This window comes from Desulfatibacillum aliphaticivorans DSM 15576 (assembly GCF_000429905.1).
Lineage (GTDB): Bacteria > Desulfobacterota > Desulfobacteria > Desulfobacterales > Desulfatibacillaceae > Desulfatibacillum > Desulfatibacillum aliphaticivorans.
In genome coordinates this window covers 1-115,343 of record NZ_AUCT01000010.1, presented here as the reverse complement: position 1 = coordinate 115,343, position 115,343 = coordinate 1, and the positions used below count along the sequence as shown (strand labels likewise).

At 48.3% G+C, this 115,343-nt stretch carries 115 protein-coding genes, 1 tRNA gene and 2 pseudogenes; 82 read left to right on the top strand and 36 right to left on the bottom strand.

What is annotated here, in order from left to right; genetic code table 11:
* Positions 1 to 312: 312 nt before the first annotated feature.
* From G491_RS0111470 to G491_RS0111425, 10 genes are all read right to left on the bottom strand, one after another.
* On the bottom strand, positions 313 to 954 hold the full coding sequence (locus tag G491_RS0111470) for a cyclase family protein (protein ID WP_028314707.1): 642 nt from the start codon (positions 952 to 954) through the stop codon (positions 313 to 315).
* 4 nt (positions 955 to 958) lie between these two features.
* Positions 959 to 1,357 (bottom strand): PDZ domain-containing protein, encoded by a 399-nt coding sequence (locus tag G491_RS0111465; RefSeq protein WP_015947669.1) that lies wholly within the window; start codon positions 1,355 to 1,357, stop codon positions 959 to 961.
* A 19-nt stretch (positions 1,358 to 1,376) separates the two neighbouring features.
* On the bottom strand, positions 1,377 to 2,024 hold the full coding sequence (locus G491_RS0111460; RefSeq protein ID WP_028314706.1) for a hypothetical protein: 648 nt from the start codon (positions 2,022 to 2,024) through the stop codon (positions 1,377 to 1,379).
* Between the two features lie 187 nt (positions 2,025 to 2,211).
* A complete protein-coding gene (locus G491_RS0111455) occupies positions 2,212 to 2,661 on the bottom strand; it encodes an SRPBCC domain-containing protein (RefSeq protein WP_028314705.1) in 450 nt (149 codons plus the stop codon).
* Between the two features lie 113 nt (positions 2,662 to 2,774).
* Positions 2,775 to 3,164, bottom strand: coding sequence for a response regulator (locus G491_RS0111450; protein WP_028314704.1), 390 nt, complete (start codon positions 3,162 to 3,164; stop codon positions 2,775 to 2,777).
* A 54-nt stretch (positions 3,165 to 3,218) separates the two neighbouring features.
* Entirely contained in the window at positions 3,219 to 4,679 is a 1,461-nt protein-coding gene (locus G491_RS33780) for a sensor histidine kinase (RefSeq protein ID WP_051327193.1), read from the bottom strand.
* A 207-nt stretch (positions 4,680 to 4,886) separates the two neighbouring features.
* The gene (locus G491_RS0111440; protein WP_015947664.1) at positions 4,887 to 5,993 is read right to left on the bottom strand and encodes an HD domain-containing phosphohydrolase; all 1,107 of its coding nucleotides are present in this window, start codon (positions 5,991 to 5,993) and stop codon (positions 4,887 to 4,889) included.
* A gap of 89 nt (positions 5,994 to 6,082) precedes the next feature.
* Positions 6,083 to 6,625: a nitroreductase family protein gene (locus G491_RS0111435; protein WP_015947663.1), complete on the bottom strand. Its 543-nt coding sequence runs from the start codon at positions 6,623 to 6,625 to the stop codon at positions 6,083 to 6,085.
* Positions 6,626 to 6,757: 132 nt separating this feature from the next.
* A complete protein-coding gene (prmA, locus tag G491_RS30440) occupies positions 6,758 to 7,690 on the bottom strand; it encodes a 50S ribosomal protein L11 methyltransferase (RefSeq protein WP_051327192.1) in 933 nt (310 codons plus the stop codon).
* 6 nt (positions 7,691 to 7,696) lie between these two features.
* A complete protein-coding gene (locus G491_RS0111425) occupies positions 7,697 to 8,887 on the bottom strand; it encodes a DNA polymerase IV (RefSeq protein ID WP_028314703.1) in 1,191 nt (396 codons plus the stop codon).
* Positions 8,888 to 9,027: 140 nt separating this feature from the next.
* Between G491_RS0111425 and G491_RS0111420 the strand changes: the two genes are divergently transcribed.
* The 3 genes from G491_RS0111420 to G491_RS0111405 all read left to right on the top strand — a co-directional run bounded on the left by G491_RS0111420 (position 9,028) and on the right by G491_RS0111405 (position 10,890).
* Positions 9,028 to 9,579, top strand: coding sequence for a pyruvate kinase alpha/beta domain-containing protein (locus tag G491_RS0111420; RefSeq protein WP_015947660.1), 552 nt, complete (start codon positions 9,028 to 9,030; stop codon positions 9,577 to 9,579).
* 924 nt (positions 9,580 to 10,503) lie between these two features.
* On the top strand, positions 10,504 to 10,680 hold the full coding sequence (locus G491_RS35445; RefSeq protein ID WP_157468236.1) for a hypothetical protein: 177 nt from the start codon (positions 10,504 to 10,506) through the stop codon (positions 10,678 to 10,680).
* A 136-nt stretch (positions 10,681 to 10,816) separates the two neighbouring features.
* Positions 10,817 to 10,890 (top strand) — tRNA-Lys (locus G491_RS0111405).
* 450 nt (positions 10,891 to 11,340) lie between these two features.
* On the opposite strand, the gene G491_RS0111395 is transcribed toward G491_RS0111405, so the two are convergent.
* The 3 genes from G491_RS0111395 to G491_RS0111385 form a co-directional block, all read right to left on the bottom strand.
* The gene (locus G491_RS0111395) at positions 11,341 to 12,180 is read right to left on the bottom strand and encodes a hypothetical protein (RefSeq protein ID WP_028314701.1); all 840 of its coding nucleotides are present in this window, start codon (positions 12,178 to 12,180) and stop codon (positions 11,341 to 11,343) included.
* Positions 12,181 to 12,197: 17 nt separating this feature from the next.
* Positions 12,198 to 12,896: an XRE family transcriptional regulator gene (locus G491_RS0111390; RefSeq protein ID WP_084511485.1), complete on the bottom strand. Its 699-nt coding sequence runs from the start codon at positions 12,894 to 12,896 to the stop codon at positions 12,198 to 12,200.
* 252 nt (positions 12,897 to 13,148) lie between these two features.
* Positions 13,149 to 13,544 (bottom strand): hypothetical protein, encoded by a 396-nt coding sequence (locus G491_RS0111385; RefSeq protein WP_028314699.1) that lies wholly within the window; start codon positions 13,542 to 13,544, stop codon positions 13,149 to 13,151.
* A 30-nt stretch (positions 13,545 to 13,574) separates the two neighbouring features.
* On the opposite strand from G491_RS0111385, the gene G491_RS30435 reads away from it, so the two are divergent.
* Together G491_RS30435 and G491_RS30430 are read left to right on the top strand one after the other, a co-directional pair.
* Complete coding sequence (locus tag G491_RS30435) at positions 13,575 to 13,853, top strand: helix-turn-helix domain-containing protein (protein ID WP_051327189.1); 279 nt, start codon at positions 13,575 to 13,577, stop codon at positions 13,851 to 13,853.
* Positions 13,854 to 13,892: 39 nt separating this feature from the next.
* Positions 13,893 to 14,396: a hypothetical protein gene (locus G491_RS30430; RefSeq protein ID WP_035218577.1), complete on the top strand. Its 504-nt coding sequence runs from the start codon at positions 13,893 to 13,895 to the stop codon at positions 14,394 to 14,396.
* A gap of 15 nt (positions 14,397 to 14,411) precedes the next feature.
* On the opposite strand, the gene G491_RS0111370 is transcribed toward G491_RS30430, so the two are convergent.
* Positions 14,412 to 14,879, bottom strand: coding sequence for a hypothetical protein (locus G491_RS0111370; protein WP_028314698.1), 468 nt, complete (start codon positions 14,877 to 14,879; stop codon positions 14,412 to 14,414).
* A gap of 47 nt (positions 14,880 to 14,926) precedes the next feature.
* Between G491_RS0111370 and G491_RS0111365 the strand changes: the two genes are divergently transcribed.
* The 40 genes from G491_RS0111365 (at position 14,927) to G491_RS0111160 (ending at position 48,597) form a co-directional block, all read left to right on the top strand.
* Positions 14,927 to 15,598: a hypothetical protein gene (locus G491_RS0111365; RefSeq protein ID WP_028314697.1), complete on the top strand. Its 672-nt coding sequence runs from the start codon at positions 14,927 to 14,929 to the stop codon at positions 15,596 to 15,598.
* Between the two features lie 9 nt (positions 15,599 to 15,607).
* A complete protein-coding gene (locus tag G491_RS0111360; RefSeq protein ID WP_028314696.1) occupies positions 15,608 to 17,935 on the top strand; it encodes a Mu transposase C-terminal domain-containing protein in 2,328 nt (775 codons plus the stop codon).
* A gap of 159 nt (positions 17,936 to 18,094) precedes the next feature.
* Complete coding sequence (locus tag G491_RS0111355; RefSeq protein WP_028314695.1) at positions 18,095 to 18,817, top strand: AAA family ATPase; 723 nt, start codon at positions 18,095 to 18,097, stop codon at positions 18,815 to 18,817.
* A 17-nt stretch (positions 18,818 to 18,834) separates the two neighbouring features.
* Entirely contained in the window at positions 18,835 to 19,152 is a 318-nt protein-coding gene (locus tag G491_RS0111350; protein ID WP_157468233.1) for a hypothetical protein, read from the top strand.
* Positions 19,145 to 19,447: a helix-turn-helix domain-containing protein gene (locus G491_RS0111345; RefSeq protein WP_084511484.1), complete on the top strand. Its 303-nt coding sequence runs from the start codon at positions 19,145 to 19,147 to the stop codon at positions 19,445 to 19,447. Before G491_RS0111350 ends, G491_RS0111345 begins: the two co-directional genes overlap by 8 nt.
* Before the next feature lie 87 nt (positions 19,448 to 19,534).
* A complete protein-coding gene (locus G491_RS0111340; protein ID WP_028314692.1) occupies positions 19,535 to 19,966 on the top strand; it encodes a hypothetical protein in 432 nt (143 codons plus the stop codon).
* 87 nt (positions 19,967 to 20,053) lie between these two features.
* Complete coding sequence (locus tag G491_RS0111335; RefSeq protein ID WP_028314691.1) at positions 20,054 to 20,575, top strand: host-nuclease inhibitor Gam family protein; 522 nt, start codon at positions 20,054 to 20,056, stop codon at positions 20,573 to 20,575.
* Between the two features lie 49 nt (positions 20,576 to 20,624).
* Positions 20,625 to 20,831 (top strand): hypothetical protein, encoded by a 207-nt coding sequence (locus tag G491_RS0111330; RefSeq protein WP_028314690.1) that lies wholly within the window; start codon positions 20,625 to 20,627, stop codon positions 20,829 to 20,831.
* A 3-nt stretch (positions 20,832 to 20,834) separates the two neighbouring features.
* Entirely contained in the window at positions 20,835 to 21,119 is a 285-nt protein-coding gene (locus G491_RS0111325) for a hypothetical protein (RefSeq protein ID WP_028314689.1), read from the top strand.
* A complete protein-coding gene (locus G491_RS0111320; RefSeq protein WP_051327188.1) occupies positions 21,116 to 21,571 on the top strand; it encodes a gp16 family protein in 456 nt (151 codons plus the stop codon). The genes G491_RS0111325 and G491_RS0111320 overlap by 4 nt, the downstream gene beginning before the upstream one ends.
* The gene (locus G491_RS0111315) at positions 21,571 to 22,266 is read left to right on the top strand and encodes a DUF2786 domain-containing protein (protein ID WP_028314687.1); all 696 of its coding nucleotides are present in this window, start codon (positions 21,571 to 21,573) and stop codon (positions 22,264 to 22,266) included. The genes G491_RS0111320 and G491_RS0111315 overlap by 1 nt, the downstream gene beginning before the upstream one ends.
* Before the next feature lie 3 nt (positions 22,267 to 22,269).
* Positions 22,270 to 22,647, top strand: coding sequence for an ASCH domain-containing protein (locus G491_RS0111310; RefSeq protein ID WP_028314686.1), 378 nt, complete (start codon positions 22,270 to 22,272; stop codon positions 22,645 to 22,647).
* Between the two features lie 2 nt (positions 22,648 to 22,649).
* Positions 22,650 to 23,171, top strand: coding sequence for a hypothetical protein (locus tag G491_RS0111305; protein WP_028314685.1), 522 nt, complete (start codon positions 22,650 to 22,652; stop codon positions 23,169 to 23,171).
* Complete coding sequence (locus G491_RS0111300) at positions 23,168 to 23,893, top strand: radical SAM protein (RefSeq protein WP_028314684.1); 726 nt, start codon at positions 23,168 to 23,170, stop codon at positions 23,891 to 23,893. Before G491_RS0111305 ends, G491_RS0111300 begins: the two co-directional genes overlap by 4 nt.
* Positions 23,893 to 24,360, top strand: coding sequence for a hypothetical protein (locus G491_RS33775; protein ID WP_051327187.1), 468 nt, complete (start codon positions 23,893 to 23,895; stop codon positions 24,358 to 24,360). Before G491_RS0111300 ends, G491_RS33775 begins: the two co-directional genes overlap by 1 nt.
* Positions 24,361 to 24,371: 11 nt before the next feature.
* Positions 24,372 to 24,689 (top strand): helix-turn-helix domain-containing protein, encoded by a 318-nt coding sequence (locus G491_RS0111290; protein ID WP_028314683.1) that lies wholly within the window; start codon positions 24,372 to 24,374, stop codon positions 24,687 to 24,689.
* A 313-nt stretch (positions 24,690 to 25,002) separates the two neighbouring features.
* Positions 25,003 to 25,458 carry a M23 family metallopeptidase gene (locus tag G491_RS0111285; protein WP_028314682.1) on the top strand — a complete coding sequence of 152 codons (456 nt, stop codon included), beginning with the start codon at positions 25,003 to 25,005 and terminating at the stop codon, positions 25,456 to 25,458.
* Positions 25,459 to 25,462: 4 nt separating this feature from the next.
* A complete protein-coding gene (locus G491_RS33770; protein WP_051327186.1) occupies positions 25,463 to 26,035 on the top strand; it encodes a 3TM-type holin in 573 nt (190 codons plus the stop codon).
* 4 nt (positions 26,036 to 26,039) lie between these two features.
* A complete protein-coding gene (locus G491_RS30415; protein ID WP_035218572.1) occupies positions 26,040 to 26,258 on the top strand; it encodes a TraR/DksA family transcriptional regulator in 219 nt (72 codons plus the stop codon).
* The gene (locus G491_RS30410; protein WP_035218569.1) at positions 26,259 to 26,573 is read left to right on the top strand and encodes a hypothetical protein; all 315 of its coding nucleotides are present in this window, start codon (positions 26,259 to 26,261) and stop codon (positions 26,571 to 26,573) included.
* Positions 26,570 to 26,818 (top strand): hypothetical protein, encoded by a 249-nt coding sequence (locus tag G491_RS0111260; RefSeq protein ID WP_028314681.1) that lies wholly within the window; start codon positions 26,570 to 26,572, stop codon positions 26,816 to 26,818. Before G491_RS30410 ends, G491_RS0111260 begins: the two co-directional genes overlap by 4 nt.
* On the top strand, positions 26,819 to 27,343 hold the full coding sequence (locus G491_RS0111255; protein WP_028314680.1) for a DUF3486 family protein: 525 nt from the start codon (positions 26,819 to 26,821) through the stop codon (positions 27,341 to 27,343).
* Positions 27,343 to 28,854, top strand: coding sequence for a hypothetical protein (locus tag G491_RS0111250; protein WP_028314679.1), 1,512 nt, complete (start codon positions 27,343 to 27,345; stop codon positions 28,852 to 28,854). Before G491_RS0111255 ends, G491_RS0111250 begins: the two co-directional genes overlap by 1 nt.
* Positions 28,855 to 28,857: 3 nt before the next feature.
* Positions 28,858 to 31,095, top strand: a complete 2,238-nt coding sequence (locus G491_RS33765) for a phage head morphogenesis protein (protein ID WP_051327185.1) — start codon at positions 28,858 to 28,860, stop codon at positions 31,093 to 31,095.
* On the top strand, positions 31,096 to 31,626 hold the full coding sequence (locus G491_RS33760) for a phage virion morphogenesis protein (protein WP_051327184.1): 531 nt from the start codon (positions 31,096 to 31,098) through the stop codon (positions 31,624 to 31,626).
* A 192-nt stretch (positions 31,627 to 31,818) separates the two neighbouring features.
* Positions 31,819 to 32,997, top strand: a complete 1,179-nt coding sequence (locus G491_RS0111235) for a hypothetical protein (protein ID WP_028314678.1) — start codon at positions 31,819 to 31,821, stop codon at positions 32,995 to 32,997.
* Positions 32,998 to 33,032: 35 nt separating this feature from the next.
* A complete protein-coding gene (locus G491_RS0111230) occupies positions 33,033 to 33,440 on the top strand; it encodes a DUF2190 family protein (protein ID WP_028314677.1) in 408 nt (135 codons plus the stop codon).
* Positions 33,441 to 33,472: 32 nt separating this feature from the next.
* Entirely contained in the window at positions 33,473 to 34,423 is a 951-nt protein-coding gene (locus tag G491_RS0111225; protein ID WP_028314676.1) for a hypothetical protein, read from the top strand.
* On the top strand, positions 34,423 to 34,851 hold the full coding sequence (locus G491_RS30395) for a gp436 family protein (protein ID WP_051327183.1): 429 nt from the start codon (positions 34,423 to 34,425) through the stop codon (positions 34,849 to 34,851). Before G491_RS0111225 ends, G491_RS30395 begins: the two co-directional genes overlap by 1 nt.
* A gap of 181 nt (positions 34,852 to 35,032) precedes the next feature.
* Positions 35,033 to 35,467 carry a hypothetical protein gene (locus G491_RS0111210; RefSeq protein WP_028314675.1) on the top strand — a complete coding sequence of 145 codons (435 nt, stop codon included), beginning with the start codon at positions 35,033 to 35,035 and terminating at the stop codon, positions 35,465 to 35,467.
* Positions 35,464 to 36,738 carry a hypothetical protein gene (locus G491_RS0111205; RefSeq protein ID WP_028314674.1) on the top strand — a complete coding sequence of 425 codons (1,275 nt, stop codon included), beginning with the start codon at positions 35,464 to 35,466 and terminating at the stop codon, positions 36,736 to 36,738. Before G491_RS0111210 ends, G491_RS0111205 begins: the two co-directional genes overlap by 4 nt.
* Before the next feature lie 175 nt (positions 36,739 to 36,913).
* The gene (locus tag G491_RS0111200) at positions 36,914 to 37,333 is read left to right on the top strand and encodes a hypothetical protein (protein ID WP_157468230.1); all 420 of its coding nucleotides are present in this window, start codon (positions 36,914 to 36,916) and stop codon (positions 37,331 to 37,333) included.
* Between the two features lie 447 nt (positions 37,334 to 37,780).
* Positions 37,781 to 40,180, top strand: a complete 2,400-nt coding sequence (locus G491_RS0111195; RefSeq protein WP_028314672.1) for a tape measure protein — start codon at positions 37,781 to 37,783, stop codon at positions 40,178 to 40,180.
* 143 nt (positions 40,181 to 40,323) lie between these two features.
* Positions 40,324 to 40,695: a hypothetical protein gene (locus G491_RS0111190; protein ID WP_157468227.1), complete on the top strand. Its 372-nt coding sequence runs from the start codon at positions 40,324 to 40,326 to the stop codon at positions 40,693 to 40,695.
* Positions 40,695 to 43,652, top strand: a complete 2,958-nt coding sequence (locus G491_RS0111185; protein WP_028314670.1) for a hypothetical protein — start codon at positions 40,695 to 40,697, stop codon at positions 43,650 to 43,652. Before G491_RS0111190 ends, G491_RS0111185 begins: the two co-directional genes overlap by 1 nt.
* Before the next feature lie 9 nt (positions 43,653 to 43,661).
* Entirely contained in the window at positions 43,662 to 44,027 is a 366-nt protein-coding gene (locus G491_RS0111180) for a hypothetical protein (RefSeq protein WP_028314669.1), read from the top strand.
* Positions 44,028 to 44,037: 10 nt separating this feature from the next.
* The gene (locus G491_RS0111175; RefSeq protein ID WP_028314668.1) at positions 44,038 to 47,052 is read left to right on the top strand and encodes a carbohydrate binding domain-containing protein; all 3,015 of its coding nucleotides are present in this window, start codon (positions 44,038 to 44,040) and stop codon (positions 47,050 to 47,052) included.
* 9 nt (positions 47,053 to 47,061) lie between these two features.
* Positions 47,062 to 47,283: a hypothetical protein gene (locus G491_RS0111170; protein WP_028314667.1), complete on the top strand. Its 222-nt coding sequence runs from the start codon at positions 47,062 to 47,064 to the stop codon at positions 47,281 to 47,283.
* The gene (locus G491_RS0111165) at positions 47,280 to 47,669 is read left to right on the top strand and encodes a hypothetical protein (RefSeq protein ID WP_028314666.1); all 390 of its coding nucleotides are present in this window, start codon (positions 47,280 to 47,282) and stop codon (positions 47,667 to 47,669) included. Before G491_RS0111170 ends, G491_RS0111165 begins: the two co-directional genes overlap by 4 nt.
* A gap of 169 nt (positions 47,670 to 47,838) precedes the next feature.
* The gene (locus G491_RS0111160; RefSeq protein WP_028314665.1) at positions 47,839 to 48,597 is read left to right on the top strand and encodes a DNA adenine methylase; all 759 of its coding nucleotides are present in this window, start codon (positions 47,839 to 47,841) and stop codon (positions 48,595 to 48,597) included.
* Positions 48,598 to 48,741: 144 nt separating this feature from the next.
* Here G491_RS0111160 and G491_RS0111155 read toward each other — a convergent pair whose 3' ends face one another.
* The 3 genes from G491_RS0111155 to G491_RS0111140 form a co-directional block, all read right to left on the bottom strand.
* Entirely contained in the window at positions 48,742 to 50,064 is a 1,323-nt protein-coding gene (locus G491_RS0111155) for an Arm DNA-binding domain-containing protein (RefSeq protein ID WP_028314664.1), read from the bottom strand.
* Between the two features lie 95 nt (positions 50,065 to 50,159).
* Complete coding sequence (locus tag G491_RS35865; protein WP_028314663.1) at positions 50,160 to 50,447, bottom strand: helix-turn-helix transcriptional regulator; 288 nt, start codon at positions 50,445 to 50,447, stop codon at positions 50,160 to 50,162.
* Positions 50,448 to 50,910: 463 nt separating this feature from the next.
* Positions 50,911 to 51,219, bottom strand: coding sequence for a hypothetical protein (locus G491_RS0111140; protein ID WP_028314661.1), 309 nt, complete (start codon positions 51,217 to 51,219; stop codon positions 50,911 to 50,913).
* A 177-nt stretch (positions 51,220 to 51,396) separates the two neighbouring features.
* Here G491_RS0111140 and G491_RS0111135 point away from each other — a divergent pair, with 177 nt between their 5' ends.
* The gene (locus tag G491_RS0111135; protein WP_157468221.1) at positions 51,397 to 52,485 is read left to right on the top strand and encodes a helix-turn-helix domain-containing protein; all 1,089 of its coding nucleotides are present in this window, start codon (positions 51,397 to 51,399) and stop codon (positions 52,483 to 52,485) included.
* A 422-nt stretch (positions 52,486 to 52,907) separates the two neighbouring features.
* Here the strand turns inward: G491_RS0111135 and G491_RS0111125 are convergent, their stop codons facing one another.
* The 9 genes from G491_RS0111125 to G491_RS0111085 form a co-directional block, all read right to left on the bottom strand.
* Positions 52,908 to 54,737 (bottom strand): ATP-dependent helicase, encoded by a 1,830-nt coding sequence (locus tag G491_RS0111125; RefSeq protein ID WP_035218565.1) that lies wholly within the window; start codon positions 54,735 to 54,737, stop codon positions 52,908 to 52,910.
* Complete coding sequence (locus tag G491_RS0111120; RefSeq protein ID WP_157468218.1) at positions 54,734 to 55,012, bottom strand: hypothetical protein; 279 nt, start codon at positions 55,010 to 55,012, stop codon at positions 54,734 to 54,736. Before G491_RS0111120 ends, G491_RS0111125 begins: the two co-directional genes overlap by 4 nt.
* Positions 55,009 to 55,806 carry a RecB family exonuclease gene (locus G491_RS0111115; protein WP_028314657.1) on the bottom strand — a complete coding sequence of 266 codons (798 nt, stop codon included), beginning with the start codon at positions 55,804 to 55,806 and terminating at the stop codon, positions 55,009 to 55,011. Before G491_RS0111115 ends, G491_RS0111120 begins: the two co-directional genes overlap by 4 nt.
* A gap of 88 nt (positions 55,807 to 55,894) precedes the next feature.
* Entirely contained in the window at positions 55,895 to 56,560 is a 666-nt protein-coding gene (locus G491_RS33755) for a hypothetical protein (protein ID WP_051327182.1), read from the bottom strand.
* A gap of 14 nt (positions 56,561 to 56,574) precedes the next feature.
* Entirely contained in the window at positions 56,575 to 56,913 is a 339-nt protein-coding gene (locus G491_RS30385) for a single-stranded DNA-binding protein (RefSeq protein ID WP_035218562.1), read from the bottom strand.
* A gap of 57 nt (positions 56,914 to 56,970) precedes the next feature.
* On the bottom strand, positions 56,971 to 57,834 hold the full coding sequence (locus G491_RS0111100) for a DUF3150 domain-containing protein (RefSeq protein WP_028314656.1): 864 nt from the start codon (positions 57,832 to 57,834) through the stop codon (positions 56,971 to 56,973).
* A gap of 13 nt (positions 57,835 to 57,847) precedes the next feature.
* Positions 57,848 to 58,045 carry a DUF2997 domain-containing protein gene (locus tag G491_RS0111095; protein ID WP_035218559.1) on the bottom strand — a complete coding sequence of 66 codons (198 nt, stop codon included), beginning with the start codon at positions 58,043 to 58,045 and terminating at the stop codon, positions 57,848 to 57,850.
* Positions 58,046 to 58,053: 8 nt separating this feature from the next.
* Positions 58,054 to 58,473, bottom strand: a complete 420-nt coding sequence (locus tag G491_RS0111090; RefSeq protein WP_028314654.1) for a DUF1257 domain-containing protein — start codon at positions 58,471 to 58,473, stop codon at positions 58,054 to 58,056.
* Entirely contained in the window at positions 58,470 to 59,903 is a 1,434-nt protein-coding gene (locus tag G491_RS0111085) for an AAA family ATPase (protein ID WP_028314653.1), read from the bottom strand. Before G491_RS0111085 ends, G491_RS0111090 begins: the two co-directional genes overlap by 4 nt.
* A 451-nt stretch (positions 59,904 to 60,354) precedes the next feature.
* Here G491_RS0111085 and G491_RS0111080 point away from each other — a divergent pair, with 451 nt between their 5' ends.
* Positions 60,355 to 61,476 carry a hypothetical protein gene (locus tag G491_RS0111080; RefSeq protein WP_028314652.1) on the top strand — a complete coding sequence of 374 codons (1,122 nt, stop codon included), beginning with the start codon at positions 60,355 to 60,357 and terminating at the stop codon, positions 61,474 to 61,476.
* Between the two features lie 86 nt (positions 61,477 to 61,562).
* On the top strand, positions 61,563 to 61,865 hold the full coding sequence (locus G491_RS0111075) for a hypothetical protein (RefSeq protein ID WP_028314651.1): 303 nt from the start codon (positions 61,563 to 61,565) through the stop codon (positions 61,863 to 61,865).
* A gap of 130 nt (positions 61,866 to 61,995) precedes the next feature.
* Here the strand turns inward: G491_RS0111075 and G491_RS33750 are convergent, their stop codons facing one another.
* The 6 genes and pseudogenes from G491_RS33750 to G491_RS0111040 all read right to left on the bottom strand — a co-directional run bounded on the left by G491_RS33750 (position 61,996) and on the right by G491_RS0111040 (position 66,202).
* A complete protein-coding gene (locus G491_RS33750) occupies positions 61,996 to 62,703 on the bottom strand; it encodes a beta/alpha barrel domain-containing protein (protein ID WP_051327181.1) in 708 nt (235 codons plus the stop codon).
* 52 nt (positions 62,704 to 62,755) lie between these two features.
* On the bottom strand, positions 62,756 to 63,532 hold the full coding sequence (locus tag G491_RS0111065; RefSeq protein ID WP_028314650.1) for a tetratricopeptide repeat protein: 777 nt from the start codon (positions 63,530 to 63,532) through the stop codon (positions 62,756 to 62,758).
* 131 nt (positions 63,533 to 63,663) lie between these two features.
* Positions 63,664 to 63,847 (bottom strand): annotated as a pseudogene (locus tag G491_RS36285) (IS481 family transposase); the annotation flags it as partial.
* Positions 63,848 to 64,307: 460 nt separating this feature from the next.
* A complete protein-coding gene (locus tag G491_RS0111050) occupies positions 64,308 to 64,601 on the bottom strand; it encodes a hypothetical protein (protein WP_028314648.1) in 294 nt (97 codons plus the stop codon).
* A 60-nt stretch (positions 64,602 to 64,661) separates the two neighbouring features.
* Positions 64,662 to 65,534, bottom strand: a complete 873-nt coding sequence (locus tag G491_RS30375) for a L,D-transpeptidase family protein (RefSeq protein WP_211239139.1) — start codon at positions 65,532 to 65,534, stop codon at positions 64,662 to 64,664.
* A gap of 77 nt (positions 65,535 to 65,611) precedes the next feature.
* A complete protein-coding gene (locus tag G491_RS0111040) occupies positions 65,612 to 66,202 on the bottom strand; it encodes a hypothetical protein (protein ID WP_035218557.1) in 591 nt (196 codons plus the stop codon).
* A 404-nt stretch (positions 66,203 to 66,606) separates the two neighbouring features.
* Here G491_RS0111040 and G491_RS0111035 point away from each other — a divergent pair, with 404 nt between their 5' ends.
* From G491_RS0111035 to G491_RS0110940, 20 genes are all read left to right on the top strand, one after another.
* Complete coding sequence (locus tag G491_RS0111035; RefSeq protein WP_028314646.1) at positions 66,607 to 66,849, top strand: hypothetical protein; 243 nt, start codon at positions 66,607 to 66,609, stop codon at positions 66,847 to 66,849.
* Between the two features lie 421 nt (positions 66,850 to 67,270).
* Positions 67,271 to 68,413: a hypothetical protein gene (locus G491_RS0111030; protein ID WP_028314645.1), complete on the top strand. Its 1,143-nt coding sequence runs from the start codon at positions 67,271 to 67,273 to the stop codon at positions 68,411 to 68,413.
* Positions 68,414 to 68,481: 68 nt separating this feature from the next.
* Complete coding sequence (locus G491_RS0111025; protein WP_157468211.1) at positions 68,482 to 68,976, top strand: hypothetical protein; 495 nt, start codon at positions 68,482 to 68,484, stop codon at positions 68,974 to 68,976.
* Positions 68,977 to 69,017: 41 nt separating this feature from the next.
* Entirely contained in the window at positions 69,018 to 70,028 is a 1,011-nt protein-coding gene (locus G491_RS0111020; protein WP_028314643.1) for a hypothetical protein, read from the top strand.
* Positions 70,029 to 70,087: 59 nt separating this feature from the next.
* Entirely contained in the window at positions 70,088 to 70,792 is a 705-nt protein-coding gene (locus G491_RS0111015; protein ID WP_028314642.1) for a hypothetical protein, read from the top strand.
* 300 nt (positions 70,793 to 71,092) lie between these two features.
* On the top strand, positions 71,093 to 71,563 hold the full coding sequence (locus G491_RS0111010; protein WP_169829424.1) for a MotA/TolQ/ExbB proton channel family protein: 471 nt from the start codon (positions 71,093 to 71,095) through the stop codon (positions 71,561 to 71,563).
* Entirely contained in the window at positions 71,556 to 72,008 is a 453-nt protein-coding gene (locus tag G491_RS0111005; protein ID WP_028314640.1) for a hypothetical protein, read from the top strand. The genes G491_RS0111010 and G491_RS0111005 overlap by 8 nt, the downstream gene beginning before the upstream one ends.
* A 15-nt stretch (positions 72,009 to 72,023) precedes the next feature.
* Complete coding sequence (locus G491_RS0111000) at positions 72,024 to 72,782, top strand: transglycosylase SLT domain-containing protein (RefSeq protein ID WP_028314639.1); 759 nt, start codon at positions 72,024 to 72,026, stop codon at positions 72,780 to 72,782.
* An 11-nt stretch (positions 72,783 to 72,793) separates the two neighbouring features.
* Positions 72,794 to 73,444: a hypothetical protein gene (locus tag G491_RS0110995; protein ID WP_157468205.1), complete on the top strand. Its 651-nt coding sequence runs from the start codon at positions 72,794 to 72,796 to the stop codon at positions 73,442 to 73,444.
* 140 nt (positions 73,445 to 73,584) lie between these two features.
* A complete protein-coding gene (locus tag G491_RS0110990) occupies positions 73,585 to 75,066 on the top strand; it encodes a hypothetical protein (protein ID WP_028314637.1) in 1,482 nt (493 codons plus the stop codon).
* A 13-nt stretch (positions 75,067 to 75,079) separates the two neighbouring features.
* Positions 75,080 to 78,379 carry a hypothetical protein gene (locus G491_RS0110985; RefSeq protein WP_028314636.1) on the top strand — a complete coding sequence of 1,100 codons (3,300 nt, stop codon included), beginning with the start codon at positions 75,080 to 75,082 and terminating at the stop codon, positions 78,377 to 78,379.
* Positions 78,380 to 78,431: 52 nt separating this feature from the next.
* A complete protein-coding gene (locus G491_RS0110980) occupies positions 78,432 to 79,697 on the top strand; it encodes a hypothetical protein (RefSeq protein ID WP_157468203.1) in 1,266 nt (421 codons plus the stop codon).
* Complete coding sequence (locus G491_RS0110975; RefSeq protein WP_028314634.1) at positions 79,694 to 80,653, top strand: hypothetical protein; 960 nt, start codon at positions 79,694 to 79,696, stop codon at positions 80,651 to 80,653. Before G491_RS0110980 ends, G491_RS0110975 begins: the two co-directional genes overlap by 4 nt.
* Before the next feature lie 37 nt (positions 80,654 to 80,690).
* Positions 80,691 to 82,331 (top strand): hypothetical protein, encoded by a 1,641-nt coding sequence (locus tag G491_RS0110970; protein WP_169829423.1) that lies wholly within the window; start codon positions 80,691 to 80,693, stop codon positions 82,329 to 82,331.
* A complete protein-coding gene (locus G491_RS0110965; RefSeq protein ID WP_028314632.1) occupies positions 82,328 to 83,161 on the top strand; it encodes a hypothetical protein in 834 nt (277 codons plus the stop codon). Before G491_RS0110970 ends, G491_RS0110965 begins: the two co-directional genes overlap by 4 nt.
* A gap of 34 nt (positions 83,162 to 83,195) precedes the next feature.
* Entirely contained in the window at positions 83,196 to 84,419 is a 1,224-nt protein-coding gene (locus G491_RS0110960) for an ABC transporter permease (RefSeq protein WP_028314631.1), read from the top strand.
* On the top strand, positions 84,412 to 86,217 hold the full coding sequence (locus G491_RS0110955; protein ID WP_028314630.1) for an ATP-binding cassette domain-containing protein: 1,806 nt from the start codon (positions 84,412 to 84,414) through the stop codon (positions 86,215 to 86,217). Before G491_RS0110960 ends, G491_RS0110955 begins: the two co-directional genes overlap by 8 nt.
* On the top strand, positions 86,208 to 88,640 hold the full coding sequence (locus G491_RS0110950; RefSeq protein WP_028314629.1) for a hypothetical protein: 2,433 nt from the start codon (positions 86,208 to 86,210) through the stop codon (positions 88,638 to 88,640). Before G491_RS0110955 ends, G491_RS0110950 begins: the two co-directional genes overlap by 10 nt.
* 136 nt (positions 88,641 to 88,776) lie before the next feature.
* A complete protein-coding gene (locus G491_RS0110945; protein WP_028314628.1) occupies positions 88,777 to 92,151 on the top strand; it encodes a GumC domain-containing protein in 3,375 nt (1,124 codons plus the stop codon).
* 90 nt (positions 92,152 to 92,241) lie between these two features.
* Entirely contained in the window at positions 92,242 to 94,566 is a 2,325-nt protein-coding gene (locus G491_RS0110940) for a hypothetical protein (protein ID WP_028314627.1), read from the top strand.
* Between the two features lie 382 nt (positions 94,567 to 94,948).
* Here G491_RS0110940 and G491_RS0110935 read toward each other — a convergent pair whose 3' ends face one another.
* Genes G491_RS0110935 through G491_RS0110930 form a run of 3 tightly spaced genes read right to left on the bottom strand, consistent with a single transcriptional unit; the run spans position 94,949 to position 95,697 of the window.
* Entirely contained in the window at positions 94,949 to 95,146 is a 198-nt protein-coding gene (locus G491_RS0110935) for a hypothetical protein (protein WP_028314626.1), read from the bottom strand.
* Positions 95,147 to 95,174: 28 nt separating this feature from the next.
* The gene (locus G491_RS35435; RefSeq protein WP_157468194.1) at positions 95,175 to 95,339 is read right to left on the bottom strand and encodes a hypothetical protein; all 165 of its coding nucleotides are present in this window, start codon (positions 95,337 to 95,339) and stop codon (positions 95,175 to 95,177) included.
* On the bottom strand, positions 95,314 to 95,697 hold the full coding sequence (locus G491_RS0110930; RefSeq protein WP_028314625.1) for a DUF669 domain-containing protein: 384 nt from the start codon (positions 95,695 to 95,697) through the stop codon (positions 95,314 to 95,316). Before G491_RS0110930 ends, G491_RS35435 begins: the two co-directional genes overlap by 26 nt.
* A 501-nt stretch (positions 95,698 to 96,198) precedes the next feature.
* Between G491_RS0110930 and G491_RS0110925 the strand changes: the two genes are divergently transcribed.
* The 9 genes from G491_RS0110925 to G491_RS30370 all read left to right on the top strand — a co-directional run bounded on the left by G491_RS0110925 (position 96,199) and on the right by G491_RS30370 (position 107,781).
* Positions 96,199 to 97,281, top strand: a complete 1,083-nt coding sequence (locus G491_RS0110925; RefSeq protein ID WP_157468191.1) for a PDDEXK family nuclease — start codon at positions 96,199 to 96,201, stop codon at positions 97,279 to 97,281.
* Between the two features lie 13 nt (positions 97,282 to 97,294).
* Positions 97,295 to 97,774, top strand: coding sequence for a MucR family transcriptional regulator (locus tag G491_RS0110920; RefSeq protein ID WP_028314623.1), 480 nt, complete (start codon positions 97,295 to 97,297; stop codon positions 97,772 to 97,774).
* Positions 97,775 to 98,173: 399 nt separating this feature from the next.
* The gene (locus G491_RS0110915; protein ID WP_028314622.1) at positions 98,174 to 99,478 is read left to right on the top strand and encodes a B12-binding domain-containing radical SAM protein; all 1,305 of its coding nucleotides are present in this window, start codon (positions 98,174 to 98,176) and stop codon (positions 99,476 to 99,478) included.
* A gap of 12 nt (positions 99,479 to 99,490) precedes the next feature.
* On the top strand, positions 99,491 to 100,633 hold the full coding sequence (locus G491_RS0110910) for a radical SAM protein (protein WP_028314621.1): 1,143 nt from the start codon (positions 99,491 to 99,493) through the stop codon (positions 100,631 to 100,633).
* Positions 100,634 to 100,742: 109 nt separating this feature from the next.
* Complete coding sequence (locus tag G491_RS0110905; protein WP_028314620.1) at positions 100,743 to 102,014, top strand: radical SAM/SPASM domain-containing protein; 1,272 nt, start codon at positions 100,743 to 100,745, stop codon at positions 102,012 to 102,014.
* A 121-nt stretch (positions 102,015 to 102,135) separates the two neighbouring features.
* Complete coding sequence (locus G491_RS0110900; protein ID WP_028314619.1) at positions 102,136 to 104,118, top strand: MBL fold metallo-hydrolase; 1,983 nt, start codon at positions 102,136 to 102,138, stop codon at positions 104,116 to 104,118.
* Positions 104,119 to 104,149: 31 nt separating this feature from the next.
* Positions 104,150 to 105,160, top strand: coding sequence for an SPASM domain-containing protein (locus tag G491_RS0110895; RefSeq protein ID WP_084511483.1), 1,011 nt, complete (start codon positions 104,150 to 104,152; stop codon positions 105,158 to 105,160).
* A gap of 17 nt (positions 105,161 to 105,177) precedes the next feature.
* On the top strand, positions 105,178 to 106,488 hold the full coding sequence (locus G491_RS0110890; protein WP_028314617.1) for a radical SAM protein: 1,311 nt from the start codon (positions 105,178 to 105,180) through the stop codon (positions 106,486 to 106,488).
* Positions 106,489 to 107,031: 543 nt separating this feature from the next.
* Entirely contained in the window at positions 107,032 to 107,781 is a 750-nt protein-coding gene (locus tag G491_RS30370; RefSeq protein WP_051327180.1) for a dolichyl-phosphate beta-glucosyltransferase, read from the top strand.
* Between the two features lie 327 nt (positions 107,782 to 108,108).
* On the opposite strand, the gene G491_RS30365 is transcribed toward G491_RS30370, so the two are convergent.
* A complete protein-coding gene (locus G491_RS30365) occupies positions 108,109 to 108,450 on the bottom strand; it encodes a hypothetical protein (protein WP_051327179.1) in 342 nt (113 codons plus the stop codon).
* Positions 108,451 to 108,564: 114 nt separating this feature from the next.
* On the opposite strand from G491_RS30365, the gene G491_RS0110875 reads away from it, so the two are divergent.
* From G491_RS0110875 to G491_RS30360, 5 genes and pseudogenes are all read left to right on the top strand, one after another.
* Positions 108,565 to 109,095: a DUF6933 domain-containing protein gene (locus G491_RS0110875; RefSeq protein WP_028314616.1), complete on the top strand. Its 531-nt coding sequence runs from the start codon at positions 108,565 to 108,567 to the stop codon at positions 109,093 to 109,095.
* Positions 109,067 to 109,348, top strand: coding sequence for an integration host factor subunit alpha (locus tag G491_RS0110870; RefSeq protein WP_028314615.1), 282 nt, complete (start codon positions 109,067 to 109,069; stop codon positions 109,346 to 109,348). The genes G491_RS0110875 and G491_RS0110870 overlap by 29 nt, the downstream gene beginning before the upstream one ends.
* Positions 109,349 to 109,814: 466 nt before the next feature.
* Complete coding sequence (locus G491_RS0110860) at positions 109,815 to 113,294, top strand: AAA domain-containing protein (protein WP_084511482.1); 3,480 nt, start codon at positions 109,815 to 109,817, stop codon at positions 113,292 to 113,294.
* On the top strand, positions 113,287 to 114,927 hold the full coding sequence (locus G491_RS0110855; protein WP_028314613.1) for a hypothetical protein: 1,641 nt from the start codon (positions 113,287 to 113,289) through the stop codon (positions 114,925 to 114,927). Before G491_RS0110860 ends, G491_RS0110855 begins: the two co-directional genes overlap by 8 nt.
* Before the next feature lie 215 nt (positions 114,928 to 115,142).
* Positions 115,143 to 115,343, top strand: a pseudogene (locus tag G491_RS30360) (hypothetical protein); the annotation flags it as partial.

Genomic DNA, 115,343 nt, shown 5'->3' with positions numbered 1-115,343 from the left:
TTTTTAAAACAGCCTTTTCAGACAAGGAGGAACATGAATCGACTTAAAGGGGACGACTGACTCGTCCGCCGGACCCGCCGCCCTCATCAGCGAGCCGTCTTTCATATTCCAATTGAAGTGGCGTCCTACATGCTTGGGGAAGCGCCGGGAATAACGGCATGCATTCCCGCTTTTCCAGCGTCCCAGCAAGAGTATGATAATATAGAATGACCCTGGTTTGCAAGGCGCCAGGAGGTTTAAAGGGGATTTGCTTTATTCAAGAAGCGAAAACATGTTTTCAAAAAGGTGAAGCGCGATTTGCAAGGCTATGCGTTAAAGGCCGATTATGGCTGCGGCCCTGACGGGCGAGCCGTCGCCCTGTTCGATAGGAAGGGGAAGGCAACTGAAGAAAAAATCCCTGGCCGGCAATTTTCCCAGGTTGGCCAGGTTTTCGATAATCAGCACGCTTTGTCCCAGCAGGATATTGTGCACCGGCAGATTTTCGGAATCAATGGGGTCCATGGATAGAGCGTCCACGCCCACGCCTTTGATGGGCGCCTGGATAAGCCACTCGGCGGCCTCAGGCGTTAAAACGGGAAATCCGGAAAAATACTTTTCCCCGCCCCAAAAAGCGTCCCAGCCCGTGTATAGCAGAATAAAATCCACGGGCCTGCTCATGCACCCCGATTGTTTGAGAAAACCCAGGCTGATAGGCTTGGAACCGAGGGGCCGGCAGTCCACAACCTCTCCCTGGCCGCAAAAGGCCTCCGGGGGCAGGGCGTCTAAGGTTTTTCCATGGGGCGAAATATGAGCGGGAGCGTCCACATGCGTGCCCGTGTGGGAGGACAGGGTCAAAAGGCGCTCCACATAGCCTTCATTTTCCAAGCTGGCGACGACCCTGATTTCCGGGCTGGGGTCGCCGGGAAAAACAGGCATTTCCGGTGTCATGGGATGGGACAGGTCAATCACTTGCATAAAATCAATTCCCGGAGACGGCCACCCTGGTCATGGTGAAAATCAGTTTTTCCTCCATGGAAGCTCTTTTGACCGTCAAGGTGACGGATTCTCCGACAGGCCCGCGCATTTTCTCCTGGATCAGCTTGTCAAACTCAATGCCTTCGGTGGCTTCGTTATTGATATGGGTGATGACGTCCCCTTTTTCCACGCCCACCCGCTTGGCGGGCATGCCTTCCAGCACGTCCAGAACGACCAGGGGGCCTCTGTGATTGAACACGTTGGGGTCGAACAACTGGCCGACATTAAGGCCCATTCCCCCGAACTTCTGGTCCTGGGAGCAGCCGGTTACGGCCGGGAGCCCCAATAGGACGATAATCGCCAACACCGTAAAGAACGGTATATAGAAAGCCTTTGTTCTCATATGCTTTCCTTTCCGGTCATCATGATGTCCCTTCCTCTTGCCAGGACCATTGCTTGGAGACGAACAGGATGTATCGGTATTCTTCCATGGAGCCTTTTTCACGCTCTCTGTCCATCAATGCCTTGATTTCCTCGTTGATCCGGTCCCTTTCCGGCTCCATGTCCATTTCATCTTCCACAATCACCTGGGCGGAGTATATGTTGGCGGATACGCTGAAGCCGGGAAATTTCAGCCTTTTTTGTTTTCGTTCGTCTTGTGCGGACGGTTTTTCGAAACCCAGGCGGTTAAGGGCTTTTTCCAGCTTGGCGAAGGCCCACGGCCTGGCCCCGGTCAGGTCCACCGTCAAAATCAGGAAGAAGGAAGTCTCCTCGTCGGTTTCTTCTTCGGCAGGCGCCCCGTGCTGGAATTCCTCTTCCGAAGCGGCATGCTTCTTTTGTTGGTTTTTAAGCCATTTGGTAAAGTATTCCTGCTTTCGAGTCTCGTAAGCCTGAATGCTTTTCAGGGTCTCGTAGTTTTTATCCGAATATTCAATATCCTGCACGTTTGCTTTATGGAACGTTTGGGCGATAAGCTCGCTCTGGGGCGCCGGGATTTTTCCAAGCTCCTTTTTAATTCGCTCAAAGTCTTCCAGATTTTGTCTGAGATGCTCGTTTTCTATGGAATTCATTTAAAACTGATCCCGAGGATAGAAAAAAATGGAAAATTCACGCAACCGGAAGTAATGATCAAACCACGCCTTAAAAAAATTATTAACCCAAATGCTTAGCGGGCGGCAGTTTGATATCGGTCGCAACCTGTATTCGTCATGATGCAATAATACCCCTCCATCCCTTGGAGGGCAAGAAAAACAACAGTTAACCGCCGCCTGCTTTCTTTTCAGCCCTGGCCTTTAAGGCTTCGTTCATCATTTCAAACCCCGTCTTTGTGCGTTCCAGTACGTTCTTGGGTATAAACGGCGACAGCAGGCCGGAAAACGCCTGCCTGTGCACATGCAAAACGCCTCCATCGGGTTGCTGATGGATTTCAAAAATATGCTCTCCGTCAGCCAGGCCGGGAAACAAAACGCCGCCTTTCCAGGCGAATATTTTTTGAGGAGCGCAGCGGGTGACCTTGGGATGAAACGTCAAAATGCGGTTTGTCCCGGGCATCCTGGGACGGCAGGTCAACCTGGCGCCAAGGGCGGGACGCCCTGCAGACTCCAGAATAAACGGATTCCATTCCCCATACCCGGCTAAATCCGTCAGTATGGACCATACAAGCTCTGCAGAAGCGTTAATAACAATTTGCGTATGGATTTTTCGCATGACGGCCCCTCCTTAATGCAGTGGAAAAATCAGGTCAGGGAGAGCTTTAGAGGGCGTCGGCTGTGGGTGAAAATGCTATGGTTCCGATAGCGCTTAAAAGGGATCATGCAGCCTTAAAACTGAAGATTTTCTCTGGCGGTCAGATACAGGCACACCTTGTCCAGCAGTTTGCGCACGTCAAAGGGCTTGGGTAAAAAACCGTCAAACCCGGCATCCATCATTCGCTCTTCATCTTCATTGGAGACGAATCCGGTCAATGCAATGATGGGAATGCTCCCTGTTTTGGCGTCCGACTTCAGGATTTTCGTCGCCTCCATGCCGTCCAGAACCGGAAGGCCCAAATCCATGAGGATGAGGTCCGGCAGGTCCGCCTGGGCCATTTCCAGGCCCTGTTTGCCGTTGACGGCCACGGACACGGAGCAATAACAAACCTTTTCCAAAAGATCATGAAGAAGGACTCTATTTGTCTCGGAATCCTCCACGACCAACACTTTTTTTTCCATACTCTTCCATCCCCCGGTCAAGCTGCGGATTAAGGCGAATCCTGCAAATTGCTTCTATCCGGCGGCAGACTGCGCTTCTTCCCCGCCAGCCCATGGGCAAATGCCTATGGGAAGCGTGAACACAAAGCAGCTCCCTTGATGTCTGCCTTCACTTTCCACCCAAATTCTTCCCCCGTGCAACTCTACCAAACGCTTCGCCAGGGGAAGACCCAAGCCTGTACCCGGCGTCTTGCCGGAAAGGCCTGCACTGACCTGGTAAAAATCGTCAAATACCCGCTTCTTGTCGTCTCCTTCTATGCCTATTCCCGAATCCCGCACAAACACTTCAATCCATCCTGGATTATCGTCCAGATCCTGGGAACCTCCCCTCCCGTCCACAGGATCATGAATCACCCTGGCGCCCACGCAGATGGCGCCGTTGTCCGGGGTGAATTTTGCGGCATTGGATAACAGATTGAAAAGGATCTGTTTTAATTTGGTGTGGTCCGCCAGTATGGCCATTTCCCTTATTTCGTCCGAAACGTCCACAGTGATCTCTATACCGTGTTTGAACGCTTTTTCCCTGATGAGATGCAAACTGCTCTCCAGAATAAAGGAAATCAGCAGAGGCTCCACCTCCAGCTTCATTTCCCCGGACTCCACCCTGGAAAGGTCCAGAATGTCGTTGATCAAATCCAAAAGGTGCTTGCCCGATTCCAAAATATCGTTGACATACTGCTTTTGCTTGGTATTCAGGCCGCCGAAATACTCTTCCTGCAATACCTGGGAAAAACCCAAAATGGCGTTTAAGGGCGTGCGCAACTCGTGGCTCACGCTGGAAAGAAAATCGCTTTTGGCCCGCTTGGCGTGCTCCAGGGCCAGGCGAAGCCGATGCACGCGCTGGCTTTGCTCCTCTTCCCGTTCCTGCAGTTTTTTGTAGTGAACGGTCAGCTTGCCCACCGCCTGGGCGCTGAATACGGCGTCAGCCAGCTTTTGGCAATCCTTTTCCAGGGAGTCCATAACCTCCTGGGGGATGGAAGCGCCTTTTTCCGTTCTCAAATGTAAAACGCCCAGTGCGCCAAATTCCTTGGCTGCCAGAGGAATGGAAAGATCTCCGTGATCGGACATCCTACCCTGGGCGTCCAGGTGGTCTGAATCGTCCAGGCCAAAGGCATAGGCGCCTGGCTTGCCGGTTTGAAAAGCCAGACCGCACAAACACGTCCCCACCTTCACCTGGTCGCCGCAGGGGGGAGGATTGTCATCCATCCCGGTTCGCACGGACAGATTTAAAACCTGTTCCTTGGCGTCCAGCAAAAACAAGCTCCCGCCCCGAGAGGCGATCGAAGCGTATTTCTCCAGGATGCCTTTCAACCCTTCCCGAACAATGGCGTCCACATCCGTAATCCGCAGGATTTCGCAGGTATGCTGAAGCCCAAGATTCCTGGCTAACTGCCCGGCGGTCCTTCCTCTTCCCGCTCTGGAAAGCCCGTCGGCATGGCCGGAATTGTTGGCAGTTTTTTCAGGATCTGTTCCCATTACACCAATACAAAAAGATGATTGCCCGCCATTATATGCATAAAGCAGGGTTGCCGAACTCTTTAGTCCGCCGGGAAAATCCGCGTCGTCAGGTGGCTCGGATCGATATTTGTGAAATGAATCACCCTTATATTAACACAGTTCTGAAAATAATCTGTGAAATGCGTTACTGCTACAATATGACCTATTTCACAATAATCAAAAAAACTAAGTGTAAGGCAGTTCAGCCATCTCCACCAGCTTGCTCGGGCTCGTGTCCGGATGCTTGCGTTTGATGGCCAGAATTTCCGGCTTGGCGGAAAAGAAAGCGTCCACAACCACCGGATCGAACCGCAGGCTTCTGCCTTCGGCGATAATAGCGAAGGAGTCCTCCACGGATATGGGCTCCTTATAGGGCCTCCGAGAGGTCAGGGCGTCAAAGACGTCCGCCACGGCGCTGATTCTGCCCACAAGGGGGATCTGCCTTTCGCACAACCCGTTGGGATAGCCGGCGCCGTCCCATCTTTCATGGTGCGTCATGGCAATGACTTCCGCCAGTTTGATAAATCCCACGTCCGAGCCCTGAAGGATTTGAGCGCCGATAACCGTGTGGCGCTTCATGATTTCCCATTCTTCCGGCTCCAGGCGCCGGGGCTTTAAAAGAATCCGGTCCGGAATGCCTATCTTGCCTATGTCGTGCATGGGCGCCGCGTACAGGATGGATTCCAGGATTTTCTGACCCAGGCCGATTTCCTTGGCAATGGCCACGCTGTACTGGCTCATGCGCTGAATGTGGTCGCCGGTGTGCTCGTCCTTGTATTCAGCAGCCCGGCTGAGGCGGTGGATGGTGTCCAGAGACGCGTCCTTGACCCTTTCGTAGGCCAGTTCCAGCTCTCTGGTCCGCTTGGCGATCTCGGTTTCCAGGTCCTTTTGGTACGACCGCATATGGTCGTTATAGGCTTTGATTTTCAGGGAATTGGCTACCCGGGCTTTCAATTCCAGCTTGTCCACGGGCTTGGTGAGAAAATCGTCTGCGCCCGCGTCCAGGGCTTTTACCCGGTCGTCCACCTCTTTAAGGGCGGTGACCATGATGATGGGGATGATGCGGGTGTCTTCGTTGGCTTTGAGGCGGCGAGCCACCTCAAAGCCGTTGACGCCGGGCATCATAATATCCAATAAGACCACGTCGGGAGGCGTTTCCCGAACAATATCCAACGCTTCTTCACCGCTGTGCGCTTTGAAAAACTCATAGCCCATAGGCAAAAGCATGGCTTCCATGAGACGGAGGTTTCTCTCCTCGTCGTCGACGGCCAATACCCTGGGTTTTATCGGCATGCTCTATTCTCCCTTGGCTTCAACCTATGATCGGACAGTTCCGGACGGCAAAAACGCATACCCGCAGAGCTTCCTCCGCTGTTTACTGATTAAAAGGTGTCCTGATGGACGAAATCGCTGATTTCCTTGCGCTTGGGAGCGCCGGAATCCTTGGCGATATGCCCCATGGGAACCATGGCCACCAGCTCCATGCCGTCGGGCAGATTCACGACCTTGCCCGCAGCGTCCTGGTCGAACAGACCCACAACCACCGTACCCAGGCCCAGGCTTCTGGCCGTCAGGCAAAGGCTTTGGGTCGCAATGCCCAGGTCGAACAGCATCCAGTCTCCGAACTTGGTCGTGACCTGATCCTTGTAAAAACCGGAGGCGTTTTTCTTGCCGCAAACCACCAGAACCAGGGGCGCTTCCACCATGGCCTTGGCTGCGGGATTGCCCTTGCCCAAGGTGGCCGCCAGCTTTTCCTTGATCTCAGGATTCTTGACCACCACAATTTCCCAAACCTGCGTGTTGGCCCAGGAAGGAGACCATTGCACAGACTCCAGCACCTGCTGCAGCATGGCTTCATCCACTTCCTTGTCCAGATACCGACGTACGCTTCTTCTTTCCTTGATGAGCTTCAGCATTTCGGACATAAATACACCCCCGTGTTCACAAACCTCAAAAAAACGGTTTTAAGGATTGCGCAGTCTGAGTTTGAGGCCCGGAACAACAGCTATATTTGGTTCCGACACCTATTATCAATAAAAATGGAGATGGGCGATTTGTCAAGGCATCCGTGCTGCAATGCCGACCCAACCGCCCGTCTCTTGTACCCTTTCAACGGAAAAACGGCAAGCGTCCAGTGCTTCCAGCACCAGATCCTTTTTCTCCGCCATGATTCCCGAAGCAATAAAAATCGAGCCCGGCGCCATAATCCGGGGGAGCCCGGGAATAAGCATTACGTTGGCTTCCGCCGTGATATTGGCCGCAACCATGTCAAAGGCGCCTTCCACAATTCCCGCCAGAAGATCCCCCAGCCATAACCCGAAATCACCTTCGTGAACCTGGTTGCATTTGAGGTTCTTGGCGGCCGCCTCCAGGGCGTCCATGTCGTTGTCGCAGCCGAAAACCTTGCGGGCGCCCAGCTTGTATGCCCCGATCATGAGAATGCCCGATCCCGTACCCACGTCCAGAAACCGTTCCGGCGCCTTTTTGAGGCATTCCGTTTCGATCATTTCCAAACACACGGCCGTGGTCGGATGGGTTCCCGTACCAAAGGCCATGCCAGGATCCAGCTCAATGAGCATGCGCTTTTCCGGGTTTTCGTAATCCTCCCAACTGGGCTTGATAACCAAGGATTCGCCGATTTCAATGGGATGAAAATGGGCCTTCCACGCGGTTTCCCAGGGCTGGTCGTCCTGCTTCGAAAAGTGGACGGAATAATCCGTCAGGACCGACCCCTTGAGGTCGTCCAGGGCCCGGGTCAAGTCCGCTTTGCGCCCTTCGAACAAATCGTCCAAAGGCAAAAAAGCCGTGACGCTGTGCTCCTTGCTGTCCGGAACGCTGGATCCCGAACCGTCCTGGACCATGCCGGTCTCGCCGGGCGTCGTCATTTCCAGGCCTTCCGCGCCGTGCTCCATGACCAGATAGGAGACCATTTCCTGGGCCAGTTCCGGCTCAGCGGCTTCAAATACGATTTTTATTTCCATCCATTGCATAGAATATTACCTGAGATTGTGTTTGGCGACGTCGGTAACCAGGGCCGCCGGCTCCACGGTCCCGGAGCCGAACCGGTCCCATATGCCGTCCAGGGCCTGGTTCAGCTTCCTTTTTCTCTCCGATGCCGTGGGATCGTCAAATAAGCCGGGCTGCCAGGCCTGACCGGGCGTTACCAGTTGGGACAAGGTCACGCCGAGAAGACGGACCGCTTTGCTGCCGACCAGGGTCTTTTGTAGCAGTTTTTTGGCGTGTGTGTAAATCTCTCCCGGATCGTCAGTAGGAGATTCCAGGGTGACAGACCGGGTGACCTGGACAAAGTCGGCGTATTTTACCTTGATGTTGACAGTCCGCCCTGTGGCTTCCTCCTTGCGCATGCGCCTTGCCACTCTTTCGGAAAGGAAGAGCATCCACTTGTAGGCCTCTTCCAGAGTGTAGACGTTATGGTCAAAGGTGATCTCCCGTCCGATGGACTTGGCCGCGCCCGGCGGTTCCACGGGGCGGTCGTCCATGCCTCGGGCGAAGGCGTATATGACTTCGCCGTTCCTGCCGAAATTGGCGGAAAGCATTTCCTGGGTCAGTTTTCTGACGTCGTGAATCGTCTTCACGCCCAGACTGCGTAATTTGTCTCGGGAAGCAGGCCCCACGCCCCACAACCGGGATATGGGCAGGGGATCCAAAAAATCCTGGGTTTTATCCGCAGGCACGACCAACAGGCCGTTGGGCTTGCACAGGTCCGAGGCGATCTTGGCGACCAGCTTGTTTTTGGCGATTCCTGCGGAAGCTGTGATGCCCAGGGATGATTCTATCTGCCTGCGGATATTGGCGGCGATTTCCTCCCCGGACCCGAAAAGACGGGTGGAGGAGGTGACGTCCATGAACGCCTCGTCCAGGGAAATAGGCTCCACAAGCGGTGTGTATTGATGGAAGATTTCAAAAACCTTGCGGGATATCTCCTGGTAGCGGGCTCTCCTCACCGGCAGAAAAACGCCCTTTGGGCAGAGCTTCCTGGCCGTGACAATGGGCATGGCCGAACGCACGCCAAGTTTTCTGGCCTCGTAGGAGGCGGAGCATACCACGCCGCGATTGCTCGCTCCTCCCACAATCACGCATTGGCCCCTTAATTCCGGGTTATCCAAGAGCTCCACGGAGGCGTAAAACGCGTCCATGTCTACGTGGATAATCAGGTTTTCCGTCATGAAGGTCTCCCCAACCTTGAATTCTCCCAACAATATTAATCTTTTGGAAGGCAAGGTCAATTGCTTTGACAAAAACAGGGTTTTAAAATAGTCCTTGAAAAGATGTTGCACCCCAAAGTCAATGCAAGGAGGTTTATATCATGTATTTCAACGCACCCGGAAAAGAAAACACAAAAGCGACTCTGGAAGCAGCTTATAAGCGCGCCCAGGAATTGGGCGTCAACGAAATCGTCCTGGCCTCCAGCAAGGGCGACACCGCCTACGCAGCCCTGGAAATCTGCAAGGGCATGAAGATCACGGCGGTCACCTACCACTGTGGGTTCACCACCCCCTTTGTGTCCGTGATGAAAGAGGAAATCAAGCAGGACCTGGAAAGCAAAGGCGTCCGGGTGATTTCCGCCACCCACGCCCTGTCCGGCGTGGAGCGCTCCCTTCTGAACAAGTACGGCGGAGGCCTGTGCCCCGTGCTGATTATGGCCGACACCCTCAAGCTCTTCGGCCAGGGCCCCAAGGTGGCCGTGGAAGTAAGCATCATGGCGACCGACGGCGGCGCGCTCACGGGCGCGGACATCATTGCCGTGGGAGGCTCGGGGCGCGGCGCGGACTCGGCCCTGGTGATCAAACCGGCGGGCCAGTCCCATGTCTTTGATATGAAAATCCGCGAGATCATCTGCAAACCCCGGGAATTCTAATCGGGTGATTCATAGGGCAGGCCTCCGCGCCTGCCCTGGTTTGTAGTTGCGGGGTCTCCCCGCATTTTTTCGTTGAGTGGCCTTGGCAGAGCAGTATCCTGCCAGGGTGCGCAAGCACATTTAGTGTGGCCTATTCACTATTTCAAAGCCGGAGTTGTCGACGGCCGTAAAAAGCAAGTCGAAACCATTTTTCGTAGTTGCGCGGTTCCCGCGCTTGTAGTTACGGGGTCTTCCCGGGTGCAGCAGCGAGGTCTCCTCGCGTATTGTAGCCGCAGGGCTTGCCCTGCCTGTAGTTGCGCGGTTTCCGCGCCCCGTAGTTGCGAGGTCTCCGCACCTTAAAAAAAAGGGGACCGAAGAAAACATAAATGGAGGATGTATTTGACCGTATTAGCCATATTCATTTTATTCGCCTTATCCGCCGTGGTTGCGATTATACTCGTCATTATGAATATGGGAAAGCATGATGAGGCGTCTCAAATTCAAAGAAGGTAATTATCAAAGCAGCTTGAGAATCCTGAAACCCGTTGCACCAGATGCCAACAGCAAGATTCGTTCATCCTGGGCGAGTTAGGACCGGGAATTGAATTAAAATTTTACTTTTTAATTTTCAGGCTGAAAAACAGGAAGTGGAAATACATCCCCTTTTTTCCCGGACTGAATATCTATCCGAATGCCATTTGCTGCTTGAACTGCGGGATGGTTCTCTGCCCTTCCGATCCCAAAGCCGTGAAGGATTACTTCCGGAGGTTCGCCAGATCTGCCCGCCCGGATGAAGGAACGGGCGAGTATGAAAAAAGTGGAACATGCCGCAGTTGCGGAGAGAGCAAGGCTGCACCTGGATCATTGAAAGTGAAGTCCCCTCATAACAGAAGGCTTCCTTTAATATTTGGCCTCTATTTCAGCCCGGGGCATTTGAAGGAAAGAATGACCATTCCACCAGGAGTGGAGACCGCCAGGAGAATTTCCGCCTGCCCGGATTGCGGGACGATCTCCCTGGAAGTGGATCCATTTAAGCTGGCTGCTTTCATTAAAAAGAAATGCGAACCGGATTTTGCGGCGTCCGTTTTAAAAGAAGCGCCTCCGCCGCCGCCGCCGAAATGATAGGGGGCCAAGTTGTTATTAGCCGCTCACGTTAATCTAATGGAAAATGCACTTTTTTGAAAAAGACGATTGACAAACCCGGCTGAGGCTGGTACTCACCACCTTCGCACGGGGGAGGTCAAGCCCGGCGCGACAAGGGCCGTTAGCTCAACTAGGCAGAGCAGCTGACTCTTAATCAGAAGGTTGAAGGTTCGATTCCTTCACGGCCCACTTCAGAAATTCCTAAAGGATCGGGATGTTATCCCGATCCTTTTTTTCGTTAGCAGGTCAGTCCTTCGTAGTTTTGCCGAAATTTTGCCCAAAATCCTATTCCTTTTCTTTACTCTTGGCTCCCTTGGCTATATTTTCGCCCTCCAATGACTGCCGATACTGAAGAGAAGCATTTGGTTTGGGACTGGGGAAGATAGGCGGGAATGGGCGGGATTTGGCGGGAATGGGTGGGAAGAGCAAAGGGGGGCGGGGGATTTGGCGGTTTGGATTGAGTGATGTCTAAAAGGGGCGCCGGTTTGGGACTGGCCTTTTGATTATCCTGGAAAAGGCTTAGAATTGCATTTGATTTGGGACCGTGTGAAATAGTTTTGAGTCGGGGACATTATTGATAAGGCCAAGCGTTAAAACAGACGCCTGGCCTTTTTGGTTTCAAAGCCTTTTAAAAACCACTTAAACGGACAACTTTTCAATTTCTTCCAGTAACGTGTTTTCGTTTTCAAGAAGAGAAGCCAGCCGTTTCTGATCGTAATTACTGAAGGGAGGAACAACCTTCTCTCCATCTGGGCCTTCAATGTTGACCAGTTCCACGGTTAGTATCGTGTCGGTTCTGTTTTCCGCATCCTTATCGCCCCATTCGCTGAACATATTCGGGGCAAGCGTCAAATGCAATTTTTCTCCGGGTTCGATTCCGCCGGAAATAGGATGGTTAAAATCTTCGGAAATCCACGGGACCGATCTGCCAGGGGTGGATACTACCCCATGACAAAAGATGCGGGCTAAAGACATGCTTGAAAGATTTTCGATATCAAATTCAATAATTGGTTGATTAAAAAGCATTCCTTCTCTGTGATAAAAACGCGCATTAGAAATTATTATACTGTCGAGTTCCTGCTTGTTCGCGTCATGCATCACCTTTTTCAATTTGAGTTCATGGATTTCCCCACGAATATTGTCCAGTTCCTTGGTTTTCCTATCCAAACGCTCCTTGTTTGCTTCTTTGATTATTTCGTTCGGAGTCTTTCCGTCCCAGAGGCCGTACATCTTTTTATTGTAGCTGTCAGGATCTGTTGGCGTCAGAAGGGAAAAGATATCTTCGTCCTTTATAGCAAGGAAAAACATTGCCTCCATGAGAGTCTTTTTTTCATCCTGGGTAATATTTTTTGAAAGGCTCTTTATGGAATTTTCAAGTTCTTCTTCTGAAGACGCTTTTATAGGCGTATCCATCCCGGGAGAACAAGCCGCGAAAAAAAAGAAACCAATTATCAATGCGGCTATAGATATTTTTCTCATTTTCCCCTCCATGGGATTTAGTCGTTATTGTTCCAAACGAGTTGGCGGGAAAACCAGACGACCTGGCCGATGATGCGAATGTCGCTTGAGTTCATTTCGTATGGTTCGTAAAGCTCTTTATTGTCGCTGATGACGCGAACCCTTGCCCCGCGAGACTCAAGCCTTTTTATGCTTAACATATCGTCGCCAATGTTTACCGCGTAAATGTGGCCGGTGTCAATGCGCGTTCGTTTGAGGTCAACGATGACCGTATCGTGATCCTCGAGCGTGGGCAGCATGGAGTCGCCGCGAACCACCATCAAGACGGCGTGGGATTTGTTAAGGCCAACACGCCGCAGCCAATCGCGCCTGAATGCGAACCTGTTCTTATAGCCTTCCTCAAGCACCACCCGGCCGTCCCCGGCCGCCAATTCCGCATGGGTCATGGGCAGATAGTCGAATTCGTCCAGATCCAGGCCGCCTTCCGGGTCCAGGTTGGGCGCGGGCGCCGCCTCGCCGCGCTTCATGGGGCCTTCGCCTGTTAGGAGCCACGCTATCTCGCAGTCCAGGGCCATTGACAGGGAGGCTATAAATTCAGCTTTCGGTGAAGCCCCTGCTTCATAATTCTGGATGGTCGTTTTCGAGACACCAACCAAATTAGCCAAGTCTTCTTGGGTCATGGAAAGCGAAAGGCGCCGCTCCTTGATACGTACACTAAACAGTTGTTGGTCCCACATATCATGCCTCCACGCCGGAACTAACGCCGGAATATTACTTGGTCGCCGGAACCCATTTGATTATCTTGCTTTTCCATATAGTTAAGAACTCTTTGTCAGAAAACAAACCTATCTTACGCTGGAACCAAGATTTCTTATTGACATACCAAGAGATATTGGCTTATAACCATTGTCAGTCCAAACATTAGGAAGTAGACAGTCTAAAAAAACCGGCCTGGCAGGGCCGGGGACCTTAGCCGAAAAGGAGCTGGATCATGAGTGAAACTTTTGCTTCATCAAGATTCGAAAAAAATCGTCAAACCCTTGCGGAGGCTTTGGAAGAGGAGTTTGCTGCTTTGCAAGGGCTCCAATCGTTTCAACCCCAGCATACACCCGATCCAGAACAAGAGCTAATGTCATGGGATCAGCTTCTTTGCCTAATGCAAGAAGTTGCTCATGACTACAATCAAAGATCCGGTCAATTAAGAGATCGGTCTCTTGCCGATGTTTATCGCGAATGCTCTGGAGTTCACCCGAGTCATCCAGGTTGAGCAAGGCGTCCTTGACGTCCTGGCGGTTCAGGCCCAAGACGCCTTCGAGCTTGTTAGTGACAAAGGACATCCACAGGTTCCCAAGTTGTACGGCTGTAATACCGGAATCTTCTGGCATACCAACTCCTTAAAACAAGAGATGAATCATATGGCGCAAACGAAACGCAAAGAGCCCCGGGATTGGCACAAAGCGCAAATCAAAGCGGCCCTGGAAATGCGGGGCACGAATCTGCATCTGCTTGGCCCGGATAACGGGTACGCCGAAACGTCCGCATACGATGTGTTTCGGAGGCCCTTGCCGCGCATGGAGCGCATCATCGCCGATATTTTAGGCGTGGAGCCCTGGGACATCTGGCCCAGCCGTTACGACGCGGACAACAGGCCGTTAAGCGGCCTGCGTGCGGTCGCAGTCAAAGAGCAACGCTAACGTATTGTGAACCTTATCAAACTTGTGAGGGTTTAAGCAATGCCTAAAGTTCGGAAAAAAACAGACGCCAAGGGGCCTCAACAAATGGCCCTGGATTTCGACTACCGGCAGGTGGAGGCGGTGGCGGCAAAGGTCCGGGCTTTAAAGTCCGCGCCGTCCACGGAAGGGACGGCGAACGTCCGGGAGAAATTAAGAATAAGCATCAAGCACGCCTTGAAGCAATGCCCCCTTTCCAGGGTCCAGGTGGCCGGGGAGATGTCCCATTTATTGGGCGACGTGGAAATATCCAGATATATGCTGGACACATGGACGGCGGAATCCAAGGAAGGCCACCGGTTTCCGGCTGAATACCTGCCAGCGTTCTGCCGGGTGACGGACAACACGGAACCGTTGGAGCTGCTGGCGGAGGCATCGGGCTGTTTTGCCATGCCGGGCCAGGACGCCCTCCGCGCCCAGATGCAAAAGATCGAGGAAGAAATCAAACGGCTGAGCAGCCAAAAACGGACCATGTCCGTGCTGATAAAGACCGCAGGGGGTGAATGATGAAGGATATGCAAGCTACTTATCGGGTTCGTCTGGCTGGGATGGTTTCCCGTTGTTTGCAAACGGCGATTCAGGCCCTAACGGCCATTGATGGATTTGTGTACGCAAGAGCAGGTCATAAGCATCGGAGGCCTTACAGATCACTTCAAACAGGCCGTGATGCTGCTCCCCGATCTCAAGCCACCGGATATGATCATGAATTTCAAGCAGGGTGTGGGCCTGTATACAAAGGTGGTAGGCCTTCAAAAGCAGGAAGCGCCGTTGCTTCGGGTTACTGCCCAGGAGACGTGGTTCGCCGTGCTTTAGAAGAGCGAGAATTAAGCCGTAAATCTCTTCGCGGTCGAAATCTATTTGATCAACCCAATCCAAAAAAGACCGCCCTTTCAGATCAGCAAACAAAGCGTCCGTGTCCTCCTGGTCAAGATGATGGAGGATTGTCTCGGAAAGCTCCCGTGTCTGTTCAGCGTAACCGGTAATGTCCATAGGTTTTGACCTCCAAAAGGAATGGCTTCTTACATAGAGGGTGACCCATGAAAAATCAAGTTGAAGTGTTTGAACCCGAGGAATTGACTGAATTTGAGCAGGACAGGCGGGATGCCTTGGAAGGCATCATCAAACGGAATATGGCCGGATTTATCGCTGTTGGCCTGGCTCTCAAGGAGATGTTGGAGTCCAGGCTTTACCGCTCCACCCATCCAACCTGGGAAGCCTATATTCGGGATTTCTTTGAGATATCAAGATCCTACGCATTGCGCTTAATAGACGCCGCCGACACGGTCCGGTTGATTTCCAACGAGGGCATCGACCCTGTTGACTTCGACGATGGGCGGCAAAATGTTGCCAATTGGCAACATCCTGTCCCGGCCAACGAAGCCCAGGTTCGCCCCTTAAGCAAGCTGCCCGTGGAGGATAGGCCCGGGGCCTGGTTTGAAGCGTTGAAGACGGCGCCCGAGGGGAAGATCACGGCCCGCCATGTGTCGGACACGGTCAAGAAAATCAAGGGTGAAACGGTCCAGCAGACCGTGAAAAAAATCAGGGAAGGGCTAAACAAGGATGAATTGTATTCGCCCGAGTTTAAAGGGGCCTTTGACGCTTTTCTAATCGAGATCGAGAAGGCCAAGGAGGGCGGCTTTAAGGAAACGTCCAAGGAAGCCATCACACGCCACCTGGACGCCCTGAAAACGGTTGTAGCAGCGAATTAGGGGGTAACCATGATCCAGGTTCAACCATATTATACCGCCCTGGAATTATCAAAAATCACTGGAGTTGGAGACAGGGCGATCCGCAAGCGGGCGACAAATGAAAGCTGGAGTTATGTTGTCCGGGTGGATAACGGCACAAGGAAAAAATGTTATTTGTATTCCCTGCTTCCCAAGCCCATCCAGGCCCAAATCCAGCTTTTTGAAGGCCAAGTAAAGGCTGATGAAAACCTGCCCGCGCCGGTTTGCTCCGGGACGTCGCCGGAAGCTCTGGAAATCCAGGCGACGGCGGCCAGACGCCTGCTTGCCGTCCAGGCGGTTTACGGCCACATGAATCTTGGGGCTACCCAGGCCAGCGCCATTGAGGTGGTCGGCAAACAGGCCGGACACAGCGAATCCAATATTTACCGGTGGCTTAACAAGGTGACAGGCTTGCCGGAACAGGATTGGATGCACGCCCTTGCGCCCAGGCCCAAGGCCCAGGCTCCGGCCAAGCAGGTAAAGCAAAAGCCGGAGGATTTGAAGGGCTGGCAACGGAAAACCATGGAAGCCCGGCTGGCAATCATCCAGGAGTGGAACAATCGGGCGGAAACCATGGGCGCCAATCAGGCGGCCCAATCCCTCATAGAAGAAGCGGAGTGCGGCGTTTTGCCGGAACATCTTCAAGGGCTCATTTCCGTTGCCAACGCCCGTAAAGGCAAGGACGGCAAGCGGACCCTCTCCCGGACAACCCTTTTCCGTTGGAAAAAGGACGTCAAGTCCGGGCTTACGGCTCTGGCCCCCAAGAAGGCGGACCCAAAGGATCTGCCAGCCTGGGCGGGGTTGTTCATGGAGTGCTACCGCAAAGCTGCAAAGCCCTCCGTTCCGGCCGCTTTGGAGGAAATGCAGGACGAAGCGCCCCCGGGTTTTCCTATTCCCACCCGGGATCAAGCCTACCGCTTTTTGAAAAAGATTTCGGTCAAGGACCGGAACAAGGGCCGCATGAGCCCCCAGCAGCTTCGGTCCATTCGCGGCCACATCATCCGCGACGATTCCGATCTTATGCCGACATCCATTTACGTGTGCGACGGCCATTCCTTCAAGGCCAGGGTGGCCCATCCCGCACATGGCGGGGCCTTCCATCCCGAGTGCTGCGCCGTCATTGATGTTGCAACGCGGGTGTGCGTGGGGTGGAGCGTTGGCCTGGCCGAATCCGCCAAAACAGTGGCGGACGCCCTGCGTCACGGCGTGACAGTAAATGAGAAAAAGCTGATTGGCGGCGTCCCGGCCATATTTTACAGCGATCGCGGCGCGGGCAACATGGCCAAGGTGATTTCGGATGATGTGACCGGACTCCTGGCCCGCATCGGGACCACCCAAAAGGTGGGCATCCCTGGCAACGCCCAGGCCCGTGGAATCGTGGAGCAATTGAACAAGCCCTTGTGGATACGGGCCGCCAAAAAGCTGCCCACATGCACCCACAAGGACATGGATAAAACCGTGGCCCGCAAGGTGTATTTGCAGGTGGAAAAGGACGTCCGCACCATGGGACGGAGCGATTTGCTGCCCACCTGGAAGCAGTTTTTGGACCTGTGCCGGGACACCGTGGACAGATACAACAATCGGCCCCACACCCACCTTCCCAAGGTTACGGACCCGAAAACAGGCCGCCGCCGCCACATGACGCCCATGGAAATGTGGGGCTCTTATCTTGCCGAAGGATGGCGGCCCGTAATTCTGGAAGAACACGAACTGACCGACCTTTTCCGGCCCTGCATCATGGTTACGACCAGGCGCGCCCAGGTGACGGTTTTCGGCAACCCATACTACGACCCGGAGTTGGAGCACTTCCACGGCCAAAAGGTGTTTGTGCATTACGACTGGCACGATCCCGACCGCGTGTGGGTGCGCGATCAGGACGAAAGCCTGATCTGCATCGCCCGGTTTAGGGCCAATGAAAAGCGGTGGTTCCCGAAATCCGTTGAGGAACAATGCATTGATCAGCGCGCCGCCCGCCGCGCCAAGCTCAAGGAAAACCAGCTTGCGGAAATCGAAGCCGAACGCCGGGGCGTGATCGACGTGGCGCCGATAGTCCCGGAATTGACGCCCGCCCAGGATCAAGCCGCCGCCAAGGTGATCGAACTGGCCGAACGCAAGCAGGCCCAGCGCCGCTATCCTTCTGATGATTTCGAGGCTTACGAGTGGCTTACGGACGAAATCCGGGCCGGCGCCGAACTCACGGCCCAGGAGCAGCAATGGGTGGATGATTTTGAACACTGCATGGAAACCGGCAAAAAGCGCGGCCTGCATAAGGCGGGCTGGGCGCCGTTCGCCGAACGGAACAAACGGGCGGCCATGTAAAGACCTTGGGGGCAAACCTTTTGTGAACAAAAGGATTTTCCCCCAAACCCCCTTTCCAAAAAACTTTAAATAGGGGGCATGAGGCTAAAGAGGGTCCGGGGAAGGCGTTATGCGGACGCGCTCCCCCGGAAAAACTAAACACTAAACAGGAGGTATCAGATGCAACACAAAATGGCAATGACCAAGAATGTGCGGCGGTTTTTGGCGGCGGTTCACGAGCTGCGGGACCGCCCTTTCGGCGTTGAGGGCATGGGGCTGCTTTTCGGCATTCCCGGGGAGGGCAAGTCCACCACCGTGGCCTACGCCACCAACGCCATGAACGGGATTTTCGTCCGGGCCATGAGTTCCTGGACAGTCACAACCATGATGGGCGCCTTGATGGTGGAGCTTGGATACGAGCCGCTCTACCGCATCGCCCCCATGGCCAACACCGTCACCCAGGCCCTGATGGAGGAACCCCGGCCCATATTCGTGGATGAGGCGGATTACCTGTTTCGCCAGCCTCAAATGGTGGACACCTTGCGGGACATTTACGACGTGACCGGCTCTCCGGTGATCCTGATCGGCATGGAGCTTATGGCCCGTAAAATCCGCACAAACGGCCGGTTTGCAAGGCGCATCACCCAATGGATCGAGTTTAAAGGCATCGACCTGGCGGACGCCCGCGTTTTGGCGGACACCATGTGCGAGGTGGGCATCGATGACGTCCTGCTGGCTTACATCCACAAGGAGGCCTGCGCCAACATAGGCCGCATGTCCACGGCCCTAAGCAAGGTGGAAACCTTCGGCAAGACCAACGGCATGGGCCTTGTGACCATGGATCATTGGGGGGACAGGCCTTTGTTCTACGATCAACCCGACTTTACCAAGAGGGGGAAATAATGCCGGGAGTCAAAGGGATGCAGCGTAGAAAAAGCACCAAGGGAAACGCCAGGTCCAAGGCGTGGCAAAGCATGCGCATCCTGCGCCGCTTTACCATCCCGGATCTGTGCCGCACATCCGGAGCCGGGCTGAACAACCTCCAGCGCTACCTGCGGCAATTGCTGATCCATGGCTTTGTTGCGGAGGTCGGGGAGTACAAGGGCGGCCGCCCGGGCAGCGCCAGGAATTACCGCCTGGTCAGGGATAACGGCCCGAATCATCCGGTCTATTGCGACAAATGCGACCAGCCCTTGACGGCCAAGGAATGCAGGCCCAAGGAGGCGGATAATGACTGATCACATGGCATTGCTCAACGAGGCCGTGGAAGCCCACGGACAAAGCGCCGTAGCCCGTCAAATCGGATACTCGCCCTCCGCAGTCAACCAGGTGCTTAAAGGCAAATACCGGGGAAACGCGGACGGAATCATGCAGCGGGTGGCGGAGGTTTACGGCACGGGAACGGTTGACTGCCCGGTCCTGGGAGAAATCCCTTTGTCCCGGTGCGCTGCCGAACGGAAAAAACCATTCGCCCCGTCAAGCCCTGTCAGGGCGCGTCTTTGGCGCGCCTGCCGGGAATGCGGGCAAGCATAAAAAGCGCCGGGGGACAACCTTTTGTGAACAAAAGGATTTTCCCCCGGACCCCCTTTCCAAAAAACTTTTTAAATGGGGAGATAAACGATGATTGAAATAGTTTTGACATTAGCGGCGGTCGGGATCGTAGCGGCGCTGAGCGTGGCTGCGGCATCCATGGTTATGAGCGCCCAGGAGGAAAACAACAGCATTATATCCGACGCCATGACATGGCGCATAACAGGGCCTGCGAGTCAAGGCGGGGGCGTGTGGACCTTCCCGGAACCCATGCCAGCCGGACGCAAACGCAGGGCGATAATCAGCCTGTATGAATGCCTGGATAAAAAGGCGGACCGCTTTGTCGACCGTAAATATGGAAGGCGCCTGGGTATCACATTTGAACAGTATGCGGCCTGCTCTGACTTTTACGACGCCAAAGCCCAGGCCATGGAAGAGGCTCTTAAAAACGGCGACGGCATTAATGTGTTCGCCAACGTCGCCAGGATAGTGCCTCTGAAACGCGGGAATGCGGCGGCTTAAAAGAGCCTTCGGCGAGTCGCTTTCTTGAAAGAAAGCTCCGCAAAGAACTTCAAAATGGCGCTACGCGCAAACGAAATGGAGGTTTAAATGGCAAGGAAAAAACCCAACAAAAACAGCTTGTACCCTGTACGCGATCTGAAAGAAGCAAACGAAGCCCTGCGGGAAATCGCCGCCATCAAACGCGAGATCGAGGCCGTCAACGCGAACATGAATGATCGCATCGACCAGGCCAAAGCGGACGCGGAGGTCGCAGCCGCCCCGTGGCAAACAAAAATGGAGGCCATTGAAAACGGGCTCCTGGCCTATGCTGAAATGAACAAGGACTCCCTGTTCGCTAAAAAGCGCTCGGTGGATCTGGATTTTGGAAGCATCGGGTTTCGCCGTTCCAAGGAAGTCAAGGCCCAGCCCAAAAAGACCCTGGCGTCGATTCTTGAAAAATTGAAATCCCTGGGCTTTTCGGAAGGCATCCGCGTCAAGGAAACCGTGAACAAGGACGTTCTCCGGGATTGGCCCGAGGAACGCCTGGCCATGGTGGACGCCCGGATCGTGGAGAAAGACACGTTCTGGATAGAGCCAGACGAAACCAAATTGACGGACAGGGCGGCGTAAACCGAAGGCGGGCTGCCAGGCCCGCCATTACCAACCAACGGAGGCGGCAATGAACGCGGCAGACATACAAAAAAGCGAACGGCTTCAAAAGGTGGACGCCCTGCTTTCCTCGGGCCTGGAATTCTCCACCATGGCAATCATAGCCCAGGCCAATGTGTGCGCGGTCAATTCCATTGTGGCCGAGCTGCGGGAAAATGGCCGCGTTATCCATTGCCGTCGTGACGGCGGAAAATGGCTTTATCGGATGGAGGTTTAAATCATGGCTTTAAAATGCCACGTCGTAATCATCGAGGATATGGACGAAGAACCCGTGCCGCTGTGCGACTGGTGGTACTGGCAAACAAAAGGCGGCTACGAAATCAGGCAGGAACTCAAAAAACAATTCGGCACCGAACCCCATTGCACCCACGAAAGCAAAGCATCGGCCAAACGCATGATGCAAGCCCTGCGAAGCCACTTGGACGTACCCATGAGCGTCCGCCTGGGGGAATGCCCGCACCTCACGAAAATCAGGAATATCCGCAAGGAGGCAAAAGCGGCATGACCAATCAGCCCAATAACTACGCCGTATGGCGCAAAAAGCAACTGGCGAAAATCCATATAGCCAAGGATCAGCTTGGCATGGATGAAACAACGTACCGCGAGATGCTGCATAACGTCGCGAAGGTCAAAAGCTCCAAGGACTTGGACGCTAACGGCTTTCGCGCCGTTTTAGAGCACCTGGCAAACTGCGGATTCAAGGCGACTCGCAAAAAACGCAACTCTTACCCGGGCCGCCCCAAAAACATGGACTCGAAGTCCAGCAGATCCGCGCAGCTTAAAAAGATCGAGGCCTATCTGGCCGAAGCCGGGAGGCCGTGGGCCTATGCGGACTCCATGGCAAAACGCATATGCAAGGTGGACCGCATCGCATGGGTGGATACCAAGGACCTGTACAAGATTATAACCGCCCTGCGGAAAGACGCCCAAAGGCATGGAAGGGATAAGGAGGCGTAATGGATCATTCTCAAATCATCGAAAAAATCAAAAAGTGCCTGGCTTTGGGGCGGAGCTCCAACGTCAACGAGGCGGCGTCCGCATTGCGCCACGCCCAGGCCATGATGGAAAAGTACAACATCTCCATGGATGAAGTGGCCATGTCCGACATCAGCGGGCAAAAAACCCAGGAGGCCCAGGGGGCGAACAATCCCCCACGGCACATTGGCTTTTTGATCGACAAAGTGAGGGCGCTGTTCCGCTGCTCCACGGTTTCCCTGCCCGGATGGGACGGGCGAAACTACACATTCGCCGTGGACTTTATAGGCCGCACGCCCAATCCCGAGATTGCCGCCTACACCTTTGACGTGCTCCGCCGCCGCCTGGTCGCCGGGCGCAAAGCCTACATGGCCAGCCTGCCCAAACGCCTGAAAAGGGCCACCAAAACAAAGCGGGCGGATCTTTGGTCTGAAATGTGGGTGCTTGCCGCTTTTAAAAACCTGCCCAAGCCTCCGCTTACCGAGGAAGAGGACAGGCTGATCACAGCTTATATGGATCAAAAATATCCCGCCCTGGTCGATTCCAAGCCGCGCAAAAAGCATAATGTCAGCATCCACGACGTCCAGGCCATGATGGACGGAAGCGAAGCCGGGTCACAGGTGTACGTGAGGCACGGCGTCAATTCCAAGGGCGAACAAGACCTGATTGGAGGGTAATTCATGACGGGACAGAAAAAACAAATCAAGCATGTGGTCGGGTTCAAAAAACAGTTCGCGCCAATGGTCAAGGCGGAACTAAAGAATCAAACCATCCGCAAGGAACGGAAACGGCCCATCAAGCCGGGCGACATCCTGCGCATGTATACCGGGCCTTATAAGCCTGGCAAACGCATCTTTCTTCGGGAGGCCGTGTGCCAGTCTGTGCAGCCGATCCGAATTAATACGGATGAAAGCGTGGTCCTGGACGGCAAGGAATTGAATGGAGAAGCCGCTTTCAAGCTGGCCCAGGATGATGGATTCCCCTTGACCGAAAAGTTTGTCGATTTTTTCCGTCAAAACTACGGCCTGCCCTTTGAGGGCGTGTTGATAAGGTGGTGAGCATGAAAATGGTCTGTCCGTCATGCGGGGCAATCCATAGCGCGGAGGCGTGGGAGAATGACGCCGACGCCCGGCAATGCCTGGGCATCGTCGCCAAAATGAACAAGGCCGTGGCGCCCGTGGCGCTTTCGTACCTGGGATTTTTCCGGCCTGCATCAGGCCGGGGACTCCAATGGAAAAAGGCCCTCCGCCTGATCCAGGAATTAAACTCCCTGGCCATGGCCGCTGAAATCGGATGGAAAAACAACCGGGTGCTCCAAAACCGCCCGGAAATCTGGGCCAGGGCCATCGAACGCATGATTGCCAGGCCGCCCTCGGATCTTCCTCTCGACTCACACAACTACCTGCGGGCCATCGCCTACTCCATCGCCAAAGAGGAATCCGTCATCATCGAAAAAGAACGCAACCAGGCCGAAAACGACGGCACAGCCCAGGCAGCACGCGCCGCAGGATACGGCGAAAGCCTGAGCAAAGACATCGGCAAAAGCATCTATGAGGACTTTAAAAAGGGTCTGAAAAAATGAAAATAATTTACGAACCAAAAGGGGCGGCCAGGGAATACGCGCCTCTTGCCTGCAACCTGTACACGACATGCCCGCACGGGTGTCTGTACTGCTACGCCCCCGGCGCCACCAGGAAGGCGCGCGAAGCATTCAACCAACCGGCCCAACTGAAAAAGAACGCCCTGGAAAGGCTGGAACATGACGCGGCCAGGGTGGAAGCCAAAGGCGACGACCGAGAAATCCTTTTGTCATTCATCGGCGATCCTTACCCGTGGATGGGCGGGGAAGCCACCCGCGAAGCAATCAAAATCTTAATTCATCATAAATTAAGATTTACGGTTTTGACCAAGGGCGGGCTAAGAGCGATCAAGGATTTCCATTTGTTGAAAGGGTACGACAAATGCTCTTTCGGAACCTCCCTTGTATGGATCAAGCAAGGCTCGGTCAACCGTTGGGAGCCGTTTGCAGCCACGGTGAAAAGCAGAATAGCGGCCATAAAAACCGCCAAGGCCATGGGCATAAAAACCTGGATATCCTTGGAGCCGGTCATAGACCCCGCCCAGGCTCTGGCCGTGATCCGCGCCACCCACAAGTATGTGGATCACTACAAAGTCGGCAAAATCAACCACGACAAAGAACGGGAAAGCCGCATCCATTGGCATGATTTCCGCCGTGAGCTGGGCATGCTGTGCCTGGAGCTGGACGTGGACTACACCGAAAAGAAATCATTGAGGAACATCTAATGAGCGAACGCAAAGCAGCAATCAGACAACCCAAGCCCACCCGCGAAAGGCCGGGCGTGGAGGTATTGCCGGAAGTGATTAAAGATCTGGAAGCGCGCATCCAGGTTGGCATTAAAAAATACGGCGAACCTTTGACCACCCATAACGGGCGGGACGCCCTTTTGGATGCGTACCAGGAAGTACTGGACCTGGCAGTTTACATGAAACAAGAGATTTTGGAGCGCGGCCTGGAAAGAGGCTTCGGCCCGGAAGCGTCAAAAAAATGGAGGGAAATCCATGGAATGGACGCCGGTATGCATTCCCACGGGGACCATGGGAACGAGGGGCAGGCACAGGGGCCCGCCGCTACAAAAGACGGGCAGGGAAACCCTGCCCCTACGGACAACACGTGGGCGGTTCCGGGCATTCTGGTTATTGCGGTCTTAATAATCTTTGGGATCTTGGCGCTGGTTGAATACGTGTTTTAAAGAGGTTTTAAATGGACGTTAAAACGGCGGAAATGCAGTTGAAGGGCATGCTTGATGTCGCGAAGATCCCGGCCAAGCCGTCCTATACTCCGGGCGACGTGTGCCGCATCCTGGGCATATCCGACCGGACTTTCCGCCGCCGCGCAAACACCTACGAACCCGGACCCAGCGAAACCACCCCCATGGACCCGGAATGCATCGATACCTACTCGACAGGAGGTCATAAGCGCGTCAGACACGACGAGCTTGTGGCCTACCTCATCCGCAACCAAACCTACGCCCGCATCAATGCGGAGCAACCCCAGCAACTCTCCCTGTTCGATATCTAAAAGTTTTTCACAACTTATCAAATTAAGCGGACAAACCCGGACAAACCGGCGCGACTTCCCCTCTATATTTCCCATAAAGTAGGCCCCATGATTTGCCCTGCAAGCCCCCACTTGCCGGGCCATAGCAGTAGGCCATCAGTATCACTCCATCCGAAAGCTCCCTCCCTTCAACGTGGCAGTGGGGGAGGGAGCGACGGAGGCCGGGAAGCCCGGCGGCTAAATGGCGCGGGGAATCACCCCCACCCCGGCCCTCCCCCGTCAAGGGGGAGGGAGAAATACAACGACGCTGGGTTCCCGATAGGGACATTCGGGAATGACGGACAATCGTATGCATTCCCACGCGGAGCATGGGAACGAGAGGGAAAACGATATGGAAAAAATCATCATCAGCCCCACCGGAAAGTGCATGAGAAGCGATGCGGCCGGCGCCGGTTTTTACGGAGCCTCCCGAGGCGGACGCATCCACGAAGGCATGGACTTCCTTTGTGAACCCGGCCAGGACGTTGTCTCCCCCATTACAGGCCGCGTTATCCGGCTGGCCAGGCCATACGCCCAAGGGCCATACAGCGGCGTACTTATCCAGGGCGATAAGGTCGCGGTCAAGATGTTTTATGTGGACGTCACCGAACGCCCTGGCGATCGCGTTGAACAGGGCGAAGTCATCGGCACGGCCCAGGACATCACCCAACGGTACAACCACCCGGACATGCAGCCCCACGTGCATTTGCAGATCGAGCACGCCGACCCGGCGTTGTTCATGGGGGAATAAACGCATGGATTGGAAATCAGTTGGCAAGACGATCGCCAAGGTGGGAGCGCCCTTACTCGGAACAGCCGTGGCAGGCCCGGCCGGAGGCGCAGCACTTGGAACCCTGGTTGCCTCCCTGTTCGGGACAGATCCCGACGATCCCGAGGCCCTGGAAGCCGCCATAAACGCCGACCCGGAAGCCGCTCTCAAGCTCCGGGAACTGGAACTACAAAACACCCTGGAACTCCAAAAGCTGGTGGTGGAAAACGCCCGCATTGAATCGGCCGAACGTGTGACGACTATCCAGGAAGTCAACTCGACTATGCGGACAGAAGGGAAGTCCGAGCATTGGATTCAATACTCATGGCGGCCCTTTATCGGCTTCTGTTTTCCAGTCACAGCCTTGGCTGTTTACGTAATTTTACCCCTGGCGCATTGCGAGGTGCCGAACGTTCCGGACTGGATATGGCTATCCTTCGGGGCGATCCTGGGCGTCACAACCTGGGATCGCGGCAAGGAGAAACGCGCCAAGGCTGGCGAAGTGGCAAAGCCAGGCATTGTGTCCAGCGTCGTGTCAGCCATACGCGGCCAAGGATAAGCGCATGCCAGACGCCACGGACATGGCCCAAGAGAAAGAGGCAGATTTCACCCGCCAGGCCATAGCGGCGGCAAGGACAAGGCCGGGCATACGCACATACGAAACATGCCGGGATTGCGGAGACCCCATCCCCCTGGCCAGGCGGCAAGCCGTACCCGGCTGTGAAAGATGCATTGACTGTCAGGAAGAATACGAACGGCTCCATAAAACCACGGGAGGATAAATGGGAATCCTTGAAACCATACCGGCTTCGACAATTGGGGTGATCGCCAGCGTTTTGGGTCTGCCAGGCCTGATTTTTATCGTCTGGTATGTGGATCAGCGCCGCACCGAACGGATTTTGGCGGAGTACAAAAACGACATGGCCACCCTGGCCAAGTTCTACGAAAACAACGTGGAGCTTGTGACCAATTACCAGAAGCTGGCCAACGAGCTGGCCGAAATCATCCACCTGAACACCCAGGCCCAAACCAACCTGGTGAACGCCATCAAAAACAACACCTTCTGCCCCATGGTCAGAAAGGAGACCGGTCAATGAATACGCAAAGGGCCATCATCAAAGGACACATCGCCGACCTGAAACCCAAAAAGATTGAGCTTGCAGGCCGGATCGCGGCCAATTTGCGGGCCGTCAAAAACACCCTGGCCGCCAGCACGGTGACGTCCATCGAGCAATTGGACATTGAAGGCGCGGCCGTTCATTTGTCGGAAGCCGCCTCCCTGAAAGCCGAATACCTGGAAACCTGCGGGAAGATCGCCGCCCTGGAAAGTGAGTTGGAATAAATGGGCCACGCCAAAATCAGGAAACGCTCCCGGATCGAGACGGAGCTTCCCCGGGATCTCCGGGAAGAACTGCACCGCATCCTCCTGGAAGGGGCCACCTACGAGGAAGCCTGCCAGTATTGCAAGGATCGCGGCCATGACATCAGCCGTTCGTCCATGGGCCGGTACGGCAAGACGTTTTTCGAGGCTTATCAGGCCGTCAAACAGTTTGAAGACCAGGCCCAGGCCTTGAAGTCCGAGGTGGGCGAAGGCCTGACCTTGGAGGAAGCCACCTCCAAGATGATGCTGCAAAAGGTCATGGCCGGGCTGGTTTCCGGGGAGGCGGACATTTTGGAGATTCCCCGGCTGATTTCGGACGTGGCCAAGCTGCAAGCCTCTTCCGTGGCCCGGGAAAAGTTGAAAGCCGACCTGGCCGCCCGGGTCAAAAAGGTGGCTGGCGAAGTGGCGGACGCCGTGAAAAAGAGCGGCCTGTCCGATGACGCTGCCGACAAAATCAAACGCAAGATATTGGGGATTGCCAACTGATGAAAGGCCACCCTGGAAAAGAAGACCGCTCCCACCGCACTCCGGCTGTGTTTCTTGGCTACCAGCAAGAATGGGCCAAGGATCAGGCCCAGGTCAAACTGTGGGAGAAATCCAGGCGGATCGGCGCCTCCTGGGGCGAAGCCGGAGAAGACACCCTCCTTGCCGCTTCCGAGAATGGCATGGACGTGTTTTACATCGGCTACAACAAGGACATGGCCCAGGAGTTCATAGAGGATTGCGCGGATTGGGCGCGGTTTTACAACGAGGCGGCCGGGGAGATTGAGGAATTCCTGTTTGACGACGAAGCCGACGAAAAGAAAAGCATCCTGGCCTTTCGCATCCGGTTTCATTCCGGGCACAAGATTGTCGCCTTATCCTCCAGGCCCGCCAACCTGCGCGGCAAGCAGGGGAAGATCGTTATAGACGAGGCGGCCTTTCACGACGACCTGGCCGGGCTTATCAAGGCCGCCATGGCCATGCTGATTTGGGGCGGCCGCGTGGTTATCATTTCCACCCATAACGGCGTGGACAACCCATTCAACGAGTTGATCGAGGCTATCAAGGCGGGGAAAAAGCCTTATTCCCTCCACACCACCACATTTGACGACGCCTTGGCGGACGGACTTTACGGCCGCGTTTGCCTGCGGCGCGGCATCGAATGGACCCAGGAAGGCCAGGACGCCTGGCGCAAGGACGTTGTGGACAATTACGGCGACGACGCAGACGAGGAATTGTTCGTGATCCCGGCCCATGGCGCGGATATCTACCTGGCCCGGACTTTGGTCCTTTCGTGCATGAGCCCGGACATCCCGGTTTATCGCTGGAAGTGCAAGGACTCTTTCGTCCACGAGCATGAATTCGTCCGGGAAAAGGCGGCAAGGGAATGGTGCGAGGAAAACCTTAAGCCGCATTTGGATCGGCTGGACCCATACTTGAAAACCTACTTTGGAGAGGACTTCGGCCGGACAGGCGACTTGACCGACATCTTCCCATTACAGGAACAGCCCGGCCTGAAATACCACGCGCCCTTTGTTGCGGACTTGAGAAACGTCCCGTTTGAGCAGCAAAGGCATGTGCTTTTTTACATCGTGGACAGGCTGCCGCGTTTTACGGGCGGCGCCCTGGACTCACGGGGCAACGGCCAATACCTGGCCGAAGTGGCCATGCAGCGCTACGGCTCCGCACGCATCCACATGGTTAGTCCGTCCCAGGGCTGGTATCAGGAAACCATGCCCAAATACAAAAAGGCCTTTGAAGACAAGGAAATCCTTATCCCCAGGGACTCGGACATCCTGGAGGATCATCGGTCCGTAAAGATGAGAAAAGGCGTGGCCAAGGTGCCGGACGATTACCGGACGAAAGGCTCGGACGGAGGGCAGCGCCACGGGGATTCGGCCATAGCCGGGTGCATGGCCTGGTACGCCGTCCAGAATATCGACGGCGTGGAAATCGACTTCAACTCCACCGGCAAAAAACGCGCATCCACCCGCATGGACGGGTTTATGGGGTAAACCATGACAGAGGAACAAGTCACTAAAAAGCCCGAGAAAAATGAAGTAGCCTCCATCAAAAAGGACATCGACCTTTTTGCGGGATGGTTCGGGCATTTGGAAAACCCGGACCCTGTCTTGCGCACCCAGGCGGGGGGCAAAGGCATCCGGCTGTACGATGAGGTGGACCGCGACTCCCACGCCTCCAGCGTTTTGCAAACCCGCGCCCTGGCCGTTGCCGGGTGCGAGCTTGAGGTCAGGCCAGGCTCGGATGATGAACGCGGCCAGGAAATAGCGGACTTTGTCCAGGAAGCCCTGGGCGGGTTTAACTTCACCCAGGCCATCCAGGAGTTGATGCAGGCCGTGCTTTTCGGGTTCCGCGTGGGAGAAATCATGTGGACCAACCGTGGCGGCAAATGGCTCCCGAAAAAGATCATCGGCAAGCACCCGCGCCGCTTCGCCTTTACCGACGAACGGGAGCTGCGGCTTCTCACCCCGGAAAACATGATGGACGGCGAGCCGGTTCCCGACCGCAAATTCCTGGTTTTCTGTTACGGCGATTCCGACTCGCCTTACGGCAAGGGCCTGGGCCAAAAGCTCTGGTGGAGCGTCTGGTTTAAAAAGCACGGCATCAAATACTGGATGGTTTTCCTGGAAAAATTCGGCATGCCCACGGCCGTTGGCAAATACCCGCCCAACGCCGACCAGGACGCCAAGGACAAGCTGCTTGCCACCCTGGACGCCATCCAAAACGAAACCTGCATCACCATCCCGGAGGGCATGGCGGCGGAATTCCTGGAGGCCAAGCGGGGCGGCAAGGTCACGTATGAAACCGTGTGCGAATACATGGACAAGCAGATTTCCAAGGCGGTCCTGGGCCAGACCGCATCCACCGAAGGCACCCCCGGCAAGCTGGGCAATGAGGATTCCCAGGAAGCGGTCCGCCAGGACATCCTGAAGGCGGACGCGGATCTTTTGGCCGAATGCCTGAACGAAAGCCTCATCCCCTGGATGGTGGACTACAACTATTCCGGCGTCACCGAATATCCCCGGATGTGGTTCCGGGTGGAGCCCGAGCAGGATTTGAAAGCCCTGGCCGAACGGGACAAGACGCTGACCAAGGAAATCGGCGTCCGGGTTGATGACGATTACTGGTACGAAACCTACAACCTGCCCAGGCCCGAAAACGCCAAGGACGCCCAGAGCCCCTTGTATGAGTACCACTTCAAGTACGGCACGATCAGCAAAAACGAAGCCCGCGATCGCCTGGGCCTGGAGCCAAGGCCGGGCGGCGATGAGCTGATCACGCCCGAAGCCATGCAAGGCATTATGGCGGAGGCCGAAAAACAGAACGGCGCCGCGGAATTCGCCGAGGCCGTGATCGAGTTGTCGGAGGAAAGTTTCCAGCGGGATCTGGACGCCAGGGCGGATTCCCGCGTGAAGGAAGCCGCGTCCCTGATGGAAGCCTGGCTCGGGCAGATTTCCGGGTTTGTCCGTGGGGCCGGTTCCCTCAAGAAGGCGGCCGCCAAAATAGACTCCCTGTCCATGGACTCCGCATCCATTGCCGAAGCCCTGGCCGCGTCCCTGATGGAAGCCGACGCCCTGGGCGTTGAATCCGTGGAATCCGAGGCCGATTTTTCCGAGGCGGAATGGGGGCCGGGGACTCCTTTCAAGGAAGCCATGGACTACTTCCGGGACAAGGCTTTCCGCATCGCGGGCGTGGCCAGCGCCGATTTGCTGGCCATGGTCAAGGCCGAAATCCTCAAGGCCATGGAGGAAGGCTCCACCCTGGAAAATTTCATGAAGGCCATGCCGGCCCTTTTTGAAAGCAAGGGCTACAAGGCATTGAGGCCCTGGCGGGTGAACACCATCTGGCGCACGAACATGCAGGTCAGCTATCAGGGCGGGCGGTTTAGGCAGTTGACCACCCCGGCCATGAAGGCGGCCCGGCCTTATTGGCGGTATATGGCCGTCCTGGACGCAAGCTCCCGGCCGGAGCACGCGGCCATGCACGGCAAGATATTCCGGTGGGATCACCCTGTCTGGGAAAAGTGGTATCCGCCCAACGGCTTTAACTGCCGCTGCACGGTCGTGGCTGTGTCCGCCCGGGAGATCGCCCGCAACAAGTGGAAGGTCGAAACGGTGGACCCCACCAACACCCTGATCGAACCCGTGGACCCGGCCACCGGCCACACCATGCCCGCCCGGTATCTCATCCCCGATCCGGGATGGGCGAACATGCCTTTCAAGGAGGCCGCGTAAATGGGCGTGAATCAGGTCATATCCGTGGATGACGCGGAGGTCGCTGGCCTGCTTGGCAAGCTGCTTCAGCGCCTGGGCGATCTGACGCCGGTCATGGAAGTCATCGGCGAAATCGTCCACGCAAGCATTCTGCGGAACTTCGAGGTCGGCGGCCGCCCAGCGTGGCAGGGGCTTTCGGACGTCACCATCTCCCGGCGCATTGCAGAAAAAAAATGGCCCGGCCAGATCCTGGTCAGGTCCGGGGAACTCATGCGGAGCATTTCCTACCAGGCCTTCCCGGACAAGGTGGTGCTTTCGGCCAACAGCATCAAGGCGGCCACGCTCCATTTCGGCGCCAGGAAAGGACAGTTCGGGCAAAAGGTTGTCCGGGTGAAATCGTTCACCCGCAGGGACGGCGTCAAGGTGAGTTCGCACAACAGGAAAACAACCCTGCCATGGGGCGACATCCCGGCCCGGCCGTTCATGATGGTGCAGCCCGAGGATTGGGGCGAAATCAGGGAGTCGCTCGTGGACATCCTGGAGCAGGCTTAAAGGGCTTTCAGAACACGTTTAAAAACGCCCGTGTCTTTTTAAACAAGGCCCGGCCGCATGACAGGGCGGGTTCAGGATGCGGGGGCTTAGAATCGAAATAAGGCGGGCCGGGAAGCATTCCCACGCACAGCATGGGAACGAGATGAAAACATTCCCACGCACAGCATGGGAACGAGGGCAAGGAGAGGCGGCATGAAAAAGGGATTAAGCGGTTGGGTGGAAATAGCCAGGGGGGGAACTCACCGGGACAGCAAAGGCCGGGAGCAGGACGTGAACAAGCTCATCGAAAAGGCCGTGGCCTCTTTTGACCTGGCCGAACACGAGCCGCCCATCGTGTGCGGGCATCCCAAGACCAACGCCCCGGCTTTCGGCTGGGTGTCCGCCCTGCGGGCTGTGGACAAAAACGGAGCCAAGATCCTGGAGGCGACATTCAACCAGGTGCAGCCCGAGTTCGCCGACCTGGTGGAAAAGGGCCTGTACAAAAAACGCTCGGCTTCCTTTTACCCGGACGGCTCCTTAAAGCACGTGGGCTTTTTGGGCGCCGTTCCCCCGGCAATCAAGGGGCTCAAAAATATCGAGTTTTCCGGGGATCAGGAATCCATAACCATTGAATTCGGCCAGGAGATCGACTCGTACAAAATGAAGTCCCTGGCAAGGATTTTTAGAAGATTGCGCGAATGGATCATCGAAAAGGAAGGCAAGGACGCCGCAGACGGCATCGTTCCCGAATGGGAAATCGAGGAAGTGCTTGCATCCCCTCTTGATGAACCGATGTTTTCAGACCCCACTAACACAGGAGGCAAGGCCATGAGTTGGAAAGACAAAGTAAAAGAGGCTTTCGGCAAAGCGGTTGACGACATGCCCGAAGGCGAACCCGCAGGAACCGCAGTCAGCTTTTCGGAAGCGGACATTAACCAGGCCCGAAAGGAAGCGGCCGACAAGGCGGCCAAGGAAGCCCGCGAACAGGCGGAGGCGGAATTCGCGGAACAACAGGCCAAGGAGGCCAAGGAAACCCGCAAAAAGGCAATCGCCGCATTTGTGGAAGCCGGGATCAAGGACGGAACCATCGCCCCGGCATGGAAAGACGCTGGCATCCAGGAATTCATGGAAGGGCTGGACGCCGGAACCGAGATCGAGTTCGCCGAAGGCCAGGCCAAGCAAACCCCGGCTGATTGGTTCCAGGGGTTTCTCGCGGATCTGCCCAAGCTCATCGACTTCTCCGAAATCGCCGGGCCGGACAAGGATGTGCATCCGGGCGGCGATGACGAAAAGATCGCGGCCATGGCCAGGAAGCGGGCCAAGGAAGATGGAATCTCCTTTAGCGAGGCCCTGCTGGAAGTCGCCAAGGAAAACCCCGGGCTGGTCAAATAAGTCCGCCCTAAAACTTGCAAACACGGAGGTGAATTATGGCAGGCGTACAATCCAAACCGGCAGGAACCATAAGCAGGCCAGCGGCCCGGGATCTTTCCGACAATCAGTATCACGCGGCCGCCATCGCAAGCGACGAAGAGTTCGACTACGGCGATTCTTCGGCCGGGACCACGGTCCTGGGCGTCTTGCAAAACGCTCCCGAAGCCCAGGGCGAAGTCGCCGAAATCGCGACCGAAGGCACCAGCCTGCTTGTGGTGGACGGAAACAGCGTGAACATCGCCGCAGGCGATCCCCTGGGCTCCAACAGCAACTACCATGGCGTCAAGGTGACCACGGACAACGCGCAGTATTTCTGCATCGCCCTGGAGCCCTCCACGGCGGACGGCGACCTGATCGAAGTCAAGCTGCTTGGGCCTCGTTACCTGGGCGTTGACGCAGAATAACCACCTACTGACCCAATAAAAGGAGGCGAACTATGCCAGCAGTGCAAAACGTCCATGTCGATTCGGTATTATCCAACGTCGCCGTGGAATACAGAAACAGAAAGTTCATCGCGGACGGGGTTTGTCCCATGGTGTTGGTGCCCAAGAAAAGCGACAAGTATTTTGTCTATGACAAAAAGGATCGCTTCACCCCGGCCAAGACCGATCGCGGCCCCAAGGATTCCGCCAATGAAGTGGATTGGAACGTGTCTCAGGCGGAATACTCCTGCAACGATAAGGCCCTTAAGAGCTTTCTCCCGGACTCCGTGGTGGCCAACTCCGACATGCCCTTAAGGCCCAGGACCAAAACCACGGAAACCGTGACGGACCTCATCCTGTTGGATCGCGAGATCCGGGTGAAGAACTTCGCCACCACGGCGGCCAATTTCGGCGCCGCATACAAGATCACCCTTTCCGGCACGAGCCAGCTCAGCGACTACGATAACTCCGACCCCATCGGCGTGATCGATACGGGTAAGTCCGCTTGTTTTTACGAACCCAACACCATGATCCTGAGCAAGCCCGGATACGACGTGCTTAAACGCCATCCCCAGCTTTTGGACTTCGTCAAGGGCGGCGCCACCAGCAGCGCACCGGCCCAGGTTACCATCGACGTCATGAAGGAAATCTTCGGGGTGGAACACATCCACATCGGCGCGGCCAAATACAACACGGCCAATAAAAAACAGGCGGCCAGCTTCAGCTACGTCTGGCCCAAGTCCATTGTGCTGGCTTACATTGATCCCAATGCGGAGCTGGAAGGCGTCTCCTGGAGCAAGTCTTTCGTCTGGAAGCAGATGGCGGCGCCCCAGGGATACAAAGTCCGCACCTGGCGGGATGAGGATCGCGGCGGCGGCGGCGAAGTGATCGAGGTCGAAACCAGCATCGTGGAAAAGGCCGTGTGCTCCGACATGGCTTACCTGATCAGCGAGGCGTTCGGATAATGGCCTACTCCACCCAAACGGACATTGAAAAACAGTTGGATCAGGACATCCTGATCCAACTGACCGACGACGACGATTCCGGGGCCGTGGACGCCGTGGTTCTGGCAGGGGCGATCGCGGACGCGGATTCGGAAATCGATTCGTACTGCGGCACACGCTACGACATCCCGCTGTCGCCGGCGCCGGGGATGATCCGCAAAATCAGCGTGGACATCGCCATATACAACCTGTACGGCCGCCGCTCCATGGGGCCGCCCGAAAACGTGGAAAAACGCTACAACAACGCCGTGCGGTTTTTGCGGGATGTTTCGTCCGGCAAGGTCACGCTGGGCGCCAGCGCGCCGGAGCCGCAATCGTCAAGCGGGCCTCAGTCCACAACCGATAAAGACGATCGCGTTTTTACCGCGACCACCTTGGCGAATTTTTAACTGATTTCTTGGGAGAGGGCCTTTTTTGAAAAAAAGCCCCCCTCCCAAACCCTCCCCCCAAAAAACTTTAAATAGGGGGGTATCGGCTAAAGCAACCTGGGAGACGGCCCAGTTTAAAAAGTTTTTGAAGGGGGTCCGGGGGAAACTTTTTTCAAAAAGTTCCCCCCGGGAATAATCGCTTATGAAATCTCTTTTAACAGCGGTTCAAACAGCCTTAAAGGCCGGATTAACGGACGTCCGGGACCGGGATATTTTTATAGCGCCGTTTGAATTGTACCTGCCCGAAGCGGCCAAAAGCCCGGCCATCGGGATTAAGGACCATGGATCGCGCCGCAGGGAGCTTTCGGGAAACATGGTGGAGGTGGCCCGGGCCGTGATGGTTATCCCGTGGGTGCGTGTGATCGACCCGGAAAAAGCCGTCATGGGCTCCGGGGGCGTTTTGGCTTTGTCCGGATTGATTCAGGCATTGCTGGATGAAAACCGCCTGAGCCTGGCTAATTGCATCGACGGCTTTTGCCCCAACGACTCGCCCAGCGAAATGGCGTTTACCAAAACCGCCCAATGGCAAAGGCAGGAACTTATATTTACCTATACTTTTGAGGAGGAAAGGCCATGAGATCATCGAGGGCCAGACATAATGCAATCGCCGTGAGTGCGGCCAACGCGGAAACCGCCATCAACACCGAGCAAACCTTGGACCTGGCTCTGTTGTGCGGCCTGGATAATGTGATCAACCTGACTCCGCGCAGGGAGAGCAACGCGGAGGAGCTCACGGGCAAGGAGGAGCCGGACACCATTTACGACCTGGGCCGGACCGCCGAAGCGACGTTCACATTTCCCAAGGCCCAGCCCCAGCATTTCGCCTTTTTGTGCGCCTACGGCCTGGGCGTGTGCGCTTCGGCTGCGGCCGGGACCGGCTATCAGCACACCATCACGCCCATTGATAACGACCTGGACGGCGCCCGTAGCAACCCCTCTTTCACAGGGGCCGAGAAGTTCGCAGGCGTTTTAAAGCGCCGGTTCGCCTCCCTGTTTGTGGAGTCCATCACCGCCAATTTTTCGGCGGATTCCTGGGTCAGCATCAACGCGGACCTGGTGGGGACGGGCAAGGCCACGGACAACGTGATCCAGGAAACAATAGAAGCCCTGGACAACGCCGAAAGCCTGACCCTGGCCGCCAACGGCGTGCACGGCTCTTCGGCCCAGGATCGCCTGGACAACGTCCACCAGATCAAGGTGGAGCTGGATACGGGCGAATGGACCGAGGTGGAATTCTCCGCCGTGTCCGATGCCACCCCGGCCGTGATTACCATCACCGATCCGGGCGGCGCAGGCGCCACGGTCAATTACAAGGTGCTGTACGTGCCCACCGAGGCCGGTTGGTGCACCTTCCCATCCCGGGTGTCTGAATCCCCGCTTCGGGTGTCTCAGCTTGCCGTGGTCATAGGCGGCGCATGGGACGGCTCCGCATTCCAGGGAGGCCGCACCCTGGACGCCGAAATCAACTCCATTGAATGGTCCCTGCAAAACAACCTGGCCGTGGAATTCGTGCCGGGCGCGGCGGACGCCTACGCCTCCCGGGCTTTCCGGGAAGGCCGCACCCAGGCCGTCAAGCTGGATAGGGAATTCCGGGAATACATAGTCCAGCAATACATGGACGCAAACGAAACCATCGGCCTGCATCTGCTTTGCCAGGGCGATGTTTACGACGATCCCCACAAGTTTCAGGTGGAGCTGATCTTTCCCAGGCTGGGAGTGCTTTCGGCGCCCCTGAACGTCAACGGCAAACGCATGGCCGAAGCTGGCGACCTGACCGTGCTTGAAGACGACACGTATGGCTCCGTGATCGTCAAAGTCAAAAACCTGCAATCCGGCTACGCCGCGTAGGAGCGGGAAAAGATTCTTGGGGGAACCCTTTCTTTTGAAGGGAAAAAAGAAAGGGTTCCCCCAAACCCCCTCCCAAAGAAAACCCCGAATGGGAGGAGGGGCCGAAACGACGACACAATTTAACGTAGGGGCATGGTTTTCATGCCCAATGAACAAAAACGAAAGGATGGAGAAAATGGCAAGAGTATTCAGCGACGAACCCAATAAACTGACCCTTCAGGACAACGTTTCCAACTCGAAAATCGTCCTGTTCTATCGCAACCCCACCACCGCGGAGCGGGCCGCGTACCAAAACGAGACGGTCCGCCGCAAGGGCAAAAAAGTGGAGGTGCGGATCTCCCAGGCCCGGCTGAAATACGGCGAAAAGATCCTGGTGGGCTTCCGGGACGGCGACTTCGCCCGGGAAGAAAATGGAAAAGCGGTTCCCATGGCCAGCTATCCCTCGTCTCCCAATTACGTTGAGGACTGGAAAGACCAGGTCATGAAAAACGCCGCCGATCTGGTCATGCTGTTGGCCGGGCATGTGTTCGACTCTTCCGCCGAAGTGGAGGAAGACGACGAACCCGAAATCGGTGAGGACGCGGAAAAAAACTGAGCGACGACCTGGCCGCGATCCGCGCCGGGATATGCGGCCAGGCGGAGGAAGCCAAGTGCCGGGCCGAATTCGGCGATCATCTTTCCTGGGCCTGCGGCAAATGCCACAAGGCCCGGGAAGAAGACCTTCACCCGTACACGCAAAAACTCTTTAGAATCCGCGCCCTGCAAAAGGCCGGATATCCGTTCAGGGCCAACGACTTGACCTTGGAAGAATGGCTTGACCTGGCGGTGATTGAAGTATGGATCAACTCGTCTCCCCCTAAGACGACATGATTTAAAGTCTTTTGAAGGGGGAGCGCGAGGGACAATAAATTGTCATTAAATGGGGAAATCATTTTTGGCGAATGACATTGAGAGGCCGCACAAGCTGAACCGATAAGATGCCGCTCAGCGGCCTTTTTTTCAGAAAAGTGTCCCTCTCGCAAAAGCCTTTAAGGGTTTTGATATGGCAAACGAAGCCACCCTAAAAATTGAGATCGGCGTGGATGATAAGGGCTCCCCGGTTATCACCAAGTTTGGGGATGCCGTGGAGAAGTCCTCCAAAAAGTCCCGGCGCACCCTGGGCCTGTTGAACAAGGATGTCGGCGGGCTTATCAAAAAGCTGATCAACCTTCGCAACATCGCCATAGTGGCATTTGTCGGGTGGGGCCTGGCGGCCTTGTCCGGGCAGCTTATCAGCGTGGCCGACAGCATGGAGCAGTTGCAAATGTCCCTGGACACAATCACCCAGGGGCACGGCCAGGAGTGGTTTGACGCCCTCAATTCCTGGGCCATGACCATGCCGGTCAACACCCAAAAGGCCATTGAGTCTTTCAAGATGATGCGGGCCATGGGCTTGGAACCGACCATCGACCAGATGACCACGCTGGTGGACACCATGTCCGCCATAGGAGGCGGCGAGGAAGCCCTGGAAGGCATAGCCCGCGCCCTTGGCCAGATCCAGACCAAGGGCAAGGCATCGGCCGAAGAAATCATGCAGCTGGCCGAAAGGGGCGTGCCTGCGTATCAGATCCTTGGGGAAAAGCTGGGCCTGACCGGGGAGCAATTGGGCGATTTGGGCAATCAGGGCGTCACGGCCAATCAGGCCATATCGGCTTTGCTGGAAGGCATGAACGAACGCTTTGGCGGCATGTCCGAAAAGCTGCAATACGCCTGGGTGGGCATCATGGAAAGCCTGAAGGCCTACTGGAAAGAGTTTGAAAGGCTTGTCATGGGCTCCGGCGCCTTTACCGTGCTGAAGGAAACCCTGGGCAAGATCCGCGATTACATCGGCGAGATGTACAACGACGGCCGCCTGGCCGAATGGGCCGCCAAAACCGGGGCCGTCATCGCCACGACCATCACCAAGATCATCACTGCCATCGGTTACATCCCGGCCGCCTGGTATGCAGTCAAGGAGTCCATCTTCACGGCGCTGGCGGGCGTCACGGCCTTCGGCCAAGCTGTTTTACAGGCCGGGAAGTTTATGACCGACAAATCCCCGTTTTTCAAGGTGGTAAACGCAATCATCGACAAGATAGGCAATTTTCTGGGGATGGATATCAACCCCAAAAAATGGCTCGATACGGCCATCGACGGCCTGGAGTATTTCGGTTCGGCCATGTTTTCAAGCGCCGATGAAGCGGGCAAGGCCTCTGAAAAGTGGATGGACTTTGGCATTATGGTGGAAGGCTTCACCGATGATCTGCAACGAAAAATCAATGCCGCCGCCGACCAAATAGCCCAATCCGGAGATAAAGCCGCAAGCAATATCGGCCATAACAACGTCATTATCGCCCAATCCGTCCAGGGCGCTTCCGAAGATATGGTGAAAGCCATATTAAAAACCGCCGAAGCCGATCTGGCGGCAGTCAATAAACGCCTTTCGGCTTATCAGTCTTTTTACTCTCAAGTCACGGCCATGAGCGAACGGGCTAAGGAGCAACAGGCCCAACACATCCAGGAGTTGATGGCCCTGGAAAAGGCCCGGGCAAGCGCCAGCAAGCAAACCGGCGCTTTGGTTCAAGGCCTTGCCGAAACCGCCATGGACCCCATGGAAAAGTACGAGTCCAGGAGGTCCGCGTTAAATCAGCAATTCGCGGAGGCCATGCGCCTGTCAGGGCAAGAGCAAGTGGAAGCCCTGCAAGCCTATCAACAGGCGGTTTCCTCCCTGGCCATGGAGTTTTCCCAGGGCGTGACCCAAACCACGGTTTCCTGGGGCCGGGCAACTGAGCAAACCGTCGTATCCTCCAAGGACGTGATTTCGGCGGCCGTTTCCGACATCGAACGGGCCGGGGCGATTATCGACCGCACCTTCCGGGATATGGAGTCGGCCAAGGCCCGGCAAATTCAGGCGGATCAGGCCTGGGCCGATTCCCTGGCCTCCACGGCCCAGGAGGCGGCCATGGAGATTGAATATCTCTCCAATCTGGCTGCCAGCCTGGCCGAACAAATCGAGGCCATGGAAACGGAGATCGAAATCCGGGGCAAGGACGCGGCCACCCCGGTCATTGACATGATCCAAAAGGAGCTGGACGCCCTCCACGACAAAACCGTGACCATCACCACGATTCACAAGGACGTTTACACGGGCGAGGCCTCCACGCCGGACCCGAATTCCATCATGGGCTCTTACGCCAGCGGGACGCGGTTTGTGCCTCAGACGGGCCTGTATGTGCTGCATAAGGGCGAGGAAGTCAGGACCAAAAACCAGGCCCAGGCGCAGGGAGGCAGCGTTTCCATCGGGGACATTGTCATCAACATGCCGCAAGGCTCGAAATTGGATTCCCCCGAGGATATGCGGTCTCTTGCCCGCAATGTCCTGGGGCCTGAGTTGGTGCGGCTTAATCTGTTTAAGAGGGCTTAATAAGGACGCCTCCCATGCTCACACGATTTAAAAAGTTTTTTGGAAAGGGGGTGTGGGGGAAAATCCTTTTGTTCACAAAAGGTTGTCCCCCGCAAAATATCTTTAAAAGGTTGTTAAACCGGCTTTTAAACAGGAGGCAGGCCGTGGCAAACATCATCTTCACCAAGGATTCGGACACATTCACATTTAGCCAGGCCCGTGCGCTTCCGGCCCATGATCCGGTATCCGTAAACGTGGTCACGGGCTACACCGAAGGCATGCAGCTTTACGCTTACGACAAGGGCGTGGTGGAACAGGAATTCCAGCTTGTCTTCACCCGGTTGACCCAGACGGACTTTGAGAACTTCACCGACTGGCTCCAAAACATCGCCGTAGGCCCCAAGAACACCTTTACTTTCACGGATGAGGACGGGGACGATCACACGGTCCGGCTTATGGACGTGGAGAACCCGTTAAGCCTTGTGGCCAACACCTACTACAAGGGCACGATCACCCTTCGCGAGGAGGTTGCCTGATGCGCGATTTTAACACGGCATTCGACGCGGAAAGGGCCAAACGGGGGACGGCGCCCGTCAACCTGGTGGACTTTGATTTTGCAACGCCCTTGCTTGTTTCGGACCGGGATCTGGCCGTGTCCGTCGCTCTGGAATCGCCTACGGAGCAAGACTTCACGGAATTTGTTGAGGGGGACGATCCGGGCGTGCTCACGGTTGCGTCCGATTCCATCCAGATTGCTGTGCCCGCAAGCACCACATCCGAAAATGTCTATTGCTATTGCGACATGGGGGACGGAGCTTTTGGCCTTGCTGATTTCGTGCAACAGTCATCCTTTCGGGTGAACAGCGCCGATTCATTTCCACTTTCCTGGATGGGGATATGGGGCGTGGCCGATGAGGCGATGGATGGAACGAGTGGTATGTCATCCCTTAATGCTTCAATATACGCCGAAACCGCCTTGTACTCATTGACCGGGGTAGTGGTGAATTTAAAAGCCAAGGGCGATGGATGGAGCGTTAGTGACCAAACCACGGCCTTGCTCGCCGATGCAACCTACTATACAACCATCGCCTACAATTCGGCCTCCAAGGTTTTGACATTCGCCATCTATTCCGATTCCGCCCGGACCGTGCTTGTGGATACCCTGAGCGTCACGCTCTCGGCCGCGTTGTCCATGCGCTATTTATACGCGGTCGGCAGGGTCGGCACAGGGTATAGCCTCATGCACCCGTTTTCAGGATATGTGGGGCCTTTGACCATTGAAACCAGCACGATTTCCATATCCGGCCTGGTCACGGATTGGTCCTACGTGGATTCGGCCACGGACGCGGCCCGGGATCTGATTTCGCCGGTCACGGCGCCCGACCTGGAACTGACCCTGGCCAACACGGGGGATACGCCTTTTTCCAGCCTGTTTGATTCCGAGCCCGTGGAGTCCGTGCCGGTCACGATTTATCAGTGGTTCAAGGGCTTGGCCTGGGATGAAAAGGAAATCATCTTCCAGGGCTACGTCCGGGAGGTCACGGGATACAACTCCATGACATGCACCCTGCTTATCCAGGGCCTATGGGCCAAGTACGACCGTTTGATCGGCCGGGATCTGGCCGTCACCTACGACGACTTCCCCAACGCCGACCCCGACGCCATCGGCAAGATGCAGCCCATTGTTTACGGCGCCGTGGATAACCTGCCCTGCCTGGCCGTCAAGGCCGGGGCCATGTCCAACCTGCCTGGCGACGTGACCGCTTCGGCGACGTCCATCACCCTGTCAGACGCCAGCGTGTTTCCAACATCCGGAACCGTGCAAATCGACTCGGAGCAAATAACCTACACCGGCAAATCCGGCGATGCCCTGACCGGCTGCACCCGGGGAGCGAATAGCACGGACGCGTCCTTGCATGACGCCGGCGCCAGCGCCGCCCAGGTGCTTTCCCAATACGTTTATCTATTGGCCGGGCATCCGGTTAAAAGCATTGGCGACGTATTCGTGGACGGCGTCCGCCAGACATCCGGGTACACGGCTTACACAGGCCAGACAGGCGACGTGCTGACCGGCTACACCGGCAAGGCCGTGATCGCCTTTTCCGCCCTGCCCACGGTGGTGAAGCAGGTCAATCTTTCGGCGGACGTGGACGAAGGAAACCACTCCCACGAATCCTCCAGCTCCACCACGGTTTCCATCCCGGCCACCGGCTGGAGCGATTCATCGGGCAGTTGGAACAGCGAATCCAACGCCAAGGACGGGAATGAAAGCACCTACGCCTACAACAACGCCATGGACGAAAACGAGCCCCTGGGAATCACCTTTTCCCGCACTTCCCTGGGGACCGTGTCCAACCTGCGCGTTAAAATCGTGTATTCCACGGATATCAGCGAGGGCAGCAATTATCTGAAGGTGGGGATTGACGGCAGCTCCCGGCAATACCTTCCCGGCACGGGCGGCGTAGACAACGTTGCCACGGTTTACCGGAACTTTTCCCGGAACGATTGGGCGTTCACCGTGTACATCGACTGCGACGACCTGTTCCTCGGAAAAGCGACCCGCATTTACGAGGTGTCCGTGGAGGCAACCTACGGCATTGGCGTGATCGCATCCGCCGCCGAAGGGGTGCTTGTAACCTTGACCGGCAATTCCAGCGCCGACACCGTCATAGGCGGCCAGGTCACGGCAAACCTGGAAGGCTATCAAGACGACGCCTCCGGGACTTATACGGGAACGGCAAACGCCATCATCGAACGCCCGGACCACGTGTTCAAACATCTTTTAATGACCGGCCTGGGCATGGGCGCCGATTTGCTGGATGCGGCCGCATTCACGGAAGCCGGGACGTTTTTCAGCACAAACAGCTACGCTTTCGCCCTGGCCATTACCCGGACCGAACAGGCCGCCAGCCTCCTGGCCCGGCTGGCCTTTCAATGCCGGTCGTTCTTCCGGTTTACGCCCTACGGAACAGCCCGGCTTTTGCCGCGCCAGCTCGCCCAATCCGCCGATTTGGCCGTGGGAACTTCGGCCATTGTCCTGGATTCCCTTTCCATTTCCCGGACGCCAGTGGACATCCTCATCAACGCCTTCACCGTGCATTTTGACAAGGATCAGACGGCCGGGGGAAGCCAGGCTGGAGACTACCTGGACGCCGCGGCCTGCACGGACGCGGCTTCCATTTCCACCTACGGAGAACGCAACCCCACCCGGGAAGCGGACTTCTACTTTGATGCGGTCCGCGACGAAACCATGGCCGCCCACGTGGGCGCCTTTTACCTGGCCCAGCACAAACGGCCCCGGAAAATGCCCGACCTTTCCGTGTATTTGGACAACATGGAGGCGGAGCCGGGGGATTACATCGCCATCACCCACCCCCTGGACTCCATGAGCGGGTTCACGGCCGAAGTGCTCAAGACAACCCACTTCCTGGGATCGGCCAAGGCCAGGGAAATGGACCGGCTGGAAATCATCGCCATAGACAACGCAACATAGGAGGCTCGCATGCTTAATTTTCGCGATTACGATCCCATCACAATCAACCTGGAAGCCGGTGGCAGTTGGACCATGCCCAGCCCCATGGGCATGGGGCGCGGCGACGGCATCATCGGCGCGGAGCTGCACATCACAGGCGACGGCGAAGTGGCCGTGGACATCCTGGGCAGCATCGGCAAGACCAATTTCCGCATGGGCGAAGGAAAGATCTCCATGGCCACGGGCCTGACCGATGAGTCCGGGGAGGATGAGGACGGCGTGGTGCTTATCGAAAGCAACCAGGAGTGCATGCCCGTGGCGCCCGAAATCAAGCTGCGCCTGCGCGAAACGGGCGGCGACGCCGTGACCATTATCCTTTATGTAGGCGCACGGTAAGGAGGCGCCCATGCTATCAGGATTCAGCAAGTACAACGGTTTCGGGGGCTGGAAGCAGCAATACGCCGCCCGCATGACCGACTTTTCCACGGGCAAGATCCCCTACTGGCTGTCCGGCGCCGGCGCCTTTGTGGACGTCAACGGCCTGCATGTGCAGCCGTCGTTCTACTCGCCCGAGCAGGTGACGAACGGGACGTTTGCGGAAACGTCCACGGGGCCGGAGATCAATTCCGGCGATTTGACGTCCTATCTCGGGCACTACATGGAGATCCAGGGGAACGCGCCCATTGAGCTTGTGAGTAACGGCAATTTCGCCCTTACCAGCCTGGGATCGGAGATAACGTCCGGGGATCTGGCCGACTATGCAGGGCATTACGTGGAGATCGCTGCCCAGGATTCCGTGGATTTCACCTTGGCCGGGGCGCCGGATAATGCCGTGGGAACCCGGTTCATTGCGGACGGGACGTCGCTCACGTTATCCGCCACGGATTCCATTCAGGAGGCCTATTGGGATGATACAACGCTTTACGGTCGAGACGGTTCCAACTACGTCCAGCCCGGCGAGACGGGAGGCCTACGCTTAATCTCCGACAACACAAGCGCGGTGTATTTCAGAAAAGAAATCAGCGTTGTTGCCGGAACGGTACAAAGGTTGTTGGTAAATTGCACAATAGCCGCCGGGGACGTAAGGCTTGGGCTATATGACGTCACCAATTCACAAGATATCTCCGCCAGCGCAAATATGGGATGGTCAAGCGGTGATAATGAGCTTTGCTTTGTTGCGCCTGATGGATGTACGTCCATAAGAGTTTATTTCTACCGTGACAACACAGGCGCAACCGATATTACTTATACCGGCGTGAGCGTTCAACAGCAATCGCTTGGTGAGAACATCGTTCCCAATGGAGATTTTGAGGATGCTGGGATTGGCGGGGATGATGTTTTTGCAAATTTTGATGAGTATAAAAGCGATGGTGCTATAAACAATGAGGCAATCATTGTTTATAGCGGGAGTCATTCTTGCAAGTTGACAGCTGGAGTAAGTGTGGACACCAGGGTTGGGTCAGCGAATCGCACAGTAATTCCTGGCGCATCCTATATGATGTCTTTCTGGACTTGTGGGGATGGTTCTTATGGCGGGAGGTATTACATTTACAACAATATTGGTGGGACTTACATTGTAGGGGCTACAAGTACAGGTGTCAGTGATACTACCTGGACTAAAATTTCTTTTGTATTCACTATTCCCGATGGATGTACCCGCATTACACCCTATTTCAAATGCCCCTCGACAGAAGGCGGTAAAGCCTATTTCGACGAAGCCGCCATCCAGCAAATCCTCCCCCGCCCCGACTACACCGAGATGGGCGCCGCTTCCAACGAGATCGGAACCCGGTTTGTTTGCACGTCGAGCACTGCAACGGTCATTCCCGGCTACGAATTGAAGGAAGTTTCGTGGGATGGGTGGTTGATGTATCAGCGGGATGCGTCAAATTATGTTTTGCCTGGTGATTCAGGCGGCATAAGGATGGTTGGGTCAAGTGCAAACGTCAATATATATAAAACACTAACAACCGTTGCGGGCGGAGTATACAAGTTAGAAATAGATTGCTCTATAGATGCCGGAAGTGTCCGGCTTGAGATTAGCGACGGTATTTTGAGCGCAGTTGTCATGGATTGGACAACGGGGGTAAACTACTATTACTTTGTTGCTGTTGATACATCAACCCAAATAAAATTATGGCGCTACGGGGTGACCACCGACATCACGTACAGATCCATTTCCTGCAAGCAGCAAAGCCTTGGGGCTGTCAACCTGATTGAAACCAACCCAGGTTTTGAAACGGGGGACATTACAGGATGGCCAGGCGACGATGGCGATGGCAGTTACACCATCAGCGGCACATCCCATTATGGCGACTATGCACTCCAGTTGACCAGGGGCGGAGCAGCCAGCCCGTACAGATACCAAAACTTTGATGTCGAACCTGGAAAACATTACGCCGTTGGGTTTCACAATCGCAGCGATGGGACCGGGGTTGGATGGTGGGGGCTTTATGACCGCGCAAATTCTGAATATATCCAAACATCCATTGAAACAGGCATAACCGACACATCATATAAACCCGTTAATTTTTGTTTCACCGCCTCAGAAGGCTGCACGTCCGTTCGGCTTTTGTTCTGGGGGCCAGGCGTCGGCGACACATGGTACGATGACGCATGGGCGCGGGAGATCCTGGAAGGGGCGGAGTATATTCCAGATCCCCACTTTGACGATCCTACTGCATGGACCATCGGGGCTTCCTGGGATGTATCAGACGGCCGGGCCACGGTGACGGCTGGCGGCGGGGATCAGTATTTGGAAGTCGTGTCGCCTCCATCGTTCGACGGACTTTATCTTCTGGCTCAGGCCGGGGCCGTGTCCAATTTAAAGATCGGGCAGTCCACGTTATCCGCATTTGAGGGCGGCACGTTAATCACGCCATCGCAGTCCGTGTCAAAGCATTTCATGCCCACAAAGGGCTATGGGGCTGGATACATTCTATACGGGTATCAAGACCTGACCGATGGATACTTGGACTACGTATCGGTCAGGAAGCCTGAACAATCCTCGCTGTATTGCGTCACCCGAGCGCCGAACACGCGAATTCTCAAGGCGCCCATAACCGCGCTGGATGATGAGTTGTCAGGCCTGATTATGGCCCTGGATGATCCGGACGATCCTCAAAACTTCATTGCAGCCGTTATCGATGCTGCCGACGCCAATAGTCTTAAAGTCTATTCCGTGACCACCGCGTTAGGCTGGCGGCAGCCGATTATAGAATCCTCCATTTCCTACGTGGACGGAGGGATCATTCAGATCGAACGCGTGGGGAACGTCTATACCTTCTCCTACGGCGCGGATCTGGACAGCCTCGCCCAGGTTGGCACGGATCAGGAGATCATAAACGCAAACCTGGGGGATTGGCATGGATACATGGGCACCGGGCCCAACTCATACGCCAGCGGGCTTTATATCAGGTAAGGAGCGATCATGGAGACGAGCAAAGCACTATTTCGGGTTCTGGATGGCAGTAGGACCGATTTCACCCTTGCGGACGGATCGCAAGTCGAGTGCGGCCATTCCGCATCCAAGGCAGGCCCGGATCTTGTGTGGATCGAGGCCGCCCCGGAAGCCATCGCGGCCCTTGCCGCAGATCCGCGTTTTGAATTGATCGAAAATAAGGGGAACGTCCCATGGGAGGATTGCGAATGAAGAACCGGACCCTCGAAGCCATGGCGATCATCCTGGCCGTGGCAATCGGCTGCATGATGTGGGGCGGATGCGGCTCCACCAGGATTTATAAAACATGGTGCCGGAATGAGGCCCCGCGCAACGCCGATGTTGTCAACTATGCGACGGGCGAAACCGTGATGATCGCGGACGGCTACGACAAGGACGGCCGCCGCCATTGCCAAGCCGTTGTTGTGCGTGGCGGCAAATATATCCCGCTGCAATTCCGCGCCGGATACGTCTATGAAGGCTCGTGGGAAGTCTATAATTACCGGCTTTACACACCCGAAGCCTTTGAAAAGCTCAAAGACGGGTGGAGCAAACGGAATCTGGCCGTGAAAAAGGTGAAGTTGCCGGACCCAAAGTAAAAAACCCCGCCTCCCCTTATATATAAGGTAGGCGGGGCTCGCTTGATTAGGAGTAGGCGAAGGGGCGGCAACCCCTCCACCGACCCGATGCTGGAACATCGGATCACAGCAAAGCTGCTACTCCCGTTTGCCCGCGCGGGCCATACGGGTATAGCACAAGGAGGGGCACATGAACAGCCCGTTGGCTTACATTGGAGGCAAAAGCAAACTATCCCAAACCATCATCAGCATGATGCCGCAACATCACGCCTATTGTGAAGTCTTCGCCGGGGCAGCCTGGGTTTTATTCCGCAAGGAACCAAGCAAGTATGAAACCATCAACGACCTGGACAGCGACCTGATCGCCTTTTACAGGATACTGCAACACCACCTGGAAGAGTTTATAAGGCAGTTCAAGTGGCTGTTGTCTTCAAGGGAATGGTTCGAGGATTACAAAAGGCAACAGGATGCGGGCGGGCTCACGGAGATCCAGAGGGCCGCCCGGTATTATTATCTGCAACGGCTTTGCTTTGGAGGCAGGGTCAGGGCCAGGACGTTCGGAGGCGGACCATTACAGCGCCCAAGGATCAACCTGATCCGGTTTGAAGAAGAACTGTCAGAGGTCCACTTGAGGCTGGCCAGGGTTCAGATCGAGCATTTGCCGTGGCAGGACTTCGTCAAACGATACGACCGGCCCCAGACGTTCTTTTATCTGGACCCGCCCTACTACCTGGCGCCCTACTATAACCACAACCTGACCAAGCCCGACTATGTCGAAATGGCCGATATCCTGGCGGGCGTCAAGGGCAAGTTCCTGCTAAGCATCAATGATGCGCCCGAGATGCGGGATATATTCAAGGCCTTCAAGATCGGGACTGTGTCGCTCCAGTATTCGGTGTCTCAAAAGCAGTCCACCATCGGCAAAGAGCTGCTGATCAGGAATTTTTAGTAGGTTTGGAAGCGTCCTTCAACCAAGTTGAAAACCCCCTTTGAAAACCAATTCAAAGGGGGTTTAATGAATGGTAAAAGCGGGTTAAAAACTGTTTCACTTAGTCCCAAAAGTAGCGCAATTCAGTCCCAAATCTCGCGCGCGTTACCAATTTTCGCTCTCCAGTGACTGCCGATACATCTGCACCATGAGGGAGCCATTGTCGGTTCCTTGGTTGTCTTTAACAAAGCGAGTGTATACCTTGATGACCATCTCCAAATCGCGATGCCCCATGGTGTCGGCTATCCATCCTGGATCCTCTCCACAGCTAATAGCCATTGTAGCGAAGGTATGCCGGGTCTGTTTGAGTGCGCGAGGTTCCAACTTGGCCTTTTTTAAAGCTGGGCGCCATACTTGGTTGCGAAGATTATTCAATCTAATCGGGCAACCGGTTGGCGAACAAAAAAAGTACTCGCAATTCAAGACTTCCCATATCTTTTTTTGCCTTCTAAGCGCCTTAAGCATCGGCTCTGTCAGGTCGAAGGTTCTGCGGCTGTACTTGTTTTTTGTAGGACCCTCGACACGCTTTCCATCGGCATCCTTGGTGATGGCCCTACGGATGGAAATCCGCTGGCCTTCCCAGTCGATATCACTGGGCTTCAAGGCGATCTGCTCGCCTGGGCGCAATCCTGACCATATAGCGAATTCAAAGTAGGGCTGCCAATGAGGGGATAAAACCTTAAGCAGCTGCCTGATGTCCTTGAGCGAAAGCGGAACAACTTGGTCTCTGCGTCTGCCTTCTTCCAGTTTTTTAAAGCCATGGAACGGATTGTACAGTACTCCCCAGTTGTACTTAATGGCAGCCTGTTTGCATATCATCCTAAGTGGAATCAAATACTTGTTTACCGAAGCATTGGAGATATTTTTCCCTTTTAACTTCCGTTCTTTAGCCCAGGCCACGAATTCCTCAAGCACAACCGCATTCAGTTGCCCGAATGACATTTCCCCAAAATAAGGGATTATGTACAATTCCAGGTAGTTCTTATACTCGAAAAGCGTCCTCCCGCTGACGCGCCCGGTCGAGGCTTTAAGGCGATGCCATTCCCATGCGTAGTCTCGAATCAACAAATCGTGGGCTGTCATCTGACCGGTAAGATGCTTGATTTCGAGATTAGTGAAATACTCCGCTTTTTTACTTTCGGGAAATACTTCTGCAAAACGGAATGTGCCGTCATCGATGGCAAGCATAATGCGGTCAAGTTGCTTTCGCACTATTTTTGCATTTTGTTCAGACCAAGATAAGCCAGAGTTTTCCCTAACACGTTCACCAAAATATGGGAAATCCGCGTAAACCTTGCCGTGGACATTTCGTACGGAACCCTGTTTGTTCTTGTTCAATCCGGCTTTGCGAGCCGACCTCTTAGGCTTCGGCGTTTCCGCTATCGGAAACCTGAGAACCTGCGCTGAATTCGTGTGTAGTTCTCTCATTAAGTCATCCTTTCACATGCCACCTCCTTTCGCTGATTTCACCATGCTATTATACCAGAACTTGCCGCTGAAATCACCGTCGGAAGTTCTTTGGGTTAAATCTTGATGCGCCTTTGATGCGGGATAACTCTGGGGGACGATTTTGTTCCCTCGACAGTTTGTTTGCTTTGTTCAGATTCCTTTTTGGGGCCAGGTGCTTTATGGGTACTGCCATTGATAAGCCATTCCTGAATGGCTGCTCTTATAAAAAGGACTTTCTTCCGCGTGGGTTTGTAATAATGGCGGCCGAGAATAAACTCGCCTTTAGACACCTTGTTGTATACGGTTTGCTCTGCGTATCCTGTTAGCTTTGCCAGTTGTCTAACTGTCAGTAACTCTTCCAATTGCACCTCCTTGCTGCCTTTCGGAACGCCTGACACGACGATATGGGCTCTTATAAATTGAAAACCCGTGGGACGAACGCTTTGTTCGCCGCACGGGTTGTAGATGTTGCATATCCTGTTTTTAGGGATTGGTAGTTTCGCACCAATTCCGCTTCTAATTGCGCTAAGGGTGCCTCTTATATTTGGGCTTCCGTTTTCTGTCTTTAGCCATGTCCCGCCTTTTCTGCTTTTGTTGATTTCCAGACATCAAGGAGTAATTACGCCTTGGAATTTTTTCCATAGACGGAAGTTCCATCACATCGATGTAGTTTGGGGCAGCTAAACAGTAATTCACTAAATTCTTCATACACACCTCCATAAAAATGAAACCTTGATAAGTTTTCTTCGTGTCTGTAGTTGAACGGGTCTTTATGCGGGTAACGCAGTTACTATGAATGGTCGTACAAGTGGGGCCTCTCCATCGTTAGGCGTCAGTCTTTCGCCAAACTGTGCATTTAGGTCCACGGCGTCTTTTTCGTTTGTGTCTGTGTTCAAGGAAGAGCGGAGTGTGTTCGCCATTTTTCCTGCTCTTATCAATGGCGTTAATGATGGCGGTTTCCGCTGATCGCTTACGCTTTTTCCATATCGTCGGGTAACTTTTTCCAAATCCTAAGATTTCGACAATAGGGAAAGAACTCTGAGCTATTTGCTCAACAACTTGTTCACCTTTACTGGGCATAGGGTTCCTTTTAATAGAACCTTTATGGCAGTGTGCATTTTTCGACTTTGACATGATATAGTCCTCCTGTTATCCTAAATCGTTGCCTCTCCGTTGCATAAGGGGGCAGATGGAATGGGTCTTAATCAAGACACCTATTGTTGATTTGTATACAGTCGTACCCGATATTAGAGCAAGGAACTTAAATGCTACTTTAGAACCTTAATGCTACCCTAATCATTTTTTGGATGGATGATGCCTAGAACACCGATGCCAGGTCCATCGGACCCAAAAGAGTGGGCTCTTTTAGGAGCCAAGTTACGAATTATCAGAGAAGAGTGCAATTACACCTCCCGCCGCGAGGCTGTACAGGAACCGCTATGGCAAAAGCTAACAACTAGCCCCAAGTATCTGGAAGGTCTGGAAAACGGACGTCGAAAATTTACAGATGAGAAAATTCAGATTTTAATCAATGATTTTGGGATCCCCGAAGAATGGCTAAAAAAAGCAGTATCGGAAAAAGATTTTAAAATTGAAATTGAGCAAAATAAAGGGCTGTTTGAGCACTTGAACAAGGGCATCATGCCCGCGGACAAAGAAGGTGAGATCAGGCGTTATGGAATTGTCAACAAAATAGCCAAACAAGTGTTAGATACAAAAGATGTCTCTGAAAACATCCTTGAGGAGATACAAAAACTATTGATGTTGTTAGAAAAATCTACTCAATCTAAGTCGGGTGAAGAACAAATAGAGCAAGCCCTCAATTCACTACGCGGAAGAGTTTTCTATGAGTACATGACGCGAGGGAATGCAAACGGAAGAATGCTAAAATACTTAAAAAAGTTTCAGGTTCCAAAAACTCATTTTGATAAGATATCCCATATGTTGTTAGGATTTAAGTTTCTCGAAAAAAAGCAAGATGCTTGGAAACATGCTTTAAGACATTTTGAAAGGGCTATGGAAATATCTCCTGACGACCCGGTTCCTCCATATTTTATTGCGGCACTGTTTGGAAGAATACGGAAATATTCCGATGCGATAAAATATTACTCCATAGCCATAGATGCTGACATGACGTTTGAACTTGCGTATATTGGTAGAAAAAATACTTACCTAATTATGGCTGAAACGGAAAAGGCAAAAGCTGATGAAGAGAAAGTGAAGGAATTAGTTGGCGACATTGGATGCTTTTATGTGATAGATCAAGAGGTTGCAATAAAAACGAATTATGAGGTAGAACTGTATCCAGATTTTTATCTATGGGATGAAGATTTCGAGGATTACTGGAATCCTGATAAAACCCTGGATTTAATGACTAATAATTCGGATGAGAGTAGTTAGGTTTTTTCTTAACCTTGAGTCATAACAAATAGATGAGGTGTTCTAATGTTTAAAGGACTTGCGTTATTGGCAAGTTTAGCGTCGACTTCTTTGGGAATTCTTGTTGTAGTTGGAATCGGCTATGTGATCTATGACGCCTGTATTAAAGAGTCCGGCAGGCCTTATGTGGATTATCATAGTAGATTCTCAGATACATCGGAACCTGCTGGCGAGAATTGCAGACCGAATTCTCCTTGGGTGGTGTGTTCTGCTCATTGAGCACCTTCATATGAAGGTTAATGTGAGTTTTTGGGAGATTAAAATCTCTTGCAGGAAGGGTATACTGTATAGGTAAAATTATCTCCTTGGGTGATGAAATCTACAAAAAAATAGAGGGTTATTGGAGTGCCCGCTCCGTTTGGAACGGGCACTGGTTAGATGGATTACTCGCCAAGAGCTTCTTCTATAAAGGATGATCGTTTGACAGGCCGGCCGGAGCTATGCTGGGACCAACTCAGGTAGAGCTGGCGCATGGCTCGGGACATGCTGACAAAGGCGATTCTTCTTTCCTCCTCGATATCGCCGTTTCGGTTGGGGAGGATGCCCTCCACCATGCCGATGACGAATACCGCAGGGAACTCAAGCCCTTTGGATTTATGGATGGTCATGAGAGCCACGCCGTCCTTGTCGTTGGTCAATTCGTCCTTGAAGGTGTCTGCATAGTTCAGCAACGAGCCGATATCCTGATACCGGCTTGCCACCAGTTGCAACTGATTCACGTTGGCCAGCTTGGAATCGTCCGGGCTGGGAACGTCGTCCTCTGCTATAAACTGGTCGTAATCGAGAGATTCCCGCAACATCATGAGGATCTCGTGAGGCTCCAGCTTGGAGCCGACCAGCGGGTCCACGATGTCCAGGAACTCGGCTACGTTTTTTCGCAGATAGGGCGGGCTGACGCGCATGGTGGTCAATCCTTCGTACATGCGCACGCCTTTCTTGCCTGAATGCTCCTCCAGGTCGGCCATGAATTTTCTGCCGATGTACCGGTTGGGCACGTTCAGAACCTGGCGCAAGGCCTCGTCTCCTTCTTCCGAATCGGGATCTTTGATCAGCCGGAGATAATCCAGCAAGACCTTGACCTCAAACCTCTGGAAGAAGTTGTGCCCTTTTTCGATGTGGTACGGGATCTTGTTCTGGGAAAACGCCTCCTCAATGGCCCGGGATTGAAAGTTAGCCCGGTAGAGGACGGCTATGTCCTTGAGCGCGTAATTGCGCTGATCCACCAGATCGCGGATTTCGTTCACGACCTGGGTTGCTTCGTTTTCCTCGTTGACTGAGGTCAGCACAATCACCCCGTCCCCGGCTTTGTTGTTGGTGGCCAGGGCTTTGTCGATTTTTCGGATGTTGTGGTTGATGAGGGTTTGGCAGGCTTGCAGGATCTGGGGCGTGGAGCGGTAGTTGGTGTTAAGCACGTACCTGGAGGCCTTGGGGAAGGCCTTGTCAAAGTTCAGGATGTTCCCCACAGACGCTCCGGTGAACGCATAGATGCTCTGCCAGTCGTCTCCGCATACCCAGAAGCTGCCTCCGTTCTTTTTGCCGACGAGTTGCCTGAGGATCGCCATCTGGGCCGGATTGGTGTCCTGGAACTCGTCCACCAAGACATGCTTGTAGGAGGATCGATGCTTTTCCAGAACGTCGATGTCCGACTCCAGCAATCGGTAGGTTTCGGTCAACAGGTCGTCAAAGTCCAGTATGCCTTTCTTTTGCTTTTCAAGATCGTAGGCGGCGTATACCTTGGCGATGGACTGCATGGTCTCGTCGCCTTCGTACAGCGCTCCGAACTCTTCCACGCTCACGAGGTTGCTTTTAGCCAGGCTGATCTCCCGAAGGATCATGCCGGTGGGCAGGTTTTTCACCTTGGCCTTGGACATGATTTTTCTCAAGAGGATCATCTGTTCCTTGCCGTGAAGCACCTCGAAGATTCTGCCTTCCTGCCTGAGCAGGTTGTGGCAGAATGCATGGATGGTTGATAAGGTCACGCGGGATGCGCGATCTTCCAGAATGGGCTTTAATTTTTCCCGCATGGCCTGGGCGGCGTTGCGGGTGAAGGTCAGCCCCAGGATGCTTTCCGGAGCCACTCCATGACGCAGGACCAGATTGCCGATCCGGGTTGTCATGGTGAGCGTCTTGCCGGAGCCCGGGACAGCCACTACGGCGGCTATGCCGGAGACAAATTCGGCGGCCTGCTTTTGTTTGGGATTTAATTGAATCATGCGGCTCGCACCTCCTTTCGGATGGTATTGATAGCCATGCGGATTCTAAAGCGCCTTGCCACCAGTTCGTTGATGAACGGGTCGGAGCGATCCCTTCGGATACTGCGGGCCAATGTCTTCTTGTATTGGAGGGAGAGGCGGACCAGGAAGTCCACCACCTCTTCAGGCTGATGCCTGCGCATCATGAGTTCGATGTTGACGATCTGATGCTGGCGATCGCCATGGTTTACGGTCAGGAATTCCTGGGCTGCGTTTGCGGTTTGGTTGGTCATCATTCACCTCCTTCAAGCCATTGATTGCACGCCTGCTTGTAAGCGCAGTTGTTGCATTTCCAGCTTGCGTCGTTGGGTACGAATATTCCGGCCTGGATTCCTTGCCAGACCGTCTGGATCTTCCGGAGCACCCGGCTCTCGTCTTTACGAGTGCGGGTGGTGTAGTGTTGTTCAAATTTCGGCGTCCGGGTCTTTACCAGACAGTCCAGCCTGAGCAGGATTTCCCTGCCGGCGTATCCGTTGGCCTTGGCGGCCATGTGATAGACGGTGAGTTGGAAGTTGCCGTTGGCTTCGCGCCCGCTATAGGCGCGGCTGGTGGTTTTGTAGTCGATGATGATGATGGTCCCGTCCGCGTCTTCGCAAACCAGGTCCATGACTCCGATCAATGGGACCGGCAGTCCGTCCATCTGGAACACGAAAGGCTCTTCGATGGCGATGATTTGGAACGGATCTTCTATAAGGTGGCCGTAGGATGCCTGAAGCAGGTCTTTGCCTTCCTCAAGCATATCTTCAAAACTGCGGCCTTTGGCGTATTGCACGTTTTCGCCGATGCAATTCCAATGCTCCTCAAAGGATTCTTCCAAATCCTTGATGCCAGGCGTTTTGCCTTGCATCCGCTCCTGGTTGAAGTCAGCCAGGGCTTTGTGAATGCATGATCCGAACTCGAGCACGTCGGTTCGAAATTCCGGGATGAGATGATCCACACGGGAGAACTTGTATTGGAGCCCGCATTCCACATAGGCGTTGACGCCGGATGCGGATAAATGCGGCTGTTTCCTCAACTCTTTTATATCCATTGATAATCCCCTTTTCGGGGCATGGACGCACCTATCCGGTGCGCCCATTTTTTTAGCGCCCCGATGGTGCAAAAGGTTGTGGGTTGGGTTAGGCGGCCTGTTGCAGGCTGCGGATGAATTGGGATGCGTCGGTGGATGTCAGGTGAGACAGCTCGGAGCCGTAGGCTTCCTCAACCATCTTATCCAACTCTTCCGGAGCAATGCCCCGGCGTTGAGCCAGGTTGTGGATGGCTTTCTTTTGAGCTTCGCTCATTCTGGGCCGATCTTCAGCCTTATCATTGGGTTTATCGGCAGGCTTTTCAGCCGGTTTTTCAACCGGTTTGTCTTCCTTCTTGACCGCCCTGGGCTTGGTCTGCTTCTTTGCCGTTGTCTGCTTGGGAGGTTTTTCCTCCTTGACGTCGTCAAAGTCTGCAAGCTCTTCCAGGCAGGTCATGCCGATATTGGTGAAGCTCCGAAGAGCCCTTGCAATAGCCCTTGTGGATGCCATGCGCAAAAGGTGCCTGGCTATCCGGGAGTTGACATTGTTGGGATTGGCGTCGCCGATATCGCTGAAGCTGTCGCCGTTTTTGGCTATGACGACCGCTTTGCAAATGGCGAACATGCCGTTGGCGTCGGTTGGGAACTGCAAAGGCTCCACTTCGATCTGGGCGATGCCTTTCTGATGCGCCAGGTCCAGCAGTCCGGGATACTTCACGAACTCCTTGCCTTCGATGCGCATGATAAAGCGTTCGTCCAGTTTGGGTTTTTCAGCCATGGTTCACCTCCTTGTTAGATGGGGATGTCGTCATCGTCGCCGTTGTCAAAGCCGCGTCCGTCGGTCCGGATGAACTCGATGCTGTTGGCAATGACCTTGTGGGCGATGCGGGTGGCCCCGTCCTTCTCCCACTTGTCCTGATCCAGCATGCCGACCACGGCCACTTTGGCGCCCTTGTGGAGATACTTGTCCACGACTTCAGCCAATCGGTTGAAGCAGGACACTTTGACCCAGGAGGTCTTGTCCTTGGAGGATCTAAAAGCGATGTTGAAGGATGCGATTTGGGTTCCTTCTGCGGTGAACACGGATTCGGGGTCCGCGCCCAGGTTGCCGCTGATGATGCAGGTGTTCATAGTTTTCTCCTTTGCTTATTAATAAGGTATGGAAAACGCATCGGATGCGCTTTGGAATTACGCAGCCAGGCGGAGCTTGCGCCTGGGCAGGTCTTCGATGGCTTCGTCAATGGCGGATTTCAGGTTGGCCATGTCAGTTGAAATGCGCTGGCGGATGGATTCGTTGTAGCGAAGTCCGTAGGGAGTGACTCCGCCCACGATCTCGCGGGTTTGGGTAACCAGCTCCGTCAGGCGTTCGTTTTCAAAGATGTTCTTGGTTTCAAAGGCGTCCAGGAACTCCTTGAGCTTGTTCAGCATGTTGGATGACAAGGTCTTGTTGCCGCCGGATAAGCGTTCCGACAGATTATGGACGATGTCGCCCATCTCCTTGGCCAATGCTTCGGCGGCCAGAGTACGGGTTTCTTCCATGAGGCTTTGGAACTTCTCCTTTTCCCGGGCGTATACCTCGGGAGGCAGGACGCTCGATTTGCTCGGGACGTCCAGGATGAGGAATCGCCACTCAAAGTTGAATTTGGCGGTTACGTCGCTCGGGTAGTCGGTTTCGTTCCACAATTCGCCCAGGACGGCTTTCGCCTCCTCGCGGGCTTCTTCGTAATGAGCCTCGAACTCGTTGACCTTGGCCCAGAAACGCTCCTTGAATTGCTGCAGGGTTTCGTCGATCATGGTCAGGCTTTCCTTGGGAATCAGGTAAAGCGCAGTGATGGGAAACGGCAATGCATGCTTCTGGATGTTGTTTCGGGCCTGATGCACGGCGGTTTTGATGGGGCCTAACAGTTCGGGGTTGATGAGCCTCTTGCGGGCTTTGACCCAGTCGCTGTTCTGGCCCAGGCTTTCCATGAGGGCGGGATCGATCATGCGGGTTCCCTGCCACACGGAGGCTGAGAATTGTACGAGACATGCTTTCTTGAAAATGGCGTCCATAATGTTTTCCTTTCTATCCGCAAAGGTTAAGGTAGCGCTTCGCCTTCTTTTTGGCGTCCTGGTAATAGGCGGGAGTCAGGTTGCGGGTAAGCTCCTTACCCAGCAGATCCTTGATGAACTGCGCCTCTTCCAGACAAGCCTTTCCGGCAAAGCCTCGGGTTTCAATGCGAACCTCTCCGTCGTCGGAGACGTCCAAAATGATTTGTTTCATGATTGTCCTCAGCAGGTGAGAGTCAGGCGGATGCCTTGGGGCGTCCGTTTTTCGGTGATGCGGTAGGATCGTTTGCGGGCTTCAGCCCTGATCTTTTCGATGGAGTAGGCTTGTTTGAGAATGCCGGCGTTTTTGCCGATCTTCTTTTTCAAGCCGCCTCGATACCATGAATCCCACAACAGGATGTAATGGGATTCGCGTTTGACCACGCCGATTTCGTACTCGCATTCGGGCACGATGATGGCGTGATGGCATTTGCCAAGCTCTTCTTCGCTTACGCCTTCGGGCAAGGGCTCGTCTCCAACCCATCGACCGAACCATTTGTACGTGGTCTGGTTTTGGTTGAACTGGAACCCCAGCCTATGGCAGGCGAGCTTCAGAGCGTCGAGGGAGTCGATCCTCACCTCGATTTTGGAAATGTGGCTCAATGCTTGGTGTCACCTCCTTTCTTCTTAACGGTGCGCAGTTTGCGTTGACCGGTTTCGAGGTTGTCAGGCGTGTTCGCCAGTCGAGCCCGGTTCTTGGCCCAATCCCTGAGCGCGTTGATTTCTTCGCGCATGGACCGGGATATGGGAACCAGGTTTTGAAATGCTTCGTCTATGCCGTCGAACAGGCTGTCTTTAGCCAGTTGCTCGATTTCCGCGCCGGTGAACCCGGTCAACCGGTCCGCCCATGATAGGGGGATGTCGGTTTTATACTTGCGGTTCATGATTTTGATGATTTCGATGCGCTCCGCCTTGGTGGGAAGATCCACGAAGAAGGTTGCGTCGAATCGACCGGCTCGCAGAAACTCGGGCGGCAGTTGGGAGATGTTGTTTGCAGTGCACATGACCAATACGGAATTATTGGTTTCGGCCATCCAGTTTAAGAAATGGCTGAACATTCCGGCGGTTGTGCCTGCGTCGGTTTCTCCGCTTGATTTGGTCCCGGCGAACATTTTTTCGCACTCGTCGAGCCAGATAATGGCTTCGCCGAAAGCGTCGATCACCTGGGTTGCCTGGCGCATGCGGCGCTCGGATTCTCCTACGAGAGAGTTTTTCAACGCGCCGATGTCCAGTTTGATGAGAGGCCAGTTGAGCAATGATGCCACTGCCTTGGAGGTTAAAGATTTTCCAGTCCCTGGAACTCCGCAGAGCAATATTCCTTTGGGGCGGGGGAGGGATTCGCCGTCCGATTCGTAGGCTCGAATGCGGTTGGCGATGAACGATTTGAGTGCGTCCAATCCTCCCACGTCCTGAATGTCTGCGGGTTGCCAGAACTCCATGAGGCCGGATTTGCGGATCATCTGAGCCTTGTTCTCAGTGACGACCCGGGTGGAAAAGTAGCCCTTTTTCACAAGGGACAGGGCGTAGGCTGTTTCGGTTTCGAATTCGGTGAGTCCTTTTGCGGCGCGGGCCGCCTTCCGGTTGGGTTTGACGTTGAGCTTCTTGGCGAAATCCATCTGGATTGTGAACAGGTCTTCGTCGGAAGGCAGGGCCAGATCGATGATATGGAAATACTTTTCGATCTCCGGCCGCATTTGGATCACCGGGGAAACCATGACCAGCGCACTGCCGATGCTTTTCCATCGGATAATGCCGTTCTGGATGGCCTGGGCGACCTCCGGGGCTTCGAGAAACAGGTGCAGGTTGTGGGCGATGAGCACGGTGTCGCCGAAGTTGTCGAGCCAGCGAATGGCTTCGACAGGGTCGATGATCTCTTCCAGGACCTTTTTGGCTTCCAGGTCAATGATGCCCTGTAGGCAGTCCCAGGAGACGAATCTCCAGCCCTCGCAAGGCAACACCGCTTCTGCGCGGTGCGGCTCCTGCGTCAACAGGCATATGGCCGGATATCCGGCCTTCAAATACTCCTTGATCATAGGCAAACTCCTTTGGTTTGAATTGTTTGGGATCACGGATTCACTCGGGATGAGTGGAATAGGGGAAAGACGGAGTGATTGGAATAGGGATTGTTCGGCCCCTTAAAGCAAGAAACCGCATTGGAGAATGCGGTCTCTTGTAATGGATTGGAGCTAATTTAATACAATAGCGTCCTATTGTTGAGAATCATCTCCTCCATAATACATTTATTTCTCTATAAGTTTTGTTAAAAATTGCATTGGCGAATAATGGGCCCATGAAAAGACATGGCGCATAGTTCATGTCAGAGCTTGCCAGAATATTTTGTGCGTGGTATTTATTGATCAATAATCCAAACAATTGGCGTACAAACTTGACAAGGAAATTGAGCGATTGCAACGCTCAATCTGTTCTGCTGGATACACAATCGGTTTTGGACGGATGTGGCGTAACCCAATGGAAGGAGATTAAATGAATTTCGATTGCACTTTTGGGCTTATTGGAATTCCGGACAGGTCCACTGACATTCACTATAGTATGTTTCGTGGATCAAAACTCCAAGATTCGCATGTGATTCAAACCTTACCAAAAGTTGCAACTCATATTGATTTACAGGTCTTAGATGACGGTGACAGTCGAACCATATTTACATGGTCTCGCTTTAAAAATGGGGATGATGCCATAATTGCCCACCACATTGAGCACCAACCAACCTGCATTCATATTGGGGATATACAACACCTGATTGTAGGCCCGTCTTGGATAGGAGCCCAGGTCCTTGAAGACGAAACCTTTGTTAAATGGGATATAGAAGGCAATCAAATTGATACCATACCTCTTTATTCCGATGGCCGCAAACGTATAGAATTGGGCCAAAAATATTATCGCTATTCGCCGGTAAACTGTTTTGTTATTTGGAATGAAGACTTGTTGTATGCCAATGGAAACCGTCTTTATGTTGTGAAACAAGATGAGGAGTGGGCCAGGGAGCCTGTTGGTTGGATAGAAGACTGTGGCGAGGTGCTCAAAATGGTGCCTTTTGGAGATGTTCTGACAGTGATCTTTAAAACCCGTCCCTACTACCCGAGAAGCACCAGCGGTAGAGATACAGCACATTATGGCTATAGACGATTTGGTGTGCTGGAGAAAATAACAACAGGGGGCCGATATGAGATCACTGAACAGGAACGGACAGGAACTGGCAAAGGTGATGGCTTTAAAATATTCAGTGCTCCAGAAGACATGGCGGTGTCTCCATGCGGAAAATATTTTTATGAAGCTGACTATGACGGTATTGGTAGGCGGATGTTGGAAGACAACTTTTTAAGCATTAAACCAGGATGTTGCAAGAATTTGAAAGGGCTAAGCCAGGACCAGCGCGTAAAAAAAATATTCCCCATTGCAGACATGATAGTTGTCCTTATTGAGGATATGGAGCGTGGATTGGATCAGTATCGCCGCAAGAATCGAATACGGCCATATCTTATTAGTGCGAAATTTGAAACTGGCCGGCACGATGAAACGCCAGCCTCCATAGAATTGGAGAATAAATACAAAAGCATGATCGTCTTAACAGGTGTTGGGGCTACTTAAAATCAAAAGTGCTAAAAATTCTGGACACTACCCGAATTGGTGGTTCATTTTTAGATACCATCGTGAAAGGGGATAAGAAACCGGCAATGAAACCATACATACACCACATCTACCAAATTACTGAATCCGGGGAACCCGGAAAATTAATCAATACAATCAGGACAAAGAAGAAATTTCATGCCTGGGCGCTGGATTATATCCTCAGAACTCAGGAAAGAATCATCTTTCGCCTGGATACATGGCCCGATGACCTTTTCATGGAACCTGTGCTTTGTCCAAAAATGAGAGGGAAGAATGCAGGCGAGCTCAGGATAGTGTTTACTGAAGTGAGAAAAAAAAGCGCTGATTATTCCTCTGCTGACTATCACGATGAAAAAATACCCTTTTAATCCTAACAATTGTAAAATCTCGGAACAAGTTTTTGGGCTGAAATATTCAAAATTAAAGATAGTATTAAGCATAGTAAAGGTTCTGTGTAATTTCCGCCCACCTTAACAGCAAACGTGCCAGGACATCAAATCACTGGATCCAGGGGGCTGCGGTTTCAAGGCAAAGGGAGACTTTTTTCAAATCAAATTTATCATCCGTCCGAATTCCTGTTTCCATATCGATCCAAATAGTTCCTTCCCCTACGATTTCCGATATTTTTTCCAATTCTAAAGAAAGGTTTATCGGGTTCAGTCCACCAGCATACCCCATTTTGATATTTTTATATGGTTCTGGCCAATTATCTGGTACCAACCCATGTCCTCCAGATCGATCAAACAGGCCAGAAACATTAATCCCAGACCTGTTCAATAGAAGTACCACCGCATCATTAAGCCCCCCGTTGCACTGAAAAATGAATTCTTGATCCATGCTTTTGATCGTATTAGCCAATCCGACAATATCGAGAACCGGTAGCTTATCAATTTTCGTGTTAAGCTGAATTCTTTTGAAAATATCAGGGTTAAAACCCTCCTTGGTGAATGGCGATTTTAGGCCCTTGATCACATCCCTTGCCCATCGTCCACAGTAGTGGCCAGACAGGTTTAGTTCATTTTGAGTGGCAAACGAACGAAGTCCTGCTAACCAGCCCTCACCAGGGAATCTAAGCTGAGTCCCCATGTAAAAGTCTGAAAGAAGAATCCCCCACTCAACCCATGGAAAATTATCTTGAATTTTCTTTAGTTCACTTAAATCAATAGTTGAATCCACACCAGTGAATGTCACCCCCAGAAGTTTCATAACAACACTCCATTTTCCCCCAATAATGCCCCGGCGGCTTGTCTCTTGGAGTTTATTGATGCAATATTGATAAAGCAGTCAGATTTTTCTTAAAACGAATCGTGTCCGGATCATCGGGCCCCCAAAGCATTTGGGCGAGTTCAACCGCTTGATTAAGATACTTCCCGGCTAAAATCGAGTGGCCTGCTTCTCTACAAAACAGCCCCATGCCATGAGACAAGAATGCCATCATGGGTTGATCCGTTCCTCCAAAAAACTCATAAAGCTCCATCCCCCTCAAATACAAGCCCAGCGCCTGCTCTTTCCAGCCTTTCTCATGATAAGCCCAAGCCATTTCGTTTAGTAAATCCGATAAGTCCGAGACGTAATCATCATCGTTATTATAATCCTCTCTCAAAATCGTTATGATTAAATTCATGAGACTATCACAGTATTTCTGAGCCTTGGAAAAATTCTCCTGGCTTAAGGAAACCTTTAACAGCTTTGCAATACGTACTGGAAGGAAGTTGTCATCAATGCATGCAATGATCTTCAGTTCTCGCAAGTACATAGCCTCTGCCTGATCAAATTTTCCGTATGCTTCGTAAAATGCTCCGATTCTTGAACATGAAAAAGCAACGCAAATGCCGTCCTCGCCTTCCATTCTTTCAAAGAAATGCAAGTCTCTCAGATAGAGAGGCTCCGCTTTGTCAAAACGGCCTTGTTCTACATAGATGCGTGCAAGATTCAATCCGACACTTATTGTTTGCGGGTCGTACTGCCCCAGTTTACGTTCCGAGGCAATTAGCTGACGTTCCAAATGCTTTTGATTTTTTTCATCAAGGTCCATATTTTTTGATCCTGGTCAGTATTTTTTTAGCTTGTCAAAGCAACATGATCGCTTCTCCACAAATATGAGGCACGCGGCAGCTTATAAAAGGCTTTTGGCTGCTGCGAGACATCCCTGGCCTGGCTGCTTCAGACGCTGTATTCCAGGATGGCCTTTCCCACTTCGGGAGCTACCCGGTTGGGGGTGAGACCCTTTGACGCCTGGCAGTTTGTCAACAAGCCTCTCGGCGCCATAGGTCTGGTAATTGCGGCGGATTTCATAAAACTGCTACCTGGAATAACCCATAAAATAACTGACTTGGGAAACATAGTCCAATTCCTAAGCCGACAATGAGACTATGCAAGTTGACTTCAAGTCTTCTTCCAGGCTAATGGAGGCCATGCCTTCATGACGGTGATGCTGTTAGGCCGGAAAATGTAAAATTTTCCAGTCTCTGCATCGAAGTTTGTCCCTGGCTTTGGCGCCCTGTATCTATTTTCCATCGTCATCCAAGGCTCCGCTTAACAACTGGACGAAAAGGTAAAAATATTCTCGTCCTTTTAATAAAACTGTTTTTTGCCACTCATCCAACCGCAATTCCTTTTTCATGCTCACCCGAACTTGTTCGGCCATCTCCAATAAATATTTTCTGTCTATTGTTGTCTCGTTAGAGTTGCATGACAGGTCTGAAAAACCTCCATTATAAAATCGCGCCTGAAGATTTACGGCTGTTAGGTCGCCTGTCTTGGGGGGGGCAATTTCACTTGGCAGTGATAATATGCTACCTGTTCTATGTTTATTCGTTTTCCCCCTTATAAAGACACGGATAGGTTTCAACCGCCCACTTAAAATCCTCACCGGCAGGGGATAGGTTTCTAAAAAGCCAATCCATGACCGGTAAAATTTCCATATCAAAAAGGCGGACAAGATCACTCCAGTCGGGTTCCGTTTTAAAAAATGGACATTGCGTACAAGTAATTTTCCAGAAAACAAATACAACCTTCCAGCCTGTCAGCCGGTTGACTATTTCATATATAGGGTCAACCTTTTTGGAAATGGAGTGGACCCAAGCAGCATTTTTTTCATCCATGTATTTCCATCCTCTACGAAGAATCAATCTGCCATTGTATTCTATCATGTATATTTAATGTCAGTCCAAAGCATCACCAGGATGAGCTTGAGGTGAAGGCGACCCTGCCACCGGAAAAGCAGCTGGGGCGACTTCTTCCACTTTAAAAATATATCGCCTGTTGCTCACTTCCACGTTTGGGGGAACTTTATTATTCTCGAAAAAGTCATATCCTTCTTTCAGGTTCTTCCAGAAATCAATCCATTGTGAGCCTTCGGCCGCCTCCATGTTTTCGTCTGTCATTGGAAAAGGAAAAATATGAACGCGAACGAAAGGCTGCCCTGCGCTAAGAGCAGCCTCAACCAACAAATATATTTCTTCAATTTTAGGGTCTGTCATGGCATAGCAACCGACTGAGCAGCAATTCCCGTGGACCATTAAAGCACTTCCGGTTCTCTCGTGCGCGCGATCATAAACATTTGGATAGCCCAAGTTAAAGGCTAAATGATAAGAGCTGTATGGGTTCATCCGCTGCGGAGTGACAAAATAAAACCCCTTCGGGCTTTGGTAGTCCCCCTGCTCTGTCTTGGGCCCCGGGCTTCCGGAGAAATAGCAAACCGCATATGACCTGAAAAGGCAGAATTGGTCATTGCGTTGCACCCAAACTTCCAATACTCCGTTTTCTCCGTATGACTTATTTCTTCGACCATATGCCCTGTATCCTCCTGGAAACTTAACATCCTTAAATATGCGTAAAAATACGGGTGCGCCCCAGCGAAACCCTGCATTCTCCATCTCATTTTCCAGCGTAGACAACACCCGGGTTTTAACTTCGCTCAACGTCTGACCGGTGGGAAGCTCATCCTGGCCCGAAATACCTATGGAAGCATAAATGAACAGGACAAGGAAGAAAACGATCGAAATTGCAGTTAACCTTTTAAAAATTTTGAACATAGGATCTCCCGAATTTATCCGTTGCCCCCGACGTTTATTTTTCCCAAAAAACCTTTGATATAATGGTTAGCAATAGGTTAAAAACAATTGAATTTTTCTACTACATCAGAAAATTCCATGGGATAAAAATTGGTGCAATCGACCCCGATATCAAAAGATAGGCCAAGGTTAACATGATTACCATGTGTGTGGCCATACAGGTGATAGGCCCCGTAGTGCATGGCATCCCATTCAGCAAGGGGATAATGACATAAAACAATACGTTGTTTTTTATTGTCTTCAACTAACCCTTTTATATCAACAACTATTATGGGTGGTAGAATCTCTATGGGAGTCCCGCTCCTGCTTTGCAGATCGGATGGGCCTGGTTTTCTGGGGAGCCATCCTTTGTCATGATGCCAGAGATTCCCAAGTACTTTGATATTGCCTCTCAACCTTGAAAAATAATGGCGAGCGTCTTTTTTATTGCGTAGTGTAAAATCCCCTAAATGAAAAACTACATCATCAAAATCAACTACCTCGTTCCATCGACGGATTAATTCTGCATCCATTTCTGCATGGCTCTCAAAAGGCCGATTGCAGAATCGAATGATAGCTTCATGACCAAAATGATGATCAGAGGTAAAGAACAGTTTGGTCTTATTGGATTTTGTCAGTTTTATCCACATGGTTGTTAAGATATCCAAATCCTGTACAATATATTCCCTTTCGATTAATATAGTGTCAGCCTTAATTTCCTGTCCAGTTTTTTGAGGTACGTGCCTCTACATGCAAAATACGCAAACTTTTTCACTTCTTCTCTGGGGTTAGTGTGCCGGAATTTGAGCTTGCTTGAGTCTTACCTTCTTGGAATTATAGCATATAGAGCTAAGCGTCGGCGCACCCAACATAGTTCTATTCATTGACATTTAATATCTATAGGTGTATGTATTCGTTCATAGAATTGATAATTGAAAAGTCCGTGTTTTAGGGACACATTTGTTGAGACTTTGCTGTGGCGGCGTGTGGAAGTTATTTTTACAAGGCTCGAACTGGGGGGGAGATTTGCCAACTGGAACAAGGGGATAATCTCTTGGGTTCATATGATGCGCTGCTAAAAAGAATAATCGATCCCAATAGAGAACGGCTAAATATTAAGGAGATTCATTCTGTTGGAAATGAATTAGTTTTGATGTCGAAGGACTACCAGAACGGACCGCTTCTTCATATTGTCAGCGCTGATTTCAATTTTGGTGAAAAAGGGACCTCTGCGCAAGCAGAGACAGCTACTCCCTTGGCCCTGCCCAAAAGGTACTCCTCTGGCATTGTCCTTTAAATCATTCTAATAACTTTCAAACTAATATCTGTATTTTATGCAAATTAAAAAATTGTTGTGAGTGGCCAAATAATCCATTAAACAATCAAAAATCACGTAGAATCCTAATCCGCACATTTTCCCGAAGGCTTGGGATAACGAAAATGGCAAAGACGAATTCTTTGCCCTAAAGCAATAAAAAAAACATCTAAAAATTGACTTGACTTTTGTTTGTTAGGGTAATTAGTATGACGCTCTAATACAAGATAATATCTTCATATAGGCCCCGGCCTTTTGATTCATTTCTGCAAATCAGTTTGGGAGCAGTGAAGTATATGTGCAATGCGGTCTTTATCCTTTTAATGCAAGGTGCACACCTTAAACTTATCATGTCATTTTGTGAGAAACTGAATCTTGTGACTTTTTTCGGAAGGGTGCGTCAATGCAAAGGGACAAGTTGAGAAAGGAATTGAATTACCTGCTGATTGCGGTTGTCATTTTGGCTATAATTCTCTTTTTATGGCAGATGGCCGCACCCCTGGTTGGCGGGGGAAAATCAGATGATTCTTCAGGATATGTTGAGACAGGAAAGCCTTTTCCCGGTTCGACGCCTCCAACCCCCTCTTCTCCAAATACACCTACAGATCATAATTCCAATGCGGCCAAAGATACGAAAGATGTCGGTGCAGAACAACTGAGTGAAAAGCCGGATGGTGCAATGGATGAAACCACCACGTTGGGGGTGGAATCGGATAAACGAATTGAGAAGGATGAAAGCCCGCAGGAAGAGGAAACTCAGACTGCAGGGGAATCAGCTGACGAACATGCTGACAGTGATGACGCTAAGCCCGAAATGAAGCCAGATCCCCAGAAAGAAGAAGTGCAGGAGCAAGAAAATCAAAAGGAGGAGGAAAAGACGTCTGCTTTTGAAACGCTCACATCCGTACAGGGAGTTGAAACCTCGGAGAGCATAGAAAACGATTTTTTTTCTTTGCACAACGATCTTAACAGCGCCTCCTGGGACGGGGATGGGAATGTTTCCTGGGAGATAAAAAATTCGAGAGGATACATGTTAAAAACTCTTTATCCCTATTTGAATATGAAGTTGGCGCTGATTTCAAGCAACGGCGGTATTTTTATAAAGAGTTCTTTTCGTGATTTTGATTGGGTTCAAGATGACGAGTTGGATGCTGTGTATCCGATTAAAATTGAGGCTTGCGTGGATGACCATGAAGAGGAACTACGTGCTTGGCGAAAAAAGTATTCCAAGGAAGTTGGCTCAAGCAAAATTGAGCGCGTCTACTACGTTGTTCCTAAACAATACTGCGGCTATTTTTTTAATAAATTAAATGCAGTACGAAAGTGGCATACGTCCCAAAGGAATTCCCCTAATTGCATGTTATCCGTAAGAATGGCGGCCGGGCGTTTGACTTCAAATGCAGGTGTGGACTCCAGGGGCCAAGCGTTTATCATACCGTTGTATTATGATGATGGACAGGGTTGGAAATTGTTGCCCGGCGACTTAATAAATCAGGATCCTGATGCAGCGTTTTTCATAGAAAAGGGCATAGTACAGGTTAAATAGTTAATAGGCGTTTTTACTATAGCACCCAATGTAGAAGGTCAGAAAGGGGAGATACTATGAGGAGAAAGATGACAATTATTGCAGCAGTTCTTATGGCTTTATCATTGGCGGGGTGTGTTGAAAAATCTCCCCAACCATCGGCGGCCCCTTTGACGGTAGATCAAATGCAAACTATGCCGGTATCAGAGTTGTCAAATTCCGAAATTGACAGGTTTTTCCGCGAAACTAAAGACAACTCCAGGTATGCGGATGCCAGAATGGCTATGATTGTCAAGATTCTTGACGCCAACCGGAGGGTTGACAACGACGTGCTTGTGGAAGCGATCAAGGCTTTTAACAAGGAAAGCCAAATGGAGAATTTTGTAGCGGCCTCATGTCAATATTTTTCAAATATTGAAGATTCTCAAGCCGGTGGTAGATTGAAACTGAGGGCGGCTGACCAAGAGTTTCTTCGCGCGATCTATGACTGGAGCCTTTCAACTATGGACGGACGGGCTAAAAAAGTTGAGCTTTGCTCTAAACGCCTGTTGAAAAAGGTTGATCCTGGTTATGTGCAGCAATAAATAGTAAAAGGCCCATATTTCCACTAATCAAGGAGGAAGGCATGTTAGTAATACGGAAAGTTCTTTTGGCAATCCTGCTCATGGGAGTGGTGTTTTCGCCTGTTTGCCATGCAGTCACCACGGAAGAATCCATTCACCAAGCCGTGACAACTATCAAGGGGATAACAGACGCTACTGGGGATGCAGTTAGTGGGTTAGACGGAGTTGCCAAGGCTATGGTTGAATTCAAAACTGAAATTGACAAGATAATTAATGAATGGGAAGAGGCAGAATCCCGCTACAACGGCCAGGTTCCTGAAGATTTGAGTAAAAATCTCACATTAAAAATTAGACTTGCGGTGGTGAAGTTGAACTCCCCTTTGGCAAAGAATGCCTCATCCACCACTGAAAATGTCAATAGCTTGAAAGAAATGGTAATTAGAGGGGTGGATGAGATTGAAGCCATTTCCGAGCGGGGAATGAACGCCGAAATCCCACAGAGGCGTCGTGAACTGGTTCGCGGCAAGGAAGCCTTAGAAAAAGAAATTAAACGGCTTATTAACGAACAAAAAGGATGTAGGAATGATTCCTGCAAGGCGAGGCTACAAAATACGATAGATAGAAAGTTTGATAGAATTGAAAATATTATTGTCAGCTATGAAAGTATGAAAGTGGAGAACGAGTTTCTTGAACAATTCAACAAGGTAATGAAGGATAATGCCTTGTTGATGAAAAATAGTTTTCTCCCTGCCGCTGATAAGTTCCATAGTCATTTTATTCGCTTATTTCGTAAGTTTTCTCAGGTGAATACAGGGGCTTTCAGCGATGATATGATTATAGCCTCAAAGTCTTTCCGTGAAGGCATAATAGCTTTTAGGAATCTCAGTTTAGCTATGGATAAAACAGGAGCCGCAATGGATAATGTGAACAAGCTAATGAGAGACGAAGGCTTGGAATCTTTACGTATACTAGATGAAAAGTACAAAAACAATCCAAGCGGAATGCCCAACATCAATGTTGGAGAAAGCAACGATGAAAGATTGGCCCGCTACAAAGGGTTAACTTTGGATTAGAGGGCTTTTTGGCAATAACAATGGCATCTTAGATGAGTAATCTTGTAAGGGAGATAATTATGCGCCATTATAGAATAGTTTTTTGTGTGTTATTGGTTTTAGCAGTGGCTTTTCAAGTGGGGGAATCTTCTGCAGGATCCTATGAGGAAAGCAATAAGGAACTTAAACGTGAGATTGACGAAGAATCAAGCAAAATCAGCAACAAAGAAATTATTAGCCTTCTTGTGCAGGATTCCATCTTTAATGATTGCAAAGAAGCCGTTTATCATGCCAATAAGTCCATTGTTTACAAGGATTATGAAGCAACGCTTAGAAAGCAACTTGCGGTTGAGAAAATGCTGGTAAAGCGCAAATATGAAAAAGAACTGGTCGCCAATGAAATGACTGCTGAGGAAGCTCAACTGTTGTTGACGTCTGACCAGCAAATCGTAGAGGATGAATTTGAAGAACTGAGCAACTCAACTGCCGGCAAATGGGAGGACAGGATAGGGCGCGTGGATTTGTTAATCGACAGAATCAGAGAAAACATCAAGTATCCGCCATCGTTTAAAGTGGACTCTTTTACAGGCAGTACTTCGTTTGTCAAGGAAAAGTTAGACTTTTTAAGCAGTGATGCAGTGAAACTCTACAGAAAGAATGAAAAAATGGGCTTAGTACCTGATGAAATGGTTTCCAGAATTGATCAGGTTTTTGCTTGGCTCAGTTATGCGCCCACTCAAGTGGATAAAACAATCATTGACCCCGAAATAGTAAACAGACTTTAAGTTTCAAAAACAGAACCAAGAGTTTTATTTTCAGAAAGCTCGCCTTAAATCGGTGCCTTTAATACGAGAGTGAATATCCCTTTGGGGTTGGGATTCAAACTCAACGCATTGTCCTTAAAGTGCATATTGATTTTTTGAGAGCGCTCTTAGTCCAACAGACAATGAAAGTAGAAAGTGATGACGCCGTCTGAACTATACAAAAGCCTTGATCTGGTTTTCGTATTGCTTTTTGTATGCTTGGCAATAGCAATCTTATATAAAATAATCAAGGTGTGGGGCGAATTGAGAGCCAGAGAAGACATGACATGGATCGATGACTTATTGCCCATTGAGCCAGGCGTAAACTATCATCAATCATGGGTGGATTCTTGCGTTGACCAGGTGTGGTTGGAATATGAGACTGAAATATCAAGCCAGGTCGCCAGCATTGGCGGCGTAGTCAATTCAGCCATTCTTTTGGGTTTTTTTGGGACGATCTATGGAACCATTTTTGCGTTTCAGGAGATGACTAAGGCGTTGAGCACTCAGAATGTGGTAGCGACGCAAGCTATTTCGCAGGCTTTTGAGGGGGGGTTGAACACGGCTCTATTGACGTCACTATTAAGCTCAGCTATAGGCGCCGTTATTATCTTTTTTCTTGCTGTAAGGACACAACCAAGGCTCAAAGCATTTGAAAAAAAAATTAATCATAGAATCTCTTCCCTATTAAAATGCCTTATGGAAGCGGATGCAAACCCAGATCCCGCTTTTGAGGAGAAAAATAATGGGTAGGCGATTCGGCTGCAGGCGGGAAGATCCTTTTTTGGCGCTGCAGGATCCCGGCAAGGACCTGTTCGCCTATTTATTCATGGTTATGCTGCTTTTTTCATTTGCCTTAATGACTATCCATCCCGGGGGCGGCGGGGTGCCGGCCATCCCTGTTGAAGCCAACGCTATACTTGATCCGAATAAGGTTGTTGATAAATCTTTAGTGGTAAAAACGGTAAAACGTAGCGGAAAGGTGGAATTATTATTTCACGGTGATCATTTTTGGCTGAATGATTCAGATCTCTCCGGGCTGCGAAAAGCCCTTAATGATGCGGACAGCGTAAAAGAGGAGGATGTTACCGCTTTTGTGCTCATTACTGACGAATCCATATCAGGAGTGGACGCCGTGGATTTGACTGGGAGATTAAACAGATGCGGAGTATCTGTTCAATTTGTGGAAAGTAAGTGAGAAACAGGATATGAAATGAGTAAAATTAAAACTCGACTTATCTTACATTTCGGAAATAGTGTGGGCTGGCTCATTATTCTGGCAATAATATTTTCCGGAATGGCTGCGGCGTCAGAGGGATTGAAACTTTTAAAGGAGGCCAGCAAACATCTTGAGGTCTGGGAGATGATTTATAAAAGAGATTACTCCATCAAGAACGAAACCGGCCCCATTGAAAACGTCACCAAAGAATACAAGGAAATAATATCCAAAGCAGTAGTGCCATACAAAAAAGAAGTTTGGCAAGCTGCCCGTACCTTTAAAGTCCCCCCTTCTATCATCGCCGGGTTGATATATCAGGAATCCTCAGGTAGGCCTGAGGCCGTTCCCATTGGCAAAAATGGAAAACCATTGTCTTCCGCCAAGGGTCTGACTCAAATTATAGATTCCACTTTTACGGAGATCCAATGTGAGTTAGAAGAAAGGGGCATAGATATTGGGGATAACCGAAACAACCCGGAAACGGCTATAATGGCAGGAGCCTACTATCTAAGCAAGCAATTTGATTTGTCAGTTAAGGACTACCCAAAACAACATTTTGATAAATCAGTAAATGAAGACTGGTGCATGGCCCTGCAATATTACTACAGAGGGAGGGAGGGCGTTAAGGGCCAGAAGGTCGTGCGTAAAATATACTATACAGATGGGTCTACAACCATTGATCCGGACGTTTATTGCCAACGCATCCTACGGCATGCAACCATTTTAAAAAAGGACTACGGCTTTTCTGCATAGGAATGACCAAAATGAGACTTATCACATCACTGTTAATTTCAGCATTTATGATCATTGCGGTTCAATCGACTAATGCCAATGACCCGCTGCAAAAGGCCTCCTCTATGAAAGGCGCCGAAACGGAACCCATCCTGAATCATGGCGGGTTTGACATGGACCCAGACAGTGTAATTTCCCAGATAGGAAAAGAAATCGCGGAGGAATTAAGGGGGGAATTAGACAAGCAAAATTCGGATTTAGATCTTCTCGAGGTAAAGCTGACTGGAAAATTCGATGAAAAGGAATTAGTTGAAAAGACAACCACCTACCACGGCGAAACCGCCAAACATTGGGAAGGAAAAGTGGAATACGATTTTTCCGGGCAAATTGTCTTCGACAAAGGAGTCGTTTTGAACATTCCGATCCATACCGGAATCGTGGGGCCTGAAGCCAACACCTATCCTAATAATATCTCTGATGCATTGCGTTCAAGAGTTAAAAGCAACGTTAAAATTATTATAGGAAAAGACATGCTTGAGGTCATCAAGAAAAATGGCACGCCCAATTTAGACATTACCCCCCAATTAAGGGACATGATTAAAGCTCTTAACAGCATTTCCAGTTTTAAGATTTTTGAGAATGACGAGGAGCGTTTGGAGTTTTACCAGAATTATCAATTATAATACCTATGAACAGTAATTTTGGGTAGTGTCTGTTTTGTTTATATTTGGAAGAAGCGACTTCTGCTGAGTGTAACAAGTACTCAACTGTTACAGCTGATCTTTCGCGTTAATAGTATAGTTGGCATGCAGGGAGGGAGGACATGCAATTCAAAAAAAGTCATAAGGTAAAAGAATGCTTGGCTACCATGATGTGCGCAGTATTTATGATGGCTTTATGCCTATTTGTTTCAGGCTGTGCCTCCCTTTCCGGGGATTCCAGCATCTCTTCAAAAGAAAGGCAATGCAGGAAGGACGATCAAGAACAAATTCAGGAATGCGCCCAGGAAATATATGATGTTTGTAAGGCAGAGAATATCCTGCCGGTTTTATTGCTTATTGCTAACCCTGATTATCCTAGCATTCCTTATGGAAAGACGACAACGTTAATGAATGGCCTCAGAAAGCAATTGGAAAGCGGAATGATTGAGGCGCAAAAGACAACTGATGGTGCCGAAGGTGTGCTTCCATATGTTTTTGGGAACACCGATATTGTCTATTATGTTCAACCCCCTCCAGGAATTAAACCTCAACTTCCTTGCAGAACTGCGCCCAGATCCATTGGATATATCCATGTCGGTGAAAGCGATGAGGATGTTAAACTGACAGTGGTGATAAGGAATGCAGAGGGAGCTTTTGATACTGCAGCATGTGTAATCGAGAAAATTCTCAAGGCTGAAAAATATCGAAACGTCGATAAGTTTTACGCAAAAGATGGCGGAAGGAAGTTAGGCGATTACCAATTTATTTCAGGCTACCCTGACTCTCCAGCAGCCGATGCTGCATCTTTGGGAAGAATAATGGGCGTTGCATTATTGTGTAGGTATAACGCTGTAAATCCAGAGCGGCCGTTGGTTTTGGATATGATTATAGATGAATCATTGCCTGAAAACATTAAATCTAAGTTACCTGATCACATTGAGAACGCGATCAATCTCTTTGGTATGGGAACCAAAGTTTCAGTTATTCCCAGAGTGGAAACATGGAAAATTTTTAACGAATTGTATAATGGTGAAGCCGTTTTTGCGCCGGCAACAGCCACTCACGCAATGTTGGTGAAAAGAGGCGATATTATAAGAAGTAATAGTGAGTTAGAGGCCTTGGGATTAATAGTAAACTTTCATTCGGTGGAACGAGTAAACGGTAAAGTTATCTTGGGTAAAAGAGATGAGTTTGACTGTTTGTCCCAAATTTATTGGGTAGATAATAAACAGTCAAAGCCAGCAATTAACATTGTTTCAAAAAGATTTTTAGATGACAAAATTTCTTTGGAAGTGGAGTCCAGCCATGAGGGGTACGTTTTACTAGAAGTTGATTATGGAAATGAACCTGATTACCCCTATCCGCTAATACGCCACAACGATTCCTATATTGATAAGTTCCAGAAAAAAACCCTGACCATTGATTGGGGAAAAGCGGGCGTAAAGCCGCCATCTGATATGTTCTTCAAAGTCTATCTTTTGGAGCATAGGTTTCAGGTTTCATGCCTCAATGGTGACAACGAGTGTGTTAATTTTATCACCAGGGAAATTAGTAACGGTGGTCTAAGTGTTTTGGCCGTTTCAAAACCTATAAATTTTAGGTAGTTGGGGGTTTAAAATGAGAAAAATAGCTGCCATATTTGCTATAATCTTTATGGCAATGGCTTTGACTTCAACGGTTCACGCCGGAAATAGATATGCCATGCTTTTCGGCGCGCCTAAAGTTTTTGATAAAGAAGCGAAAAACGCTGCTGGAATTGATAATCTGGACCATGCCCATAGCGTCCTCCAGGGCATGTACGATGTGATAAACAAGTATTTTGATCAAACCATTATTTATTATGGAGACTCCGCTCCACGTCAGGAGTTTAGCATTAATTGCCCAGATGAAAAGTTCTATGGATCCAAATTTTTAGAGGATGATACTATCCAGAGATTGATTGACGAGAAAATTACTATTTTGGGGGAAGGGGATTTTCTTTTTATTTATACCCATTCCCACGCGATAAAAAATGCAATGCTTACAAGTAATGTTAAGGTGCTTCCAAACGGTGAGTTTGTTGATCTTTTAAATATTGATGAGTTGAACCTCCATATTGATAAGACTATCCGCGATAGAGGAGCACAGTCTTTATTGATTGCACATGGGTGTTATGGCGTAGGGGAGATGGGGGCCGGAAATGAAGAGGGCTACATTAAATATAATAAAGGCAGTCATTTAGGGCTTTATACAACAGCCAACGGCCAGGCTAAGGAAGAGCGTTTTTGGGATGCAGCAAGAGGTATTATCGTACCTTACAAGCCCAACCTTTTGAATTTGCATTATTTTGTCGCGAGGGTTAAGGAGCGATTCCCTTCCCCGAATATGTTTGAAGGCGTAAACAATCTACCAAGTGATTTTCCATTCATAGACAAATCTCCTTTTGTTTTTATTAGGTCGACGGACGCGTTAATTGATTCCGGCTTGGAGGCCACGGTCTCTCTGTATTCAGATAAGAACGGAAATCAATGCATCGGCCATGTGCATATGGGAAATGTAGTCAATGGAGAAACAGTAAAATCTGGAAAAGTAGAGCTTATTAATGATTACGTTAGAAATGGCAGAAACCTTCATGTGGGCATTAAATACGGGAATGGGATAGAAGGCGATATTGAAGCAAAAATAAAGCCCCTCGTTTGCGCTGCTCAAGGAAAAACAACTCTTGTGGTAGACCTTCCTGAGGTTGCTAAACCAAAGCACTTTTCAGTCACCAAGCCAAAATATATTTTGCAAGATGTCGAGATTAAGGTGGTATACAATGGCGGGACATATGACTTAGACGCAGAAATTCCATATGTGGAAGAGGTAAAATCTATTGAGGTCAAACCCGTCGCTTGGACTGACGATGTCGCCCGTGCAATGCGAGAATATACAGTTACACAAAAGTACTCTGCGGTTAAGAAAAACATAGGAGTCATCAAAAATGGAGAACGAATCAATCTTGAGCCGAATGATCTTAAAATTGAATCAAATTCAATACGACCGAATTTTGAGGGAGAAACCATAAATTATGCGCAAAAAGCGGCTGGTCTTTTAGGGTTCAAAATTTGTTCAGTTGCATACAGCAACGAAACTAAAAAAGAGAAAGGAATAGTGCTGGACAGCAAATTCAATAAAGACAAGTGTTTAACCCTGATTGTTAATCAAGAGGTAAAAAGACCTCGAAGTTTTACTGTGACGAATAAAGAAGGAATATTTCCCGATGTTGAAATTGGAATTAAATATAACAATACTCTTTTTTCTTTAGGAGATCAAATAGATTGCATTGCCGGTATGAATGAAATTGAAGTGATTCCAGTTAGATGGGAGCCTTCGATTGCCAAGTTTCTGACAGAAACTGATGTAACAAGCAAATACAGGAACAAGATGAGAAATATTTCCAATTTTGAGAACTACCTTGAAATTGTATTGAGCGATAACGATTTGGTGGTTCAAAACCATCCACTTCCTCATTTGATTGGCGTTGAATCCGACCTGGCAAAAAAGGTTTTGGAAATGATGGGTTTTCACGCAGAACCTTTTGAACATAAAACGGATTTATCTAAGAAAGAGGGAGTGGTGCTGGCACTCGAACGAACACAGGACTTATCAGTCACGCTGACAGTTAATGAAAATAATGGTGGATCCTTGCGGTGCGTAGAAGCTGGAAATCCATATATTTACTATTTAACCGATTTATTTTCTGGCGAGTTTGAAAGATTGGAGGGAAATGATGAAGTATTTTCAGGTTACACTACCAATACAGTAAGTATCAGTCCTATGCAAGGCAATGTTATTATAAGTTGTTTTAGCCCGTTATTGCAGTCGCCATATATGTACATTCTGATGGGCCCTGAAGATGAAATGAAGTCGGGACCGTTTTACTTTCAAACATGCTGCAAAACCAACGGGCAATTTGTTGGTACTCCAATCAAATTGAATTCTGCGCCGACCATTGGAGGGCGAGATGAGACCCTTGATTATTTTGCAGTCCAGATAAGTCCTATCGAGGTTCTAACTTTTTCCCATAGGGAGATGGAGTGGAAGCTAATTAGTTTTGACGGCAGGCAAGGAGATTTGGTTGCGTTAACCATAGAGTTTACAGACACTTCCTATTTAGCCTGTTTGTTCTCAGCAAAGGGTTCCGCTCGCCTTTTGGAAAAGGTTTTGAATACCGATGCGCCTCCAAAAGAAATCCATAAACTTCATTTATTGAAACCCGAGCATTGGCAAACGAGTAAGGATGAGAGCGCAAGTGATGGTGGGGTAAATCTCATAAAATTTGGGAACTCATTGTGCTGTCTATCTAAAGGGGCGGGTATCGCCTATTTGCCCAATAACAGTGGCTGCAAGGAAGAAATTTTATATCATTCGAAAGGTTCCAGTGATGCCGTTCTGTCTTCAGACACGTTTTTCAATTCAAAAGGGTTAGCCATGGGATTCCTGCGATTGCAACGTGTTAGTAATGGAGCTAAGACCTACCGATATATAGCAACTGTAACGCGTTTTGACGTAGAGGGGCGTATTTCTTCGATTCCAGGAGAAATTGACTTGACCAACTATTTTGATGAGGCTGTGGCAGTGGCTCCAGAAAATGTCAAGATTTATATTAAAGCCTTGGACAAAGATTTCCGTAATTTATCATCTATCTTGATTGTAAACCATGAAGTCACAGAACAAAAGGGCAGGGTTCAGGTACAAAATCTAAAGTTCCTTTATAACAACAGAACGAAATCTTGGATTGTTACTAAGACCGACGGATACAAAGACGAGATTTTTGATAAACGAATTCCCATCAAAGATGTTCGACTTCTTACTTATAATAGTGAAAAAGAAAAGGTTTTGTATTGGGAAAAATCGAACAATTCAAACTCTGTGGAATTTGTGAGAGGTTTTTAGCATGAGGATATGTTCCAACGCAATGTCTAAATGGGGGCTATTCGTCTTCTTCATGGCAGCAGTCTTCGCTGGCAATGCCATAGGAGTTGAGGTTGAGTACAAGACTGGGTGTTACGTATCAAAAAAGAACGTTCCACCTTCTTGGCTGTCAGAAGGCGGCCGTTTAAAATTCCCTTTTGTTGCTGACGACTACTTGATGTTTATCGATTTGGCGTCAGATGGAGGAAGGCTTTTTGCGTATGACTTAGACCATGTCATGGGGCCTGACAAATCAGGTTTTTGCGCCCTCGAGCCTGCTATGGTTCACCCTGAGATTAAAATCAATCAAGAGAAGGTAAGTTTTTTGGATCAAGTCCCTTCTCCGGGTAGGCTTGTTTCTTTTTCTCGGGGACCCATATTTTGGGAGGATGTTGACAATAATTTTATATTTAAAAGTATTCCAGATAATCGTCCGATTTCTTTGCCTATAATGAATTCAGATGAAAGACCAGTTACATTGATGAAATCGAAAAACAAGGTTACTTTTATTAGTCATGATTACTTGTATGATCAAAAAGGGAAAAAACAAACAATTGACAACTCAGAAGGTCTTTTTGATTTTGACATGCATCCTGATGGGAAAAAGTATGCTGTTTCATACCATGATTTAAACAACTTTCCCCGCGTTTGTATTCACGAAAAAGGAAGCCAGAGGGTTCTGAAAAGTGAAAATCCGATATTTTACCCGAGATTTTCACAATCTGGGGAGTATTTGGCGGTTGCCTATGTGGACAAAAACAATATCTGGGGATTATACATTTATGATATCGTGAATCTTAAAGAACCCGTGCAAACTGTTGCACGCGTAAATGTCTATGACTGCAGGGCTGATAATTACTTTCTATACCCCAATTCATTTGCTTGGCTTGGAGATGAATTATATTTTACTAAGATGGGCGACAGTTTGAAGGTGTTTCGGATAAAATGTGGCCCTAAATGCAGTGAAGACGAGCTTGGATTTCCCAATAGCTTTAGTGTTTGCAATGCTTACAAAAAAATTCGAAACCGTTTGGACGATATTGAGGGAAGAAATGACCAGGAAATATTAGAGAAACGGGCGGAATGGATTAGCGATCATTTTTTATACCAGCAAGTTTGGGCGAAAAGCGATGGGGAGACATTAATAACGCTTAATCATGTTTCTTGGGTGTATCCATTTTCTTATAAGGGGGAGAATTTTCTGGCAGTTCAAGCGTCGGTCAAGCAGAAGTTGCAAGGTAGGCCAAGCAGTTCCTCTACTAATATACTGATTTTTAAAATTTTGGAGGAAACATTATGAAGCGGGGAGCGTGGTTTATAGCAGTTGCAACTACGACGTTTACTCTACTGCTTGTCGCAATAGTCATTCACTTTCAGAATGTTGAGAAAGGTCTTAATTTAAAGGAAAGTCCTTCAGTTACAAATACTGTCTCTGATGGAAAACACGGAGCGAATAATGCTGAATCTTACATTTCTAAAAAAGCATATCCTGTAGACGATGTTAAACTATTAGATGTTCCACAGGAAATAACTGATTTGTTTGTTAAAAAAACTATTTATGAATTGTTAGTCCGGTGTCATGCCGAAGTTCTTGAAGCCTATCTCAATGAAAAGACTGAGATCGTGGAGCATAGTTCTCACAACTTGAAGGCAATAAGTATCAAAGATAAAGAGAAGATTGAATTGTACGTGGCCAATGCTCGGGCAATAATCGATAGCACTTCTGAAGGCGACTATTTAGAGCCATATGACAACCCCGAAATTAATTTCCATTTGGAGGATCCACGCCGATTAGAACCAGCGATTGCCGAACTTCAAAATCTTGTTGATGAAAAATACTGCTCTGAACTTGCAATATTGGATGCTAATGCAACAGGAAGGGAAGCCGAAATTCACAATTTTCTGGTTTACTTCATTACAAACGTCCTGAATGTTTGTGATAAGAGTGTTGAATGGCCCCTAACAGAAGTTACGAATCCTTACTTAAGGGAATTCTATAATCAATTTTCCTCGGAGGATTCTTTTGGGGGAATTAACTTATACTTGGCGAACCCGCGGAATCGACCATTCGAGATAAAAAAATCTGAATTTTTCACCTGTTACTATATGGAATATGCCCGGCTTGCTGCTTTTAGAAATCCTGGGTTGGTGCTACAGGAGTTTTTTTACCCGCGGGATGACTTAAAAAAAAGATATCCTGAGTTGCAGCAATTAGAAGATATTTTATGGAGAAGTAAACTGGTATTGCATAATTGAGGGATTTATACAATATAAGGAGCTTGGGAGACAACTTATGATAAGATCTTGTTGGAGGTCAACGGCGATAAATGTAATGGTTACTTTGACTATATTGCTGATAGGGGGAGATTTCGCTCTGGGTATAGAACCAAATGACTCTGTAGAGTTAAGTATATCAACCATACAATACACATCAGATTGGAATCCACTTCAATACGCAAGTTACCCATCTTTTGTGTTAAATCAATTCACTACGGAAACTTTGTATGCAAGAAGTTGTTTGGATGACCCGGAGTCCGAAAACGCATTTTTACGTAGTGCTATTTGCCAAGCCAAAGGGAAGGCAAACGAACCACGAAATGGGTCAAATTTTCTCACTTTAGACCTGAACAATGATGAATGTCCAAATTGCGCGAGCACAGCACTATCCATAAATGACGTTGCGTATACAGTTGAACAAATCAAACAAGTTCCCAAAAATCCTTACCATGCACTTCGCTTCAGAGTTGATGGGAATAGATTGTATGCAGATTATACAAAAAGCGCCCAATCGTGGGTGTTAATGAATATTTTAGATTTTCCCATACTTCGTTGTGCTTCAAATGATTTTTATTCGCAGACGATCGTAGGGAAAGGGGGAATTGATATATATAATAAAGCTACAGGAGGGTATTACAAAATTAGCGACATCGATTCAAGAAAACTTTCTCTTTCATCCAGAGATCCTCAGAAAACAAATATTTCTAACGTCAAATTCAACTATTATGATCTCCGAAAAGAGATGACCACAACCCTTAGTGATGTCAAGAGACGACCAAATGTAATACTCTCAGTTCCCAGCACCCTACCCGTGTCACCCGATATTTACGAGTTCAAAGCTTCTCCAGACCTTGATAGTTTTACCTATATCGGCTTCAATTATGATAGCGAAAAGTTTGAGGATCTTTTTTTGTCTTTAGAGTTTAGAGCGATATTCACACATTCTGTCTGGAATCTTTCACCGATTAAACGGAAAATGCGCGGTATCAAGATTGACGATAATCTAGGGCAAGAAGAATCAAGTGATGAAGTTGAAAACCTTACCCCAGGGGTGTTCCTTTACGAAAGTTTTGATCAGAAGAACGGAATGAACGCACCTTCTTTTCATGAAACGAGAAAGGAAGCCCAAAAATTTGCAAAGAAACATGGGGATGTTAAAAACCTCAAAATAAAAATATATTATTCCCCAGAGATTGACTATGCTTTCGAAAAAAACGATTTTGAAAAAATGACCGAGGAACTAAATCAAATATGGGAAGGGATTGTCAATTTCTCCTTTGAACCACCAGTGACAGGAAGAAGGGGCTACAACTCCATCATTGAAGAAAAAGAATTTGATATGAATTTCGATATATTTTTTTACGGACGTTCTAGGCATAAATACATGTTGTTTGTAAAAGACGGAAGCTCCCTTAATATTTTGGGAGTTCCCAATGATGTTGTCGAGTCAGATGAAATTGATGCATGCATAGCCGGTGGCACTGACGGGGTTTCTAAATTTGGGATTATTGTTGGAGAAACCTTTCCCGTAGCAGTTGTTGGCAGGTTTAAACGCAGAGACCTGTTCGACGTAAATTTAAAAAGGGAATGCGAATGTAATGATGAAAGAAAAGTAATGCCATTTTACAATATTAGGTCATGGAGGTTGAAGAATTGAAAAATAACGCGCCAGATCAACATGTTCTGAGCATCTTGCCGCATATACTTGCAGCTTTGAAATATTGCAAGTGGAAGGTGGCGGCAACAGGCATAATGGCGATATCTTTAGTAACTGTAACGGTGATTAGTAAAACTGCAGATATTTATATGGTTTGGGATGCTTTTAAAGCTGCTTTTCGGACGTTACAGGATGTTTTTTGGGCTTTTGTAATATTTTGGATAGTCGCATTTCTTATTGGTATATTTGCCTCAATTGGAATAAAAAAAGTACATGTCCGGATTTCATTGATGTTCGGAATTGCGAGCTTTTTTTGTCTTTTATATTTCAGTTCAAAACCAATTGTATGTTACGTTGACCCGTTGTATTCCTGGTTTGGAGAAAGCATCTTTTGGTCAAAAACACTTTCACTTTTACTATCCAATGCACTTTTATATTTTTTTCTCTATACATTTGTTTTTGAAATAGTTACTGAGTATAAAAAATTGTATGTTGTATCGGCTCCTTATAAACTGCCTTCATATCTTGGCCCGAGAGGGGCTAAAATTCACTACTTGAAAGAGAGAGTGCTTTGGATTTTTCTGGGCAATACGTCCCCCTTGCTCTTATACTTGTTCTCTTTTACTGTGTTCACTGATTACTTATTGCAAGGGGAGACCGATGCCGCGGGAGGGGTCGTTGGCGACCTTTTGCGATTTGCTATGGAAGATGCGTCTTATGCACAGTTTTTTACATATCTTTTAAGTATGGCCCTCGTTATTATGCCATTAAAAATTTTTCTGGACACATGCCTTTATGCATGGGAGTCAAAGAGGAGTATGCTCGTTTGATCCATGAGCTGCTCCACCTGGAGGTCGTATCTCAATGATTGGTTTAGGCGATATAAAGGTTATTAGGTTTGTACTGTTATCTATTGGCATCTTGTTAGTTGTTTATTCCAGTTTTAACTATTTTAATTCTTTAGAGAACGTAACTCAAAGCGCAGTAAAATCCATATTTTTCCAAAAAACTTCTAATAGCCAGTCCTTTTTACCATACCTTAACTCCAAAAGGGAGACGCCAGGAGAGGGCGTAGAAAATTTTTTTTATGAATTCCACGGCCTGACTGTTGAAACAATGGGGCCTGCCGCAGCACGCTCAATTAGGTACAAGTATTTTAAATCTTGGGGCTTTACCTTTTGTCAAATCGGATTTGCAGCTTTGTTAATAGCAGCATTTTCTTTTGTTTTTGCCTTTATATGTGAGGAAAGCAGGCATTATAGCTTCAAGAGAATCGGATCTATTTTGGCAGATCTCTTTGACTCTGTTCCGTACATATTGTGGGCTTTATTGTTTATTGTTTTTGCCAGGGGATTGGTTCGAAAATATGGCGCTCCAAACTGGTTATATATATTAATCGTTTTTACTGGCTTCGGCCTTTTTCTGTTCAGTTTCTTATTAAGGCAAAATCGACGTCGAATTTTGGCTATTAGAAAGACGGGATTGTTTGATGCCGAAAGAATGATGGGGATTGGTAATTTTCGACTATGCTTTGATTTATTTTATCGTCAGTTTTTGTTTAGGACATTTATTCGGCATGTTTTGTACGTGGCTGTTTTTATTATGATTCTAGATTTTTCTTTTAGCATTATTGCTCCATATAATGATCCAATAAAAGAGAACTCTGTTTTTTGTACAGGAGGATACTACTATAATCAAGTTGATTACCTGAATACATTATCCAAGGCCCAGAATAGAGAGGGGAAGAATTTCCGAGATTTTCTGCTTGAGGTTAAAACTCTCGAGGATGAAAATGCCTCTAACAAGGCCGCGTTCATGTTGCGTCACCATTATGCAATCATTGATCCAGACCAAAGAAAGGAATTAAGACACTATTTGTCTCAGGCAAAGAAAAATAAAAAGGACTCAGAAAAGGCTAAACAACTGGAATCATCCTCTTATAACTTCTTACATCCGGTTGAGCATGAGACCTTATTTTATGATGGCATTGTCAACTATTACCGTAAAATGAACAGTATGGCAATATTTTTTCTTTTGCTATTAACCTTCATTTTCTTTGATTTAAGCGAGTTGCAAAGGGATGACTGAAATATTACATATTAGACTACTTGAAATGATTCCCAGAAGAAGTGGTTTCGTGCTGAGCATCACTAACGATGAAGAGCATCCGCACGATAAAAAGGGAAAGGGTTTTGTGCTTAACCAAGGCGACAAGGTTTTGATTACTGGGGGATCTGGTGAAGGCAAATCCTTTTTCCTGAAAACCTTACTGGGAATAGCTCCTGCAAGTATGGTTAATGGAGAATTTCGGCAAGGAGGTTCCGGGCCCTGGCTTCAATACAAAGATTATATTAATCAAACTAATATGTATAAATCGTGCAGGGTGGTATTTCAGGACGCTGTCAACAGTTTGCATCCCTATAGGGCAATAGAAGCGCAGTGCCCTGGTAGTGATGAAGACTATAGAGAACTATTGCTGAATAAACAATATATTGCCACAAGAATGCCAAAAGACTGTAGTGGGGGGGAGTGCCAACGGGTATCTCTCATGTTTGCCAAGCGCAACCACGAGAAATCAAAGCGAAGAATTTTAATTCTTGACGAGCCATTAACCGATATTGACCGTATATCATTCAGGGCTACCGTGACGGCCATTGAACATTTTTTTGACGATCCTGAGTGGACGGTGATTTTAGTTACCCATAAATGGAAGGAATGGGAATGGTTAAAATCCAAAAAATTAAGGCATTATAAAATAGATCATGGGCGACTGGTGAAGAAGGAGGCCGTAAAAGACTATAAAGACTGCGAGATCCTTCCAAGCGGCCGTTCAAAAAACTGCCCTACCCTGGATGACGGTGACTTATTTAAACAAAATCCAGTGATATATAGATTGAAAGTCGATGGTTCTTTCTCAGTTTATAACAGCAACAAGGATTTCTGTCTTTGGGAACTGGATGACCTACAATTACGAAATGGCCAGCGTTTGGGGTTGATTGGTGAATCAGGGTCTGGCAAAACCACATTGTTAAGAATCGCCGGAAGTTTATTTAGTAAATCGGATTATAAATCAAGACTTTTGAGTGAGTTTTCTTTCAGAGACGGCTTGGAGCCAGTCATAACACAACCCATGCTGCCTCGCTGTCGTAGAATTCAAATGGTGTTTCAAGACACTACCGGCGCACTCGCCCCCAATGAAACGGTCAAGAAGAATCTGGATAGAATTCAAAGCAGAATAAAAGCTCCCAAAAATTTGTTTGATAAAAAGTTTGAGGAATTGGGTTCCGATCTCAATCTTTTCTCTGGTAGCAAAGAGCTATGTGAATTCAGGAAAAAACAGATGACGCTTCTTTCAATGGGCCAAGCTCGCCGTTTTTCCCTGTTACGAGCCCTGTTGTTTATGAATATCTATGATGCGGCCGCAGCTAAAGAGCCCAAGCTGCTTCTGTTGGATGAAATTTCCCGAGGGCTTGACCAGGAAAATGAAAACCTTTTGGTGACTGTTTTGGATAATTTTGCAATCCAATACAATACCTCTATTCTGGCGGTGAGTCATGATATAGGTTTTATAACCAGACTGTGCAACAGCTTTAGAGTTATGTTTAAAGGGTTTTTACTCCACGAAAAACTGTCAAAAAGCGAACTCATTAAATTGTCTTCTGATGAAAATGCAACTGAACAAGAGGAGCCCTCCCTGTTGAATCCTTATTATGGTAAGTTTTTACAAGGTGTGGAGCCTGATCACAATATGGAGCGGAACCTTAGTAATGGTGATGACTATAGTGGTTGTATTTATGCCAAGTACTATGTGTGCGATAATATAAATAGGCCGGGATGCATTCATGCGGCCCTTAAAGAAAAAGGAGAGGTTGGAATATGTATGTAACAATAAGGAAAACTCTTTTCATATTGTATGCCGTTGCTCTGGCCATATTCTACTCAAAGATTGCATGCGCTAACACATTAGTGTTTTTAGATAATTCGGGTTCAATTAAGACCGAATTGAGTGAAAATTATCAGGAGAACTTGCTGGCAATTATGTCGGTCATCAGTGGGCCCACTTGGTTCGCCCCTGTAGGGGATTGTGATGTAGAGAGGAATATATTCCCCATAATTAAAAGTTCAAAAAGTAAAAAAATGGAAACAATAAAAAAAGTATTTGCATTTAATGATAATTACACCAAGATTGACGGCAGTTTAAAAATGGCGGAAGATTATTTAAGAGAAAAGAACATTTTTGATGAAATTGACAAGATTTTAGTTATCAGCGACATGGAGCCTGATTATCAGGTTAATCGTAAGCCCTTTTATTTTGAAGAAAAGGAATACGACGATCTAATAAACTATCTTACCCGCTTGGAATCATGGCTCACTGAAAAGGAAGATCGAAAGATTGTATTCTATCTCCATGACTGGAACCAAAAGCCAGAAAGCTACAATTCAAATAAAGACAGCTTGTTTGATGATATACGATATAGTCGAAATCACGTTACTAAATGTAAAAAGAATCATTGGGATATCCCTGAAAATTGCAGCACCAACAGGCAACTTGTAAAAGACGGTTTGGCTCGCCTGAAAGACAAATATGGAAATAGAGTTCGGTTGGAGGTGATTCCAATTAAAGTTCCAGCGTCCGGGATATCAGGAGGTACCATTCCAAATACAGAAGGCCTCATAGACTGCCTTTGTAATAATCTTGAAGTTAAAGATAAAAAACAAGAAGTATGCATTGTTTCCACCAAAAAGGATTTTAAAGTCAAAGTAGCTTTTTCAACTCGCCTATTGGCCAACGAAGGGGTTGGGCCTAAAATCTTTAAGAAACACATTCCTGATGAAATTGAAGCTGGGCATTTAAGGCGCATCGAGGCGAAGGTGTATTATACTTTGTCCGGACTTTCGCTCGAAAATGTCCTTGATGATGCAGACTATTTTGCCCGGATAGACAGAGGCAACACACACAATCCATTTGCAAAGCCCAAGATTACCTTATACTCTAAGGCCGACCAAAGGCAGGGGGGCTCTATTACGCCAGCTATGAAAAACGTTTGCCCCCCGGAGGAGTTAACTTCGGTAGGGAGTATGATGAAATGGACGGCGGGAAAGTTGGAAGATTTACTCAAGGCGGACATTAAAGAAAACTATCCGCCCAGCATGAAGTTTAAAGAGGTCATTATACAAGATTTTATTGGGCACGATCTTGCCCAGGGGTTTGATTTTCGGGCCGCTCCAGTGGATAGTTCTTTAGGCGATATCAAAATGTTTAGGCCCACTAAAAAGAAGGGCAAGGTCAAGCTCAAGGTCTACACGGAAGGCGACTCGAAAATTGTTTATGGATGGTCCCTTGACGATGATTTTTTTGAAGGAGAGATAAAAGGGCTGAAATTGACTAATGCACAAATCAGAAGCAGGGGGGTTGAAAAAATTCGTTTACCGAAGAAGGCTTTTGTCAAAGTTCCATTCTCATTTGATGTGTCGGAATTGAAAGGCCTTGTTACGAACGATGTTTATCTAAAGATCATCAAGAAGGCTTCCAATTTAAATGAATTATATACAGCTAAGAAGCATGTTTTTTCAGATATTCCACACGAGTACTTGCTGCCGGGAGAATACCTTATAGAAGTCTATCCACAAGATGATGGAATTCTTTCATTTTTCCTGAACTCCTATTTGGTCAAAAAATTTGACCAATCTGTAGATAAGCAAGGGTTGTTACTGGAACTCGATCCCCTTGCAAACCGCAATATTTGGAATGAAAAATTCAGCCGGTTTATTGCAATGTCCAGCCTTCATGGCGAGGCTGTTAAACTTGCCCCTACATCAAGCAACTTCCTTATGGCGCTATTAACTTTTTCATCCGAAAAGTTTGCAAAAAATGAAAATATTTATGAAGTTAGAAGGCTGTGGAAAGGCTTAAAGGATGAGGTTTATTTCAACCCAGAGACTTCTCAAACCATGCTGCGTAGATCTCAGAGATCCATGAGAAATATCGGTCTCATTGAAAAAGAGTTCAGTCCTGGAACATTTAAAGATTCAGAAAATACACAAATAGTCAACGACGATATACTAAAGGGGGAAATGTTCCTGGAAATGATGTTCGGATCAATGTCTGGAGATGGTTGCACCATGAATCCTGATTACACTGCATGGATTGAGATACTTGTTGAAACCAACAGTTTTAGCCCGGAACTAAAGGCTGCGTTGCTTAATCCCGAACCAATACGCGCATCTCAAGAAACATTTTCTGACAAGACTGCGCTTATGGATGAGTCTTTAATGCAAAACTGTGAGTCGTCTGACGCTGTTCTGTAGTAAGATTGTAGGGGGTGGGCACTCTTGAAATAGGTCATTTTTGGGACCACGACTTGTTTCGATGTGCATGTCTTCGCTGCTTGCGCCTGAACTATTTGAGTTTAAAACTCTTTATATGGCAAACAAAGGCTAAAAAATGAAAACTACGATTAACCGCGGTTCCGCCATTCTGCTTCTTTCAATGTTTTTTGCACTAATAACCTTTGTAAATGCTTGTTTGGCCCAGGATGATCTCCCTCAGGATTGCTGGGACTTGAATGATTACATAAATGCGGGAGATTTAATAGGGGCTGAACAATTGTTGGAACGCAATGGTAATCATTGCGCAATACTTCTCATAAAAAAATATGTGGAGAAAGGCAATACTCAAAAAGCCAAAGAACTATTGGAAAATTATAAAAATTATTATCGTTCAGATATTTCTGAAACATATAAATATTGGTTGTATTATTCGTTGCTGCTTGGTGTGGTGGATGAGTCGGACACAGATTCCTACTGGAAAAATCTGAATTATGGGTTTCAACCGGAAGCAAATAATCTCAAAAAAGAATTATCGGCGGAAGCAAAAAAAATTATGGCCTATTGTAAGAATCCTTTTGAAAAATCCAAACCTGAAGTCCCCTATTTATCAACAGTTTTATTTGATGAAATCAATTCAGAAAGAATTAACAATATAGATAGAAATGTTCAGCTATACAAAAATTACATAAGAAGTAATGATTATAGCCAGACCAACTTAACAAAAACTATTGATGTCTTGACCAAACTAAAAACAGACGGTGTTGAAGTGGGCGCACGTTTGAATGATTTTAAGAAGGTAAAAAAATTTTACGAAAAATTCAATCATGCGAAAAAGATGCAATCGCAAGGGAGTGGTAAAGAACCTTCAGAAATACTGAATGAGTGGAACGCGGCCAAAGACGCAAGTAGGGCTTTTTCAGGCCTTCACTATGATGTAAAAAAACCAAACATAGGGAGTGAGATTGATTTAAATATCAAAAAATGGGACCTTACTGTTGCAATTACAAAAGGTTTCTCTAAGGGGCTTCCGGATTCGGCTGCAGTTAAAAAATGGCGTAACAAGGCTCAGTCTTTGGCCTCAAATTATAAACCAGATTCCAAATATATGAACTCCTTAGAGCTCGTTGAAAAGTATGTGAGTGCACATAGCATAATGAACCATTATCTAGGCGTTAACGATTCCAGAATAGAATTTTTGAACAAGTTTAATTCGCATCAAGAGGTATATAAAAAGGAGGTTTTTCAAACGTCTTATGAAGAAATTATTGCTGATTTGAAAAAGATGTCTGCAACCACCGTCATTTGTTTGAGGGGCTGGCTTGAAGATAATAAGCCCTGTTGTGCATTAAAAAACACGGGCTATTTAGTCAAAGATGGCAACGATTTTGACGAGTACCTTAAGTATGTAGAAAAGGGGGCGCAATATTATAAATACTTATCTGACGAAGATAGAAACACTGTGGCCTATTTGGTCCAACAAAAAGAATACCTGGATTTGTTCAATAAGGAACAAGATAATGAAAAAAAGAAGACACTACTGGGTAAACTTAATACAAAAATAATTTCGTCACGAGGTTTACAGGGTAACCTTGAAATTCATACATATTTAGAGGAAATGAAGGTTCTCGTTCAAAATGATGAAGGCAAAGCAAGTAAAGAGCTTATTCCTGAGTTCGAAGCGTTAAGGGGAAAAATTATTAACAGTTATAACGATAATCAAACCAATTTTGAGAATTATCCTGACTGGGATAAAGAGTATAGTGAGTTTTTCTCCAAGTTCCACGAACATGTAATGATTATGACATGGAACTTTTATAAGAATGAGAAGATTGACGAAGGTCTTGACTTCCTTACCAAACGTATTGACGGTAATATCTACAAATCTTTTGGGCATAAATACCAAAATATAAAAAAAAATTTTTCTAACGAAAATGAAATCTCGTCTGCAAGTCCCGAAATTAAGCTCTATGTATATGCTTTAAGGAAAAAAGAATTATTACAAAACTTAACACAAAATAGTATGAATATAAATGAATTGCAGTTTTATATGGATCCAGACGTCAAAAACTTTTTGGATATTGGTGAGAATAAATTATATTTTGGCAAGAAATCATCAGAGGAACGCGACATTGCTAAAAAAATATTAGATAGCACTGCTATTTCTGAATGTAATAAACTCATAGAAGGTGTAAAGCGGTACATATCTAACGAACAGTATGAGGAAGCAAAAAAGGAAATACAATTTGCTCTTCAATGCTTTAAAGACTTGGATTCTGATCATGAACAAGGTAAGCAAAGTGCCGAAAAGGAGATCAAAGAACTCCTTGCTAAAATAAAAAGTTTACAAACAGGCAACCAACCTGGCGACCAGGTAATTGTCGAGGCGAAGAAAAATCTTAAGGAGGCTGAGCGCTTACTATACGAGCACGACTATGACAACGCAAAAAATAAACTTACAGATCTTATAAACTATGTAAAGGAGAGTAAGTTAAGTGAAAATGACCAAAGCCAAATTATCAAAAGAGCAAAATCACTGATGGATCAAATTAAAATTGCAAGTTTACGAAGTTCATATTGTGGAGACATTCATTCCAATGATCTTTGTGATAAATATAGTAATTTTATGCAGGATTTCAAATATTTGGACGCTGAAAAGCTTCTTCTTACTGAATTCAAGCAAAACAAAAATATTAAGCCTGTAATAGTTAATTACTATATGCTTATGGCAAATATATGGCTTAATAATGAAACTCCCAAAGCCCTTGGTACTGCTTTAAAAATGCTTAACAGTGCCGGAGATGATCGATGGGCCGAGAAAAAGGATCAGGAAGAAATTTTCGCTAAAGCTGGCGATATTTTTAAAAAATACAAAGGGAATAGTAGAACAGATGACTCTATATTAGAAGAAGATTATTTAACAAAAGAAAGTTGGCTATATAAGAAGCTAACTTCTTCAACAGGTGACGATAGTGGTGAGCCCACGCAATATATAACTAATAAACAAGAAATCGAAAAATTAAGGAAAGGTTTACAGGAAAAGGCAATTGCTGTCGCAAAAGAGAATTCATATTTTTCTCTGGTTCATAATCTGTTAGAGGGAGGAAACGACAATATTCAAAGCGGCAAAAGTTATGACCCAAGAAATGAGTTAAAAAAGGCAGTTAGGTATCTATTAGACAACGATTTTTCTGTTAACGAACACCTGGATAATTTGCAAATGGGACTGGATACATTTTATAGGTATGAAAAAGGCGAAAACGGTAATGCCAAGCCTGTTAGTAGTGGGCAAGGCAACCCTAATAGGATGTCTGAGGCTGAATTCATCCGTTCTTATGTACTTGCATTGGGTTATGAAAAAATGGGAAAATATGACAAAGCTATTGTAACAATACATACCCCCTATAAAAAATATAGTTATTCAGATGAGATGGATAACCTTGCTAAGGAAATGAAGAAATATTTTGAAGCAATGAAAGCCGTAAATGAATAAGAGTTAGATGTCCATTGCTTGTTTCACCGCCATGCTCTATTGTTAATCCTTGAGAATTTGGCAATAAAATAAATCAATCTGGAGGAAGTAGTGAAACAAATTCTTCACAAATATCCGCGTAGGTTGGTTGTTATTGACCCTGCAAGGATAGTTTTTGTGATTGGAGTAATATGCCTTTTTTTTGTTATCCAGTTGAAGCCCATCTTCGCTTCTCCATGCGAAATATTAGAAATGAAAATCAAAGCCGCCGATATAGACGCAGCGGAAGCCTTTATGAATCAAAACAAAACGAGGTCGTATTGCGCCATCTATCTTGTAGACGCATATAACAAAGAAGGAAATTCAGTTAAAGCCCGGAATTTGATGGTTCAACTAAAGGACCTGTATAACCCGTCTGACTCCCAGGCGTATTCTTTGTGGCTGTATTACAGTCTGTATTATGGAATCATGGATAACAAAGAGGTCGCTGACAGGGCCTTCAAACGTCTTGAGTATATATCTCCCCAAAAAGCAGATCAACTGAAAAATGAAAACGCCCACCTTCAGAACAAGGCGGAAAAGTTCATGAACGCTCCCTGGACAATGCCTTGTCCGGAAATAGAGCCTTTTTGGGCTGATGTTTTCCATTTTGATGTCGATAGAATAGAAAATATATGTCGTTATTCCAGGCTTTTAAATGAAATTTTCGCGGACGGAAATGTTACGAAAGAATACATACAACCAGCAATTAACGACCTGGAAGAATTGGAAAGGATTGGCGTAGACGTCCAGCCCTTGAAGAGAATATTTGCTACCATCCATGAATATTATAATTTGGATGCAAGGGCTAAAACCGCTAACTCATCCGTGGAGAAGGCTGCTTGTTATAAAAGAGCTGTTGAATGTCTCAAAATTATTAGCAAAACAAATCTTGTGAAGTTCCATAATCTTCCTCAGTGGCGAGAAATCGACAAAACGGCCGGCATGTGGGGCTTAGCGGCTGAAATTGACGAAGCGCTATCTGCCGGAGCGAGTCAGGAAAGATCTCTTAGGCTTTCAGACTTAGAACTATGGACTGAAAGAACGGAGGATATGCAGTCTCTATTCAAGGTAGAACCTGAATATGAAAATTGCCTGAGCTTGTTGCAGGTTTATGTATCCATGGACCTCTCCTCTTCTTGCGTTTCTGAAAAAGATCCATTCATTGAATTTCTGGACGCTTTTGATCAGTTCCCTGAGCAACCGCCAAGCAGCGCACGGTTTTGGAGTGACGTTAAACGTTCCGTTGTCCGCAAATTGCATTTTAACTGTAATGCAGCCATGGAAGATTTACATAATTGGCTGTATTTCAGCAAATCTGCCAGTCCAGCGCAGAAAATAGAGGGATGTTCAAGAAGACTTCTGCGCCGAGGAGAGGATTTTGAAGCTATCCTTTTAATACTAAAATCTAAGAGATACCTGGAATATCTTGACAGCTCTCAAACGAAGAAACTTTCCTCTTTAGACGACCAATGGAAGATTTTTAAAGAAGTTATGGAATCTTCCTCGGGCTTAGAAAAAGGAAGAAAATCTTTAGGACTGGATTCGGAAATCATTTCCGTATGGAATCTACAGCAATATGTCGATATTGCAAAGAATGTAGAGATTATGGAGAACCTCATAGCCGAGCATAATCCTATGAGGGCCGCCCCAGCAACAATAGTGGCTTTTGAAAGCGCTGATTTGGAGCCCTTGTTAAAAAAATATGTTTCGCATGAATTGTCTGACGAAGTTATTAATATCTATAAACAATTTATCAAGTCATATCATAGAAGTGTCATGTATGAGGCGAAACGGTTGTTCGAAAATCAAGCCTCATTTTTGGCTCAGAGATTGTCTGGACCAATATACTCTCATTGCAATGTTTACGAGAAATCCTATGAGGAATGTAGGAACCTGTATGAATCTTTGCTGGAAAAAGATGGATCACTAAGAAATCAACATGAAAAACTATCTTCCTATTCTATTATTTCATGGGATTGTTTTAAAAAATATAAATCTATTGAAAGAGATGGGTCTATTGATGAACGTCATGAATTTGTAACAAAAGGTGACTGGGGATGCAGGTTTGAGGATCGCGTATTTATTGCTATGCATTATAAAGAGATGGGTGATTATGAAAAGGATCTTGCAAGAGGAAAATCTGTTTGGGATGCGGCCCCTCATGAACAAAAAGCAATAGATTATTTCAGATACGCCGGTGACAAATGGCCCAGAGACCGGAGCGCCTTACTTGCCTCTATTCAGGAAATGGCCAAAAATCCGCTGGTTGAGAAATATATTAAGGACTCACTTCGTGATTCCTGGATATACCATGCATTATATGAAAACAAGGGCGCTAATAGTCAGGATACTCTGATAAACAGCTCTTGGCAAAAAATTTCAGCCCTCAATTAATTTGAAGTGGTTGCGGTTGTTTAGACGGTTACGTTGCTCCATAGGGTTCGCCATTGTGAAAGTACAAGTCATTGCTAATAAAATGGCCGAACAGGTAAATATTCAACCCCTTGGAAAGAATACTCAGGTTTCATTGTGCTAACCATTTATACACATCCTTCTGCGCGGGGCATAAAAAGAGAAACGATCTTTGCCCTAAAAACGCATCGGATGCGCATTGAAAAAACGCATGCCTGTCACCCATGAAAACCACCCATAAAAAAATGGGAAATGGAGATTCGGCAGGCTTAATCCCGGTGTACCAGGAAATGATCCACCTGCCGAATACGCCAAATCATTGGGGAAGCGAGTTGTGGGCAATGGGCCAAAATCAGGCCGGTCACTACAGAGTCTTCTTTACGAAAACCCGGATTAGATCCGCTTCGTAGTCCACTCTGGTAATTTTCAGGCATCTCCAGCCTTTTAAAAATGTGTGTTTGTGAATTCGATGCCCGACAGCAAGGTCTTCTTCAGGCCACTGATCGGGCATTTCGTTTATTTGCTGCTTTGTTCGATGATCCAGGAATATGACGTTTTTCATGTTGTCCCTCCTTTCATCATCAATATTTCTATGCAATGAGGTCCAATATTTCAACGAGCCAATAGGGTAATGTTTTGAAATCAGGGATGCAGTCAAGATCGGGAACGAAGGCGCTGGGGCCTGATCGAGGGTGTTCCACCTGGCGATCCTGATCGTCTTCCTGGTCCTTATAATAGTCCGCTGTCTTCTTCATAAGGCATATATCCGTCGCAAGAAAGCATGTTGGAATCATTTTTGACCAGAACCACTCGGCACTTTTTCCCAATCAAAGGATCTGTATCGAGTTCTTTCTGTAATGGAACTCCCAGGGTAAGGAAAAGACTGGCCAGGACGGAGAGCGGACCGTCACCTTCAAGAGCTATCCTGGTGGTGAAGTATCTTCCGGTGAATTTTCCATCCAGAACCATCCATATGAATTGAAGCATAGGTTTGCGGCTGCTTTTGGCAGTGTATCTTTCTACTCTGGTGCATTCTACATTGTAGACGCCCTCTGGTGGAGGGACAAGATTGTTGTTGACGTATTTTGTCAGGTCGATATTTTCGATGATCATAATAGAAACTCCTTCCGGCTGGAGACGCCCGCAAGGTTACATTTAAAAAATTTCTATATAAAAAATGATCTACCGGGCGGGATGATGGCGCAGAAGAAGTCGCTATCTGCCGAGTTAATTCCTGGATAATAGAGGCCTGTAGGCTTTCGATTGTAGACCTTGAGATGTAGAGGCGGGATATAGACCACAAAATTATTTTTTTGGCCATATAATAGGGATTTACAAAGGAAGAGAGAGATATTAATAGCATTGTGTATACATAGTGCTTTGTATATGAGTATATGAATTTGAATAACTGTGACATTCATCTCAGTCTACCTACTTATGTCAAATGAACCAGATCTGTCTTCTACCTCCCTTTTTTAAAAATTGTATCGTCTAATGAAACGATGATCTGGTAAGCTCATTTTTTTCAAGATCCATTGATGAGGACCGTACTTGCTTCAATTGCGGTCTCATGATATTTCAAAACTGAAAATTCCTCTACATAGCCAGGAGTCAATGATGCCGATAATTATTTCCAAACACGGGCAAAACGCCCAGGTCATCAATCAGTCGCCTTTTGAATATGAAGACTCGCTACAGGAGTATATTCATCGAAATCCCGAATCCATCCCTGTCTATGAGTTGCAGGAAAACAAGCGCCTCTACGTAGCTGTTAGGGAACTGTCCACAAATTCAGGTCCCATAGATGCTTTAGGAATCGATGAAGATGGTGATCTCTACGTAATTGAGACCAAACTTTGGAAGAACCCAGACAAACGAACGGTCATCGCTCAGGCTCTGGATTATGGCGCCGCATTGTGGAAACATACCACCGATTTCGCCCAATTCCTAAGCGTCCTTGATAGAGAAACCCAGAAAACCCATGGCATGGACTTTCAAGAAAAAGTCGCCGATTTCTTTGGAATTGAATTCGCCCAGACAGACAGCATCATTGAACGGATGAGTCAGAACCTCCAGGCTGGAGTTATCAAGTTTGTTATCCTGATGGATTCCATTGGAGACCGGCTAAAAGATTTGATTCTATATGTCAATCAGAACAGCCAGTTCGGCATCTATGGGGTGGAATTCAAATTTTACAAACACGAAGAATATGAAATTGTAATTCCCAAGATCTTCGGCGTTGAAGTGAAGAAAAGCATTACCACTCGGGCGAAGAAGTCCATCGATCCCCATTTTGCAACTGTGATCGAATATTATGAAAAACATCCCGTCACTGGCATGACATTGTTGGGTGGAGGCATAACATATCGCAAGGTAAAGCCGGTCAACTGGCCGGATGGAGTTCATTATGAATTATTGTTCCAAAATGACATGATCAAAGTGGATCTGCATCTTGAATCTGATGATGTTGCGTTTCTGGGGGAACATCTAAAGAAATTTGATGGGACTCTACTACAAGGGAAGTATCAAATTTCCTGGGATGACAAATACTCTCGTAAACGAGGTAGATTGACGGCTCCAATTTCCAAGACGTTGGATCCTTCAATAATTGTCGCTGCAATAAAAGAATTGGTTTCCATGACCAAAGGTGTGATAGATAATGAATTGAAGAGCAAATCATCCACCCCAGATAATTAAAAGGAGACCTTCCATGTCCAGATCACTTTATGAACTCGCCGCTGAAATGGTTACCGCCCAGGCTTCCCATGCCAAAATGACCCCAGAAGAAATGGCAGAGGCCTTAACCAAGGCATATCAAACATTGGCCTCCATCAAAGCAATGGAGGAAGCGGGAGAAACACCCGAAGTTGAAACGGAACCGGCTGAAGAAGTTCCTGAGAAACTGCTAAAACTGAGGGAGGCTCCTTTACGGTCCATTCGCCAAAAGTCTGTGGTCTGTCTTGAGTGCGGGGCTGAGTTCAAAATGCTGACTAATAAACACCTGGAACAGCATGGTATGACGGCTAATGAGTACCGGGCCAAATACGGTATGAAGAAGCGTCAGCCTCTATCTTGCAAGTCTCTTTCTGCGGATCGCGCCAAGGTAGCCAAAGAAAAAGGCTTGGCCGATAAGTTGGTTGCTGCAAGGAAGAATAAAAAGGCGACTGATAAGAAGACTCCCAAGAAATAGGCTGCTCTTTCGTTGGTAACACTGGTTGAATAGTTTCTGGTCTAAATCCCCCCCTGGCCCTTGATCGTGGGGCCAGGATGCGGTTCAGTCGATGGGTTGTATGTAAACGCTGATAGGATCAATTTAAGGTGCGTTCTTCTCGCTGGGGGGTGAGTTTTTTCAAGCTGTTGGTTAATGTGGAGAATCAGTTCCGCTAATTTTTTTTACTGATTATTGGAAACCCTATCCTTCCCATTCATTTCAATCGTCTGAAAATCGCCTTTTTCAAAGCCTCCGAAATAATTGAATCTGCATGATGACACAATTCAAAGTAATTGTTCAAAGTAATTGTTTGACAAAAGATTCCTATGGAGTATGATTTATTTCATACGTTTAAAATGAACCAATCGGAAATAACTTATGTCTTTATCGCGAGAAACACTTACTGTTGTGTTAATTAATCCGCCATCATTATGCGTAAATGACGACCATTTAGAGCCCCCCTTAGGATTACTATATATTGCAGCTGCTGTTAGGGATGCGGGGTTCAAACAAATTGGCGTTTTTGATATGTCGGGATGTAGCGATAGGCAAGATATTGATAAAAAAATAGAAAGTATTCCCAAGGCAGACGTTTATGGCATCGGTATCCACTGTACAACGCATGAATATGCTAAGCATATTGTGGATTGGATTCGCAATACGTGGTCATCTTCTTATATTGTCGTGGGAGGAGCAAACCCATCAGCTCTTCCTGAGCTAACTCTACACGATTTAGGAGTTGATTTAGTTGTGGTTGGAGAAGGCGAAAATGCCATGATCAGTTGTTTGGATAGTTATATTGATGGAACTCCCAAGGCTGGCGTACTACAAGGGACTCATGTTGAAGATATTGACACCCTTTCATTTCCTGCACGAGATCTTGTGAACAATAGTGGATATTCGCGAAAACTTCTTAATGAAAGCGTTATATCTCTCCTTGCTTCTCGCGGTTGTCCGCACAGATGCGCCTTTTGTAATAGTGTGGTAATGGGGGGCGGGGCAAGGCGGGTAGCTTTTAGAAGCCCGCTAAGCATTGCGAAAGAAGTTGAGGCTCTTAGGGATCAATGCAGGTTCTTCCGTTTTAATGATGATTGTTTCACAGAACATCCTAATTTGGATGAAGTATTGGATAGATTAACAGGGTTGGATATTTCTTTTCGGATTTTCGGTCGAGTGAGCCACCTGACGGAAAAAAACTGCCTTTCTTTGAAGCGGGCCGGATGCGTGCATATGTCTGTAGGCCTTGAATCATTAAATCCTCAGAATTTAAAAATTCTCAATAAGGGAGGACAAATTGGGCAAGAGTGGCGGGTGCAGTACGCCGCTGAAGCCGACATTGTGGTCCGTTCTTTTTTTATGGTAGGACTTCCGTATGATAATGATCAAAATATTGATGAGTACTTTTTAAAAGCAACCAACCTTGGTCTTAGCGAGTTTTCGGTCTATCCTTTGATTCCTTACCCCGGCACAGAAATCGCAAAGCGCCCGACCTCCTTTGGATACAAAATTATTAATCGGAACTTTAGAGATTATGTCCAGATTGGAGTGAACGGCCGGTCTTGTTTTGCTTTGGAGCATAAAAATTTTGGAGTAAATGATGTAAAAAGATGGAGGACTCGGGCGGAGCAAATCCTACGTAATGGTGGAGTAATTGATAGCATAAATAGCAAAATCGCAAAGTAGAGGGTTGTCGGCATGCAGTTTGGAAGTTCAATTACAGATATCGAGTTGAATCCATATAAGTTTGTCTCGATTCTTCCCAAGCTAGAAGCGCTTGCCGCTGGCCAGGATATTTTTCCAGTTACGGTCGAGCTTGATCCTGTTAATTATTGCAATCATAAATGCCGTTGGTGCGTTGATCCGTATCACGGGCAAAGCTGCATTTCTCTAAACTTTGCGGAGCGGCTCTTTGGCGAATTTGAGGAAATTGGCGTTGCCGGTGTGGTGTTCAAAGGAGGCGGAGAGCCGACTTTGCATCCAGAGTTCTCTCGTTTATTGGAAACTGCATCAAAATGCAAGTTCGAAGTGGGAGTTGTAACAAACGGTTCCAGGATAAACGGAATTGCGGACGTATTGGCGTCTTACGCCGACTATGTCAGGGTCAGCATAGATGGTCCCACGCCGTCGTCCCACCGATATGTTCATGGCTCAGACGATTTTGAGCACGTTGTAGGAGGCGCGAAAAAATTACTTGAGATTAGAAATAAATCCAATCAAAGGCATCCCATTGTCGGTTTATCGTTTGCAATGGATTTTGGGATGATCGATTTAGTGGATGCGGCGTTAAAACTTGGCGAGCAGGTAAAGTCCGATTACATTCTTTTTCGCCCCCCATTTTTTGAAGAGGTCGGCGCCCAGGCCACAAACAGTCCCCTGGAATCGTTCAAATTGCGCAAACAGTTCGTCGACGCCGCCAATGGGTACACTGGCGACATGAAGATTCTGGTTGATCACTGGATATCAGATCAGGATGCAAAATATTTAAACGCTTATAAAGGAAATTCTCCCAGGCGAGGCTCCTATATTATGAAAAATGCAAATGGCATTGAGCACGTCACGGGAAGATGCCTGGCCTCTCCCTTGCTGTCTGTGATTACAGCAGAAGGCGACGTTTATCCTTGCTGCAATCTTCGTTCAATACAAAAGTGGCGCATTGGACGGATCAATTATGAGCAGGGAAGAACTCTCAAGATGATCCTTGAAGGACAGGAAAGACAAGAAATTCTAACACGGATTAAAAAGTTCGCGTGCGCCAAACATTGCACGCACCCTTTAAGCAAGTACAATGAAATCATTGAGTATTTAAAAAGCCCCATGCACCATAAAGGGTTTGTCTGATTTATTACCGCCGCGGTAAGCCGGCGCAAAAAAGGGCTGTCCGGTTGAAAAATGGCGTCATACAATGAGGATTTTTGAAAACGGCGTTTTAGGGTAAAGGATCGAGGTTATGCATATTCTCCGAAAAGAGCATTTTGGCGGGATTATTATTGATACTATCGCTCAGAAGATTGAAATGCTGGATAAAAATCAATATGCCGCTGCCTCCGATAATTTTGACGACATGGCTCTCAACGGAAAATGCGTCAGAAAGATCAATGTGGAACAGATAGGATATCCTTTGCCTTCAAACGCTCTTGCAACTCCGGGGAAAATTTTCCTTGAATTGACCAAGCGCTGCCAATTGTCGTGCGCGCATTGCTACGCCAAGTTTTCCCAACCGGACAAAGCGGAGGAGATGTCGTTTTCCGAGCTTTCCAAAATGCTTCAAAACCTTGCCTCCCTGGGGACCTACTATATTCGCCTGACCGGCGGAGAGCCTACTGTCCGTGAAGACTTCCTCGATATTGTTAAAGTGATTGTTGGCCAGGGCATGATACCGTCATTAAATACCAACGGGCTTTCCTCCATGGAAATTCTTGTGAAAGCAGTTGACTTGGGCGTTAATGACATTAGAGTCAGCTTGGACGGCGATGAAAGCGCCAATGACAATATAAGAGGAAAAGGTGCATATCAAAAAATCGTCTCTGCGCTGAAAATCTTGACTGGCTGCAAGTCTTCTCATCCCGAGCACATCACCATAAACATGGTCCTGATGAAAGCCAATCAGCATTGCCTGGAGCATATGGTCGAGTTGGCTGCTCAGTTGGAATGCAGTCTGAGCATCGGCCTGCTTAGACCCGTCGGGCGTGCAGACCATAAGCAAATGCTAAGCCCCATGGAGGTTCTGGAGGCGGCGCGCTGGATAAATCAACTGCGAAAAGAGTTCGGCTTGATGGGAGGCCGAATAAGAGTCAATTACGATGTATTCTGCGAAAATGAGTTCAACCCGGGAAGCAAGCCTTTTCCTTTTGATAACTCCAGTTGCGCTTTAGGAGGAATGGGTTTTGGAATCCTGTCTGACGGCAGGATTACGCTGTGCAACTATCTTTCCGGTCTCGACCATGACTATTGGATCAATTCTGATGGTTCCAAATCAGACATATTGAAATTATGGCATGAATCGCAATTGTTTTTAAAGGCAAGGGCTCTTAGTCATGATGGCTGCAAGAATTGTCTGTTTTATATTCGCCGCTGCAATGGAGGCTGCCCTGTATCGGCTTATGCAATTACCGGAAGCCTGGAAGGGACGGATCCTTATTGTGTGCGAAATGCCGCTTTTTTCGATAACCCAAATTCGCAAGGCTCCTTTGCTTTGGGAAAGGGCTCCGAATTAATGTGACAAGAGCCTCATGTTGAGCCGTTTACAAGTAAGACAATGCGATTCGGACTTGATGCCAAGTTTGCGTTCAAACAAGTTTTGATTCCGTAATCTTTGTAGAATTGTTTAAGGGGGAGGGGGCATGATTAATGAGTTGATTAAAGTTCTGGATGCAGAGCGAAATCCAGCTGAACTTGCGGAAACCATTCTAAACATCATCCTGGATAAAGAGCCAGAAAACAACGGACTTGTTTATTACGGGATCGCCTACACATTAAAGCTCAGGGGGGAAAAGCTAATAAATGAGGCGATTCAAACAGCCCTCAGGGAAAAAAATCATAATGGGGACATTGTAAAGGATTTTATCCAAACCTTTGGGTTGGCCGACGAGTTCTTTTGGCTAAGCGTTTGGAGCCAATTTGGAAACCTCGAAGGCTCTCCGAATTACGCAGAGGTCGAGGATGAGAATCTCCTTTTTTTTGCAGCCGTCGTGCATGCAGAGTGGGCCGAATTGGTTAGACAAGTATTAGATTATGTTGAAAAAACTTCACAAATAAATAGTGAGGAACCCTCACTAAAAAATAAGGAAGAATCTTCAAAATTCCAGATAAGCAGCAAATGGGGCGCGTGGCGCTCTAAGGGCGGCAAAGATTTGATAGTTACTCTCCGTGGTCGTATAAAAGAAAGATCTGATTTTGCAAAAAATGCTATAAATAAATACAATAATAACAAATCAAAGAAAAATGACAACTCGAAAGCAGATGCAAGTATACCAAGTAAAATTGAATATACATCCATATACATACTTGCCGAGTGGATTCAGGATCTTCTTCAAAATGAACTTGATGGGACGCTCCATCCGAATTCGTTATTATTAAGAAATAGCATACATGAAGAAGGTACTTACCCTAAACTTGGGGCGATCGAAAGGGTTATACAACAGTTAAAAGATAGCCGTGATTGGCTATTTTTTGTTGCCGGCGAGGACGCCCATGATTATTTGGAAAACATACAAGCAATAGAAAAGGCTGACAAACAGTTTAATGCTGCCATAAACGCCAAATCAAAACCCAATTCAAAAAATATAAAAACGCCGAATGAATGGAAATTTTTTGTCCTGCGGGATTGGGGGTCTTACACGCCTTTACTCCCTGAAACAATCAAGCAAAATCAAGGAGGGGGCGGCGGTTATTTTTTGCAGTGGAAGGATTTGGGCATAGTCATTGATCCAGGATTTGATTTCATCAAGCATTTTTATGAATCCGGATTGCACCCCTCGCAGATCACCCAAATAATAGTCACCCATGATCATTATGATCACGTCGCCACTTTTGGCCCCTTGCTGAATCTTTTATATAAAACGCTAAAAGGATCCGACAATAAGGTTGATTTTTATTTAAGCCAGGGTGTTTTTGACATGTATGCCCGGTCCATTGTGGACTTTTCATACTATGGCAGAATACAACCGTTGACGGATGTGGATGAGGAAATGGGCCGCAAGCATACTATTCACTCAAAAGGCGGTAAACTAGATATATTTGCCACGTTAACCAAGCATGGCGATAAGCATGGGTTTGGAGACGGCGTCGGATTGGTATTTAGGTTTCCGCGCGGCTATCCTGATATTGGAATAACGTCAGACACCGGGTGGTATGATTCTTCTAAAGATTCTTCCGGAAAGGTGGTGAGCCAGAGTCTTGGGGGCGTATTTAAGCAACTTGAGCCTGCAGTCATGGTGCTGCATGTCGGCAGTCTTAAACGCCAGGAGCTGCGCGACTCGGGACTTTATAAAACACATCTCGGCGCAAGAGGCGTTTTTTCATGCGTTAAAGAAATAGAATCTTGTAAGCTGGCTCTGTTAAGCGAGTTCGGTGAGGAGTGTCTTGGTTACAGAGCCTGGTTTGCCCATAAGGTCGACTCATATTTCAAGGGAAAGCGGAAAGGCTTCCGCTGCTTTCCATCTGACCGGAAGACGCAAGTTATAGGTCAAAGAAGCGGCTGGTTGTCTATAGGTGATAGTAACGGCAAGTTGCTTATCGGAAATCACGAGAGAAACGCACCCTACGAGAACGCCGAGGTTCGCTCCGAAAACGGTTTTTACTCATTTCCCAAAAGCGCACCCTAAATTTTTATCTGAATCGGCATATCTGTTTCATATGGTGGAGAGGCTTAAAATGAAAGACACGCAGGAGCAATGGAAGTGTTTAGGCTTTCCAACAAAGCAGACTCATATATTTCCCAATATTGTCAATGTTGAGGTTTTCCGGGGAGCCTGTCCATGCAACTGCTCCCACTGCCCGGTGGGAAGCACCCCGGCCGAAAACCGGACAATGCGTTTCGGCGCAAGGGCGATTGACCTGGGCCTATTTGAAAAAATAGCTGCTGAAACAGGGTGTCATGACTGGGCCAGTTTGCGCATTCATTCGGTGGGGGAACCGGTCTTGTGGCCCGGGTTGCCGGAAGCTCTTCAAATTGCGCACAAAAATAACGCCCGGCCTTGGTTGTTCACTTGCGGCGTCACCAATAGGAGGGATTATCTGGACGCCATTTGCGATTACGCCAGTATAGTCGAAGTTTCCGTCAATAGCATTGATTCCGGGAATTATCTGGAAACCAAGGGAATTGACGCTTTTGAGCTGGTTTGTGAAAACATCGGATATATTCACAAGCGGATTTCAAAACGGGGATCCAACAGGCTTATCGTCAGCCGGGTTCAATCGCAAGACCCTGTGTTGGATGAAGCATTCGTTTCATTCTGGAAGTCCAGCGGCTTGGTGCATGACGCCTTTATCCGCTCTTACCACACATATAACGATTGCATTCCAAAACTGTGCAATAGCGGCTCCGGCAGCTTGGAACATCAACCTTGCCTGGTGCACTGGGCAAGGTTTAACATAGGCATAACCGGTGACGCCGTTGTTTGCTTTAATGAACTGTTTAAAGAATCTCTTCACCCCGGCGTGGTCATGGGAGATGTCAAAAAGCACTCCATATCCGAGATCTGGCATAATGAGAAATATCGTGCACTTCGTAAGGCGGAGCTTCTAAACGACTACTCGGGTTTTGCCCAGGCCGAGGCTCTGCCCTGCCTCAACTGCTCGAATCGCCAACCTCTTAACGGGCAACGGCAAACCAGCGAACATCAACTTAGACAAACGACTCTTTAAAACATAGAGGCGATCGCATGTATCGGTTATATCAGGAAGATCCGGAGTTCGGGGAGTTTTCTCGCTTTGACAGCGCCACAGGGCGCCTCTCGGCCATTGATAAGGAGGAATTTGTTAAATCATTATTAGGTGGAACAACAGCGTATGAAAACGGAGAATTTATAACCCGTGTTGAAACAACGGAAGGCGATTCCGTATTCATCGGTAAAACCCGCAAAAACCATACCCGGTTTCCAAGAAGAGTCTATTTTCAGATTACCCGCAATTGCAACCTTAAATGCTCCTATTGCTTTATTAAGTCCGAAATCGGACTTGCTCACGTCCCCACACAGGCCGTTTTGGAAATGGCTTCATTTTTAGGTCAAAATGGATTGGTGGAAGTGCGTTTGACCGGGGGCGAGCCCACCACGCATCCTGATTTTTTTCGCATCCTGGATGCCTTTCAGGAGCAGGGGGTTTATGTTTCGGTCGCCACCAATGGCGTGATGCCTGAACAGAAATTGATGGAAATTGCGAATAGAAATTGTTGGACCATTTGCTCCTTGGATGGAGATGAAGAAGCTCATAATAAGTATCGTCCGTCAACCTTTAATACCATAATCAGGAACCTTCGCCTTCTTCGGTCCGTAAATCCTGAGATGAGGCTGCGCTTAACGACCGTCTTAACCCGGGCGAACATGAATCAAATTGAGCCCTTGGGCCGAATAGTCAAAGAACTGGGAGCGGAAAGCATAACTTTCATTCCATTAAGGCCTCAAGTTCGCAATTTGTCGATAAAAAACGAGATCATGAGTTCTGCGGAATTTAAATGGGCCATTGGCGAAATGGTTCGGGTAATGAAAAAATTGAAAATCCGCATGACAACCACATTGACGACGGATTTTGGAGAGCACTTTTACAATGATCCCGTGGTGAAAAAGCTCTCCGCCTGTGCGGCTGGGCGCGAGGCGACGAATTTGGATTATGATGCAAAGAATAAACAATTTCTCATGTACGGGTGCTCCTATTCTCCGGCCAGCGATTTGGATGCTGACCCCAACATTCGTAATCCCTTTATGGCCGGAAAGTTTTCAATAGATTGCGTCAACGACTTTTTAAAAATTTGGCACGATGATAAAGCGTGGACAATTTTTCGAGACCCGGCCTACAAATCCAAGGAATGTTTAACCTGTCAATATTATACGGAAAAGAAATGCATCGGGTCCTGTCCTATTCAAAATATTGATTATGGTCAAATAAATGCCTCCGAGGATGTCCTCAAGCAGTTAAAGGAGCAAATGAAACATAATGGAGAATGGTATTGCTACCAACGGATTTTTTGTGAATAACCAACGCAATCGGAAGGAGCAGTGCCGTTTGTTAAAACGGCCGTAATATTTTTGCGTCCAAGTCATTTGAATAATATTCATAATTTTTGGATAGTTATATAATTCTACGTGTTTTTTCCAAATTTGAGGGAACGGCATATGGTCAGTGTCGAGGAGCAGGAAGAATTCACTTTGGCAGGGTCCTGGGAATCCAGCAAACATGTCTCGCGTTTAAAAGATGGCTTTGGCTCCTGAACAGAAAGCGGCGATTATTTTGCGAGGCGGCTAATATAGGCAATGTAGTTTTTTGGGTATGGACGCATTTATAGATCAAAACACTGAGATAGGTTCTATGTATCGGGCTCATAAATGTCATTGTTGGTGTATTGAAACTCGATCAAAACTTTGAATAGACTCCCCAACGAAGCGTTTTGGGATTGGTACTAAACATGTTGGTGATTATCCTTTCATTTTATTTTAATTTTAAGGTACTATGAAACTCGATAGTTTGATGCGTGAGAAAACTGCTCAAAAATATTGATACCAAATGATGAGAGGAATATCATGATAAACTTGTCGATAGTTATTCCTGCTTATAATGAAGAAAACCGTATAGTAAAGACTCTATCGAATACAATTAATTTTTTCTCAATGCGAGAAGAGTTTGTCGAAGTGATTATAGTGGATGATGGTTCTACCGATAACACAATTGCTGTTTCTGAGAAACTTTTTCAGGATATTCATAATATGTCCCTAAAAATTCTTTCATATAAGCCTAACCGAGGAAAGGGATATGCAGTAGCTTACGGAATGGTTCGAGCTTCCGGGGGCCGGGTTCTCTTTATGGATGCCGATTATTCTGTGGCCATCGAAGAAATTGTCAAAGCAGAAAAATTGCTAAATGATACGTGTGACATTGCCATCGCATCAAGAGCAATACCCGGATCAAAAATTAGTGCGTCTCAAAGTTTCTTTAGAAGGCTTTCATCCAAACTATACAGAACTATACAGAATTGTTATTTAGGACTAAATATCCCTGACACACAATGTGGTTTTAAGATGTTCACAAGGGCGGCCGCAATGGATTTATTTTCAAATCAAAAATTATATAGTGTTATTTTTGATCCTGAAATTCTTTGGATGGCCAAACAAAAAGGTTATAGTATTTGTCAGTTTCCTGTCAGCTGGACTTTCGTAGGCGATTCAAGGATTGTTTATGACAGCCTCGGAAAGTCAATTTTTGTATTTCAGGAGCTACTTAAAATTAAAAAACTTCATAAAGATTTGCCGCAAAAAAGACGTAATAAAGCCTAAACAGTGCTGGAAGGCGATGGTTGAGTTCTTTTTGCATTTTTGATTCCTCTATAGACCTTGGGGTATAGACCACAAAATTATTTTTTTGGCAATATAATAGGGATTTACAAACAAAGAGAGAGATATTTATAGCATTGTGTATACATAGTGCTTTGTATAAGAGTAGATGAATCGGAATAACTGTGACATTCATCTCTTTCTACTAACTATGCTTTCAGTCTGCCTACTCATGTCAAATGAACCAGATCAACTCCCTTCGACATCAGGGAAGAGGAGAATGATTTTTTTGGGGCGAGCCCGTTCATATACAAAAATGAGAAGGGCTCTCTATGCGTCTTCAACTGTGATCTTTTTCGCTGATAGATCGTAAACTTCGGAGTTGATCTCACACTCGAACCATTCACAGAACATTTTGTAGGTCAGCTTTCCAGGAAAATTTTGGGGATCTGTATGCCAACCTTCAAGTTCAAGCCGAAAAATGGCCTTGAAATTTCTCTTGATAAATTTTTGTGCTTCCTCAACCACGTCGCACTCGGGAATCAGGAAGACAGTGCATTCATGTCGGATATCTTCCAGAGAATACGTTTCTTCCGGATAGAGATCATTGAGCCACTTCAAAAAAGGCTCTTTGGGTTTCACTATGACGGCTGATCGATTAATGGCTCTCATTAATTTTCTCCACGCTGAAGAATCATCCCCAATATGAATATTGAAGTCGGTTATTAGGTATGATACTTATCTGATAAATTCAATTATTTTTTGAGATTAGAGGCCTGCCCTATTATGATACTCCGCTACTCCGCCAAACTTGGGAAAAAGCTCAAAGAGTTTCCCACAAAGTCTTTGCCAGCCGACCCAAATCCATATTTGGACTGGACAGGGCATCTCTTCACGGCTGAACGAACCCAGTACATCATAATGGTCAATACGATGTCCCTATATTCAACCGTTATGTATGGAAGGGGTATAACCGACTTCTCAGAGTTCATGCGATACTGGCCCAGTTTCCTAAGAGACACCATGAAGTACGACGGAATCCAGTTGATATATGACCGCATCGTTGGGCCAGCCATGGGCATATTTTATTCTTCCAAGGCTTTAAATAAATCTGTGACCGCCTTCGTTAACAGACTGGTGGAAGATGCTAAAATCAATTTGACCTATAATGATCTGTCGCCCATGGAGGTAGCTGAGAGATTAAACGAGGGAGTTAGAAAGACAGAAAACGGTTTGCTGTCTTCTAAAGAAATTTTTGCAGGCATGCAATTGAAAATAAAGGAAAAACATGACACTGACCAAAAACGAAATCATTGAAGCTATAATCAAAGAGACGGGCTACCCCAAACGCAGGGGTGGAGAAATCATGGAAACCCTGTTGGAGATCATCAAGGAAGACCTGGGATCTGGTAATGATCTCTTGATTTCCGGCTTTGGAAAATTTTCTGTGAAAGCGAAGGATGAACGCAGAGGAAGAAATCCGGCCACTGGAGAAGATCTGACTTTGAGGTCCAGACGGGTGGTGGCTTTTCAGTGTTCAGCGAAGTTGAGGGAGAAAATAAATGGGTAATCACAACTGATAGATAATCAAAAATATTCCCTTTATGAGGCAATTGGATCTTTGTACCAGGTGAACTCCTTTATTCCAATTCCCCTCCATTAAAATGTAGTTGTTTAGACGGTTGCCATGCTTGATTTTGCCCACTTAAACAGCTTTTTTAATTGATTCCATTCTGTAAATAAATTTGAGTAAGGGCAGGGTCAAGATGGGATAATTGACTGTTTTCGTAAAATATGCCATTGTTTATATTCAAGCCTATCAGAATCCACGGCAGGATCTGAAGAATGGGGGCGGAAGCCAAATCAAAATAATTTTTCGTAAATCGACTACCTCAAATACCCCGCTAATAATTGCGAGGCGTTAAGACTGGTGGCTTTAACTATGAAGGCTTCAATTTTATAGCCAAATTTAACTGAAATCTATTTGTATGCATACGAATGATTATTAAATCTTTCAATTATAGTGGAATGGAAAATTGGATGCAGAAATCAAAAATTCGTTGATTAACATTCTTCACACCTCCTCTACTGGCCTTTCCACACGGGAGATTGGCTTCCGTTTGAGAAAACTGCATCTACGCCTGCCTGATTACCAAATTAGCTCCCTTCTTAGAGACATGAGTGCAAACGGCCAGGTCGAATATAGTAAAGGCCTTTGGTCTTATACCGCCTCTAAAGTCAAGCATTCAGATTCTATAAGCTGTCCTCTTCCAGCATTGTCAAAGGAAACAATTACAGAGCTGAATTTCACAGGAAATATAGCTACTCCTGAGCCGACACCCCCTTCGGGAACTGAAAATGTTTATTCAGGGCGGTGGGGGCTTTTTCGGCAATTAGTTTCCTATTACCGAAAGTGTATCAACAATGAGGAGGGGGCTGAAGCGTCCGCTTTTCTGAATGATTTAGGAAAAAGCTATATATACCTCCGTCGAATAGGGAAGTGGAGTCCCAAGCCAGGTTTGCATTGGCGAATCACAATACCCATAGGCTCTCATCTGTCAGGCTTATTAAATGCTCTCCCGAGTGCTGGAAATGATCAATCATTGGTTCTTGGCTACCCTGTGCAGGCAACACACATAAAGAAACAAAACGAACCGGACGTGAGTATCATAAGTCCTGTGTTCTTTTTTGAACTGAACCATGAAGTTTCAAGAGACGGCTTGGTTGTAAGTTGCAGTGCCCCTCGTGCGGAGGTCAATGTAAAGTGGTTGGAATATGCTTTTGCTCGAAAACCGGATCAACAACGGAATTTTTTGTCGGCATGCGGTTTTATCAATAGATGGCGTCCAAATGATGAAGGCCCCGGCTTTGAAAAAGAAGAAATTTGCCCTGATTTGGAAAATTTGGTTACAGCCCTAACTGCATTTATGCCCTACAAAATTCGTGAGTCTCTTAACATTGACAGCGTCCCAGACAACACAATAAAAGAGCCATTTGATACAGGCATATATAATAGGGCTGTCCTGATGATGGCCAAAAAAACTCGGTACACCGCTTCTCTGCTTAACGAGCTTTCCACAATTGAAAGTGAATCGGATGATGTGCTTGATCAAACTGCTCTCCGCTACATCTTTTTGGAAGGAGACGAAGAAAATGAAAATGCTGTAGATGCTTCGCCTCATGAATCAGTCGTGGTGGACACGACGCCGTTAAATGCGGAACAGAGAAGAGCAATTTCCTCTCTGATAAATCAAGAGATATCCGTCATCACTGGGCCTCCTGGAACGGGGAAAAGTCAGGTTGCCGCCGCCGCAATATGTAATGCCAGGTTAAGAAACCTGACAGTTCTTTTTTCAAGCCGCAATCACAAGGCCATTGACGCTGTTGTCTCAAGGCTGAATAAACCTGAAGGTCCCCAACTGATTGTCAGAACAAACTCCAAGGAAGATCCAAACCTCAAATATACATTCAACAACGCGATAACAGATATTTTAGCTTTTCCAAGTAATGAGTCTTCTATCGAGAAAATCGGCAGGGTGCGAGAGGAACTCTTTGAATATCTTGAGCAGAGAGGGTTAAAGGCGACATTTGCTCACCAAGCGATAGAGTTTGGGAGCCTGTTGGGAGAACTTGAGGACAAGATGAGTTATCTTGCTCAGGGTCTTACTGAAGAAACAATTCGGTTTCTAAATGCAAACTCCAACAATGATAAATATAAGGCTATTGAAAAGATATCCTCAATTATTAAGTCAGCAGTTTTCGATGGGAGTCAACAAGATGGTTTGTCTAAAATTTTGGCACTCTTTAGGGAACTGTACTACTTCCCTTCTTATGCCAATGCACTCCTGAAACTTGGAGATATGCCCGGACTGCCTTTACTTCCGCGTTATCCAAAATCAAAAAAACTTTCCGGGATGGCACTTCAAGTTTCAACATTGGACCATGCTGCGAAATATGCAAGCAATAGAAATGAAAGCATCGTATATGAAGCCAAACTTAAAGAGCTTCCTCCCCTGGAAGAAATCACGCAAGAAATCCTCAAACTCTCTGATCGTATAAAGGAACTTGCTTCTATTGCCATTTCTCTTGACGCTTCCAGCAGAGTGGGGCTGCGTCCCGGCGTGGACAGGCAGGAGCTTGACGGGTTGCGGGCGGCATTAAATGCAATGAGAACGGGTTTGGACACCCAAATAATCACCATGGAGACTCGACGTATCCTAAAAAAAAGGACGCCGTATATTTTGGAATCATTTCCATGCTGGGCAGTAACCAATCTTTCTGTCAAATCCAGAATCCCCCTTATAGCCGGAATGTTTGATTTGGCAATTGTTGATGAAGCAAGCCAGTCGGATATTCCTTCGGCAATACCTATTTTATTCCGCGCAAAAAGAGCGGGGGCAATAGGCGACCCTCATCAGCTTACTCACTCAACCAAGCTGTCCACAGCCAAAGACGCTATGTTGAGACGCAATGTGAACATTAAGCGTGTAGACGACGCCCGTTTCGCATATACGGAAAGTTCTCTTTATAATCTACTCGCAGGGTCAAAAAAAGCTGATGCAATTTTTCTGAGTGAAACGTACAGAAGTGCAAACCCCATCGCTGATTATTCCAATGCAAATTTCTATAAGGGGCGGTTGCGGGTAGCCACTGACTGTTCTCTATTAAAAATCCCTAACGGGATGCAAATGGGAATAGGCTGGACGGATGTATCAGGGGAAGTTCAGAGCGGAGGCGGCAGTGGATGCTATTCCCAAAGTGAAGTGGATGAGGTGGTCAGCATAGTAAGAACTATGCTCTTGCAGAATCATTTCAAAGGCAGCCTTGGCATCGTCACGCCATTCCGTCAACAGGCCAACCGCATCAGAGATGCATTATTTGAGGCCGATGCCCAATTATTTCATGCGCTGCAATTGTCAGATGCTCATGTGGACACGTCTCATGGTTTTCAGGGGGATGAAAGAGACGTCATAATTTTTTCCATATGCGGAGGCCCGGACATGCCTGCAGGCTCACGTTCTTTTTTGAGGGAGACAGGGAACCTTTTTAATGTTGCTGCCAGTCGCGCCAGGGCTGTCCTACATGTTGTGGGCAACCAGGCCTGGGCGCGAAAATGTGGAATACCTCATATTGAAAGTCTTGCCGTCCCTAAACCTATTACAGCCACCACTCTGCCCAAAACGCCATGGCATCCATTTGAGTCCCCATATGAAGAAATGTTTTTCAACGCATTACAAGAGGCTGGCCTTGAACCGCGGCCACAATTTCCTGTTTCCAGTCGACGGCTGGACATGGCCTTGATCAAGGGAGGAGAAAAGCCCATTAAAATTGATATCGAAGTGGATGGGGACTGTCACAGGAACTCAGATGGATCAAGAAAAATTGATGACCATTGGCGAGATATTCAACTTCAAGGACTGGGATGGAAAGTTATGCGCTTTTGGACCTATCAACTGCGTGAAGACCTAAAAGGGTGCGTGGACAAAGTTGTCCATGGATGGAGAGAAAATGACTGAAAATATGCCAGATAATGAGAGTCCAATATCGAAAAATATCATCTCCGAAAAACAAGGCGCTGCTCTCGACAGTTTTTTCCCGCCGGTTTGGTTCTTGGCCTTAGCGATCCTTTTTGTCTGTTTGCTAATTATTTTTTCCGGGTGGAAAATTGTGAACCTTGAGAGGGAGATAGCAGCCATTAAAAGCGAACGCATGCTTCTTGAACGAGACAAACAAGCATATTCGGCTATTAGGCAGGAGCTTCCTACCATGGAAGATAGACGCCAAGTATTGACAAAGGAGGTAACCGGTTTGGAAGGCCAATTCCAAACTACCAAGGTTCGTTTGGAAGGAGAAACAACCAGACTGGAAATGGCCCTGTCCGATTTGGAAGCAAGCAAAGCCGAGCGAACTGAAAATGAGGCTGCAGTGATAGCTGCTCGCAAGGAGAACGCTGACTTGCATGCGAAGATTCAAACCGCTCAATTGCAGGAGCAGAATTTAGGACAGAAGGTTGAAGCTCTAAAAAGCCAGGAAGAGATCTTCCGGAATTCAATTGACCAACTCCAAGTCAAAAAGGCTGAACTCCAAGCTGACATTCAAGGACTTGAACGCAAAAAACAAAATGCAGAGCTAATTCTGAAGCAAATGACCCAGGAAGGTGAGGGGCTGCAAAAACTATCCACAAAATTTGAAGAAATAGCGGTTGCTTTGGAAGGATCGAATAAAAATATAGATGCCGTGTTAAAAGAAATGAACTGGTCAATCCAAACGACAGACAAGGCAGTCATTAGTATTGGTGAAACTTCAGGATCATTTAAAACCAAAGTGGAAAAGATGCAGGAACTCATAACTAGTGTGGATGACAACACAAGTCGGTTTGGAGACTTGATAGATCGATCTACAACCGAATTGTCCCAACAAACAGATATGCTTGGTGAAACTGAATCCAAATTTGGAAAGAAGATTGACAAACTGGATGGCCATATAAGTTCCTTGGAATCTCAAATTGAGAGCTTTAAAGATAAGTCTATCCAGACTTCAGAAGTTATAGATCAAATTTCAGAAGCAGCAGATGATTCAAAGAAGCAAATGAAACAATCTATAGATTCATTAAACGTCTCTGCTAAAAATTTTAAAAATGCGATTACCAAAGTTGATAGTGAAACAAGCAGATATGGTGGTCTGCTCGACAAATCATCAACGATGCTTTCCCAAAAAGCGGACTCTCTCACGGAAGCAATTTCTGCATTTAATGGCGGACTTGATAAACTGGGTGATTACATAAGTTCGCTGGGAAATGATGTAGACGCCTTCAAGGAAAAAGTAGGCGATGCCAATGACATTTTGGCTCAATTGGCAAAAATGGCGAATGCGACTAAGGGACAAGTGGATGATCTATCCAGGTTAAATAGTGGGTTTAAACAAGAGGTTCAATCTCTAACCAGTCTTACGGAACAAAGCAAGGCACAGCTTGATAAGCGGGATGGAGCCCTGTCCAAAATAGTTGAAGAGATGGATAATAAACTTAACGCCCTGTCTGATAACTTGGTGGAAATGAACCGAATGGTTGAAGTTGTACAGAAGCATGCCGTGCAAGTGACTTCACTTGAAACAAAAGGCAAAGACACCGAGAATAACGGTAAAAAATAAGGAGAAAAAATGGACGCTGTAACAGTGCCGTTTCTACCAATGGCCCTTTGGATTTTGGCTGGGGCAACCGAACTTTGACACCAATCTTGCCTTAAACAAGAAATCCAGATTGAAATCATTGAAGATAATATCTGTTTCGGGAAGGTTAATGTAGTACGTAAACTATTGTATTTATACTTGACTTAATGAATAATATATTATAGTGTTTACGCACTATGTATATCCGAATCGTCAAAAGTAAACAGCGGGGCAAGGTCTATCAGTCGGTCCAGATCGCGGAAAGCGTCAGGGAACCCGGCGTCAAAAATCCACGCACCAAAATTATCGCCCATTTGGGCCAGGTGGACAAGCTCAAGGAAAAGGACGTGGATAATATCATCAACGGGCTGTGCAAAGCCATTGGCAGGCCCGCCCGG

What these genes read in the sequence shown, in the direction of transcription:
- G491_RS33755 (WP_051327182.1), bottom strand. Translation starts at nt 56,560, where the DNA reads ATGGCTGAAAAACCCAAACTGGACGAACGCTTTATCATGCGCATCGAA.
- G491_RS0111175 (WP_028314668.1), top strand. Translation starts at nt 44,038, where the DNA reads ATGCTATCAGGATTCAGCAAGTACAACGGTTTCGGGGGCTGGAAGCAG.
- G491_RS0111440 (WP_015947664.1), bottom strand. Translation starts at nt 5,993, where the DNA reads ATGCCGATAAAACCCAGGGTATTGGCCGTCGACGACGAGGAGAGAAAC.
- G491_RS0111015 (WP_028314642.1), top strand. Translation starts at nt 70,088, where the DNA reads ATGCGCCATTATAGAATAGTTTTTTGTGTGTTATTGGTTTTAGCAGTG.
- G491_RS0110995 (WP_157468205.1), top strand. Translation starts at nt 72,794, where the DNA reads ATGAGACTTATCACATCACTGTTAATTTCAGCATTTATGATCATTGCG.
- G491_RS35445 (WP_157468236.1), top strand. Translation starts at nt 10,504, where the DNA reads ATGACCATTCCACCAGGAGTGGAGACCGCCAGGAGAATTTCCGCCTGC.
- G491_RS0111085 (WP_028314653.1), bottom strand. Translation starts at nt 59,903, where the DNA reads ATGATCAAGGAGTATTTGAAGGCCGGATATCCGGCCATATGCCTGTTG.
- G491_RS0111005 (WP_028314640.1), top strand. Translation starts at nt 71,556, where the DNA reads ATGGGTAGGCGATTCGGCTGCAGGCGGGAAGATCCTTTTTTGGCGCTG.
- G491_RS0110855 (WP_028314613.1), top strand. Translation starts at nt 113,287, where the DNA reads ATGACTGAAAATATGCCAGATAATGAGAGTCCAATATCGAAAAATATC.
- G491_RS30435 (WP_051327189.1), top strand. Translation starts at nt 13,575, where the DNA reads ATGGCGCAAACGAAACGCAAAGAGCCCCGGGATTGGCACAAAGCGCAA.
- G491_RS0111315 (WP_028314687.1), top strand. Translation starts at nt 21,571, where the DNA reads ATGGATCATTCTCAAATCATCGAAAAAATCAAAAAGTGCCTGGCTTTG.
- G491_RS30375 (WP_211239139.1), bottom strand. Translation starts at nt 65,534, where the DNA reads ATGTTCAAAATTTTTAAAAGGTTAACTGCAATTTCGATCGTTTTCTTC.
- G491_RS0111230 (WP_028314677.1), top strand. Translation starts at nt 33,033, where the DNA reads ATGGCAGGCGTACAATCCAAACCGGCAGGAACCATAAGCAGGCCAGCG.
- G491_RS0111140 (WP_028314661.1), bottom strand. Translation starts at nt 51,219, where the DNA reads ATGTCAAAGTCGAAAAATGCACACTGCCATAAAGGTTCTATTAAAAGG.
- G491_RS0111100 (WP_028314656.1), bottom strand. Translation starts at nt 57,834, where the DNA reads ATGGACGCCATTTTCAAGAAAGCATGTCTCGTACAATTCTCAGCCTCC.
- G491_RS0111350 (WP_157468233.1), top strand. Translation starts at nt 18,835, where the DNA reads ATGCAGCGTAGAAAAAGCACCAAGGGAAACGCCAGGTCCAAGGCGTGG.
- G491_RS0111325 (WP_028314689.1), top strand. Translation starts at nt 20,835, where the DNA reads ATGGCTTTAAAATGCCACGTCGTAATCATCGAGGATATGGACGAAGAA.
- G491_RS0111065 (WP_028314650.1), bottom strand. Translation starts at nt 63,532, where the DNA reads ATGGACCTTGATGAAAAAAATCAAAAGCATTTGGAACGTCAGCTAATT.
- G491_RS0111355 (WP_028314695.1), top strand. Translation starts at nt 18,095, where the DNA reads ATGCAACACAAAATGGCAATGACCAAGAATGTGCGGCGGTTTTTGGCG.
- G491_RS30365 (WP_051327179.1), bottom strand. Translation starts at nt 108,450, where the DNA reads ATGAGAGCCATTAATCGATCAGCCGTCATAGTGAAACCCAAAGAGCCT.
- G491_RS33770 (WP_051327186.1), top strand. Translation starts at nt 25,463, where the DNA reads ATGGATTGGAAATCAGTTGGCAAGACGATCGCCAAGGTGGGAGCGCCC.
- G491_RS0111000 (WP_028314639.1), top strand. Translation starts at nt 72,024, where the DNA reads ATGAGTAAAATTAAAACTCGACTTATCTTACATTTCGGAAATAGTGTG.
- G491_RS0111075 (WP_028314651.1), top strand. Translation starts at nt 61,563, where the DNA reads ATGAAACCATACATACACCACATCTACCAAATTACTGAATCCGGGGAA.
- G491_RS0111470 (WP_028314707.1), bottom strand. Translation starts at nt 954, where the DNA reads ATGCAAGTGATTGACCTGTCCCATCCCATGACACCGGAAATGCCTGTT.
- G491_RS33750 (WP_051327181.1), bottom strand. Translation starts at nt 62,703, where the DNA reads ATGAAACTTCTGGGGGTGACATTCACTGGTGTGGATTCAACTATTGAT.
- G491_RS0111300 (WP_028314684.1), top strand. Translation starts at nt 23,168, where the DNA reads ATGAAAATAATTTACGAACCAAAAGGGGCGGCCAGGGAATACGCGCCT.
- G491_RS0110910 (WP_028314621.1), top strand. Translation starts at nt 99,491, where the DNA reads ATGCAGTTTGGAAGTTCAATTACAGATATCGAGTTGAATCCATATAAG.
- G491_RS0111385 (WP_028314699.1), bottom strand. Translation starts at nt 13,544, where the DNA reads ATGCCAGAAGATTCCGGTATTACAGCCGTACAACTTGGGAACCTGTGG.
- G491_RS0110955 (WP_028314630.1), top strand. Translation starts at nt 84,412, where the DNA reads ATGACTGAAATATTACATATTAGACTACTTGAAATGATTCCCAGAAGA.
- G491_RS0111200 (WP_157468230.1), top strand. Translation starts at nt 36,914, where the DNA reads ATGGCAAGAGTATTCAGCGACGAACCCAATAAACTGACCCTTCAGGAC.
- G491_RS0111425 (WP_028314703.1), bottom strand. Translation starts at nt 8,887, where the DNA reads ATGACGGAAAACCTGATTATCCACGTAGACATGGACGCGTTTTACGCC.
- G491_RS33775 (WP_051327187.1), top strand. Translation starts at nt 23,893, where the DNA reads ATGAGCGAACGCAAAGCAGCAATCAGACAACCCAAGCCCACCCGCGAA.
- G491_RS0110915 (WP_028314622.1), top strand. Translation starts at nt 98,174, where the DNA reads ATGTCTTTATCGCGAGAAACACTTACTGTTGTGTTAATTAATCCGCCA.
- G491_RS0111465 (WP_015947669.1), bottom strand. Translation starts at nt 1,357, where the DNA reads ATGAGAACAAAGGCTTTCTATATACCGTTCTTTACGGTGTTGGCGATT.
- G491_RS0111165 (WP_028314666.1), top strand. Translation starts at nt 47,280, where the DNA reads ATGAAGAACCGGACCCTCGAAGCCATGGCGATCATCCTGGCCGTGGCA.
- G491_RS0110900 (WP_028314619.1), top strand. Translation starts at nt 102,136, where the DNA reads ATGATTAATGAGTTGATTAAAGTTCTGGATGCAGAGCGAAATCCAGCT.
- G491_RS0110920 (WP_028314623.1), top strand. Translation starts at nt 97,295, where the DNA reads ATGTCCAGATCACTTTATGAACTCGCCGCTGAAATGGTTACCGCCCAG.
- G491_RS0111455 (WP_028314705.1), bottom strand. Translation starts at nt 2,661, where the DNA reads ATGCGAAAAATCCATACGCAAATTGTTATTAACGCTTCTGCAGAGCTT.
- G491_RS0111115 (WP_028314657.1), bottom strand. Translation starts at nt 55,806, where the DNA reads ATGGATATAAAAGAGTTGAGGAAACAGCCGCATTTATCCGCATCCGGC.
- G491_RS0110990 (WP_028314637.1), top strand. Translation starts at nt 73,585, where the DNA reads ATGCAATTCAAAAAAAGTCATAAGGTAAAAGAATGCTTGGCTACCATG.
- G491_RS0111285 (WP_028314682.1), top strand. Translation starts at nt 25,003, where the DNA reads ATGACGGACAATCGTATGCATTCCCACGCGGAGCATGGGAACGAGAGG.
- G491_RS0111320 (WP_051327188.1), top strand. Translation starts at nt 21,116, where the DNA reads ATGACCAATCAGCCCAATAACTACGCCGTATGGCGCAAAAAGCAACTG.
- G491_RS0111360 (WP_028314696.1), top strand. Translation starts at nt 15,608, where the DNA reads ATGATCCAGGTTCAACCATATTATACCGCCCTGGAATTATCAAAAATC.
- G491_RS0111155 (WP_028314664.1), bottom strand. Translation starts at nt 50,064, where the DNA reads ATGAGAGAACTACACACGAATTCAGCGCAGGTTCTCAGGTTTCCGATA.
- G491_RS0111435 (WP_015947663.1), bottom strand. Translation starts at nt 6,625, where the DNA reads ATGTCCGAAATGCTGAAGCTCATCAAGGAAAGAAGAAGCGTACGTCGG.
- G491_RS0111080 (WP_028314652.1), top strand. Translation starts at nt 60,355, where the DNA reads ATGAATTTCGATTGCACTTTTGGGCTTATTGGAATTCCGGACAGGTCC.
- G491_RS33765 (WP_051327185.1), top strand. Translation starts at nt 28,858, where the DNA reads ATGACAGAGGAACAAGTCACTAAAAAGCCCGAGAAAAATGAAGTAGCC.
- G491_RS0110970 (WP_169829423.1), top strand. Translation starts at nt 80,691, where the DNA reads ATGATAAGATCTTGTTGGAGGTCAACGGCGATAAATGTAATGGTTACT.
- G491_RS0111330 (WP_028314690.1), top strand. Translation starts at nt 20,625, where the DNA reads ATGAACGCGGCAGACATACAAAAAAGCGAACGGCTTCAAAAGGTGGAC.
- G491_RS0111345 (WP_084511484.1), top strand. Translation starts at nt 19,145, where the DNA reads ATGACTGATCACATGGCATTGCTCAACGAGGCCGTGGAAGCCCACGGA.
- G491_RS0111450 (WP_028314704.1), bottom strand. Translation starts at nt 3,164, where the DNA reads ATGGAAAAAAAAGTGTTGGTCGTGGAGGATTCCGAGACAAATAGAGTC.
- G491_RS0111305 (WP_028314685.1), top strand. Translation starts at nt 22,650, where the DNA reads ATGAAAATGGTCTGTCCGTCATGCGGGGCAATCCATAGCGCGGAGGCG.
- G491_RS0111025 (WP_157468211.1), top strand. Translation starts at nt 68,482, where the DNA reads ATGACAATTATTGCAGCAGTTCTTATGGCTTTATCATTGGCGGGGTGT.
- G491_RS0111095 (WP_035218559.1), bottom strand. Translation starts at nt 58,045, where the DNA reads ATGAAACAAATCATTTTGGACGTCTCCGACGACGGAGAGGTTCGCATT.
- G491_RS0111460 (WP_028314706.1), bottom strand. Translation starts at nt 2,024, where the DNA reads ATGAATTCCATAGAAAACGAGCATCTCAGACAAAATCTGGAAGACTTT.
- G491_RS35435 (WP_157468194.1), bottom strand. Translation starts at nt 95,339, where the DNA reads ATGAAGAAGACAGCGGACTATTATAAGGACCAGGAAGACGATCAGGAT.
- G491_RS0110925 (WP_157468191.1), top strand. Translation starts at nt 96,199, where the DNA reads ATGATGCCGATAATTATTTCCAAACACGGGCAAAACGCCCAGGTCATC.
- G491_RS0110935 (WP_028314626.1), bottom strand. Translation starts at nt 95,146, where the DNA reads ATGAAAAACGTCATATTCCTGGATCATCGAACAAAGCAGCAAATAAAC.
- G491_RS0110930 (WP_028314625.1), bottom strand. Translation starts at nt 95,697, where the DNA reads ATGATCATCGAAAATATCGACCTGACAAAATACGTCAACAACAATCTT.
- G491_RS30410 (WP_035218569.1), top strand. Translation starts at nt 26,259, where the DNA reads ATGGGAATCCTTGAAACCATACCGGCTTCGACAATTGGGGTGATCGCC.
- G491_RS0111010 (WP_169829424.1), top strand. Translation starts at nt 71,093, where the DNA reads ATGACATGGATCGATGACTTATTGCCCATTGAGCCAGGCGTAAACTAT.
- G491_RS0111420 (WP_015947660.1), top strand. Translation starts at nt 9,028, where the DNA reads ATGTATTTCAACGCACCCGGAAAAGAAAACACAAAAGCGACTCTGGAA.
- G491_RS0110945 (WP_028314628.1), top strand. Translation starts at nt 88,777, where the DNA reads ATGAAAACTACGATTAACCGCGGTTCCGCCATTCTGCTTCTTTCAATG.
- G491_RS0110985 (WP_028314636.1), top strand. Translation starts at nt 75,080, where the DNA reads ATGAGAAAAATAGCTGCCATATTTGCTATAATCTTTATGGCAATGGCT.
- prmA (WP_051327192.1), bottom strand. Translation starts at nt 7,690, where the DNA reads ATGCAATGGATGGAAATAAAAATCGTATTTGAAGCCGCTGAGCCGGAA.
- G491_RS0111160 (WP_028314665.1), top strand. Translation starts at nt 47,839, where the DNA reads ATGAACAGCCCGTTGGCTTACATTGGAGGCAAAAGCAAACTATCCCAA.
- G491_RS33780 (WP_051327193.1), bottom strand. Translation starts at nt 4,679, where the DNA reads ATGGGAACAGATCCTGAAAAAACTGCCAACAATTCCGGCCATGCCGAC.
- G491_RS0110960 (WP_028314631.1), top strand. Translation starts at nt 83,196, where the DNA reads ATGATTGGTTTAGGCGATATAAAGGTTATTAGGTTTGTACTGTTATCT.
- G491_RS0111030 (WP_028314645.1), top strand. Translation starts at nt 67,271, where the DNA reads ATGCAAAGGGACAAGTTGAGAAAGGAATTGAATTACCTGCTGATTGCG.
- G491_RS0111255 (WP_028314680.1), top strand. Translation starts at nt 26,819, where the DNA reads ATGGGCCACGCCAAAATCAGGAAACGCTCCCGGATCGAGACGGAGCTT.
- G491_RS30370 (WP_051327180.1), top strand. Translation starts at nt 107,032, where the DNA reads ATGATAAACTTGTCGATAGTTATTCCTGCTTATAATGAAGAAAACCGT.
- G491_RS0110975 (WP_028314634.1), top strand. Translation starts at nt 79,694, where the DNA reads ATGAAGCGGGGAGCGTGGTTTATAGCAGTTGCAACTACGACGTTTACT.
- G491_RS0111290 (WP_028314683.1), top strand. Translation starts at nt 24,372, where the DNA reads ATGGACGTTAAAACGGCGGAAATGCAGTTGAAGGGCATGCTTGATGTC.
- G491_RS0111040 (WP_035218557.1), bottom strand. Translation starts at nt 66,202, where the DNA reads ATGTGGATAAAACTGACAAAATCCAATAAGACCAAACTGTTCTTTACC.
- G491_RS0110980 (WP_157468203.1), top strand. Translation starts at nt 78,432, where the DNA reads ATGGCAGCAGTCTTCGCTGGCAATGCCATAGGAGTTGAGGTTGAGTAC.
- G491_RS0111180 (WP_028314669.1), top strand. Translation starts at nt 43,662, where the DNA reads ATGCTTAATTTTCGCGATTACGATCCCATCACAATCAACCTGGAAGCC.
- G491_RS0111020 (WP_028314643.1), top strand. Translation starts at nt 69,018, where the DNA reads ATGTTAGTAATACGGAAAGTTCTTTTGGCAATCCTGCTCATGGGAGTG.
- G491_RS0111365 (WP_028314697.1), top strand. Translation starts at nt 14,927, where the DNA reads ATGAAAAATCAAGTTGAAGTGTTTGAACCCGAGGAATTGACTGAATTT.
- G491_RS0111370 (WP_028314698.1), bottom strand. Translation starts at nt 14,879, where the DNA reads ATGGACATTACCGGTTACGCTGAACAGACACGGGAGCTTTCCGAGACA.
- G491_RS0111185 (WP_028314670.1), top strand. Translation starts at nt 40,695, where the DNA reads ATGCGCGATTTTAACACGGCATTCGACGCGGAAAGGGCCAAACGGGGG.
- G491_RS0111225 (WP_028314676.1), top strand. Translation starts at nt 33,473, where the DNA reads ATGCCAGCAGTGCAAAACGTCCATGTCGATTCGGTATTATCCAACGTC.
- G491_RS0110875 (WP_028314616.1), top strand. Translation starts at nt 108,565, where the DNA reads ATGATACTCCGCTACTCCGCCAAACTTGGGAAAAAGCTCAAAGAGTTT.
- G491_RS0111170 (WP_028314667.1), top strand. Translation starts at nt 47,062, where the DNA reads ATGGAGACGAGCAAAGCACTATTTCGGGTTCTGGATGGCAGTAGGACC.
- G491_RS0111250 (WP_028314679.1), top strand. Translation starts at nt 27,343, where the DNA reads ATGAAAGGCCACCCTGGAAAAGAAGACCGCTCCCACCGCACTCCGGCT.
- G491_RS0110950 (WP_028314629.1), top strand. Translation starts at nt 86,208, where the DNA reads ATGTATGTAACAATAAGGAAAACTCTTTTCATATTGTATGCCGTTGCT.
- G491_RS0111210 (WP_028314675.1), top strand. Translation starts at nt 35,033, where the DNA reads ATGAAATCTCTTTTAACAGCGGTTCAAACAGCCTTAAAGGCCGGATTA.
- G491_RS0111050 (WP_028314648.1), bottom strand. Translation starts at nt 64,601, where the DNA reads ATGGATGAAAAAAATGCTGCTTGGGTCCACTCCATTTCCAAAAAGGTT.
- G491_RS0111395 (WP_028314701.1), bottom strand. Translation starts at nt 12,180, where the DNA reads ATGAGAAAAATATCTATAGCCGCATTGATAATTGGTTTCTTTTTTTTC.
- G491_RS30385 (WP_035218562.1), bottom strand. Translation starts at nt 56,913, where the DNA reads ATGAACACCTGCATCATCAGCGGCAACCTGGGCGCGGACCCCGAATCC.
- G491_RS0111125 (WP_035218565.1), bottom strand. Translation starts at nt 54,737, where the DNA reads ATGATTCAATTAAATCCCAAACAAAAGCAGGCCGCCGAATTTGTCTCC.
- G491_RS30415 (WP_035218572.1), top strand. Translation starts at nt 26,040, where the DNA reads ATGCCAGACGCCACGGACATGGCCCAAGAGAAAGAGGCAGATTTCACC.
- G491_RS0111335 (WP_028314691.1), top strand. Translation starts at nt 20,054, where the DNA reads ATGGCAAGGAAAAAACCCAACAAAAACAGCTTGTACCCTGTACGCGAT.
- G491_RS30395 (WP_051327183.1), top strand. Translation starts at nt 34,423, where the DNA reads ATGGCCTACTCCACCCAAACGGACATTGAAAAACAGTTGGATCAGGAC.
- G491_RS0111120 (WP_157468218.1), bottom strand. Translation starts at nt 55,012, where the DNA reads ATGATGACCAACCAAACCGCAAACGCAGCCCAGGAATTCCTGACCGTA.
- G491_RS33760 (WP_051327184.1), top strand. Translation starts at nt 31,096, where the DNA reads ATGGGCGTGAATCAGGTCATATCCGTGGATGACGCGGAGGTCGCTGGC.
- G491_RS0111390 (WP_084511485.1), bottom strand. Translation starts at nt 12,896, where the DNA reads ATGTGGGACCAACAACTGTTTAGTGTACGTATCAAGGAGCGGCGCCTT.
- G491_RS0111260 (WP_028314681.1), top strand. Translation starts at nt 26,570, where the DNA reads ATGAATACGCAAAGGGCCATCATCAAAGGACACATCGCCGACCTGAAA.
- G491_RS0110905 (WP_028314620.1), top strand. Translation starts at nt 100,743, where the DNA reads ATGCATATTCTCCGAAAAGAGCATTTTGGCGGGATTATTATTGATACT.
- G491_RS0110895 (WP_084511483.1), top strand. Translation starts at nt 104,150, where the DNA reads ATGGTGGAGAGGCTTAAAATGAAAGACACGCAGGAGCAATGGAAGTGT.
- G491_RS30430 (WP_035218577.1), top strand. Translation starts at nt 13,893, where the DNA reads ATGCCTAAAGTTCGGAAAAAAACAGACGCCAAGGGGCCTCAACAAATG.
- G491_RS0111195 (WP_028314672.1), top strand. Translation starts at nt 37,781, where the DNA reads ATGGCAAACGAAGCCACCCTAAAAATTGAGATCGGCGTGGATGATAAG.
- G491_RS0110890 (WP_028314617.1), top strand. Translation starts at nt 105,178, where the DNA reads ATGTATCGGTTATATCAGGAAGATCCGGAGTTCGGGGAGTTTTCTCGC.
- G491_RS0111135 (WP_157468221.1), top strand. Translation starts at nt 51,397, where the DNA reads ATGATGCCTAGAACACCGATGCCAGGTCCATCGGACCCAAAAGAGTGG.
- G491_RS0111205 (WP_028314674.1), top strand. Translation starts at nt 35,464, where the DNA reads ATGAGATCATCGAGGGCCAGACATAATGCAATCGCCGTGAGTGCGGCC.
- G491_RS0111310 (WP_028314686.1), top strand. Translation starts at nt 22,270, where the DNA reads ATGACGGGACAGAAAAAACAAATCAAGCATGTGGTCGGGTTCAAAAAA.
- G491_RS0111340 (WP_028314692.1), top strand. Translation starts at nt 19,535, where the DNA reads ATGATTGAAATAGTTTTGACATTAGCGGCGGTCGGGATCGTAGCGGCG.
- G491_RS0110870 (WP_028314615.1), top strand. Translation starts at nt 109,067, where the DNA reads ATGACACTGACCAAAAACGAAATCATTGAAGCTATAATCAAAGAGACG.
- G491_RS0111235 (WP_028314678.1), top strand. Translation starts at nt 31,819, where the DNA reads ATGAAAAAGGGATTAAGCGGTTGGGTGGAAATAGCCAGGGGGGGAACT.